A 101,037-nucleotide genomic window follows, 5' to 3' on the forward strand; every position below is an offset into this window, starting at 1 on the left:
GCCCGATCGCGACCGCCGACCCACCCCCACCGGAGGTCAGTGCGGCGGTGAACCGAACCTCGGGAATGCCAAGCGTTTCCATGAAGTCGGCGGTGTCCATCTTTTCGGTGTAGCCCGCGCTGGCTCCCGAATAGTAGGCGAAGCCGTCGACGTCGGTGACGGGAAGACCCGCGTCCTCGCACGCCGCCAAGATGGCCTCGCCGGCCAGCTCGGTGATCGACTTCGGCAACGACCCGCCGCGCTTGTAGTAGGGCGTGGCGCCGACACCCACGACCGCGACGTCGCATTGCCCTGTTGTATTTGGCACGCGCTCAGACGTTTTCGACTGGTATGGGCGGGACATCGGGGAACAGTTCGTAGAACGTGCCCTGGGTGATCCGCAGCCGGGTCTCGTCGCTGACGCCGTCGAACAGCCCCTTCAGGGTGTCTTGGGTGTGACCGAACGTGCCCTCCATGTGCGGGTAGTCGCTGCCGAACATCACGTTCTTGTAACCCATGTGCTCGAACGCGGCGACCGCCGTCTCATCGTGCTGGTATGAGGCATACACCTGGGTGTAGAGGATCTCCTTGGGGCTACGAGTCAGTTTGGGCCGCACCGCCATATGGTGTTGGCGATATCCCTCGACCATCCGGTCGCCGAGGAACGGCACCCAGGTCGCTCCGCCTTCGGAGATCAGCACCCGAAGGTCTGGGTGGCGGTCCAAAGCGCCGGAGGCGACCATCTTCATCGCCGCCCGTTGACCTGAGAACGTCGTCTCGGCGTAATTCATCACCGCTCCGCCCGGTCCGCGGTAGACCTGGCCCGCTCCGCCCGATGCACCGCCCACTGACATGTCGACCGGGTCGGTGCCGATATGGAATGCGATCACCATGCCGGCTTCTTCGGCCGCCGCCCAGAACGGTTCCCACTCCTTGCGATGCCAGTCCGGGGCGCTCGGATGGGGCGTCGTCGGCAAGAACACCGCCTTGAAGCCTTTGCCTGCCGCCCAATGCAGTTCCTCTACGGCGTCCTCCACGACCAGAGTCGATACCTGGGCGGTCACCACGTAACGCGGTGACACCGCGCAGATCTCCTCGAGCGCCCACTCGTTGCTGGCGCGCATACACGCCTTGAGCAATTCGGGGGTGCGGAAGGTCGAGGCCCACATGCCGAGCGACGGGAAAATGACCTCACCCCAAACACCTTCCTTGTCCAAGTCCCCAAGCCGTGCCTTCGCATCGCGGATGCCTTGCGGCTTCATGCTCTCCTCGATGAAGGCGGTCATCGCTGATGACGGCAGCTTGCGCCGGAAGATCTGTCCGTCGACCGAGACGGTCTCGTACTCGCCGTCGGGGTCCTTCTCGGCGTGCGGCGTCAGGTCGGCGAGCGCCTGGGGCAAACGGGACTGCCACAGGTCGTCGGGTTCCAGAAAGTGCGAGTCACCCGAATTGGTCCAGATCATGTTCATTGGTCCTCCACGGATTCGTCGCTCATTCGAATGATGCCAGCCGCCCAGGCGCAAGTCCAGTATTTCTAATGATTAGACATTACTATTTGGCGGAAGGGGTGACGACGGTAAAAACTGATGCGGACTAGAGGAGGCCCATGCCGGAGCTGGGAGCTGAGTCGCCCCCGAGCGAGCGGAGGCGAAATGCCTCGGGCGAATCGACTCGGGTGATGTTGATGGAGGTCGCCGAGCGGCTGTTCGCCACGCGCGGCATCGAAGCGGTGACACTGAAGGAGATTCAGCAGGCGGCCGGGCAGTCCAACACCTCGGTGATCCGCTACCACTTCGGATCCCGCGAGGGCCTGATACGTGCGCTGATCGCGTACCGCCAGGCCTCACTTGGGGCCGATCGTCAGGAAATGCTCACGATCATGCGCGAGCAGGGCAAGGAGGCGGACCCCCGCGCCGTGGTGTGGCTACTGGTGCGGCCGCTGGCCAACAGCATCGCCGCGGGTGAGATGTTCGCGCCTTTCCTCGCCCGGCTCATGGAGGATCCGCGCGCGCGCAACGATTACTGGCCGGATCACGTCGACGATGAGTGGACCCAGGAGAAGCTGGAAGAGCTGGTCGACGCCGCACTGCAGGATCTGCCCGAGCGGATCCGGCGTGGCCGGACCTTCCAGCTGTACGTCAGCCTGATCAATGTCCTCGCTGCGGCAGCTCGTTCGGGCCACGGACTCAGCGAGGCGCAGCTGCATAATTACGTGGACACCTGGGTCGGAATGTTAACGGCGCCGGTGTCGTATGAGACCCGCGCGCTGATGGCTGAAGACGACGTCTGAGCCGTCAGCTGCCGCCGACGATCTCTTTGGCTCTCAGGCCAGCGATTGCCGCGTCGTCCAGTCCGATTTCGCGCAGTACCCCATCGGTGTGCTGTCCGATGGTGCATCCCGCGTCGGCCCGTGTCCGTGATCGCGAGAACCGGCACAAGGGCGCTAGCCGCCGGTGCTCCTCGAAGATCGGGCTGTGGGCGTCCACGGCATAACCTGCCTCGTAGTACAGGTCGCCCTGCAGCACCAACTCGGAATTGGCCTCCATCACCTCGACGCACCCAACGTCTTGAGCGGACAGTTCCTCTTCCCACTCCAGTTTGGTCTTGGTCGCGAAAACCGTTGTCAGTGCGGCGATTAGCTCCTCGTCATACTGTGAGCGAGATTCGGCGTCGGCAAAGCGCTCGTCGGCGTGCAAGTCGACGTACGGCGACATCGCTTTAGCCAGTGCCGGCCATTCGCGCGGCAATGGAGCAGCGAGAAAGATATAGCCGTCGGCCGCTCGGTACATCCGATACAGAGCGTTCATGCCGAAAAACTGTTGGTCGGCGGCCGTCTCGGCGGGTCGGGACGCATAGCTCGCGTTGTAGGCGATCATCGCCTGCTGCACGGTGCCGAGCATCGTCGTCACCGCGTTGGTCAGCGCCTTCCCACGGCGCTTGGCGTACAAAGCGACCAGGAGCGCCGAACCGACACCGTGCGCCGCGATGCCGTCGGATTGTACGGCGGGGACGGCTCCACCCGCGTGGAGTTTGACAGCCCGCCGGTGCAAGTCATCCAGATCGGCGGGAGGCTCACCCGTGTCGTGGCTGTCGACGAGCGCCAAGCCCGACGCCGCGCCGACCGACGGCGCGTAGGCTGCGCGATGGGCGAACGGTCCGTCGACCCCGTAACCCGAGGTCGTCACGAACGCCAAGTCCGGATTGACCGCCCGCAGCGAGGCCTCATCGATCTTCGCCCGCTCGGCAGCCTTCCCGCGGAAGCACTGCAGCACGATGTCGGACCGCTTGGCCAGTTCGTAGACCAGCTCGAGGCCCTCGGGCTTGGTGAAGTCGATCGCGACGCTTTCCTTGCCCTGCAACACCTTTGCGCCACCCGCCTCGGGGAACGCGACCAGGTTGCGAATGTTGTCGCCATCGAGCGGTTCGACCTTGATGACACGGGCCCCCAGGTCGGCCAGCAGGGTCGCGCCGTATGGTCCGGCGAACATGCTGCCGAACTCCAGCACCGTCACACCCGTCAGCGGCGGATCGTCGTGGTCTGCCTGCGGGGCGGCCGGGGAGGCGCCGCCCACTTCGTCGAAGGTGACCGAGTCGTTGTGCTCGCCGACTCGGGGGGCCGGCCGAAGCCGGGTCAGCGGTTTGCCGTCGGCATGAATGAGGGTCGACGGCTGTCGTACGGCTCCCAGATCGGGGTCGATGACGGTGGTGGCGCGCCCTTCGTGCACGGTCTGCGGGTGATTCAGCGAGTCCTCGGGACTCCGGAACAATTCCCCACTCAGGTCGGGATTTTCCGCCATGGCCTGCTGCCATTCGGCGAGCGTGCGGGCACCGACCCGTTCGATCATCATGTCCCACCACTGCATGCGAAGTTCGGGGGTTGGCAGCATGGGAAAGCCCTGCCACTTCGGGTCGGCGAGCTCCCCCAGCAGGTCCAGCTCGGCCAGCCAGGCGCCGATCAATTTCGGCGATACCTGGGCGAACTGCAGCCATCGCCCGTCCTTGGTCGCACACACCAGCAACGCATAAATGAGATAGGCCTGGGGCCGGCCCTGATTGTCGTATGCGGCGTCCATCGGTTCGAAGGCGCCCGGATACCGTTGGAGCACCATCTCGTAGAACCAGTTGTAGGGATCCATCGATCCCATGCCCGTTACCAAGTTGGTCTCGACGGCTTGGCCGCGCCCACTGCGCTCCCGTTCCAGGAGCGCGGCCAGCACACCCTGAACGGCGGCATGGGCGGCACCCCACGAGGCATAAGTGAACGTGGTGAACGCCGGGCCAGGACGTGGCGCGAGTCCGCGCTTCTCGTGCATGACGCCCGTCTTGGCCATGACTAGCGCTTCCCAGCCCTTGTAACTGCGGAACGGGCCTGACGAGCCCCAACCGGTGATCGTCGCCGCGACGAGTCGTGGATAAGCCTTCGACAGCGCGTCGTGAGCAAGTCCGATGCGCTCGGCGGTGGTCGGCCGCATGGTGCTCACCATGACGTCGGCGCGCCGCAGCAGGGCACGCAGCCGCTCGAGGTCCGCGTCGTCATGCAGGTTCAGTGACACGCTGCGCTTGCCACGCAGCAGCGCTGGCCAGCCAGCTAGATCACGCAGCGGACTGCCGTCGGGCGGCTCGACCATGATCACCTCGGCCCCGCAGTCGGCGAGAAACTGCGTCGCCTGCGCGCCGGGCAGCGTCGTCGATAGGTCGACCACCACGAGGCCGGCCAGCGGCCCGTCCGACGCGACTTCCGGCATGTTCGCTCCCTAGCGCCTGCGGGCGGATCTCATGAAGACGTGAAGTGACGCACGCCACGTCAGCATCGCAGCGATCAATATTAATGTCAATGTATTAGTCTCGTGAGATGACGGAGACCCATGAAGCGGAGTCACGAGGCGGGTTCCCGCCGATGCGTACCTGGCAGGAGCCGGCGGTACGGAGCCCGGGCGGGGGCGCCGAATACGGCGACATGATCGCGGCGCTGCGCGATTTCCTTGACCACGTGGCCGCGGCGGCGCCGGACACGGCGACCATAGTCGCGCTAAAACAGGACTTGCAGGGATGGGCCGACCGCTTGGCCCAATCCGCAGTCCCCGAGCGACGGCAGATCTTCGCCCGCCGGCTCGATCTGCCGGGACGCGGACAAACCATGTCCCCCAACTTCATTCCGACCGCGGGCGACCATGAGAAAGTCGAGGGGTCGGTAACGTTCGGCCGATACTTCCTTGGCGGCGGAGGGGCCGTGCACGGCGGCGCCATCCCACTGTTATTCGACGAAGTGCTCGGGCGGCTCGCCAGCAGCGGCGACCGTGCTCCCGCGCGGACCGCGTATTTGCACACCGACTTCCGGTCTATTACACCCGTCGGCGAGGAACTGGCGGTACGGGCGTGGTTCGTCAGCGAGCAGGGGCGCAAACGAGTTCTCCGCGCTCAACTCACCCACGGCGACACGCTGTGCGCCGAAGCTGAGGGCCTGTTCATCGAGCTGCGCCCGGATCAGCCATGACTCAACGCTCGACTTCTGACGTCGGTTGCCGCCGTTGAATATCTCTGTCATGCAGGGTGATCAGCTCGCGCAGGGCGAGCCGGTCGGGCTTGAGCATCGCCGTCAGCGGTAACTCGTCGACGATCAGCAATTCGTCGGGAGCTTTGTAATCGGCCAGTTCGGTCGCCACGTGATTTCGCAACTCGGCCAGCGTGGGCGGCGCGGCGGCGTCTGCCGGCACCACGCACGCGACGCCGATCTCTCCGATCACCGGGGCCGAGCGCCCGACTACGGCAGCGTGTTTCACGCCGGGGTGTCCGGTGAGCGTCCGCTCAACCTCGCCGGGATGCACGTTGTAGCCACCCCGGATGTACATGTCACCGCGGCGACCAACCAGGGTGATATTGCCGTCGTCGCCGAGCACGCCGACGTCGCCGGTGCGCAGCCACCCGTCGCGCAACACCTCTGCGGTGAGTTGCGGGTTGCGCCAGTAGCCGCGCATCACGCAGGGGCCGCTCACCTCGAGTACGCCGTCCGCTCCGATGCGCACGTCCATTCCCGCGGCAGGCCGTCCCACGGTGCGGAATTGAACCTCGGGGGCGTCGTCCGGTTCGGTGCCGCTGATGGTCGGGCACTCGGTCATCGCGTACCGCACAACCAGCGGGACCCCGATATCCTCGGCGACCCGCCGTACCAGTTCGGGGGGCGCCGGCGCTGTAGCCACCACTCCGATCCGCAAGTGCGGCAATGCCTTCGAGGTCACTCCATCGACGTCGAGCAGCTTGGCCCACTGGGTCGGCACCGCGCCCGCCACGGTGACTCGCTCGTCGCGAAGGATGTCGAACATGCCCCGGGCCGACCACGGTGTCGGGGGCACCACCAATGTGCTGCCCCACACCAACTGATCCCAGAGCTTGAACATGTAGCCAGCGTGGGCGAACGGCGTCGACGTGAGGCGCCTGTCGTAGGGCGCGCTCATCACCCCTGATGCTGTCGCGCCCGCGGCCAGTCGCTCGGCATCGAAGGCCGCCCCCTTCGGCGTTCCCGTGGTGCCGCTGGTGAAGATCAACGCAACCAAATCCCGACGGCTGAGCTCCACGGCGGATGGTGCCGATGACGAGGTGTCTTTGCACAGCGCATCCCGCGACAGCAGCCGATGTCCGGTGTCGGGTAGGGGCCCGAGCTGCTCGTCAGCCACGATCAACGCTGGCTCAGCTTGCTGCAGAACCGATTCGATCTCTCGACGACCCAGCCGGGGGTTCAGGCCGGCGGTGATCGCGCCGATCATCGCCGCGGCGGCGTAACACGTCGCATAGTCGATGCCCGACGGCAGCCACAGCGTGACGACATCGCCCTTGCCGACGCCGAGGTCGGCGAACTGGGCCGCGACGCTACGGGCTCGGCCGATCCAGTCCGCGAAGGTGATTCGGGCGCCGGGCTCGACGTAGGCCTCGATGTCCCCATGGACGGCGGCGGCCATTTCCAACATCACCCGGGTGTCGGCCACATCGGAACTCAGCGGTGCGTGCGCCACCTACGGTTCCTCGGCGCCGAGAATCATTGTGCCGCTGGAGCAGAACCAGCCGCCGGTACCGCTGACGCAGGCGATCCGGGCGTCGGGTACTTGGCGCGGGCCGCATTCGCCGCGTAGCTGGCGTGCCGCCTCGACCAGCAGGAACAAACCCCGCTGACCCGGGTGGCACGCCGACAGTCCGCCGCCGTCGGTGTTGGTGGGAAGTTCACCGCCTAACCGCAACGAACCTTTCTCGACGAATCCGCCGCCTTCCCCCTTCGGGCAGAAGCCGATGTCTTCGAGGGTGAGCAGCAACATGTAGGTGAACGCGTCGTAGATTTCCGCGACGTCGACGTCGGACGGGGAGACACCGGCACGAGCGAAGGCCAGCGGCCCGCTGACCGAGGCCGGGCCGATAGTGAGGTCGTCCCACTGAGACGTCAGCATGTGCGAGGTGGTTTCCCCCGAGCCGAGCACCCACACCGGCTTACTACGAAGATCCTTCGCGCGTTTCGCGCTGACGAGAACGGCGGCGGCGCCACCGTCGCTGCGAATGCAGCAGTGCAGCTTGGTGAAGGGGTCGGCGATCATCGGTGCGCCGAGCACGTCGTCGATGCTGATCGGGTCGCGGTAGTAGGCCTCGGGATTGTCGGCCGCATTGAACCGCGCGGACACGGCGACCTCGGCAAGCTGCTCGATCGTGGTGCCGTAGGTGTACATGTGCCGGCGCGCCGCCATGGCGTACTTGGAGATCAGGGTGTGGCCGTAGGGCGCCTCCCACTGCAGCGGTCCGCGCGCGCCCCAGTTGATGTTGGCCCCCCGCAACCCTTTTCGGAGATCCGAGCGCGCGGTCGAGCCGTAGCTCAGCAGCACCACGTCGGCATGCCCAGCGGCGATCGCGTCAGCCGCGTGGGCGGCCATCACCTCCCACGACGCTCCCCCGACCGCGGTGGAGTCGATCCACCGTGGCCGCAGCCCCAGATATTCGCCGACGTCGACTGGGGGAAGTGTGCCCTGACCGGTGGAGGCCAACCCGTCGACGTCGCCGGGCGTCAGGCCGGCATCGGCCAGGGCGCGCCGGCTGGCCTGGGCGATCAGCTCGTAGGGGCCCTTGTCGTCGACCCGCCCCACGTCGGACAGGGCCACGCCCGCGATGGCGACCGTGCCGCTCACTGGGCGCGGTCCTGGGCCAGCAGTTCGGCCAGCACGTCGGTGGGCTCACCGAACAAGTGTCGAAACACATGCGCGCGCTTCAGATACAGGTGCATGTCGTTCTCGAATGTGTAGCCCATCCCGCCGAACACGTGGATGCCTGCGGCGGCATTGTCGACGGCCGCCGAGCCGGCCACCGTGACGGCCGCGAGCACTTGCAGCAGGGCGTCGGCGCGGCCACCCGCGAACGCCACCGCGGCGAAGAATGTCTGCGCCTGAGCGGCCTCGGCGGCGATCTCCATGTTGACGCAGGCGTGCTTGATCGCCTGATGCACGCCGATCGGTTTGCCGAACTGCACCCGTGTCTTGGCGTGTTCGGTCGCCGACGCTGCCGCGGCCGCGGCCAAGCCGGTAAGATAGCCTGCCGCAAGCACCGTCGCGCGGGCCCAGATCCATTCGTCCTCAGCGGGCAACCAGTGCACGGGTTCAGCGGATTCTACTGTGGCCGAGGCTATCCGGGTGCCCGGGTCGGCAGCGGTCACGGCAGCCAGTGGCCCGAAGGAATCGATGTCGACGAGAGCGGCGCCGCTGCGGGCCACCAGCAGGGCGTGCGAGGCACCCGCCGGTTCGAACAAATCGAAGGTGCCTTTAATAGGCCTAGCCGGGCGGACGTCGCCGTCGCCACGCAGTACCGCGAGGGCCACCGAGGTCGCCCCGGAGCCGATCCGCTGCGCGAGCGGATCGTCGCCGCAGCGGGCTGCCACCCGAGCGGCCAACGTGCACCCCAGAAACGGCCCCGGCGCGAGGCGCTTGCCGAGTTCGACGAACAGCAGCGCCTCGTCGTCGAGGGGCCGGCCCGATCCTCCGAACTCCTCATCGAGCCCGAGCGTGAGCAGGCCCAACTCCGCACATTCTCGCCACAGCGACTCAGGAACCGACGCTTGCACGTGGCGATTAGCGCGGATCCGTTCCACGGGCATCCGATCGGCGAGGAATTCACCAGCCGCCGTGACGATTTCGAGCTGATCAACTCCGGGTAGTAAATCCACCGTTTGGTCCTCTCATCGCGGCAGTCCCAGCACGCGCTCGCCGACGATGTTGCGCTGGACCTCCGAAGTTCCGCCGCCGATGGCTTGAGAGAAGCTGTAGTAGTAATAACCGACCCAGCCGTCCACGTCCCACCGCGACGAATACCGGACCGCAGCAGGACCGACAATATCCATCGCCAATTTGCCGATCTCCTTGGCCAATTCGGCGTACATCAGCTTGACGATCGAACCCCGCGGGCCCGGCGTCTCGGTCTTCATGGCCTCGCAGATGTTCGTGTAGGTGAGCGCCCGCAGCGACGCCACGGAGGCGCGGGCCCGGGCCAGTCGTCGCGCGATCTCGTCGTCGGCGATGGCGGGCCTGAGCCCGTCCGGGCCGACGTGGTCGCGCGCGTAGTCGATGAGGTCCTCGATGATCTTGGCCAACCGCACCTGGTTGGCGGTGAACGCGGTGCCGCGCTCGAAGGAGAGGGTGGCCATCGCAACCGACCAACCTTCGCCCACATCGCCGACCACGTTGCAGAGCGGAATGCGCACATCGTCGTAGAACACTTCGCAGAATTCTGAGCCGCCCTCGATGGTCTCGATCGGGCGGACGTCGATGCCCGGCGTACTCATGTCACAGATTACCCAGGTGATGCCCTTGTGCTTGCTGCCGGTGTTGTCCGTGCGCACCAGCAATTCCTGGTAGTCCGCGACGGTGGCGAAGCTGGTCCACAGCTTCTGTCCCGACACCACCAGGTCCTCACCGTCGATGACCGCCTTGGTGCGCAACGCCGCCAGATCCGATCCAGCATCGGGCTCGGAGAAGCCTTGACACCAAATCACCTCGCCCCCAAGTATTTTCGGCAGGTGGAATGACTTTTGCTCCTCGGTGGCTCTGGTGATCAGAGTGGGCCCGGCATGCGAGTTACCGACGAAGCACGCATCGATGCCGGGGAACCCCCGCGCGGCGTACTCCTCATACCAGATCAACTGCTGTAGCAGCGTCAGCCCTTTTCCGCCGTACTCGGTGGGCCAGGCGATGCCGGCCCAGCCGCCTTCGGCCTGAGTGCGCTGCCAGGCAAGGTCGTATTCGCGGATACCCGCGTCGTCGCGGGGGCGCGGCTCGGTCGGCTTGTTCTCGTCGAGCCACGTGCGGACCTGGTCGCGAAACTCCAGCTGGTCAGGCGTGAAGTCGAGGTCCATGATCCGGAATTCTAGGTGACACGATAGTCAGAAACAATGCGGCACTCATCGGCTGCGATACCGTGCGGCCAGTTCTTCAGCACCGCGGGCCAGCAGTGCCACGTCCGCGCCGACGAGCACGAAGCTCGCGCCGGCCGCCATGTAGCGGCGCGCCAGTGGCTCGCTGAACGCATTAACCCCGGCGCGCTTGCCGTGTTCCACGATGGTCGCCAGCGCGGTTTCAATGGCGTTCACGATGTCTGGATGCTCCGGCTGCCCAAGTTTGCCCATCGACGCTGCCAGGTCGGCCGGCCCGATGAAGACGGCGTCCACTCCGTCGACGTCGACGATCTCTCCGAGCTGAGCCAGACCTGCCGCACTCTCCACCTGCACGGTCAACGACACCGTTGCGTCAGCGGTGACAAGATAGTCAGAAATGCGGTTCCAACGCGATGCACGGGCCAACGCGCTGCCCACGCCGCGGATGCCCCCGGGCGGGTAGCGGGTGGCGGCAACCGCCGCGGCCGCTGGGTCAGGCCCGTCGATCATCGGGACGATGATGTTCTGAGCCCCGATGTCGAGCAATTGCTTGATGAACACCGGGTCAGCCGAGGGCGGACGCACCAGCACGTCGACATCGGGATAGCCGGCCAACACCTGCAGCTGTTCGAGCGTGGTGCGCACATCGTTGGGCGCATGTTCCTGATCCACCAGCAGCCAGTCAATCCCGGACCCTGCACAGATTTCGGTGACGTAACCGCTGCCCGAGGCCACCCACATGCCGATGCGCGGGCCGCCGTCGTCGATGCGCTGTGTCCACCGATTTGTCACGACGCCTCCGATTCAAACGTCACCGAGACCGTGCCCAGGGGCCCGTAGTCCGCAACGAAGCTGTCCCCCGGTTCGGCGAACACTGGCTTGGTGAACGATCCGGACAGGATGACCTCCCCGCGTCCCAGCGAAACCCCGTGCGGGGCGAGCCGATTGGCCAGCCAGGCCACGCCGTTGCCGGGATGGTTGAGCACCGCGGCGGCCACCCCGGACTCTTCAATGGTGCCGTTGCGCCGCAGCAGCGCCGCCACCCAGCGCAGGTCGACGTCCAGTGGGCGCAGCACCCGCCCACCCAGGACCAGACCCGCGTCCGCGGCGTTGTCGGCGATGGTGTCGACGATGGTCCGCAGGTGGCCGGTCTCGGGGTCCGACATCTGCACCCTGGCATCGAGGATCTCGAGTGCAGGAGTGACGAACTCGGCGGCCCGCAATACGTCGAACAACGTCACGCCCGGACCGCGCAGCTGCTCGCCCAGCACGAACGCCAGCTCGACCTCGACGCGTGGACGGATGTAACGGTCCAGCGGTATGCGGCCGCCATCCTCGATGAACATGTCGTCGAACAGCGCGCCGTAATCCGGTTCGTCAATCGACACCGCCCGCTGCATCACCTTCGACGTCAGGCCGATCTTGCGGCCCTTGACTTCTCGCCCGTCGGCCACCTTCAGCGCGACGAGCGCCCGCTGCACCGCGTAGGCGTCCTCGATGGTCATGTCGGGATAGTCGAGCGACAACTGCCGGATCGGTGTGCGGGTCTTCTCGGCCTCATACAGCCGCCGCGCTATGTCCGCGAGGTCGTCCTGTCCGGGTCTGCTCATCTCGCGAGGAACTCGATCGCCGCGGCGTTGAACGCTTCGGGATCCTCGAAATGCGGCCAGTGCCGCACCGAGGGCATCTCGAACACCTCCGAGTTCGGGATCAGGTCGGCGATGGTGCGGGCGGTGTCCTGATAGACACCGTGATCCTTGCCCGAGGCCACGATCATCACCGGTGCGGTGATGCCGCGCCACTTGTCGTCGGGAATCAGGTTGCGGCGGCGCACTTTCTCGTCCTGCAGGATCAGCAGCCGGTCAATGGTGTTGCGGGTGTCCTCACGCCGATAGACCGCCTGGCGTAGGCCGATGAGATCAGGCAGCCGATTGGCTTCGTCGGCGATCAGGTGGGCGAAAACGGCGTGCAACGATTCCCACGTCGGCTCGTTGACCGCCTTGGTTCGCTCCGCCCGAATGCGGGCCATATTCGACGCCGAGGCCTCCCGGCCGGCCGGCGACATCAGGATCACCCTGTCCACCCGGTCGGGGTGGCCGACTGAGACCGCGGACGCCACAAACGCGCCCAGCGACATCGCAATGAAGTTGGCCGACGCCATGCCGAAGTGGTCCATCACGCCAAGCACGTGTTCGACATAGATGGCGATCTCGTAGTCATAGTCCGGCTTGGCGGAGAACCCGTTGCCGACCATGTCGATCCCCACGCAGTGGAAATGCTGCGACAGTGCGGCCAGGTTGGGCGCGAATGTCTCCCAGTGCCCGCCGGTGCCGTGCAGCAGGATGGCGTGCGGCTTGTCCGGCCCGCCGGCCTCGGCATAACGCGTGCGAACGGCCGCGCCGTTGACGTTGATGTCGACGAACCCCTGCCGGAATTCGAGCTCCTTGAGATACATCCAGATGCTGCGGTAGTTCTCCGTGTCGACTCGGCTCACGTCGCCCGCCGCGTCCGGGGTTTCTACTTGGCTCATCTCACCTTCTCGTATGTCCGTATCTGACATATCTGTCATCTAGTGCTGACGTCGCCTCGCGCGCTTACCATCGTCGCATAAGCCCTATGTTCCCATGTTAGAAACGACTCACACCGCTGGGCATGGCGCGCGATACGGAAGCGGGCGTTGCGTTGCCCTCCATTGATTCTGACACTCGTATGCGGTAATACTGGGCAGGTGAACACTCCGGCTGGACGCCGCGTGCTCGCCGACCTGGTCAACGAGTTCGCGGCCGTGCGGTTGTCGTTGGACGTCAACGGGAACGGCCCCCGCCTGCTCGTCGAAGACCTCGAAGGCGGCGAGCAGGTCTTCCTGTGTCCGTTGGAGTTGGCCAGCTTCACGTTGGCCACCGCCGAAGACCGCGAGGAGTGGGTGCGGGTGGGCAACTATCGCGGCGAGCGCCGGCCAACGGAACAACCGTGAGTGCCGCCGATACCGACCTGATCGGCCTGGGCATGACCGCGATGTCGCTGCGGCCGGGCGCAACCCCGCTCGAACTGGCGGTCATGGCGAGCGGCGCCGCGCTGGCCGATGCCGAGGTGGGGCGCGCGGACGTCGACGGAATCCTGGTCGGCTCGTCGCAGGGCGTCCGGCCCGATCGGTTGGGCGTCGGCTTCGCCGCCGCGGCCGGCTTCTCGCACCTGCGCCTGCTGGAGCACGTCGAGATCAAAGGCGCCACGACCATCGCTATGATCCAGCGCGCACGCCACGCGATCGTCAACGGGGAGGCCTCGACCGTACTGTGCGTCTTCGCCGACGCGCCCCTGGTGGCCGGCCGCGGCGCGGGGTCGACCTACGCGCACAGTGGCGGCAACGCCGGGGTGCGCGGCTTGGAGCGGGCCTCCGGGCTGCTTGGCTCGGTGCCGACGTATGCGCTGCTGACCCAACGCTGGCTGCACGTCACCGGCACCAGTGCCGACGCGCTGCGATCGGTGGCCACCACGGCGAGGCGTTGGGCGCGCGGCAATCCCGACGCGGTCAACCGAGAGCCGCTCGACGACGCCGACTACGACGCTTCCCCGATGGTCGCCGAACCGCTTCGGCTGCTGGACTGCGCTCGGCCGGTCAACGGCGCGGTCGCCGTCGTGCTCACCGGGCGGCCCTCCGTCGGCGGCACCAGACTGCGGGTGCGCGGGACCGGTCGCGAGCATCCGGTGCGGCGCCGCCGTGCGGGCGCCGAGTCGTGGTTCGGCGGCGGTGGCCGCGCAGTGCAGGACGCGCTGGACCAGGCCGGCCTGGTTCGTGCGGACCTGGACGTGGCCGAGCTGTACGACCCGTTTTCGATCGTCACCCTGGCGCTGCTCGACGAGTACCGGCTCACCGGTGACGTTCCCGCTGGCGCGTTCGTGCGCGACGGCCAGATCGGGCCGGGCGGCACGCTGCCGACCAACACCGGTGGTGGCCAGCTGTCCGGTTTCTACCTGCAGGGCATGACGCCGTTGGCGGAGGCGATGATTCAGCTGCGCGGCGACGGCGGCCAACGTCAGGTTCCGGGGGCGACGGTAGCGCTGGTCGGCGGTATCGGCGGCCGGATGGACCACCATGCGGCGTTGGTGCTGGAGCGCGCCGCATGACCGCCACCGCGGTCGAGGACTGGCTGCTGGACCGCACGCTGGCGCCCGCCGTCGATGACGACTTGCTGGCGCCGTTGTACCGGGCGGCTGTACGCAATGAGCTCGCGATGCCGTTCTGCGCGGCATGCACGCTGGCACTCGAGCTTGACCAAGAGGTCTGCGACGGTTGCGGGCACAGCGAACGCGATTGGCGCACCGTCGATCCACGCGGCACCGTCCACGCCGCGACACTGATGCACCGACGCGAGCCCGACCTGGTGCACGGCCTGGCGCCCTACCCCATCGTCGACGTCGAACTGTCGAGCGGGCACCGCATGATCATGACCACCGTGCACGCCGCGGATACCGCACCGACCATCGGCACGGCGGTCCGCATCGGTTTCCGCCGCCTCGGCGACGTCGCCATCCCAGCCATCGACCTACCGGAGGACCAGTGACGACACTCGAATCCGCGCCTGCGACAGACAGCTTTGACGTCGGGACCGTCATACGCAGCGACCGCGTCCACGGCAGCGTGTACACCTCCGCCGAGATTTTCCGCCGCGAGATGGACACTATTTTCAAGACCGGATGGGTCTACGTCGCGCACGAGAGCGAGGTCAGCGAGCCAGGCGACTACCTCACCCGGATGATCGGGCATGACCCGGTCGTCGTGGCGCGCGGCAAAGATGGTGTGGTGCGGGTGGTGCTCAACCGCTGCACTCACCGGGCCAACAAGCTGTGCAACGCCGAGAAGGGCAACGCCAACTCGTTCCGGTGCCCGTATCACGGCTGGACGTTCAGTAACACCGGTGCGTTGCAGGGTGTTCCGATGCGCGAAGGTTACGGCGAGGCATTCAACCAGGTGCGCGCTGAACTGGGCCTGGCCCAGGCACCCCGGGTGGACAGCTACGGCGGATTCGTCTTCGCGTCACTGGCACCCGAAGGCATCTCGCTGCCCGAGCATCTCGGCAAGGCGACGCGCGCCATCGACCGGCTGCTGAACCTGTCCCCCACCCGCAAGATCGACTTGCGGGCCAACTGGATGAAGCACTTGCATCACGCCAACTGGAAGATGGTGGTAGAGAACAACGTCGACGGCTACCACGCACTGTTCACCCACGCCTCGGTGTACGACGCCATCAAGCCTGCGAAGGTGTCGCACGTGCCGACCAAGGTCGACGTGCTGGTCCGAGACCTCGGCAATGGCCATTCCGAAATCGATTACAGCGATGAATACCGCAAGCTCGACGAGGAATTCGTCTGGTACGGCCGCATCCCGCGGGCCAAGCTCGCCGATTACGTCGAGGCACTCGAGGGTGCGTACGGCCCCGAGCAGGCCCACGACGCGCTGGTAGTGGGCCCACCACACACGTTGATCTGGCCCAACCTCTTCCTCGCCGAAATGAACGTCATGTTCGTCGAGCCGCAGGCCCCCGACCGCACCGTCGCCTACACCACCGCGGTCTTGATACCCGGTCAGGATGCGTTGAACGAGCGCACGCTGCGACGCTCCGAGGGGGCGATGGGTCCAGCGGGGTTCCTGATCGCCGACGACGGAGAAATCGGCATGCGCAACCAGGCCGGGCTCGCCGCCGAACTGCCCGAGTGGCTGATGCTGGCGCGCGGCCTCGAAAGCGACATCGACGATACGACTGGAATCATCAACCGGGACAAGAGCGCCGAGACGCCTCAGCGCGGTTTCTACTCGCACTGGGCCTCGGTCGTCGGCGGGAGGGCCGGCGCATGACCGTCAACTCCGAAACCCAGGCCCGTCCCGCGCTGCGTCCCCTGCCGGACCCCGAGATCCTGTCGTTTCTGTATCTGGAGGCGCGCCTGGCCGACGAGGGCCGCTACTCGGAGTGGGAGGCGCTCTGGGCCGATGACGACGACACGGTCGAGTATCGCGTCCCGATGCACCCCGACGACGACCCGCGAACCACGCTGGCCTACATCAATGACAACCGGCGACGGATCCAGAGTCGGGTGGCTCAGCTCAACACCGGCAACCGGCACTCGCAGACGCCGCCGTCGGTGATGCGGCGCGTGGTCTCCAACAGCGAGGTGGTGGACACCGGTGCCGACACCGTCACGGTCGAGTCCAACTTCGCGTTGTTCGAATACCGTCTGCGTCAACGCTTCTGGGCCGGCCGCGTTCTCCACACGATTCGGTTGTCGCCGAATGGCCCGCGGCTGATTCGCAAGATCGTGCACCTGATCGACGCAAGCGGCCCGGTCGAGACACTCGCTTTCCTGATTTGAAGGGCCCCCTGATCTGATGCTCATCGGTGACATCGCAACCAACAACGCCCGCCGCTACCCCCACAAGCGTGCGCTCGTTGACGCCGACCGGTCGCTCACCTGGTCGCAGGTCGACGAGCGAGCCCGTAGGCTGGCCAGCTTCCTGATCGGCCGGGGACTGGTGCCCGGTGACCGGGTGATGGTGCTCGCCCGCAACTGCATTGAGTGGCCGGAGATCTCGTTCGGCCTGGCGAAGGCCGGGCTGATCGCGGTGCCGGTCAACATTCGGCTGGCTCCCGACGAGGTCGCCCACGTCCGCGACGACTCGAGCGCGCGGGCGGTGATCATCCACGCCGACCACCTGGACAAGTTCCTCGGCGAATTGACCGACCTGGCATTGATATTGAGTGCGGGTACGCGATCAGCCCTCGGTACGGGTGAGTTGGTCACCGACTACGAGACGGCGCTGGCGCAATCACAGCCCGGCACCGGGTGTCGTGACGTCACACCGGACGACGTCGCCGTCATCCTGTACACCAGTGGCACCACCGGTCGCGCCAAAGGTGTGATGCACACCCATCGCGGCCTGCTCTACCAAGCGGCGGACACGAACCTGGTCACCGAGGCCAATCGCTCCGACGTCATGCTCGCGACGACGCCGTTCTTCACTGCAGGCGGCATGGTCCGCACGGTGTCTTGGCTCTATCTCGGTCAGACCATGGTGATCCACCAGAGATTTGACCCGCAGGCGGTGATCGACGAGATCGAACGCAGTGCGATCACGTTCACGACGTTCATCCCGACGATGCTGCACCGGACGCTGGCGATCCTCGAAGACGGCCCGCCGCGGGACATGTCGAGCCTGCGGCGCATCTCCTACGGTTCGGCCCCCGTACCGCCGGGCCTGGCGCGTAAGGCGATGGACCTGCTCGGCTGCGACCTGCAGCAGCGCTACGGGCTCACCGAATGCGGTGGACAGGCAACGATTCTCACCCCGCAGGATCATCGCGACATCGTTGCCGGCAAGACCTCGATCGCGACCTCATGCGGGCGGGAAACTCCGATGTGCGTGATCCGCGTGATCGACGTCGACGGCAAAGACGCCCCGACCGGCGATGTCGGTGAAATCGTGATCAGCAGCCCCGCCAATGCGATCGGCTACTGGAACAGGCCCGAGCAGACCGCCGAGACGTTCCGGCCCGACGGGTTGCGTAGCGGCGATCTGGGCTACCTCGACGAGGAGGGTTACCTGCACATCACCGGCCGCAAAACCGATCTCATTATCTCCGGTGGGTTCAACGTCTACCCAGCGGAGATCGAGCGAGTGCTCGGCCAGCACCAGGACGTGGACATGGTGGCGGTGGTCGGGGTGCCTGACCCCGAGTGGGGTGAGACGCCGGTCGCCGCGGTGATTCCCAAACCCCACGTCAGCGATCAGGGCGCGCTGAGCGCCGAACTTGCCGCGCTGTGCCGCGCGGAACTGGCCGGTTACAAGCAGCCCCGCCGGTTTGTGTTCTGGCGCGAGTTCCCCTTGGGCCCCGCGGGCAAGATCCTCAAGCGCGAGATAGCTAACCAGGTGAACCACGTCAGCGAGTCGGATGCGAAGATGCCGGTATCCACCGGACCGACCGAGGAGCGAACGTGATCGAGTTGACCGACCTGGCCACCATTGAATTCCGAGTGACCGACCACGTCGCCACCGTGGCGCTCAACCGGCCCGAGAAGCTCAACAGCTTCACCGAACAGATGGCCTCCGAACTCGCCACAGTCTGGGCCCGAGTCCGTGACGACGACGAAATCCGCGTCGCGGTGCTGACCGCCAACGGCGAGCGCGCGTTCTGCACCGGTATCGACGTCACCGAGGGCACCTGGTGGAAACACCAGCCCATCTTCAACCAGGAGGATCCGGGCCAATTACTGGGACCCAAGGCACACAAGGTGTGGAAGCCGGTGATCGCGGCACTGCATGGCATCGTGGCCGGCGGTGCCATGTACTTCGTCAACGAGTGCGACTTCTCGATCTGCAGCGAGACGGCCACGTTCTTCGACCCGCATGCCAATGCGGGCATCGTCTCGGCGTTGGAGCCGATGGGCATGCTGGCCCTCGGCGTGCCGTACGGCGAGGTGATGCGCTGGGCGCTGCTCGGCAGCGAGGAGCGGATGTCGGCGCAGACCGCTCTGCGGATCGGGCTCGTGACCGAGGTGGTACCGGACGATCAACTACGCGTCCGCGCCTTCGAACTGGCCTCCGAAATCGCCGCGCGCAGACCGAATGGCGTTCAGGGCACCGTGCGCGCGATGTGGGAAGCACGCGATCTGACCCCCAGTGTCGCCGCCCGGCACGGCAAGTTCTTCACCGACCTCGGCAACGCCGGGGCCACCCCGGACTCGTTGAACAACAAGAAGAAACCGCGCATTCGATGAGGACGCATGACTGACACCGCGACGGAGGCGTTGGTTCACTTCGACCTGTTGATCGGGGGCGAATCATTGCCCGCCGCCTCGGGATTGACCTATGACAGTGTCGATCCCTTCACCGGCAGACCCTGGGCCCGGGTACCCGACGGTGGGGCTGCCGACGTGGACCGCGCCGTCGCCGCAGCCCGGGCCGCGCTGAACGGACCGTGGGGTGCGCTCACTGCCACCGCCCGCGGCAAGCTGCTGGGGCGACTCGCTGAGGTCATCGCGCGCGAGGCAGAGCAGCTGGCCGAACTCGAGGTGCGCGACGGCGGCAAGCTGGTTCGCGAGATGGTCGGCCAGATGCGGTCTTTGCCAGATTACTACCGCTACTACAGCGGGCTGGCGGACAAGCTGCAGGGAGACGTCATACCGGTCGACAAACCCAACTACCTCGTCTACACGCGCCATGAGCCCGTCGGTGTGGTCGGCGCGATCACGCCCTGGAACTCACCGCTGCTCCTGTTGACGTGGAAACTCGCCGCCGGCCTGGCCGCAGGCTGCACGTTCGTCGTCAAGCCCAGCGACCACACCCCGACGTCGACTCTCGCGTTCGCAAAGCTGTTCGCCGAGGCGGGCTTTCCGCCGGGTGTCATCAATGTCGTCACCGGCTGGGGTCCGGAGACCGGTGCTGCGCTGGCGTCGCACCCGGGTGTCGACAAGATCGCGTTCACCGGCTCGACGACCACCGGCATCGAGGTCGGTAAGGCCGCGATCGAAAACATGACCCGGTTCTCACTCGAACTCGGTGGCAAGTCGGCGCAGGTGGTGTTCGCCGATGCCGACCTCGACGCCGCGGCCAACGGGGTGATCGCCGGCGTCTTCGCCGCCACCGGCCAGACGTGTCTGGCGGGCTCGCGGCTGTTGGTCGATCACAGCGTCGCTGACGCTCTGGTGGACAAGATCGTCGCCAGGGCGGCGACCATCAAGCTGGGAGACCCGAAGGACCCGACGACCGAGATGGGCCCGGTGTCCAACCAGCCGCAGTACGAGAAGGTGCTGTCGCACTTCGCTTCCGCACGTGAACAGGGTGCGACGATCGCCTACGGCGGCGAGCCGGCAGGTGACCACGGCGGCTACTTCGTCAAGCCGACGGTGCTGACCGGTGTCGACCCCTCGATGCGTGCCGTCGCTGAGGAGATCTTCGGACCCGTACTGGCGGTGATGACCTTCGCCGACGAGGACGAGGCCGTCGCCGCGGCCAACAGCACCGAGTTCGGATTGGCCGCCGCGGTGTGGAGCAAGGACGTTCACCGCGCGCACCGGGTGGCCGCCAAGTTGCGCGCGGGCACGGTGTGGATCAATGCGTACCGCGTCGTCGCGCCGCACGTTCCGTTCGGCGGCATAGGCTACAGCGGCATCGGGCGGGAGAACGGCATCGACGCCGTCAAGGACTTCACCGAGACAAAGGCGGTGTGGGTCGAGCTGTCCGGGGAGACCCGCGACCCGTTCACGCTCGGCTGAAACGACAAAAGGGACGAAAGACATGACGTTAGACCTCGCGGCCGCCGACAAGGTACTGGCCGGACTGCGGCCATTTCCGGTGGCAGTAACCACGATTGACGACGGCGTTGACCCCCCTTTCTTGAATGGCCTGATGTCGCTGTCGGCCGGCTCGGCTAGCATCGTGCCCGAACTGCCACGCGCTACGGTCAGCCTGACCAAATACAACAAGACCCACGACATGCTGGTCAACTCGGGCATTTTCGTGATGCATATGCTGTCGGCCGGTCCCGACGAGATCGACAAGTCCATGGAAATCCTGATGACACTTGGCGGCAGTTCGGGCCGCGATGGCGACAAGATGTCGAAGCTGCGCACCAAGCCGGGTGTGACGGGCGCTCCGATCCTGCTCGATGCCCACAGCTACGTGGAGTGCCGCATCACCGGATCGTTGGACAATGACGAGAACACCATCTTCGTCGGCGACGTCGTGGCCGCGGAGGTGTTCAGCTCCGCGCAGCGGCTGCGGATCGGTGAAGCGTGGGGCAAACTGCCACCCGACTGGATCGAGCGATACGAGGCGAATCACGAGCCGCAGCTGCAGAGCGCGCGGGACCTGCGGGCTGCCGCTGCGGCACGGGTCTAGTGGCCCAAGAGCCTTCTGGCGCGTGGCAGCTGCCCGAAGAATTGGTGATGCTGCGCGACACGGTGCGGCGGTTCATGGCTGCGCAGGTGCATCCACTCGAAGAGAAGCTGGAACACGACGCGGTCGGGTTACCTCGCGAACAACTCGTGGAGTTTCAGGCGAAAGCCAGGGAGCTCGGACTGTGGGCGCTGCAGACGCCGGCCGAGTACGGCGGCGCCGGGCTCAGCGTGCTCGGCCAAGTCGTGGTCGCCGCAGAAGCCGCGAAATGCCGCATGGGAGCCTTCTTTCCGGCCCTCGGTGCGTTCGGCGGCAACCCGCCCAACATCATGTTCAAGGCGTCTGCGGAGCAGTTCGACAGATACGCCAAGCCCATCATCGACGGCACCATGTCCAAGGCGTACACCGCGATCACCGAGGCTTCCGGTGGGTCGGATCCGGCGCGGGCGATCAAACTCAAGGCGGTGCGTGACGGCGACGGCTACGTGCTCAACGGTTCGAAGATGTGGATTTCGCACGCCCCTGATGCCGATTGGGGTGTGGTGTACGCCCGCACCGGTGAGGGGCGCCAGGGTATCTCGGCATTCATTCTCGAGAAGGACACCCCGGGCGTCACGTTCAGCCGCATCCCTGTGATGGCATCGTTTGCCCCGTATGAGTTGCACTTCGATAATGCGCGGGTACCCGCGGACCGACTGATCGGTGATGAGGGTCAGGGTCTTTCGCTGGCGAGCGAGTTCCTGGTACACGGCCGCATCGTGTACGGGGCCGGCCCGATCGGCATCGCGCAGAGCGCACTGGACATGACCTGCCAATGGGCCAAGGACCGGGATGTCTTCGGCGGCAGACTTGCTGATAAGCAGGGCGTCAAGTGGATGCTTGCGGACAGTGAGGTAGACCTGCGGGCCGCCCGGCTGCTGATCTACCAGGCCGCCTGGAACGCCGACCTCGGCCGCGACGTTCGAGTAGACGCCTCGGCGGCCAAGATGTTCGCCACCGAGGCCGCCTACCGAGTTCTGGACCGCTGCATCCAGATTCACGGCGCCCTGGGAATCTCCACCGAACTGCCGCTGGAAAGATGGTTTCGCGACCTGCGGGTCAAGCGGCTCGGGGAAGGCGCCACCGAAGTGCAGCGCGAAGTCATCGCGCGATCACTGGTGAAATAGTCGCTGCGACAATGGAGCTGAAAGGGGCCGAAGTGCGCTACAACCTGATGTTCCCGATGCGGGCCGTCAAGCACTGGAACAGGTGGTGCGAGGGCGTAGGCATCGGCGATGTCGCACAATTGGTGGAAGACGCAGGCTTCGACGGCTTTTCGATGTCCGAACACCCATATCCCGACCGGGAGTGGTTGGCTCGCGGCGGCCACCACGCTTTCGATCCGTTCGTGTCGCTGAGTTTCGCGGCGGCCGCCACCACCCGCATCCGATTGATGACCTACATCCTGGTGTCGGGTTATCGCAACCCCTACCTGACGGCAAAGGCCGCAGCGAGCTTCGATCTGCTCTCAGGTGGCCGGTTCACATTAGGCACGGGAGCCGGCTATCTCAAGGCCGAATTCCAGGCGTTGGGAGCCGACTTCGACCGGCGCGGCGCGCTGCTCGACGAGGCAATCGCCGCCTGGAGGGCGACCTGGGCGGGGGTCGACCACGACGGGCCGGAGTTCGGGGTCAGCGGACATGTCGCGCTGCCACCGCCGCTGACGACGGGCGGTCCGCCGATCTGGATCGGCGGAAACGGCGCGGCCGCGCAGCGCCGGGTCACCGAGGTCGCCGACGGCTGGATGCCGATGGCCGCGTCGGGCGAGATGGCTGCGATCACCCGCTCCCGGCCCCTGGAAGACATCGAGACGCTTGGCGAGTGGGTCGCGAGAGTGAACAAGCAGCGCGCGGAGTCCGGCCGCGACGCTGCCGACGTCGCCTTCGTCCCGTTCGAAGCAGACCTGCTGGCCAGCGGTGACTGCACCGGGTTTTGTGCCGCGGTGCGGCCCCGGCTGGACGCCTACGCCGAGGCGGGCGTCACGTGGATCACCATCGAGCCGGCCAGCAGGAGCTACACCGACTTCCGCACCGACATCGACACGCTGAGCTCCCGGTTGATCGACCGATGAGGGACCGACCATGACTCTGCCCGACCTGGTGCTCGTCCATGGCGGCGAGCACGCCGGCGACTGTTGGGATCTCGTCGTCGCCGAAATACACCGTCGAGAACCGGGATTGCGCACTCTCGCGGTGGATCTGCCCGGGCACGGCAACAAGCCAGGTGACCTCGCAACCGTGACGATCTCCGAGTGGGTGGACTCCGTCATCGCCGACATCGAGGAAGCGCGGCTAGGTGACATCGTGATCGTGGGCCACTCGATGGCGGGGGTAACGGTCCCCGGCGTCGTCGCTAAGCTCGGTTCCTCCCGAGTTCGGGAGATGATCCTGGCAACGGCATTCGTTCCGCCTCAGGGCTCGGCCATAACGGACACACTCGGTGGGCCGCTAGCGGTCTTCGCTCGGCGCGCCGCCCGTATCGGCAGACCCATGAAGATTCCAACGCCTGCGGCACGCTGGGCGTTCTGCAACGGCATGACCCCCGCGCAGCGCCGATTGGCGATGTCGAAGTTGCATGCCGAGTCAGCGCGGATACCCGGTGAGCCGGTGGACCGTAGCGGACTACCCGCCGACGTCCCACGCACCTGGATACTGACCACCCGCGACCGGGCCCTGTCCGTGGCATCGCAGCATGCAAGCATCGCCGCCCTGGGCGGGGTGGACACCGTCATCCCGGTTGATGCCTGCCACGAATTGATGTTCAGCGATCCGGAACGTGTGGCGCAGATACTTATCGAGCGATGCCGGTTACGGGGGTAAGGATCAAGTGGAGGACTCATCAGCGAAGCCGGCCCACTCCGCGCCGACCTGCTTCTTCGTCACAGACGGAAACGCTTACTTACCAACCCGATTGACGCAAGGACCCTGGGGTCCGTCAATCAGCGGTAACTACATCGGCGGGTTGCTGGCGCGAGCGGTCGAGCAAGAAGTCGACGACGTCGACATGCAGCCGGCCCGGCTGACGGTGGATCTGCTGAGGCCGGTGGCGCTGCAACCCCTGCAGATGCAATCGTCGGCGGTGCGCGAGGGCCGGCGACTTCGCGCGGTCGACGCGGTCATGACTCAGAACGACGTGGTGGTGGCCCGCGCCAGTGCGTTGTTCCTTCGCCGCAGCGAGCATGCCGTGGACACGGTGTGGACGTCGCCGATCAGCATGCCCTCGGTACCGGCGGAACCCGACGCGTTGGCCGACGATGTCCCCATGGTGCTGCATTCGTTCGGCCGGGACCCGGTCGCGGGCAGTCCTGGTGTCGGAGTCACCGAGTGGCGACACCATGGGCAGAAGTCCGTCTGGCTGCGGGAGACCAAGCTGCTCGTCGACAACGAGCCACTGTCGCCCTTCACCCGCGCCGTCATGGCCGGGGACGTCACCAGTTCGTTAACCCATTGGGGCACTGAAGGATTGCAGTTCATTAACGCCGACTACACCGTCACGCTCAGTCGCTTGCCGCAAGGCGTCTACATCGGATTGGCGTCGATGACGCACTACAGCCACGCAGGGGTCGCCACCGGCGTGGCGACGCTATTCGACGACCAAGGACCCATCGGCAGCGGTATGGCAACGGCGTTGGCGAACCCGGGATTCACGCCACCACCGTCGATAGTGTTGGGCTGACCAGGCTCAGGTGATGGCGCCCTCGATCTTCAGTTCGATCAAGTCGTGATCGTTCATGCCGAGTTCCCGCAGCACCTCATCGGTGTGCTCGGCGAACATCGGCGCCCGGGTCAGGTGGGCCGCCGCCTCATCGAACTTCACCGGGTTCGCCACCAGCCGTTGCTGATTGCCCTGGGCGTCCCGAAGGTCGGCGATGCGCCCATTGGCGATCAACGACTCGTCGTGGGCGACCTCCCAGGCGTCCTGCACCGCAGACCACTGGCCCTTGAGAAGGCTCAGCAGTCGCGTGCACTCGTCGAAGGTCCGCGATCCGATCGCGTCGGCGAGCAGCGCGGCGGCGTCATCGGCGTTGGCCGCCAACGACTCGAGCGAAGCGAACCGCTCGTCCGCGGCGGCTGCGTCGAGTCCGAAGAGTCGACAGACGGATGCCCAGTACCGGCTGGGCTGGAGCATCGAAAGCTGGATGAAGCGGCCGTCCGAGCATCGGTAGGCGCCGGTAAGCGGGTTACCCGGGGCTTGCATACGCTGGTCGATCTTTGGCAGCGGACAGCCGTAGAGCATGGCCAGGTTGACGCTGGACTGATTGGCCCACGCCCCGACCGCCAGCAGCGATACGTCGATGACGGACGTCTGGCCGGTCGTCTGCCTTCCGTAGAGGGCAGCGGCGACGGCGCCGGCGATGGTGATGCCGCCGATGTTGTCGCCAAAGGCACCCGCCGGCATGCCCGTCGGCGCCTCGGATTCCGTCGGCGTGACCCCGTCGGCGTTGCCGGCGCGTGCCCAGAACGCCGTCGCGTCGTGCGCGCCCATCTCACGGTCGGGCCCTTCGCTCCCGAATCCACTGCCCGCAACGTAGACGATCGACGGATTAATGCGGCGTACCTCGTCCAGGTCGATCCGTAATTTCGCCCGCGCCTGAGGCAGCAAGTTGGTCAGGAAGACGTCGCTGCGCCGGACGAGCTCCTCGAACACTGGCCGGGTCTGCTTCAAAGCTAGAGATAGTCCGACACTGCGCTTACCGCGGTTGGGGGCTTCGACCGTGGGTGAGAACGACACTCCCGGGGTGGTGGCGGAATGGCCGGCGACGGTGACGAGGCCTCGCTGCGCATCTCCCGTGACCGGGTTCTCGACCTTGATGACGTCGGCGCCCCAGTCGGCAAGGACCGCTCCCGCAGAAGGCACGAAGGTGAATTGCGCGACCTCGAGGACGCGCACACCGGTCATCGGTTTCTGCATCCGTTCACCTCTGTCCTGCTGGCCGCGCCGCCTAGTGCCAACATAGGTTACTAGGTAAGCAATGTCGAGGTCTACTATCGGGTCAAGATGTTCGACAAATTCCGACCGCAGACCGAAAGAGGCGCAACGACATGGAGACGAACGACGATGTCGACACCATCGGGTGATGGTCCGAGGCACGAGTTGCCCCTGAGTGGGACGCGGGTCATCGACCTGACGGATGGTGTCGCCGCCTCGTCGACACGGCTGCTGGCCGAGCTGGGCGCTGACGTGGTGCTCGTCGAGCCGCCTGAGGGACTCGCGTCACGACGTGCACACCCGCAACATGACCGTCTCGGACTTCCTTTTCTCACCGCACATGCCAACAAACGGGGCGTAGTCCTCGACTTGAGCACCGACCGGGGTCGCGCCGCCCTGCTGTCGCTCGTGGATCGCGCCGACATTGTCGTTGAATCCCTGCCTCCCGGAACGCTGGACGGCCTGGGCGTGGGGCCCAGTGTCATGCGAGAGCGCAACCGCGCACTCGTCGTGGTGTCGATTACCGCCTTCGGGCAGACGGGCCCCTACCGCGACTGGCGAGGCACTGAGGCAGTGCAGATGGCGATGTCGTCCGCCTTGACCCGATCCGGCGCTCCGGATCGCGAGCCCCTGTTGCCGCCGGGCGATTTCGCCACCGAGGCCGGCGCCGTGCAGGCGGCGTACGCCGCGCTGATCGCCTATTATCGCGCGCTCGAGTCCGGCCTCGGCGACTACGTCGACTGCGCCCTGCACGACATGACCGTGCAAGGGCTCGACCCGGGCTTTGGGATGGCCGGCACCGCCACCATGGGCCGCCCGATCTCCGAGCTTCCACCGGGGCGACCGGACGCGCGAATGCTCTACCCGATCTTCGCGTGCGCCGACGGCCACGTACGGCTGTGCATGCTTGCGCCCAAGCATTGGCGGGCGATGTTCATCTGGCTTGGAGAGCCCCAGGAGTTCGCGGACCCGTCGTTCGAGCAACTCATCACCCGGTTCACGTCCTGGGACACACTCCGCAAAGTGATCGCCGAACTGTTCGCCGACAAGACTCGCGATCACATCGTCGCGCGGGCAAGCGAACTCGGTATCCCCATCGCAAGTGTGAACACGCCCGCCGAAGCCGCAACCAGCGATCATGCCACGAGCCGCAGGGCGTTCGTCGATGCCGAAGTCGCACCCGGGCTCGTCGGTCGGATGGCCAACGGTTACCTGGAATTCGGTGGCGAACGCGCTGGATTCCGTTTTCGGGCACCCACTTTGGGTGAGCACACCGACGAAGTGCTCAGCGGTGTCGGTGGCGGTGTGCCGGCTGGATCTGCGAGTTCACCTTCGCCTGCGCCCAGCCTGCGCCCGCTGGAAGGGCTTCGCGTCCTGGACCTCGGGGTGATTGTGGTAGGCGCCGAAACGGGACGCTTGCTCGCCGACCAGGGGGCCGAGGTCATCAAGGTCGAGAACCGGGCGTTCATGGATGGGGCGCGCCAGGCCGACACCCCGGAACGGGTCAGCCATGCCTTCTCAGTAGGTAACCGAAACAAGCTGAGCTTGGGCCTGAATCTGCGGGATCCGCGTGGTGCCGAACTGATGCGCGGCCTGATCGCCAACTCGGACGTCCTGTTGACGAACTTCAAGCCCGGCACGATGGAGTCTCTGGGATTCGACAACGACACCCTGCGCGAGCTGAATCCCGCCATCGTCGTGGTCGAAAGCAGTGCCTTCGGCAGCAGCGGACCGTGGAGCAAGCGCATGGGTTACGGCCCGCTGGTGCGGGCGGCAGTCGGGCTGACCACCCTGTGGCGGCACCCCGACGCACCCGAAGGGTTCGGCGACGACATGACCGTCTACCCCGATCACGCCGCGGCACGGGTCGCTGTGGCAGCCATCATCGCCGCCCTGGTGGCCCGCCGACGCAGCGGCAAGGGCACGAAAATCACCGTGGCACAGATGGAGACGGTTTTCGTCCAGTTGTGCACCGACTATCTGCGCGAATCGGTGCAGCCAGGCACGATGACCGCCCGGGGCAACGTCGGTGAGTTCGACGCGCCGTCCGGGGTATATCGCTGCCACGGTGAGGACGCCTACTGCGTCGTGACGGTCGACGGCGATGCCGATTGGATCAATCTGGCCGCGGCCATCGGTAGAGACGATCTCGCCCGTCGCGACGACCTGCGCTCAGCCGACGGCAGGCTGGCTCACCGCGAGGAACTCGATCGAGCCGTCGGGCAGTGGGCGTTGCCGCTCGACCCCCGGGACGCCGCCGCACAACTGCAGGCTGTCGGCGTCGCGGCCGGCGCCGCTGTGCACGTCAAGGACCTGCTCGACGATCCGCAGCTTGCGCATCGACACGCGCTGGGCCAACTGCGGCAACCCGGTTGGGACAAGCCGCTCACTGTCGAGACCGGCATCGCGCTCTTCGATTCGATCGCGCCACCGCTATTGAACCCGGCACCAACCATGGCACAAGACACCCGGTCGGTGTGCCACGCGGTGCTGAAACTCAGTGACACCGAGGTAGATCAGCTTGCTCGGGAGGGCGTCCTCGAATTGTCCGAAGGCACAACGGGATGAGCGGTTCCATCGATCCCCACACACCGGTGATCGTAGGTGTCGGTCAATTCAGCGAACGGATCGATGATCCCGGTTACCGGGGATTGTCGGCGGTCGAACTGGCCAGCGAGGCCGCGCGTGCCGCACTCCGCGACTGCGGTGCCGACGCGACCGCTGCCGCTCGCCGGATCGACACAATCGCCGGAGTCCGCCAGTTCGAAATCTCCACCCCGTGGGCGACGGCGCCGTTGGGAAAGTCCACGAACTACCCGCGGTCCGTCGCGCGACGCATCGGGGCCAGTCCCGCCGACGCCATCCTGGAGGTGGTGGGCGGCCAGAGCCCCCAACACCTCGTCAACGAAATGTCGGCAGCCACCGCCGCCGGCGAGCGGAACGTCGTTCTGTTGTTGGGGTCTGAAGCCATCTCCACTGTCCGTCATCTCATGTCCGCCGACGACAAGCCCGATTTCTCCGAAGTCGTCCACGGACAACTGAACGACCGCGGATACGGACTGGAAGGCATGAGCGGCGCGGAATTCGTCGCCCACGGGCTGGTCGACGCGGCGTCGCAATACGCACTGCTGGAGAATGCCCGCCGGGCGCGGCTGGGGTTGGCTCGTGAGCAGTACCGCCACCAGATGGCTCAGCTGTTCGCTCCGCTCAGCAGCGTCGCCGCCACGAACCCGTTCGCGGCGTCGCCGGTCGAACGCAGTGGCACCGAGCTGGCCACGATCACCCAGTCCAACCGCATGACCGCCGACCCGTACCCGCGGTTGATGGTGGCGCGCGATCAGGTGAACCAGGGTGCCGCAGTGCTCGTCATGACGGTGAGTGCCGCCTCCGAAGTCGGTGTGCCTGAGGATCGTTGGGTATTCCTGCACGGACACGCAGACCTACGCGAACGAGATCTGCTGGAGCGTCCTGATTTGAGTCGGGCGCCATCGGCCGTGGCGGCGACGCTGGAAGCGCTGCGTGTCGCCGACGTCGACGTCGACGGGATAGCGACGTTCGACCTGTACAGCTGTTTCCCTATCGCCGTGTCCAATGTGCTTGACGGGCTGGGTCTTTCGGCTGATGATCCTCGGGGGTTGACGCTGCCCGGTGGGCTGCCCTACTTCGGCGGCGCAGGCAACAACTATTCGATGCACGCCATCGCCGAGACGGTCCGCGCGATGCGCGAACGCCCGGGTTCGCACGGGCTGGTCGGCGCCAATGGTGGGACCTTGTCGAAGTATTCGGTCGGCATCTACTCGACGACGCCCCGTCCTTGGCGAGCCGACCGAAGTGCCGCCCTCCAGTCCGAGCTGCAAGCTCGGCCCATCGCCGAGGTGGCACAGGTCCCCGAGGGAGACGCTCGCATCGAGACGTACACGGTTCGCCACACCAAATCCGGTCCCGTCGGCATCGTCGTCGGCCGCCTCGATGCGGACGACTGCCGCTTCCTGGCCAACCCCGCTGAGGGCGACCAGGACTTTCTCGACCTGCTCATCGACGGCGAACCGATCGGCACCCCGATCGTGGTGCGGCCGGACCCGACCGGCAACAAGGCGGCGCTGAGCACTGCCGGAGTTCACGGAGTGCGTTAGATGAAAGTTCTGGTGACCGGGGCGACGGGACCCTTCGGCCGTGCCGTGTGTCGCCGCCTGGTCACCGCGAGCCATGACGTCACCGCCATGGCTCGCACCCGGCCGCGGACTCTCGTCGACGGCGTCGCCTTCACGGCCGGCGACGTCCGTGACGCCCGTGCGGTGGCCGACGCTGTGTCTGGATGTGACGCAGTCGTGCATTTGGCGTGGGTTGTCGCCCCGCTCAAGACCGAGGCCGCCACCGAGGAGATCAATCTGGGCGGGACCCGGAATGTATTGGACGCCATGGCCGCAACGGGCTGTCAACGGCTGGTGTTCTCATCGTCAGTGCTCGCGTACGGAGCCGTGCCCGGTCATCCACCGATGCTGACCGAGACCGACGAGCGGCGACCGCCTCGCGAGCACCTCTACGCGGCGCACAAAAACGGGCCGAGGACCTGATCGACCGCAGCGGGGTAGACGCGGTGATAGTGCGCGCGGGCATCATCGCCGGACGCGACGTCGACAACACCATCTTCCGGTTCTTCTCCAGTCCCGCTTTACCCGTTCCCGACCCGGACCGTTGCCAACAGTTCGTGCACACCGACGACGTTGCGCGATTCACCGCCGAGGCGGTATCGCACACCCATACCGGTGCGGTCAACATCACCGGCACAGGCACTCTCACCATGCGCGAGATCGCACACATCATCGACCGGCCGCTCATCCGGGTGCCCGAGCGGGCCCTTCGAACGGCAATCAGCGCGGCCTGGAAGCTCGGAGTCAGCGAGCTGGCGCCCGGCGAAATCGGTGGCCTGCTGTACATGCCGATCGTCGACACCACCCGACTCCACGACGAGTGGGGGTTCACCTGCGCGTGGTCGAGCAGGGCCGCTCTCGAGGACATGGCTCGCGCCGCCCACGGCGTGGTCTCCTTGGGCAAGAAGACCGTCACGCTGCCCTGGCGGGTATCTCCTGGTTCAACCGAACGTGTGGGTCCCCTGCGCGCAATCCTGTTGCGGCGCACCTACGCAGACGAAGTAGACCGGGTCGTCCGCGATATCGAGCAGCTGGTCTCGGAGGGCAGGGCGGAAGAAGGGCCCACAGCGGCTGCTCGCCGGCAGCTGATTCTGGATATGGCTGAACACAGCACGTTACTGGGCCGCATAGGTGACCAAGCGCGCCTGCCCGCGCATCTGGTGGCACGGGCAATCCAGGCCGGCGCGGCTGCAAGGGGAGGGATTTCACCGTGAAGCAGATGAATGGACTCGACCGGATGTTTATCAACGTCGAGACAGCGAGGTTGCCGATGGACATGTTCGGCATCCTGATGCTGGACCCGTCCACCGCACCCGACGGGCACGATTTCGCCAGGTTTCGCACCGAGATGGCTGCGCGACTACCCAAGATCCCTGTGTTCACCCGTCGTGCGGTGTCCGCACCCTTCGGCGCCGGCCACGAACACTGGATCGTCGATCCGAACTTCACCATCGACCGCCACCTCAAACACCTCGGCGCGCCCGCCCCGTACGATCTGTCGGCGTTGTGCGACTTGGCAGTATCCCTCGCCGATGAACCACTGGACCGAAGCCGTCCGCTCTGGCAGATGTACTACGTCGACGGACTCGCCGACGGGTCAGCGGCAATCCTGCTCCGACTGCATCACGCCGCGATCGACGGCGTCGGCGGCACAGAGATGCTGAGTGAGCTATTCGATACGACACCCCTGCCGATGGACCCTGACCTGGCAGCCCACCAAGTCAACGGGGAGCGGGTGCCGTCTCAAGCGGAGATGTTGCTCCGTTCCGTTCCGGGTCAGATGCTCACACCCGTCAAGCTTGCTCGGCGCTCGGTTCCCATCGCCATCCCGCTGTTGAAGGGCCTGGTGTCCCGCGCCTCCTCGGCGGGCCGATCCGCGACCAAGCCCGGCGTGGACGAACCATCTCCTCCGGAGAAGAGGGCGCCCACCGGGCCGTCCCCCGCCGCTTCCCGAAACTTGCTGAACCGCTTGACCTCTAGCCCCAAACGTTCGGTTGCCGTCACGTCCCTGTCGATGTCGGAGGTGAAGCGTGCCAAGGATCGGTTCGGGGTGACGCTCAACGACGTCGTGCTGTCGATCACGAGCGCCGCCGTCGCAGACTATCTTCGGGACCGGGACGAGTTGCCCGGAGAGCCGTTGCGCATCGCGGGGCCGGTCAACATTCGCGATGAGGCCGCCGAATCCGCCAGCGGCAACCACTTCGCGTTCATGATGGTGCCGATACCCGACATCGCCGACCCGGTAGAACGCATCCGCACGGTTTCCGCTCTGACAGCCAAACGGAAGGCACCCGCCAGCTCCCGGGCCACCGCGAGGCGCACCAGTCGCAAACCCACGGGCACCGTCAGCCAGGTGATGGGGCTGATCGACGCACTGCCAAGCGGCGCCTGGCTGGCATTGGGGCAGCTGGTGAATTCTCCGGCCGTCGAAGCCGTCCCGCCCGTCGCGAACTTCGTGGTGTCCAACATTCCCGGGCCGAGGGACAAGCTCTATATCGCAGGGGCCGAGATTACTCACATGTACGGACGGACCATGGTGGGGGCAGGCATCGGTCTATTCATCCACTGCCTCAGCTACGGCGACAGCCTTGATTTCGGGTTCACCGCGCTGGGCGACCTCGTTCCGGACCCGGAAACAATCGTCGAGGGCGTGCATCGGCATCTGTCAGAGCTGCTGAACGCTTCAGCGCAAGGTTCGGACCAACGCACTGGCCTCGCCGCGCTCAGCGAGACGAATGCTGCTGTCGCACAACGCAATAAGGTCAAGAGTTAGTGCTCGGCGAGTCCGTCCACCACACCCACAAAGGAGCCTCCGTGTTGGCAGCGCGCCAAGTGTCATCAAAAGCTGAAGTAGCGTTACCGGCCGACTCTAAGGGTCCGCAGCCGACGAAATCTGGGCCGTCCAGTAATTGCCGCCACGGCGTGAGCACCAACCCCCAGGAAAACCCGCCTGCGATTGTCGCGGCGTTGGTGACGAGTAGACGAACCAGCGCGTCGCGAAGCGCATTGACCACCGGCGTCTCCTTTCTGTCCTGTCGCGCCACGGTTCTGAGGCGAGGCGCGCCTTCGCTTAGACAACCGCCGAGAAGGGTTGCCTCGCGCGGGATCTCAGGTGGCACGCGGACGCGCCGACCGTATCGGCGGGCTTCGACCGAGACTAATGCAGCGCTGGCTGCACCTACAGTGGGAGTGATGTACCAGTGTGAGCTGTCCGAATGGTGATGGCGGCCACAGGGCGGACGCCGGTGCCTCCAAACTCCCGAATCAGGTTCGCCCATCACGTCATTGAACTCGGTGACGGTCGGCGCGTCGGAGTTTCGGTCGGTGGCCACGGTGTCCCCTTGGTCTTCTTCCACGGGATCGGGATGAACCGGCGCGTGTACATGAAGCTGCTCAGCCGGCTTCCCCAGCTGGGATTTCTAGTAGTCGCCATCGATGCGCCGGGGCACGGGGAGACGTTCGCGCCCACAATAGGTGAGCACACGTTTGCTCACCGAATCGCAGTCACGGAGCGCATTCTGGAAGGGCTCGGTGTCGAGCGGGCCGTTCTCGTCGGTCACAGCATGGGCGGTCGCACCGCCGCAGAACTGGCCGCGCGACATCCGGAACGCGCGCTCGCGGTAGTCCTCATCGATCCCGCGATCGGGGCGGCCTTCGACGCGTCGCGGGCGCGCATCGCATCACCGATGCGGACCGGCGCTGCGCTCGCCGCGGCGGTCGGCGACACAATCGTCGACCGGGTGGGTTTACGCCGTCGCGATCAGGTCCGCTACGTGCGCACGCTGAGCAAACTGTTCTTCCACACGGCCGCCCATCCGGCGACATTCGCATCCGCGGCGAGAGCAATTGCCCGGGCTGACGACAGCGCGACCGCGCTGAAAGCGCTACGGAGAGCCGACACTCGGGTCGTCATCTTCCACGGCGAGCAGGACAAGATCGTCCCTCTCGCGTCCGCAGTCGATGCGGCACGTCTCAGTGGAGCGTTGTTGGTGACGCTGCCCAAGGCCTATCACTCGTGGGTGCTCAACACCCCGTGGACCTTTGCTGAGATCCTCAGCCGGCTGATCGCCGAGAACCGGCTCGGCGGGGACCTGCGATCGGCAACGTCACCAGCGAGGCGGGCTGCCGGACCTGACAACGGAGGTATGTATCGCCCCGACGCGCTGGTCCACGACCTGACTCCCCAGATCAGCGTCCTTGGCAGTGCGTATCCGCAGCGGCGCCGCATGTACCACCGGTGTCGAATCTGGGATCCCCAGGAGGTAGCGGACTTTGCAGCGAGTTAAGCCCCGACGCTGACGTCTACTGACCTCATGGGATTCGGTGGCTGATGGCGTGCTGGACTGATCGGCCATCCGCGCGGCTCAGTATATGGTGAACTAGGTTAGATAAGCACAACTCAGTCGAGGTCCATTACTTCCCGCACAGAGTCCGGCCGACGACGCGTCGCAGAGGTGCGCAATGCCTGACATGGAGGTCCGCGTGACGTCTCTGCAGACTCCCGGTGAGCTCTTCGATTTGAGCGGTCAGGTTGCCGTCGTGACCGGAGCGTCCAGCGGGCTCGGCGACAGGTTCGTCCGAGTGCTACACGCCGCGGGTGCCTCGGTCGTCGCCGTGGCCCGGCGCTCGGATCGACTCGCCGCGCTCGCGGACGAACTCGATCGCGTGCTCCCGATCACCGCCGATCTCGCCGACGACTGCGCAGTCGAGGAGATCGTCCCGCAGACGATGCAGCGCTACGGTCGGCTCGACATCGTTGTGAACAATGCCGGCTTTGGCTCTCCCCTACCAGCGGTTGAAGAACCTATCGATGCCTTCCGGCGCACATTGGAGGTCAATCTGGTCGGCGCCTTTCATCTGGCCAGACTGGCCGCCGCGCCGATGATCGTCACGGGAAGTGGCTCGATCATCAACGTCTCCTCGATCCTCGGTCTCGTCGCCGCCTGGCCGATCCCGGACGCCTCGTACAGCTCCTCGAAGGGAGCCCTGGTCAGTCTCACCCGTGACCTCGCTTGTCAATGGGCACGACATGGAATACGGGTCAACGCTCTGGCGCCGGGCTTCTTCCCCAGCGAAAGCTCGGCTCCGATGTTGGAGGACGAAGCAAGCCGGCGCTATCTACGCACGGGATGCCCGATGGGACGGATGGGTGAACCCGACGAGCTCGACGGAGCTCTGCTGTATCTGGCGTCGCGGGCCTCGACGTACATGACCGGACAGGTGTTGACCGTGGACGGCGGGTGGACCGCGCATTGACGGTACCGAGATCGGCGCCACCCGTCCGCAGATAGGAGGCGACGATGACTTTCCGGATGGCTGTCGGGCGTTGGACCTGACTGACGAACCCGGCCTTTTGACCGGACCACACCGCCGACTAGGCTCGCGCCACCAGCGCGCCCGCATGTACGTCAATGCGCTTATCCTGCTGCGCATTTGGGAATGCACCGTCCGCGACTGGCTCGGCGATGCCTGCACTATCAGATGCATCAAAGGCTTCCAGATGGACCGGTTCACGACCGTAGCCGAAACAGCGTTGCGCGGGTACAGAGTAAACGCGTTAAAGAGGGGAATCGGCCTCATTATGCTCGATGTCCACACCGAAAACTCGCAGGGCACTACCGTCGGCCCCGGTACCGTAAACGTCACGCTGCCTCGCCGTTCGCGCCGAGCCGGTTCGAATGGGTGCGCTACTCCTCGTACTCTCGGCGGTCAATGATCAGGTCGGACAACTCGACGGCGTTCAGCGACACATAATCGCCCGTTTCGAGATCTTCGAGGATGACACGCGGCTCCGACCCGTTTCTGTCGAGCCACAGCCGCACAGCGGCGGCCCTGTCGATGAGGATTGCCAACTCGCGGGGTTGCCGTCGCTTCAACTTCTCCCAGCTGCTGCGGACGGAATCGACCCGGCCGATAGTGCCATCGCGAGAACCGACCGAGAAGGCCGCCGCGTCGCAGCGATAGCGACGGTCCATCATTTCCCCGAGAGCAGGTCGTTCACTCGGCTGGTCTGCGAAGGGCGCATCCGGATCGATCGAGTCATCCTCCGGCACGTCTTTCATCGGCCAATCCACTGTGATTTCTCCACCCGGTGACGGGCTGGCCCTGTCGCCATCCGATCAATTGCGACCGTCGCGACTCGAGCGCTCGTGGCCTCGCACGTCGCGAGCGGGGACTGCTGTCGTTTTGGAGCAACGTAGATTACTAAGTATACCATGTACCGTTGGCGTCGGCCCTCACTGCGCGGCGGCTCGCGCGACAGGCAGGCCAAAACAGGACTGACCGAGGATGATTGGCGGTCGAATTGGCCCTGTGGGACACGTTCGCAACGAAACACATCCAGCACCGGCTCCGCGACGTTCTGGACTGCGCCGATCCGATGGCCGACCCAACGCCGAGCCAGCTGTGACCTGGGTCTCGCTCAGCACCACTGCGCCTGATACTCTCGACCCGTCCAGTCGCAGAAATGCGCCATCAATCAACGATAATCGCAGGACCTCGGAGGAAACGTGACAACGAGCGAGCAGGCGGCGACGGTGCCGGTCGTCACCTTCGACTACACCACCACCGAGCCCGAGGGAACGTGGTTCGCTAAATACGATGAGCTGCGCGCTCAATTTCCTTGGTACCGAAACGAATTCGGGCCCGGCTTCTGGACGGTCTGCAACTACGAGGGCATCCTGCAGATCATGCAGAACCCAGAGGCTTTCTCCAACAGCGTGGTCACCGCGCTGGATCCTAATCCACCGATCAAGTGGATACCGGAGATGCTGGACGGGGACGAGCACAGGCAGTGGCGGCGCCAGCTAGGTCCGCTGTTCTCCCCTGGCGCAGTCGAGAAGCTCGAGTCCACGGTGCGCCAGCGCGCGATCGACCTCATCGACGGCCTCGTCAGTCGCGGCTCCTGCGACTTCATGGCCGACTTCGCCGCCCACTTCCCCACCACGATCTTTCTGGAAATGATGGGACTGCCTGTCGAGGAACTCGACGAGTTCCTTGCATGGGAACACGACATCTTGCACGCCGGCGGTAGCGACGAGGAGAAGCTGCGCACGCAAATGACCGCGATGATGTCGGTGATGGACCGGTTCACAACGGTTATTGCCGAGCGTCGAGAGGAACCCCGCGACGACATCGTCAGCAAGGCCCTGACCTACGAGATCGACGGCGAGCCGGTCACCGACCAGGATCTGCTGTCGTTCTGCCTGCTGATGTTCATGGCGGGCCTGGACACCGTCTCGGTCACGCTTGGCTGGATGTTTCTTCATCTGGCCCGCAACGACGACGACCGGCAGAGGATCGTGAACGAGCCGGCCGTCATCCCCACCGCGGTCGAGGAGTTCGTCCGTGCCTACGCGATCGTGATCCCCGCCCGCAAGGTGATGCGGGACATCGAGATTCAGGGCTGCCCGATGAAGGCCGGTGACATGGTGAACATCCCGCTGGCCGCGGCAACCCGCGACGATGCCGCCTTCGCCGATGCGAAGTCGGTGGACATCACCCGTAAACCGAACAACCACATCGGGTTCGGCGCGGGCCCGCACCGATGCCTCGGCTCACACCTGGCCCGACAGGAACTCAGAATTGCCCTGGAAGAATGGCACAAGCGGATCCCTAACTACCGGGTGGCTCCGGACGCACAGATGCTCGAAAGCGGCAGCCAGCTGGGACTGGAAAGCCTGCCGCTGGTCTGGGACATCTGATGCGCAAGCCGCTCGACGGAGTTCGCGTGCTTGAGGTCGCGCAGTTCACCTACGTCCCCTCCGCCGGAGCCGTACTCGCCGACTGGGGTGCCGAGGTCATCAAGATCGAGCATCCCGTGACCGGCGATGCCCAACGGGGGCTGGTCAAGGTGCTCGGCGCGGCGGCCACCAAACCAGGATCGACTTTCGCGCCGATCATGGAAGCGCCCAACCGCGGAAAGCGCAGCGTCGGAATGGCACTGGACAACGCCGACGTGCGCCCAGAGTTCGACGAGTTGATCCGCCGCAGTGACGTCTTCCTCACCAACTACCTTCCTTCAGCACGGACGAAGCTGCGCATCGACGTCGCCGACGTCCGAAAGGTTAACCCCGACATCATCTACGTGGCGGGCAGCGGATTCGGCATGAACGGACCCGACCGCGACGCCGGCGCCTATGACGCGACCGCGTTCTGGGCCCGCGGCGGCAGCGCCGACGGACTCAATCCACCAGGTGCCGATCAGTCGGCGTTCATGCCCGCAGGCGCCTACGGCGACAACATCGGCGGCATCACCATCGCCGGGGGCGTGGCAGCGGCACTGTACGGCCGGCACGTCACCGGTGAGGCCTCGGTGCTCGACGTCTCCCTGCTCGCAGTCGGCGCTTGGGCTACCCAGTTCAGCGTCAACATGGCGATGTTGATGGGCGGACCGCTGCCGAAGATCGAGCGCCGCACCCAAGCTCCGGGCAATCCTCTGACCGGCGCCTACCGCACCTCAGACGGGAGGTTCGTCCAGCTGTCGATGCTGCAGCCCACCCGGTACTGGCCGGAGTTCTGCCGGCTGATGGGCCTGGACCAATACATCGAGGACCCGCGGTTCCAATCACTGCAGGCGATGGCCGAACACGCTGACCTCGCCTACGGCATCGTCCACGACACCATTGCAAAGCTGACCTTCGCCCAGTGCAAGGAGGTACTGAGCCGGGGCACCGGACAGTGGGCACCGGTCCAGGACGCCTGGGAATTGGCCCACGACGAAGGACTGACCGCCAACGGTCGGATCGCCCACATCGTTGACGTCGAGGGAAATCCGCAACACTTGGTGGCAAATCCGGTGCGGTTCGACGACGACCCTGCCGAACTGCAACGCGCCCCCCAGTTTGCCGAACACACCGACGACGTCCTCCGCGAACTCGGGGTGGACGACGAGCGCCTCATCGAATTGAAGATCGCCGGTGCCATCACCTAAGGCCGGCCCTTTAGTGACGGCTCTCGACGAAAAGGGCAGCGTCAAGGATCGGTTGATCCGCGCCGCGGACGCAGAGATCACCGCCTGCGGCATCAATGCGGTGCAGATGGATGTGGTCGCCAAGAATGCGGGCGTCTCCCGAGCCACCGCATTCCGCCAACTCGGCAGCGTGTCGGAGATGCTGGTGCAGGTCGCGCTGCTGCGAGCCCGCCGACACGTCGCGGCGGTAGAGGCGCTGATGGCTCCGAAGACCGGTGTCTTCGCCAAACTGGAAGCCGCTCTTGTGTATACGGCTCAGGAATTACCGTCAGATCCGTCGATTTCCGCACTGATCGCCCAGGGTGCAGCCAGCGTGCACGATCCTCGGGTGCACCAGGTAGCCATGGACGTGATGGGTCCGGTGCTGGATGACGGCCAACGTAGCGGCCAGATACGCACCGACATCGATACGGACGAAATGGTCGACTTCCTGGTGGAGCAGACGTACCTCGCCGCCGAGGAGATCGATAGGTCCGAGGCCGAGGTGCGACGTCGATTTCGCCACTTCGTCATTCCCGGGCTGGCCGCCCCGAAAGGGTTGGGAGGCGAACACATCTCCCGGACCATGGAGGTGCAGGACGCGGTGACGACGGCGATCGAGGCTCTGACCGATTTCGCCGACCTCTTGCGTCGCTCCGAGTGAGCAACCGGCACGTTCATCGCAGGCGTCATCCGTTGCGGATCGCTGCTGCAAGTTTCCGGGGCGCATCAATCATGACAAAGGCTGAGCAGTCGGGGATCTCGATCAACGCGGCATGCGGGAACGCGTCGCGTAGTCGTCGAGCGTGACCCAGGGGAAACAGCTGATCCTCGGTGCCCCACGCCAAGGTGACGGGTCTGTCGAACGCCTCGATCGCCGGCGCGGCGCGCAGTGTGAGGGCCGGATCCAGCGAGGCGGTCACCGTGACGGCGTCGCGGCGGGCCGCTCCGCTGGTGGCGAAGGCGCCGAAGATCTCCCGTTGCCACTCACGAGACGGCGGGTGCTTGGACACTGCCTTGAGGAAGAAGGCCTGCCCGGGTCCGGTGGCCAACAGGCGGACAATTCCGCCACCCACCCGGGAGCTGAAACGGCACAGTTTGACGATCTGAGCGAACGAGCCGGGCGGAAAATGTTCGTAGCTATCGCAATTGGTCAGTAGCAAGCGGGCGATCCGGGATGTGTCCAGCGTTGGATCACCCAGCGACGCCAGCACCAGACCGCCGCCGGTGTCGTTGGCCACCACAGTGACGTCGGTCAGATCGAGCGCTTCCATGAAATGCACGACGCGCCGCGCGGCCGCCTCAGCGCCGAGGTCGGCGCCGTTAGTGGGTGTGCTGTGGGCGCCAAGCGGCCAGGTCGGCGCGATGCAGCGAAACCCAGCACCGAGTTCGGCCACGACGTCGTTCCACACTGCACCGGTGACATAGACGCCGTGCACGAACAGGATCGTCGGACCCGTTCCAGCGTCGGTGTATTCGATGTCCAAGCCGTCTACTCGTACCTTCTTGGTCGTCACGTCGGTTCTCCTCGTGATCAATGTCCGCCAAACTCGGGGCGCCGTCGTTCCCGGAAGGCGCGCGCACCTTCCCTGAAATCAGCGGTGCCGATTAACGCCAACTGCCCCTCGGCTTCGATCGCTTGCACCGGCTCGAGTGCGCCGAGCGTCGCCGCGGCCAACGCGCGCTTAGTCCAGCCGAGCGCCAACGTCGGACCGCTGGAGACCGACCGCAGCACGTCGTCCAGCACCGACTCGTAGTGGTCCGCGGAGGTGACGTGCGAGAGCATCCCCCACTCGAATGCGGTCGCCGCGGTTATCTTTTCAGCCGTCATCGCCATGCGCGCCGTGCGTGCTCGCCCGATCAGTCCTGGCAGCAGCGCGGACGCGCCGCCGTCCGGCATCAGCCCGACCCGGGTGAAGGCCAACTGAAAGTATGCCGAGGGTGCGGCCACCACCAGATCACAGGCCAGCGCGAGTGGGCATCCGAAGCCCACTGCAGCGCCGTTGACGCCGGCAACCACGGGCTTGGGCAGCCCGACGATCGCCCGCACGACTCGGTTGGCGGCTTCGGCGGCGCCTGCGGTATCACCGCCGGTGAGGTCGCCACCGGAACAGAACGCTCGGCCGGCGCCGGTGAGCAGCACCGCGCGAACTGAGTCGTCCGACTCGGCGCCGCGGATGTGCGTCGACAACTCATCGAGCATCGGCGTGTCGACGGCGTTGAGCTTCTCCGGCCGGTCCAGTCGAAGTCGCAGGACGGCGTCGCCGCGCTCGACCGAGATGCCGTTCATCACAACAGAATCACAAGCCCAAGTCGCGGCCAATGATGTCCTTCATGATCTCGGTGGTGCCGCCGAAGATCGTCATGATGCGGTTGTCCAGGTAGTCGCGTGCAACCCGGTATTCCGTCATATAGCCGTATCCGCCGTGCAACTGCACGCAGCCGTCGATGACCTTCTTGGCGGTCTCGGTGCACCACCACTTGGCTTTCGACGCCTCGACCGCCGTCAGTTCACCGTCGACCACAGCCTGCAGGCACCGGTCGATGTACTGCTCGCCGATCTCGAGCTCGGTGTCCATCTCGGCCAACAGGAACCGGTTGTGCTGGAAACTGCCGATCGGCTGGCCGAAGGCTTTGCGGTCCTTGGCGTACTGCAATGTCTGCCGCCAGGTCTCGCGCGCACCGGCGATGGCTGAGATGGCGATGGACAACCGCTCCGACGGGAGGTTGTGCATCAGGTGATAAAAGCCGCGCCCCTCTTTGCCCAGCAGATTCGCCGACGGCACCCGCACGTTTTCGAAGGCCAGCTCGGCGGTGTCCTGGTAGTGCAATCCCATCTTCTCGAGCTTGCGGCCGCGGCTGAAACCCTCCATGCCCGCCTCGACCACCAGCAGCGTGAAGCCCTTGTGGCCGGCGTCGGGGTCGGTACGACACACCACCACCACCAGGTCGGCGTTGATACCCGAGGAGATGAACGTTTTGGCGCCGTTGATGATCCAATCGTCGCCATCGCGAACGGCCGAGGTGCGGATACCGGCCAGGTCGCTGCCCGCGCCAGGCTCGGTCATCGCGACCGCGACGATCAACTCGCCGCTGATGATGCCCGGCAGCCAGCGCTCCTTCTGTTCGTCGTTGGCCAGCGACGAGAAGTACGGCCCGACAACGTCGTTCTGCAGGCTCAGCGACGGTGCCGGCCCACCGTAGCGGGCGATCTCCTCGTCGATGACCGCGTTGAACCGGAAGTCGTCGACTCCCCCGCCGCCGTACTGCTCGGGCATGTTGAACCCGATCAGGCCGTACTTGCCGGCGGCGATGAACGCCGATCGGTCGACGAGGCGGTCACTCTCCCATTTCTCGGCGTTGGGCACCAGCTCACGTTCGATGAACTGCCGGACCGTCTCGCGGAACGCCTCGTGCTCGGGCTCCATAACGAGTCTTTTCATGTGTTGGTCTCACTCTCCATACAGTCGTCGCATCTCTTCACCGACTTTGCCAGACACTCGCGACACGACCTGCGCGCCCCGCCTTCGCAGGTCGGCGTCCGGGATCGGCAGCACCACCGCACCGGATGTCTTGGACGGCAGCAACACCTTGGCGGTGCCCCGCGTGGTGGTTTCGTTCCGCTGGCTGGTGGCGAAGACGTCCAATGACACTGGGTCATCAGGCCCGTCACCCTTCGCGGTGACCGTGCCGGTGCACCGGTGCACGTCGCCGTGGTAGTTGAAGCCACGCAGCTGCAGGTCCATCTCGGCCAGCCAACCATCGTCGCCGATCCAGTTAGTGATCAAATGGCTCACCCATGCTGCGCGCATCTGTCCGTAGTCGTAGGGCGCCGGAATACCCAGGGCCTGAGCGCGTGCGGCATCCCAGTGCAGTCGTTGCACGACATCGGGGACGCCATATTCATCGGGCTGGTAGAAGGCGGGCATCCGCTTGCGCAGTTGGTGGGCAAACTTCAATGGCCCCACGCCGTAACCGCCCCAGCCCCACCCCATGTGCATCGAGATGATGTCGACGACGGTCAACGGCCCCTTGATGATTCCCGGAAGCTCGTCGCCGACCGAGACGTCCTCCCACCATTGCGGATCGGCGCCTCGCCGTCGTTCTGCCTCGTACTCTTCCTCGACTTGGGCGAATTCCTCGGGAGTCCAGTGCTTGCGCTGTATGTCTTTGAGCTTGCCGGACTTCTTCGAGCCGTGACGCTCGGCGTTGATGTAGGACTCGTCGCGGGTCGCGATCGGGTTGCCATCGATGTCGACGTAGAGGTACCGGTAGGTTTCCTTGACCGAACGCCCGCCGGAGAATTCGCTGTCCTTCACCTGGACGTCGAGGGTGTAGTTCTCCGCTAACACCGGCCGACCCGGATAGATCGGGCGGTACCACGTCCACTTCACCCCCGAGTAGTACTTCCCGGTCCCGCGAAACAGACCGCGAAAGAGCTTCTTTCGCTCCGGGTCGGTGAACTTCGGGGTTTGGTCCAGGCCCGTCGTTATCGGGAAGGTCGGCGATGCGATCTGTCCGTGCCAGCGTGTGGTCGGTCCGTAGGCCGGATCGTAGAACAGCGGGTTGTCGTCACCGCAGCCGAACGCGAAGTGCGTGATGGCATCGGCTGACGGCAGCTTGTGCCACGCTTCGTCGCGCTGGTGAACGGGAATTCCGATCTGCCCTTTGGCCCGTTCGATGTCCTCGTCGGTGATGCGGCCCTCTTCAGCGGCCAGATCATCCCCCGTCGCTTCGCTCGCCCCCGCGTCGGCACCGGGCTTTTCTGTGGTGGTCATCGGTCCTCCTAGAACTTCAGCATGGCGCCGGCGTCGACCTTGAACTGCAGGCCCGTCACGTACCGGGACTCGTCAGAGGCCAGGAAGCACACCGCGTTCGAGATATCCAAGGCCTCGACGTACGGGGTGGGCATCGCCTGCATGGCGGGGAACGCCAGCAGGGCGTCGTCGCGGCTCGGCGCCTCGAGGTCCGGCCGGAACTGCCGGTACATCGGCGCACTGTTGAGCATCGACGTATTCACGTTTGTGGGATGAATGACGTTGGCGCGGATGGATTGTGGCGCCAGTTGCGCGGCGAGCTGCAGAGTGTAGGAATCCACCAGCTGCTTGGCGTAGCTGTAGCCTGCGCCGCCCGGGCCCTGCGGGCCGCCCGCCCCGGGGGGCTGTGTGGCAGCGATGAGTCCGGCGACCGATCCGGTGGTGATGATCGACGCTCCCGACTTCAGATACGGCAGCGCGGCGTGGACCGTGTTGACCACGCCGACGAAGTCGACGTCGAAGGCATCGGCGAAGGCCTGAACCGGCAGATGAGCACCCAGCGGACAGATACCCGCGTTGGCGACGACTACGTCGAGTTTGGCGAATTCGGCCACCGCGTTGGCTAGTTCGCGGCTTAGCGTCGCGCGGTCGCGGACGTCGACCTCGGCGGTATACGCCTTGCGACCGGTCTTCTCCACCTCCAGACCGGCTTCCTCGAGATCGCGCGATGTCGCCAGCGGGTACTCGTTGGTGTCGATGTCGTGACAGATGTCGAAGAGGATGACGTCCGCGCCCTCCTCTGCCAGCTTGACGGCGTGGCTGCGGCCCTGGCCGCGGGCGCCCCCGGTGATCAGAACGACTTTTCCTGCTACGCGTCCCACGCTCTCCGCCATGCTCAACGTGCCTTCCATTCAGGGAGACGCTTTTCAGCGAAGGCCCGCGGGCCCTCCTTGGCGTCTTCGGATTTCAACAACTCGGTGAATTCGCGAGTCGTGCGCTCCCACTTGGGTTCCTCCGCGCCGATGATCCCGTTGTCTGCACCGTAGGCGACTCGTTTGCTGGCTTGTACCGACAACGGCGCGTTGCAGGTGATCCGCGCGGCGAGTGCCAGGGCGGCTTCCACGACGGTACCGTCCGGTACGACCTCGTTGATCAGGCCCCACCGCAGCGCGTCGGCCGCGGACATGGGCTCACCTGTCAACACCAGCTCAAGCGCGATCTTGCGAGGTAGCTGTTCGACGATCCGGAACACGCCGCCCGCCCCTGCGATCAGGCCGCGCTTGACCTCGGGCAGCCCGAAACTTGCGCTCTGGCAAGCGATCACCAGATCACTGGCCAGAGCGAGCTCGGAGCCACCGCCGAGCGCCGTGCCGTTCACCGCGGCAATCGTGGGTTTGTCGATGAAGTGATGCACGTAGCCGGCGAATCCCCATTCGGGATGCTCGGCGTGGTAGAGGTTTTCACCTCGCGAGACGGCCTTGAGATCGGCTCCGGCACAGAATGACTTCTCGCCGGCACCGGTGATGACGACCGCCCGCACCTCGGGATCGCGCTGCGCCTCCTCGAGCGCGTCACCCACGGCCGTGCTCACCGCCCCATTGACGGCGTTGCGCGCGTCAGGCCGATTGATGGTTATCAACGAGACGTTGCCGCGCAGCTCCACGCTGGCCGCCAAGCTTGCCACGTCGGTCGCAGTTTCGGTCACTACGGTTCCTTTCCAAGTCGATGGTTGCCTGATAGGCGTTTCAGCCTGCACCGGCTGGTTGGACAGTGCTCGCGCCGAGCTCGTCGAACATCGTGAGCAGCCTGCGCCGGTCGACCTTGAGCGCCGCTCCGCGCGGCAACTCGTCGACTACGAAGACGCGAGCGGGCACCTCATAGGGCGTCAGCGTCGCCCGGCAGTGCTCGCGCAGCTCCTCGCCTTCGATGGCCGCCCCGGGACGCAGTTCGACTGCGGCAACCGGAATCTGGCCCAACCGCTGATCGGGCACGGGCGCGATGGCGGCATCTGCGACGGCCGGGTGCGCACGCAGCGCCCGGACCACGGTCTCCGGTGACACCTTGAAACCGCCCCGCACGATCACGTCGTCCGCGCGACCGTCGATGTAGAGGAAACCGTCTTCGTCGAGATGCGCCAGGTCACTGGTGGTGACCCAGTCACCGGCTTGACCGGCCTGCGGCGTGGCGACCTGCAGCCTGCCGCCCTCGTTGGCGCCAAGGACGGCGCCGTCCTCGTCTACGACTCGCAACCGCACGCCGGGAAAGGCACGCCCGACGCTGCCTTTTTTGTCGGTCCATCGCGCGTGGAAGTCCTTGACGGTCCACCCGGCCACCGCGCCGGAGAACTCGGTCGCGCCGTAGACGACCAGGATCGGGATGCCGTACCGCTCGAAGAACGCATCAACCAGTGCCGGGTCGACGGCGGCTGTCCCCGCGTTGATCGCGCGGATGCTCGCCAAATCCTCGCGCGGGATGTTGGAGTCGAGCACCGATTGCATGGCCGCCGGGGGCAGTCCTGCCACCGCGGGCCGATACTGCTTCACCACGGCGTGCCAGCCCGGCACCGTGAATCGGTCGAGCATCGCGACCGGGCGTGCTGCGACCAGCGACTGCAACAACGACCACAGCCCGCCGATGTGCATGATCGGCAACGTCACCAGGCCCACGGTGCCCGACAGCGGCGGTTTGGTCCTGGCGTCGGCACGGTCGTTGTGCTGCAACGCCGACGCGAGGGACGCTTCGAGCTGTGCGCGGGTCAAAGGAATGCGTTTCGGAGCGCCGGTTGTGCCTGAGGTCAGCATCTCGATGGCCACCGCTGGATCGCCACCGGCGGCCTCCCGGGTGCCCCTGCTGTGCAGGGCGATCGCGCCGTCGTCCAGATTCCAGCCGGTCGCCCCGAGATCGGCAACGGTGCGGCTGAAGACGTCCTCGGACCACAACGTGGACGGCGCAAGGACATACGAGACGCCGGACGCCGCAAGGTCGGCGCTCAGCCGGTCCGGCGGCTGCAGCGGGCTGATGGTTACCAACGCGCGTCCGCCCCGGAAGATGGCGATGAGCGCCGCGACCGACTCCATCCGATTGGAGAGCACGACGGCTACCCGCCCGCCCGTCTGACACCCCGCGGCACTCAGTTCCTGGTCGATCCGCTCGGTGAGCGACCTAACGGAACCCCACGACGTCCAGCGTCCGTCGCACTCCAGCATGCGGTCGTGGTCGTTGGCGTCCCAAAGCCGTCCCAGCGCGTCGTGGATGCTCGTCATCGTCACTTTCCGAATCGGCTCTCGCAGCGAAAGCCCGTCATCTGAACCTAGAGGACATGGTTTACTAGGTCAACTTAGTAGAAGGGCCATCGATGGACTTCGGCTTGACCGACGAACAGGACCAACTCGCCGCGGCGGAGCGCGCCTGGCTTACCAAACACGACCCCATCGCCAGGGTCCGCGAAACGCTGGACTCGGCTGCGGTCACGGTCGATTCCGCGGTCGTCGCGCACGCGGCAGAATCGGGTCTTCTGGAGCTGCTCACTCACGAAATAGGCGGCACGCATGTGGATCTCGCCGTCGTGACCGAGCAGCATGGATTCGCGGGGAGCTCGCTGCCGGTCGCCGATCTGACCATTGCCGCGTGGCTGCTCGACGGCATCGACTGCCCCACCGAAGACGGCGAGCTGACCGGAGTGGCGCTCGGTCCTGACGCCGCTCTCGATGGCGATGCGCTGCGGCTGACAGGCGTCACCCGTCCGGTGCCGATGGCAGCCGACATGGACTTCATCGCGGTGGCAGGGCAGTTGGGCGATGGCGAATACGTGACGGTCCTCAATGCCCCGACGTTGTCGGTGATGTCGACGCTTGACCTGAGCCGTTCCTGGGCGCGGCTGGACCTCGACACGACGACCGCGGAATGGAAGCCGCTGCCACCCGGCACGCTGGCCTTGCTGCGCGACGCTCTGGCGGTGCACCGGGCGTTCGACGCGTTGGGCGCGGCAGCCCGGCTGCTCGATATGACCGTGTCTTACGCCGGCCAGCGGGAACAGTTCGGCACGCCGATCGGCTCGTTCCAGGCCGTCAAGCATCACTGCGCCGACATGGCCGTCGCGGTGGAGGCCGGCCGGGCCACGTTGTGGGCCGGGGCTCTCGCGCTGGACACCGCACCGGTCGCTGCGCGGTCCCGGGCCGCGTCCGCGGCGGCGGCATACGCCAAGTCCGCTGCCGCGAAGGTGGCCGGAACGGCCCTGCAGGTGCACGGCGGCATCGGATTCACCTGGGAACACGATCTGCATCTCTTCCTGCGCCGGATCAAGGTCGACGAGGCCTTCAACGGGAGCGTCGCAGAACTCCGCGCGGCACTGCTCGGCGCCTGACATTCAGCGCCGATCCCGCGGCAGCGCCAAGCCCCGCTCGGCGATCAGGTTGCGCATGATCTCCGAACTGCCGCCTGCGATCGTGTAAGCCCGGGCGTACAGCCACTCGTCCTGCCAACGGCCGCCGTCGAGCGCGCCCGGGTCGCCCTCCACCAAGATGCCTGCCTCACCGCCGAGTTCAACTGCGAAGCTGGCCATCTCGAGATTCAGCTCGCTGAACATCAACTTGGCCATCGCGCCGTCGTGCATGCGTTCGGTGCCACGCAGCCACCGCGTGAGGTTGGCGTAGGTCAGCGCCGACAGCGCCTCCACTTCAGCGCTGAACTCGCCGATGCGATCACGGACCCGATCGCTGTCGATCGCTGGACGACCGTCGAGGTGGACCTGCGAGGCGAGTGTGACCAGTCTGTCGATGGCCAACCTCAATTTGACGACCGCGGCGCCGACGCTGGTGCGTTCGTGCCCCAACGTGGCGTTCGCGATGGCCCAGCCCTGTCCTGGTTCTCCGATCATCGCCTCAGCAGGTACCTCGACGGAATCGAAGAAAACTTCGTTGAAGTCAGAAGTGCCGGTCAACTCGCGCAATGGCCGAACCGTGACGCCGGGCCTCGACATGTCGAGGATGAACGCACTGATGCCTTTGTGCTTGGGGGCGTGGGAATCGGTGCGCGCCAACAGATATCCGTAATCGGCCCAGTGCCCGTCGGTGGTCCACACCTTCTGCCCGTTGACGGTGTAGGTATCACCGTCGAGCACCGCCCGGGTGCGCAACGACGCCAGGTCGCTTCCCGCGCCCGGTTCACTGAACAACTGACACCACAGCTGTCGACCCGCGCGGATCTCGGGCAAGTGCCTGCGCCGCTGCTCATCGGTGCCGTACTGGATCAGCGCATGCGATGCCAGCGCGTTGCCGTTCGGCACGCCCGGCACCGCGGCCCGGGCCAATTCCTCGCTCACCACGATGGCGTGTTCAGCGGAGCGATCGTCGCGACCACCGAACTCCCCCGGCCAGTCCGCGCCGACGTAACCGGCTTCGAACAGGCGCGCCGTCCAGTCCTGAAGTGCCTTGAGTTCAGCTTCGTTCTCGGCGCTGCGCACGCCCGCTCGTGGTGGGATGGGCGGTGCATGCTCGGCAATAAACGCCCGCACTTCAGCGCGGAAGGCCTCCATTTCGGCACCCATTCCGTATTCCACGTTGCCGTCTTCCTGTTCGATGTGACGTATTAGCGGCTCAGCGCCAGCAGTTCGCCGGCGGCGTGGTCTCGCAGCGCGTCGGCACGGCCGACCAACACGGCGTTAGCCTTGGCGCGGCGTAGCAGCAGATGACTGGGATGCTCCCAGGTGAACCCGATGCCGCCGTGGATCTGCAACGCACCCTCGGTGGCCATCACCCCGGCGTCGAGCGCGGCCGCGGCGGCCAAATCCGCGATGTACCCCGACTTCTCGAGGTCAACTTCGGCGGCTGCGAGCACTTGGCTGCGGGCGCCTTCGAGCGCGACTAACATGTCCGCGCATCGGTGCGAAACCGCCTGAAAGCTGCCGATGGCGCGGCCGAACTGTCGCCGTTCGCGTGCCCACTGAACGGCCATCGCTAGCGCGCGCGAAGCAACACCAATGGAATCCGCCGCCACGGCTAACACCGCCTGACGGCGAGCCGTGCTCAGCACTCGAGCCACGTCGTTTCCGTCGGCGAGCACCTCACCCGCGGCCGCGGTGAAGGTCACCGAGCCGATGGTCGCGGTCATATCGAGCGGTTGCTGAGCCGTCACGTCGACGCCTTCTGCCGTGGCGTCGACCGCCACTAGAAGCTCACCGACGCCGTCGGCGACGCGAGCCAGCACCACCAGAACCTCGACGTTCGGCGCGCCTGCCACGATCGGGATCACACCGGAAAGACCCGACCCATCCCACTCGGGTAAAACGGGACCGCTGGTCACCCAGCCACTGTCGTCGACGGGCACGCCGAATGCGGCCGCCGCGCCGGCAGTGATCCGTTGCACTATCGCCTTTGCACCACAATGCAACGCGACGCCGAGTGCGATGACCGTCGGAACGAGCGGCGCAGGTGCCAACGCCCTCGCGGCCTCCTCGATGGCGGCGTACAGCAGACGTGGCCGGGCGCCCGCTCCGCCAAGGGATTCCTCGACCGAGAGACCTGGTAGACCGAATTCGGTGAGTGCCGACCACACTTCGGGCTCTGCTGTATCGATGGGACGCTTGCGGTCGAGCAATGCCGCTTCGTCCACCGTGGCCTGCAGTGCGGCCGCCAATACCTCGCGCAGCTCGCGTTCATCCTCCTCGGGCGCGGCCAGTGGTGCGCCAGGCGCAATGGCGGCTGCGCGGCTGCCCTCGCCTCGGTGCGACGGCAGCCCGAGCACACTCTCGGCGATGGTATTGCGCTGAATCTCGGCGGTACCCGCGCCGATCGTGGTCGCCCGGCTCATCAGGTAGCCGAACGTCCAGCGCCCGCTATCGACGGCGTCGGGTGCCCGGCTGCCCAGGGCCGCATAAGGACCCGCTGCGCGCAAGGCGAGCGCGTGCATGTGCTGCTCGAACTCCGACTTCACCAGTCGGTTGACCGATGCCACCCCGCCAGGATCTTCGCCGCGCAGCACCGCGGCCAATGCGCGGGCGCTGTTGGCGGCGATGGTGCGAACCCCAGATTCCAGCCGCGCGACGTCCTGGCGAACCATTGGGTTGACGTCGAGCCCTTGGGAGACAACGAGATCGATCACCCGGTCGACCGTGCGTCGGTACTTGAACTCGTCGGCCAGAAAAGCAGTCGCCCGCTCGTGGCCCAGCGACGTTCGCATGATCGACCAGCCGGCACCCTCCTCGCCGACCACGTTCTCGACCGGCACCGCCACGTCGTCGAAGAAGACCTCGGTGAAGTGCGCGGCGCCGCTGATGTCGCGCAGTGGACGCACCGTAATCCCCGGGCTGTTCATCGAGATCAGCAGATAGGTGATGCCGTCGGAGGGCTTGTCCCCCGAACCCGTCCGCACCAGGGCGAACATCCAGTCGGCGCGGTCGGCCATGGTGGTCCACACCTTCTGGCCCGTCACCCGGTACACGTCGCCGTCGCGGACCGCGCGGGTGGACAGTGACGACAGGTCACTGCCGGCTCCGGGCTCGGAAAACCCTTGGCACCAGAACTCATCAGCGCGAAGCAGCGGCGTCAGGAATCGATCCTTTTGCTGCTGCGTGCCGTGCGCGATCAGCGTCGGGGCCAGGATGAATGACAGCGGACACGGATGCGGCGGTGCACCCGCATCGGTGGTCATCCGGTAGTAGTCCAGCTGATCGACTAGCGGCAGGTCCAGCCCACCGACCTCGCGCGGCCACCCCGGGGCGGCCAGCCCGTGATCGACGAGTTCGGCGTGCCAGGCCCGGGCCACCTCGATGCGGTCAGGCTTGGTACCTGAGCGTGCGGCATCCGCCCGCCGACGACGGAAGTCGGTGAGGCGCAATTCGAGCCGGCTACGCCAATCAGCTGTCTGCATGACACTCCACAAAGTAAACTTGGTTAACTATGTCTGAGTGTGCCGGTTAGCGTGGCCGATTGGCAAGCACGCCGATCAGCCGTCTTCAAGGATGAGTGCGAGTTCGGGGCATGCGGCGACCCCGTCCTTTGTGGCCTGCTCGTCTTCTGGCCGCACCTCGCGCTCCTGGAGGATGGAGTAGCCGGAGTCGTCGATCGGGAACAACTCCGGGTCGACGGCGTAGCACTGGGCGTGACCCACGCACTTCGACTGTTCGAGGCGGACTTTCATACGACCTCCCTTTGCTCGACTGTTTCCCAGGTGGACGGTTCGTCCAGCTGTCAGCATAAGACTAAAGCTTTAACTATTTCGAACGACCGACGACAAATGTTGATTCTGACATTAGTGTCAATCTGTAAGAGGGCATATATGCTGACCTAGTGCGTATTGAAGCCCAACGATCACGGCGCGCCCGCCATATTCTGACGGTTCTGTCCGGTACAGGGACACTGCGATGACATCTTCGCTCACTGAGGAAGAGACCATGCTGGTCGAAACGGTACGAACCTTCATCGACCGCGACGTCAGGCCCACGGTCCGCGAAGTCGAGCACGCGAATGAGTACCCGGAAGCGTGGATCGAGCAGATGAAACGCATCGGGATCTTCGGGCTTGCCGTGCCCGAGGAATACGGCGGTTCGCCGGTATCGATGCCCTGCTATGTGCAAGTGACCGAGGAGTTGGCCCGCGGCTGGATGAGCCTGGCCGGTGCGATGGGCGGACACACCGTGGTCGCGAAGCTGATTTCGTTATACGGCACCGAGCAGCAGAAACAGAAATACCTGCCACGCATGGCGAGCGGGGAGATACGTGCCACGATGGCGCTCACTGAACCCGGTGGCGGCTCAGACCTGCAGGCGATGACGACCACCGCCCGAGCCGAGGGTAGCGACCTGGTGATCAACGGTGCGAAGACCTGGATCAGCAACGCTCGCAAGTCCGGCCTGATCGCACTGCTGTGCAAGACCGATCCAAAGGCCGTGCCACGCCATAAGGGCATTTCGATCGTCCTCGTCGAACACGGTCAGGGTCTCACCGTCTCCCGCGACCTGCCCAAGCTGGGCTACAAGGGTGTGGAGAGTTGCGAACTGTCGTTCGAGGATTGCCGCGTACCCGCCTCGGCGATCCTTGGAGACGAACCCGGCAGAGGATTCGCGCAGATGATGAAAGGCCTTGAAACGGGCCGTATTCAGGTGGCCTCGCGGGCATTAGGGGTGGCACGCGCTGCACTCGAAGACGCCCTGAATTACGCACAGCAGCGGGAGAGTTTTGGGCAGCCGATCTGGAAGCACCAATCAGTCGGAAACTACCTGGCCGACATGGCCACCAAACTGACCGCCGCCCGCCAACTCACCCGCTACGCCGCCGAGAAGTACGACAGCGGCGAACGCTGCGACATGGAGGCCGGGATGGCCAAGCTCTTCGCGTCGGAGGCTGCCATGGAAATCGCGCTCAACGCCGTTCGAATCCACGGTGGCTACGGCTATTCCACCGAATACGACGTCGAGCGCTACTTCCGCGACGCACCTCTGATGATCGTCGGCGAAGGCACCAATGAGATCCAACGCAACGTCATTGCCGCACAGCTGGTCTCGCGAGGCAAACTCTAGACGCCGGCGAGTTGCCGATCGTCCGCTTTCACCCGCGGGAAGTTGAGCATCCGGCGGGCGTTCTCCTCGACGATCAGCCTGCACTCGTCGTCGGGCACCTCCGCGAGCACCTCGGCGGCCCGCTTGCGCGAATTCGGCCAGTTGGAGTCGCTGTGCGGGAAGTCGATCTCGAGCATGATGCGGTCGATGCCGATGCTGTGCCGGTTCTTCAGGCCGTGCTCGTCGTCGATAAAGCAGCCCCAGAAGTGCTTGCGGAACAACTCCGACGGACGGGTGTCGAAGTCGATCTTCTGGTAGTAGCGGTGCCGCTCCCACACATAGTCGGTGCGCTCCAGGATATAGGGCACCCAACCGATGCCGCCTTCGGCCAGCGAGATCTGCAGCTCGGGGAATTGTTGGAGCTTGCCAGAGAACAGCAGATCGACGGTGCTCCACATCAGGTTGGTCGAGAACAGCGCCGTCGCCACGGCAAAGGGGGCGTCCGGCACGGTGATCTGACCCGCGATCGGCTTGACCGACGAGAACGAGAAGCCCGGCACGTAGGAGCCGGAGCCGAAGTGCAGCGAGACCGGCATCTTGGCCTCGGAGCAGACCCGCCACAGTCCGTCCCAGTGGTCTGAGTGGAACGACGGGAGACCAAGGGGCACAGGACTATCGGGGAACGAAATGGTCCTGGCCCCCTTGGCGGCCACCCGCTCGGCCTCCGCGATGCAGGCATCGATGTCCCAGGTCGGCAGGATCGCCAGCGGGATGTAGCGCTCAGGGGCCACCGCGCACCACTCGTCGATGTAGAAGTCGTTCCACGCCTTGACGCACAGCAGGGCTAGCTCTTTGTCGTCCGCGCGCTGGAACGTGCCGCCGCCGAATCCGGGGAACGACGGGAAGCACAACGCCGACTGCACACCGTCGAGGTCCATGTCGGCGACCCGGGCGACAGGGTCGTAGCAGCCCGGGATCATGTCCTCGTAGCGGACGGGGTCCATGCCCCACTCCTCCGGCGGTTTGCCGGCGACCGCGTTCAGGCCGATGGTCGGGAAGACCTGCCCGTCGTAGTGCCACAGATGCATGCCGTTTTCCTCGACGATGCGCGGGCCCTGTTCGAGGTATTTCTGCGGCAACCGGTCCTGCCACACCCTTGGGTGCTCGACCAAGTGGTCGTCAACGGACACGATCTGGTGGTCATCCTGAAGCGGCATGATGCTCCTTCGCATCTGGCGAGCTGTCGTACGTTTCTGACGCACCGTCTTGTTTTCTGACGGTTCGTCTCACACACTATATGATGCACGCCACATTCGTCTAGCAGTTGAGAGGCGCGACATGGAATCCACGGACCGACCCGCCGACGGCGCAGGCCGCGACAAGGTCGATGAAGACGACCACGACCTGTTGACCTTCGGCGAAGCGGGCGAACGGCTTCGCATCGAGATCGCCGCCGCCGCAAGGGAAGTGCAACGCCTCACGGGATCCGGGCCGATCGATGAGCTCGAGAAAGCCCAGGCCCGCCTCGATGCGCTACGGTCGGCGGCTTCCCGCAACAGCGCGCAACCTATCAACGACGCCAACTTCGAGAAGTTCTTCGGCTATCCGGGCAAAGCCAAACGCAACCTGCCCGGAACGCCGTCTGCCCGATGACCACGCAGTCGGCGCGGGATACTTTCCCCATGGCCCGCACTCCCGACAAGCTACGGCGCCCCGGCTACGCTCCCGGCACCAATGCCGGTGTGGGGCGACGCGGCCTGCACACCCGCGACCGCATACTCAGGTGCGCCGCGCAGGTTTTCCTGGCCAACGGGTTTCACGCCACGTCGCTTGACGCCATTGCCAAAGCGGCCCGCACCTCCCGCGCGACCGTCTATCAATACTTCGCCGGCAAGGAGGAGATCTTCGGCGAACTGAGCGCGGTGGCCGGGCGCGATGTGCTCGCACACGGCGAACAACTCGGTGGACTTGGCCCTACGGTCGACGGGGTGGAGGCGTTGCATCGCTGGCTGGTCGAGTGGGCGGACATCTACGACACCCACGCCGCGGTGTTCGCCGAATTTCCGGGCATCGGCACGGCCACCGGATTGGCCGTCATCGATGCCAGCCCCGTCGCTGACCGGTTCCATGAGACAGTCACCGATCGGCTGCGGCGAACGCTCCTGCGCGATCTGGAAGCCGACGATGCGGCCGCGGCACTGGGGCGGATCCCGCACATGGTTCATCTCTACCGGTACCGCGCCATGTTCCCGTTGCCCGTTCGCGCCACCGTGACCCGGTCGTTGACTGTTGTGCTGCAGCTGATGCTGTTCCCGGAGACCCCGGCAGACGTGCTTCAGGCGGTAGCGCCCCAGGTAACACATGTGTCCGCGCGAACCTCGGACCCCGCCCTCGACACTGCCGCGGCGACACCGGCGGTCCTCGAGGCGTCGGGCTCTCCTATTCCGCAGGACGTGCTGTCGGTCAGCTCGGCATTGTTCGCCGAACGCGGCTACTACGCCGTCGGCATGGAGGAGATCGCGGCCGCCGCCGATGTCAGCCGCGCGACCTTGTACCGGTACTTCAGTACCAAGGACAAGATCCTGGCCGAACTGACCCGCCGAGCGGTCGCCGAGATCGAGAAGCACGCCGCGGCCCTGCCGGTTATGGCCACCGGTTCACTGACCGCGTGGATGCTTGGCTACGTCCGATTCCATCGCGCCTACCGCGGCGTGATCCGGGCGTGGTTCGACGGCACCGTGGCCGAACAGCTCTCCGATGCGGATGTCGATCACGGCATCGGCGCGATTCACCAAGCGGTTGCTGCGCTGCTGTCCACAGTCGACCTGCCCGCGGGCATCGACCCCGACGTGGCGTGCGCGGTGTTCGTGGCCGTCCTGGGCCGGATGTCCGAGCCGACGGCCGAGGGCGCGCCGGGCACCGACGAGCGGGCCGCGGAGTTGATGGTCAATCTGTTGCGCCGTTCGCTCCTGCGCTCTTGAAGTCGGCGCGCAGTCGCTTCTTGTCGACCTTGCCGCTGGGCAGCACCGGGAGGTCGGCGACCAGCACCAGTCGACGCGGCACCTTGTAGCGCGCCAGCCGGTGCCGCACGCCTTCTTGCACCGTTGCCAGGGTCGGTGATGCGCCGCTGCGCGGCACCACGATTGCGCAGACCGCTTCGCCCCACTTATCGTCGGGCACCCCGACGACCGCGCAGGCTGCCACCCCGTCAACCGCACAGACCGCATCCTCGACCTCGGGCGAATATATGTTCTCCCCGCCGCTGATGATCACGTCCTTCTTGCGGTCCATCAGATAGAGCAGCCCGCGCTCGTCCAGCCGACCCATGTCGCCGGTACGGCACCACCCGTCCTGCAGCGTCGCCTGCGTCGCCACTGCGTCCTCCCAGTAACCGCGGAACATCGAGTCGGACCGCACCACGATCTCACCTGCCCGCCCCACGGGCACGGCACTACCGTCCGCATCGACCACACGTACCCGTGTATCGGGAAAGGGGAAGCCAACCGAGCTCAGCCGCTCGGCGGCGCCGGGTTCGTCGAGGATGTGCAGTTCGCGGGGCAGTCCAGAGACGATGACTCGGTCTGCCCGTAGAGGTTGAGGAAACCCGCGTGGGGCAGCAGGGCGAGCGCCCGCCGCAGGGTGGCCGCGGTCATCGGTGCGGCCGAATAGACCACCGTGCGAACCGATTCCACCTCCGAGCGATCGCCCACCACATCGAGCAGTGCCCTGAGCATGACCGGCGCCAGGTGCAGAACCGTGATCCGCTGCTCGGCGATCAGCCGCAGCGCGTCGGCCGGGTCGAATCGTTGCTGCAAGACCGAGGTTCCGCCGCGGGCATGCAGTCCGCCGAGGATCCCGAGCGCGCCGAAGTGAAACATCGGCATGTTAATCAGCCCGCGATCGGTGCTGCCGCAACGCATCTCGTTGTTCATCGTGAAGACGACCCGGCGCATCTCACGCTGTCCGAGGATGCAGCATTTGGATGCGCCGGTGGTGCCGCTGGTGAACAGCAGGTACGCGATATCCTCTGGCCGGGCAACGAGTTCCGGCTCTCCGCTGGGGTCTTTTCCAAGGCCCCCCGCAACGAATCGCTCGTAGGCGGTACTCCCCGGTGGCGCGTCTCCCCCGATGGCCACCACCATCGGCGCCGACGCCATACCCGCGACGAGATCGGTGATCACCGGCACGAATTCCTCGGCGCAGAACACGATCGACGGGGTGACGCGGCGCAGCGCATCATCCATCTCCGATGGCGACAGCCGGAAGTTGATGGTGGCCATGATGATGCCGCTGAGCTGAGCGGCCGCGTTCAGTTCGCCGAACTCGATGCTGTTGCGGCTCAATACCGCAATGCGATCCTGGCGCTTCATCCCGGCCGCGGCCATGGCTGATATCAACCGGACTGCCCGGTCGCGTAACTGTGCGTGGGTGACGGCGCGCCTGCCCTGCCGGTAGGCGATGACGTCGGGAAAGCGGACCGCGTTGTCGGTCACGATGTCCCCCAGCGTCAAGTCGTCGACCGCGGCCATCGAGTTACCGGCTGCTCACCAGCATCGACCCGGCCACCGGTCCGCCGCCCACACCGACGGCCACCACCTCGGGAGTGCGGGGTGCCTGGCGATCGCCGCCCTCACCCCACAACTGCACACACGCCTCGTGCAGGAAGCCCATGCCATGCAGTCGCCCGCCGGAGAGTTGACCGCCGCTGGTGTTGATCGGAAGCGAACCGTCCAGAGCGATACGCGAACCGTCGTCAACGAATTCGCCGACCTTGCCGTGCTCGCAGAAGCCCATCGCTTCCAGCCACATCACGGTCAGGAAAGAGAAGCCGTCGTAGAGCTGGGCCATGTCGACGTCGGCGGGAGTCAGCGTGGTGTGCTCCCACAGCGTGGCGGCCGAGTCGTGGGCGGCCATCGTGGTGATGTCGCGGCGCTGATCCCAGGTCGCCCGCTCGAACATCCCGGGCCCGACCGATTCCACCGTCAGCGGGTGCCGCGGCAGGCCGCTGGCGGCGTCACGGCGCGACACGATCACGGCGGTGGCACCGTCGCAGGGCACATCGCAGTCATAGAGGCACAGCGGCTCGGAGATCATTCGCGCACCGAGGTAGTCGTCCATCGTCATCGGTTCGCGATAGATGGCGTCAGGATTGAGTCCGGCGTTGGTGCGGGCGTTGATCGCGATGCGGCCGAGGTGCTCGCGGGTCAGCCCGAAGTCGTGCATGTAGCGCTGCGCGGGCATCGCCAGCCAGTTCGCCGCAGACAGGGCTCCGAAGGGCGCCGTCCACTCCAGGTGCGGGGGCAATTCCCCGCCTCCGAACAGGACCGAGGCGCGCCCGCCGCCGGCCTGCTGCGCGGCGGTGGACTCCCACACCGACCGATAGACCACGACATGGTTGGCCAGCCCGACAGTGACCGCCATACAGGCCTCGATCACCGGCCCGATCTGCCCCGCGGTCTCCATCGCCGAGACATACCAGCGAGAGCGCAGCCCGAGCGCGTTGCGAACCTCCTGGACGGTGGCGCCGGAGAATCCCGCATCCGGCACGCCTGGTCCCGGGTAGCTGGCGATGCCGTCGACTTCGTCGACGCTGAGCCCGGCGTCGGCGATCGCCCGCAGCACCGCCTCGAGGGTGAGGTCCAGGCCCGTCCGCCCCAGCCGCCGGCCGACCTGGGACTTACCAGCCCCGGTGAGGACGGCCTTTCCGTCGAACGGACCACCGGTCACCAGATGAACCTCGCGATCAGGTCCGCGACGGCCGCCGGTTTGTCGACGCCGTCGATCTCCACGGTGTGACGCACGGTCAGGTTCACCGTGTCGTCGGCGACCTTGGCCGCATCCGCGAGCTCGGACCTGACCCGGATGCGGCTGCCCGCCGTGACGGCGGACAGGAACCGCACTTTGTTCAGGCCGTAGTTGATGCCCATCTTGGCATTCTCGACGCGGTAGTTGTCCTTGCTGACGCCGGGGATGAGTGAGAGCGTCAGGAAGCCGTGCGCGATGGTTGCGCCGTAAGGGCTTTCGGCCTTCGCCTTCTCGACATCGACGTGGATCCACTGATGATCCATCGTCACGTCGGCGAAAGCGTCGATCCGGCTCTGGTCGACGTCCACCCACCGGCTGACACCGAGTTCCTCGCCGATCGTCGCGAGCGCGTCGTCCACGGACCTGATCACCTTCACCGCTGCTCCCAACGTCACCTATGCCGACATACCGATATCTATTTAACGGTATAGACTGACCTCGCTCGTCGGGCAAGCAGCCCGTCAACTCTGACGATCTTGGGAGACACATGGCCAAGACCACCTCGCGCGCAGCTATCGTGGCCGCTGCCCGCACGCCGATCGGAACGGCTCGCAAGGGCACGTTGGCCAACATGCCCGCGATCGAGCTTGCCAAGCCCGTCGTACAGGCCGTCGTGGATCGGTCCGGCTTCGATGCCGCCGAGTTCGACGACTTGGTGCTGGCCGAGAGCATGCAGGGCGGTGGCGACAGCGCCCGCTACATCGCGGTGGCTCTTGGCCTACTGGACGTTCCGGGGCTCGCCGTGAACCGCCAATGCGCGTCAAGCCTCTCGGCCATCGCCGTGGGCGCCAGTCAGATCGCATCCGGTATGAGCCGTGCCATCCTGGCCGGCGGCATGGAGTCGCTGTCGACCGGCCCAATCATGCAGAAGCGCAAGCTCTTCACCACGGGGAAGTCGCCCGAGGACTACACGCAGTGGTCCCCGGAGTCGCACCCGCCGACCGCTGAAGCGCCCGCTATGGACATGTCCATCACCGTCGCGCACAACTGCAATCTTCAGTACGGGATCACCCGCGAGGACCAGGACGAGTGGGCGCTGCGCAGCCATCAGCGTGCGATCAAGGCCATCGACGCCGGGTCGTTCACCGACGAGATCATCCCGCTCCAGGTGCCCCAGGCCGACGGCAGCGTGATTACCTTCGCCGAGGACGAGCATCCCCGGCGCGGCAGTTCGATGGAGTCGCTCGCCGGGCTGAAGGTGCTGCATCCCGAGATCGAAGGCTTCACCGTGACGGCAGGAAACTCCTCGGGGATCAACGATGCCGCGGCAGTTGTCGCGCTGGCCAGTCCGGATACCCAGCAGAATGTGCTGGCAAGCGTGCTGTCGTGGACGCAGGTCGGACTGGACCCGACGCGGACCGGCAGCGGGCCGATCAAGGCGATCCCGAAGGCGCTCGAGTTGGCGGGTCGCAACCTCGAGGATGTCGCACTGTTCGAAATCAACGAAGCGTTCGCCGCACAGGCGGTGGCGTGTGCCCGCGAGCTCGGTCTCGACGAGGAGATCGTCAACGTCTACGGGTCGGGGATCAGCCTCGGCCACCCGATCGCCGCGACAGGTGCCCGGATGGTCACCTCAGCGATCTACGAATTACGCAGGCGCGGTGGGGGTATCGGCGTGCTCTCGATGTGCGCGGGCGGCGGCATGGGCGCCGCGATGGTCATCGAGGTGGCCTGAGATGACCTCACTGATCACCGAGGGACTGTTCCGGGTCGACGGCGACCGCGCGGTGCTCTTCGGTTCACGACGACGTTCGTCGGGCGCGGTGAAGTTCCCCGCCGAACGACCCGAGCTCTTCGATGGTGACTCCGAGATCCAGGACGACATCGAGCCGATCGAATTGTCGACCGCGGGAACCCTTTACACCTATACGACACAGGAGTTCCCGCCGCCGTTGCCGTACAAGGGCAATCGTGATCCGAAGGTGTTCCAGCCGTATGTGGTGGGATTCGTCGAGTTGGCCGAGGGTGTACTGGTGGAGACGCTGATCGTCGGTGCGACCGCGGCCGAACTGCGGATCGGCCAACCCTTGGTGTCGACCACCACCACGCTGGAAACCGCCGACGGCCGGTCACTGGAGACCTTCGCGTTCCGACCGGCCGAAAACAGCTAGAGTCCATCGGCGTGACGGACCTGGGCTCGCCGCCCTTCGGGCTTCATCCACTGCACGGCGTGCACGAGCCCACGACCGGCAATCCGCCGCGTCGTCCGCGGTCGGCGCGCCGGACCACCTCGATCGACATGACCCGCGACGAGGGCTCGCTGGATCCCGTGTATCTGAGCGGGCGGGCGCGCGATCTGTGGACAGCCGGCGATGAAACGGTGACCGAACTCGGCTCCGCGGCACTTTCGGCCAGCGTCGAGCTCATCGCCCGCGTTGTCCGTCACCTCGAGGTGACGCCACCCGTCGCCGCGGTGTCCCGGCTGGCGGGAGCCCCCGCGATGAGCGGGTTTCGCGCGGCAGTCGACAAGGTGGCTCCCGAGCTGCGGCAAGCCCGCGATCTGCGCTACACGCTGCTCGATGACGTTCCGGTCGCTGCGCTGATATCCGGCCATGCGCTGTCGGCGTCCAAGTTGCTCGGTGACGTCGCGAAGTCCGGGTACTACCTGCCGGTCGCGGACCAGTGTGCGGGTTTCGCAACCGGGGGCCTGCTCATGACTTCGTTCGAGGCGGGCGATCCGGTGATCGTCACCGGCCCAGCGGCTCCCGACCTCGACCACGGGGGCGGAGACCCCTGGGCCTGGCACGAAGTGGCGGCCTTGCCGCGCCATGCCATGCGCCGTAGACGGCGTGTCGATGTCTACGAAGAGAGCGCTCGGCGGGTGGGCATCGACGCGATGTTCCGCGATACCTACGTGCGCGGCGACGGAGTGGAGACGATCATCCACGAGTACACCCTGGACGCCGTCGTGGACACCGAGACCGGGATCCTCGTCGAATCGCGGGCGACGCCTCGAGTGCTCCCGTGGCAGGAGTGCCCGGGAGCCGTCGCCAGCGCTACGCGAATCACCGGAATGACGTTGCCGGACTTACACTTCCGCGTTCGGCAGGAACTGTCCGGCACCAGTACGTGCACCCACCTCAACGACCTGCTGCGCAGCGTCGCCGATGCCGAGGCGTTGATACGCCTCGTAAAAGGAGCCTGAGCGCGTCAGCGCGGGCCGGGCGTCGCGTCGCCCAACTCCTCGGGCTCCGCGGGAGGTGTTGCCGCTTTAGGCTTGGTCGCCTTGGCTTCGTCGTCGACGTCCTCGAGAGCCAACTCGTCGGTGATCGGTTGGCTGTTATCGAATCCTGACATGTATTACTGAGTAACCAGAATGTCGGCGCCCAACCCTCCTAAGCATCGACGAAAGAAAATGTCAGCGTCCGGCTGACCGTCAGCGTGGCCACGTCATCCGCTGCGGGTGGCCAGACCACTGTTCCCTGCATGATTGCGCCGCGAATGTCCTGATAGGCGGTGAAGGTGTCGGTAACGACGCACGCCTCGATGTGAGCGTGCTTCGCGACGTCGCCGTTCACGCCCTCGACGACGACATCGATTGTCCCCGTGCTGAAGTCAACCACTTGCGCCGGCAGGGCCAGCAACCCGCCGTCGGCGTCGACGACGCAGATCGCGCCGGCGGGCCCCTGCGCCAAGAACTCCGCGAGTTCGTCCTCGGCCATGGGAACCGGGCCGCCGCTACCGGGACTAGGCATGTCGATCGGGGATCGCGGCGGCGCGGACCTCGGTGAGCGTCAGACCGATGACGCACCGCTTGCCGGTGAGCAGGCGGTCGCGGACCTTCGTCACGACCGCGTCGGGCACGCGTTGATCCGGCGAGCGTTCGCCGATGAGTTCGTCGACCTCGGTTGCGGACGGTTGGTAGACGTGGGCAACGCCAGAAACGGAGACCCAACCCTCGTCGTCGCCGATCAGGCACGCGACCTCGGGAGCCGACTGCAGGTGTCGGACCTTGGCACTCTTGGCATACGTGGTGAAGGCGAGGGAACGGGTGGCGGGGTGATAGGCGACCGAACGCATGGCGTAGCCGATCGGACGTCGGGCCCCGTCGCGGCAGAACAGAAACACCCGGTGGTTGGCGCGGATGAACTCGACGATATCCGGCGCGTCCAGCGACAGCGGCGTCACGACGCGAGAGGTGTTGCCATCGCGACGATCATGTCCGCGACCACCGCGATCATCTCGTCGCGGTCGACGGCCACGGTCTGCCGGTGCACCGTGTGCCAGGCGCGGTCCAGCAACCCCATCACCGCGACGCCGATGACGTCTGGCGAGTGAGTGCCGTTTCCGGCAATCGCCTGGCCAAGCTTCCACGACGCCCGAGAAACCATGCGGTTGCGGGAATTTCGGAAATTGTCGTCGTCGGGCGCCGAGTGCGCCGACGCGAGTACGAAAGCACCGTGGTCATCCATGTAGTCGAAGTAGTGACCGACCCAGGCCCGGATGTCGGCCGGGCCGAACGCTGAGTCGGCCTCGGCCCATTCCGCGATGACGGCGAGGGCTTCGCGGTAGGCGTTCTTGCCGAGGACGTTGAAGATCTCGCGCTTGTCCTTGAAGTAAGTGTAGAAGCCGGCCCGAGAGATGCCACACGTCTCGGTGATCGCATTGATCGGCGTGCCCGCGTAGCCGCGTTCCAGAAACAGACGGCGACTGGCGTTCAGGATCGCCGCGCGGGTGCGCTCACCGCGAGTGGCGTCCAACTCCCGCTCGGCGGACGAAGCCGAGGTCACCGTCATGCGGTGACCTTATATGACAGTGTCGTCAACTGCAATCAATACACGTCATAGATCATTACTTAGGCAGAAGTGCCCAGACTTGACACAAGTGTCAAGTTGCGCGAAGCTCGTAGCCAAGCCCAAAGTCGAGCAGTGAGAGGCACACCGATGACGCAGTTCACCGACGCACCGATCTTCGACGCCGATCAGCACATGTATGAGACCCCGGATGCGCTGACGCGATACCTGCCGAAGGAATTCCACTCAAAGGTGCAGTTCGTCCAGATAGGCCGGCACACCCGCATCGCGATCCTGAACAAGATCACCGACTACATGCCGAACCCGACATTCGAACGTGTCGCGGCTCCCGGCGCGCACGAGAAGTTCTATTCCGGCCAGAACCCGGAAGGCCTGTCGATGCGGGAAATGTCGGGCCGTGGCATCGACACGCCGCCGGGAGCGCGCAACCCGGAAGACCGCATTGCCGAACTCGACCGCCAGGGCGTCGACTCGTGCCTGAACTACCCCACTCTGGCCAATCTGGTCGAGCACTCGGCCGCCCAGGATCCCGACCTGACGGTGGCGATCATCCATGCCCTGAACCAGTGGATGCTCGAGCACTGGGGCTTCAGCCATGCCAACCGGATCTACTCCACGCCGGTGCTCACCCTCGGACTCGTGGACGAAGCGCGTCGCGAACTCGAATACATCCTGGACAACGGCGCGAAGGTCGCGCTGATCAAGCCCGCGCCAGTGAATGGTTACAAGGGGTGGCGCTCCCCCGCACTGCCCGAGTTCGACCCGTTCTGGCGTGACGTCGAGGCCGCCGGTCTGCCGATTGTGTTGCACGCCAGCCAACCTCCGTTGCAGGAATACATCGACAGATGGGAACCGCCGTCGACCAGTAGCGCGTTCGAGATGTCAGCATTCAAGTGGACCGCGCTCGGTCACCGCGAGATCGCTGACATGTTGACCAGCCTGATCTGCCACGGCACGTTGACCCGGTTCCCGAAGCTGCGGATCGCCAGCGTGGAGAACGGCAGCGCATGGATCAAGCCGCTGTTCGACGACCTGCAGTCGACGTATCATAAGATGCCGCAGAACTTCTCGGAACATCCGCACGACGTGTTTCGTCGTAACGTCTGGGTCAGCCCGTTCTGGGAGGGCTCGGTCGCCGACGTGGTTGAGACCGTCGGGTGGGACAAGGTGATGTTCGGCTCGGACTGGCCGCATCCCGAAGGCCTGGCTGAGCCCAAGCGTTACTGGCACTACGCCGAGGGCATGGACAAGCGTCGTACGTATGACTTCATGGGAGACAACGCACGTCGCTTCATGGGACTGCCGATCGCCAACCCCGATCCGGAGGCCGTCAAGCCGCCGGCGCTGGCCAACGCCTGAGGCGACGTCAGCAGTGCTACTGCTCATTTAGTAAGCACGACTAACTTTTCGTGTAAGCTCGGAATAGCCCCATTCGCCGAGACCCACGAAAGGGATCCCGATGGCCAGAACTGACAACGACACATGGGACATCAACGAGAGCGTCGGTGCTACCGCGCTGGGGGTTGCCGGTGGGCGGGCGAAAGAGACCGCAAGCGCCGACCCGCTGATCAGCGATCCTTACGCAAAACTGTTCCTCGAAGCGGCTGGCGACGGCGTCTGGCGGGTTTACCTCGACGATGAACTACCGGCCCAATTGGCCGATGCTGATCCGCATTTCGAGGACCGGATGCAGGCGATGCTGGGCTACACGGCGTGCCGGACGAAGTTCTTCGACGACTACTTTCTCGCGGCGGCCGCTGACGGCATCCGGCAGGTCGTCATCTTGGCAGCCGGTTTGGACTCGCGCGCCTGGCGGCTCGCCTGGCCGGCAGGGAGTGTGGTCTACGAGATCGATCAGCCCAAGGTCTTGGAATTCAAGACCGGCACGCTAGAGTCTCATGCGGTCGACCCGATCGCGTCCCACGTCAGCGTCGGCATCGACCTGCGTCTGGACTGGCCGAAAGCGCTGGTGCAGGCCGGGTTTGACGCATCAGCTCCAACGGCGTGGTCGGCAGAGGGCCTGCTGCCTTATCTGACAGCCGACGCCCAGGACCGGTTGTTCGACCGGATCCAGTCGCTCAGCGCGCCCGGAAGCCGCGTTGCCGTCGAAGCGTTCACCAACGAGTTCTTCAGCGCGGAAAGTTTCAAGCGTCGCGAGGAGCAGACGCAACGCTATCGGCAGGCCGCAATCAAGCTGGGCGGCAAAGACATCACCGAGTCCGCCAACTTGCTTTACGAAGAAGAACGAACCGAAGTCGCCGATTGGCTGCAAGCGCACGGCTGGACCGTCACGGCTGCGACCAGCGCAGAGGATCTGATGGCCGCCAGCAACCGGGCTGTCCCCGCGGGCCTCGATGCCGCGGTCCCGGAAAGTGTCTTTGTCGAAGGCCGGCTGCGCTGACCCCACTGGCGCCCGATGACGTCAAAGATTCAATGCCTTCTCGGGGACGCCCGGTGGACAGCCTGGCCGCGAGGCGGCGGCCACTCGCCTGTCAGTCGCTGGCGGGCAGCGGCTTGGCTTCCTTGAGCACCAGCGGGGTCGCACCGACGCTGAGTGAGCCCACGCCGGCCTTGGTGACCAGCACCTCGGCGCCATCGTCGTCGACGTAGCGCTTGCCCATCGTGCTGCCGTCGGCGAAGTCCGGGTCGGGCGTGGCGTCGGCGGGCCGCTCGGCATCCAGAGGCAGCATCGGTCGGCCCCCGCAACGCAAATCGTCGAGGCTTTCGGCCGCTTTGACGACGATGACCTGAGTGTTGCAGACCTGGCTCTGCAGCCGCGTTCCGTTCTTGATCATGTTGCCTTTCCTCAGTTTTCGGTGATCGCGTCCCGGAGGCTTTCCACGATCTCACGACGAAGCAGCTTTCCCGTTGCATTAGTCGGTAGCTCGTCACGAAAGACGACCCGGTCGGGCGTGCGTGATCCCCGCAGGGCCTTCCGGACGTACTCACGAAGGTCGGCCGGATCCGGATCGGCGCCGGCGGCCGGAACGACCACCGCGACGATGGCCTGCCCCCACTCGGCATCCTCTACACCGACGACGGCGACCTCGTGCACGTCGGGATGCTCGACGAGCACGTCTTCGAGCTCGGCGGGCGCAATGTTCTCACCGCCCCGAATGATGGTGTCATCGGCACGACCGGTGATGAACAGATAGCCGTCCTCGTCGAGGGTCGCGATGTCCCTGGTGGGGAACCAGCCCTCGGCGTCGAGCACCGAGCCGATTCCGGTGTATTTGCCGGAAACCTGTTCGCCGCGGACGAAGAGCTCACCCGGTTCACCCGGGCCGAGGACGGCACCGTTCTCGTCACGGATCTGCACCTCGATGCCGGGCACCGGCTGCCCGACCGAGCCGAGTCGCTTGGCGCGCAACTCGTCTGGATTGCCGTGTGCATCGCGGTGGTCATCGGGGGTGAGTACCGCGATTGTCGAACTGGTTTCGGTAAGACCGTAGGCATTGACGAATCCGACGTGCGGCATCAAGTCGAGTGCCTTGCGCACCAACGGGAGTGCGACCTTCGATCCACCGTAGGCCAGGTTGCGCAGCGTTCGCAGTTCGACGGGCTCCCGTTCGAGCGCGGCGACAATGCGGTCCATCATGGTGGGCACCACGGTCGCGGTCGTCACCTTCTCCTCGGCGACAAGACGCACCCATTCGCGAGCGTCGAAGTTGGCCAGGTACACCATCTTGCGGCCCGCATACAAGTTCGACATCGCGGCGTTGACCCCGGCGATGTGATAAGGAGGCACGCAGATCAGGGCCGCATCCGTGTCATCGGCCGAACCGAACTCGACGGTGCCGGTGATGTAACTGGTGAGGTTGCCGTGGGACAGCTCGACCGCCTTCGGCTTGGAGGTGGTCCCCGACGTGAACAGCACGATCGCTATGTCGTCCGGATCGGCGAACTCTACTGCGGCGTCGGTGGTGCGCGCCGCGGCCAAGAAGTCCTCGGAGGACATCACGCGCTTGCCGGCATCGCCGACCAAACCGCGGTAACGGTCGTCGACGATCACCAGCGGATGGGGTAGCCGCTCGATCAACTCCCGGACACCCTCGGCGCTCAATCGGTAGTTGATCGGAGTGTACGGAACCGCTGCGCGAGCCGCGGCGAAAATCAGCAGCGGCTGCAGGAGCCCGCCTGACCCGACGTAAGCGACGTGTTCGACCCCGGCGGCGGCGATCACACCCGCTCCCCCGTCAGCCAACCCACTGAGCTCGCCGGTGGTCAACCGATTGGCGCCGTCGACCAACGCCAGCCGGTCGGGGTCGCACGAGACCGCCATCTCCAACAACAACGAAATGCTCAACGCCTCAGCCTTCATTCACGGATACCCAGATTGTAGGGCCCCTTTTTAGAATCAGCTATATAGTTATAGGCTTAGAGGCGTCCCCGTCAAAGCACGCTCCCGGGGCTGCACGTTGCCGCCTGCCGGAAGGAACACCATGAGCAGCACGCCCGACATCGCCATCATCGGCGTCGGACTTCACCCGTTCGGTCGACACGAGGACCGGTCGGCGCTGGAAATGGGCGCCGTAGCGATCAGTAGGGCACTGCGCGATGCGGGGGTGCAATGGTCGGACGTGGGCAGTCTTTATGCGGGCAGCCTCGAGGTGTCCAATCCCGAGGCGGTGACGGGGTTGGTCGGGATGACCGGCCTGCCGGCGCGGGCCACGCTGAGCGGCTGCGCGACCGGCAACTCGCTGTTGACCCTGGCCGCGCGAGACGTCCAACTCGGCGAAGCCGACATTGCGGTAGGCGTGGGGCTGGACAAGCATCCGCGGGGCGCGTTCGGCGCCGACCCGTCGGTGTCCGGGCTGCCCCAGTGGTACGGCGACCAGGGCATGTTCCTGACCACGCATTACTTCGGCACCAAGATCATGCGATACATGCACGATCACGGCATCACCGAGGAGACCCTGGCCCGGGTGGCGGCCAAGAACTTCGAAAATGGGGCGCTGGCGCCACACGCGTGGCGCCGCAAGCCGATGAGCGTCGACGCGATCCTGAGCTCTCCGATCGTGAACGCTCCACTGCGCCAATACATGTACTGCAACCCAAACGAAGGCGCCGCCGCCGTGGTGGTGTGCCGCGCCGAGGCGGCCAAGCTATACACCGACAGTCCGATCTACCTGCGCTCAACCGCGTTGCGAAGCCGCCGCGAGGGCGCCTACGAGCTCCTTCGTACCTCGATTGAGCTGCCCATCGTGCCCGGCACCACCGCGGAGGCCGCCCGCGCCGCCTACGAGTTGGCCGGGATAGGGCCCGAGGACGTCGACGTCGCGCAACTGCAAGACACCGACTCCGGGTCCGAGATCATCCACATGGCCGAGACCGGCCTGTGCAAGGACGGCGAACAGGAGGCACTGCTCGCCGACGGCGCCACCAAAATCGGTGGCCGGCTGCCTATCAACACCGACGGTGGCCTGCTGGCAAACGGTGAACCGGTCGGCGCATCCGGTCTTCGCCAGGTCTACGAGCTCGTCCATCAATTGCGCGGTACCGCGGGTGACCGTCAGGTGCCGAACGATCCGCAGGTCGGGCTGGCCCAGTTGTATGGGGCACCCGGAACCGCAGCCGTCGCCATCTTGTCCAAGTAGCCGCCATCCCGAAGGGAGTACTGCCGATGACCGACACCCAGGCGGAGTCGCGCCCACGCGCCGAGGTCGACCTCGACCACCACTCACCCGAGTTCCGCGAGGACCCGTATGGCCGGTTCCGCGAGATGCGCGAATCAGGCTGTCCGGTCGCACATTCCGATCACTACGAAGGCTTCTGGGCGCTGGTCGACTACGCATCGGTCTTCGAAGCGGCCCGCGACGACGACCTGTTCAACTCCTATCCGTCGGTGGGGGTGCCGGCCAGTGAGCTGCCACTGCCGATCCTGCCGATCGAGTCGGATCCACCAGAGACCCAGGAGTTGCGCGAGGTCACCCTCAAACGCTTCTCCCCGGGATCGGCGGAGCGATTCCGCGAGTCAGCCATCGAGATGACCAACGAGGCGATCGATGCCTTCATCGAGCGCGGCGAGTGCGACCTGGTCGGTGAGCTGACGACGCCGCTGCCGGCCCGGTTGATTCTGCGGCTGTTGAACTTCGACGAGTCGCGTTTCATGGACTGGGTCGGCTGGGTGCACACCACCGTGCACGACCGTGCTCACGACCCGGAGAAGGCCGCAATCGCCGGCATGGAGATGTTCGGCGAGATTGGCAAGCACATGGCGCAGCGGCGCGCCGAAGGGCTCGGCGACGACCTGTTCAGTGACATCCTGCGCGGAACGCTGAACGGCGAACCGCTGGACGACGGTCAGATCACCATGTACACGGTGCTGATGATGCTCGGCGGCATGGATACCACCAGCGGCTTCACCGGCAATGTGCTGTTGCGGCTGTGCAAGGACGACGATCTGCGGGCCAAGTTCAAAGCCGATCCGAGCCTGGTGAAGAAGTCCACCGACGAGCTGCTGCGCCTGTACACGCCGACACTCGGTTTGGCGCGCACCGTCTCGCGCGACGCCGACTTCCACGGCCAGCGGCTGTGCCAGGGCGACCGGGCGATCCTGATGTGGGCAGCGGCCAACCGAGACCCCGCAATGTTCGAGGACCCTGACGAACTCGACCTCGATCGCCCAAATGCCAAGAAGCACATGGCGTTCGGTGTGGGCATGCACCGCTGCCTGGGTTCGCACTATGCCAAGCTGATGTTCGACGTGATGATCACCCAGGTGCTCAAGCGGCTACCCGACTTCGAGTTGGCCGGTAATCCGAAACTGTTCGAGGACGCGGGCGAGGTGTACGCCGTGCGCGAACTGCCGGTCCGTTTCACGCCCGGGCCGCGGGTGGGTTGACGGCCGGCCGGGACGGGAGAACACGGTGACGGCTGGCACCATCGCCGGGCTGCTGGATGAGTGCGCCGCCAGCCGACCGGATCGTCCGCTGCTGCGCGACGTCGACGGCGAGACACTCACCATCTCGCAGGTAGCCGCGCTGGCGTCGGCCGCCGCGGGATGGTTGGCAGATGCCGGTGTGCGCCCCGGCATAACGGTCGCCTGGCAGCTGCCCTCACACGTCAACGCCGCAGTGGTAATGCTGGCCCTTGCCCGCATGCCCGTTACGCAGGCCCCGGTATTGCACCTCTATCGGTGCCGCGAGGTGTGCGCGGCGGTCGACGTCGCGCGCGCGGACATCCTGCTGGTCGACGAGTCGACGGCCGCCAATGCGGCGCCCGGGCTACCGACAATCACGGTTCCTGCCGACCTTGTCCGTCGGCTCCAGACGTCGCCGGCCGCGGGCGCCGAGTACGAAGCGCCTCACGGCGCAGCGGAGCCGCGCTGGGTGTACTTCACGTCGGGCACCACCGGGCGCCCGAAAGCCGTGCGCCACACCGACGGCACGTTGCTCAGCGCGGCCCGCGGTTATGTCGCTCATCTCGGTGTGGGCAGTCATCCGCGGGAAGTTGGCACCATCGCGTTCCCCATCGCCCACATCGGCGGCATGGTCTACCTCGCCACCGCTCTGTTCGGCGACTTTCCGGTGGTGCTCATCCCCAAGGTTTCCGCAGCCGACCTGCCCCGGGTGCTCGCGGAACGCCAGGTGACGGTGACCGGAGCGAGCACCGCCTTCTACCAGATGCTGCTGGCCGCCCAAATGGCCGCGCCCACAACGGAATTGTTGATGCCGTCGCTGCGGATGCTAATCGGCGGGGGTGCCGCGTGTCCCCCCGAGGTGCACAGACAGGTGCGTGAACACCTACGCGTTCCGGTCGTGCATGCCTACGGAATGACCGAGGCACCGATGATCTGCGTCAGCGAGGCCACCGACACCGACGAACAACTGGCCAACAGCGCGGGCCGGCCCATCCCCGGATCGCAGGTGCGGATCGCAGCGAACGGCGAGATCGAGCTGCGCGGCGACAACCTGACACCCGGATATCTGCAGCACGACCAGTGGGCCGACGCGATCACCGCGGACGGGTGGTTCCGCAGCGGCGACCGGGGCCACCTTCGCCCGGACGGCCGCATCGTGGTCACCGGTCGCACCAAGGATTTGATCATTCGCAAGGGCGAGAACGTCGCCCCTGACGAGATCGAGAACGAACTGCTGGCCCACCCCCTGGTCGACGAAATCGCCGTCCTCGGCCAGCCCGACGAACTGCGCGGTGAGCTGGTGTGCGCGGTCGTGCGTCGTTCGCCACGCCATCGCGACGTCACCCTCGACGAACTCTGCACGTTCCTCGACGAACGCGGGCTGATGAAGCAGAAGTGGCCCGAGCGGCTCGTCCTCGTCGACGAGTTCCCGCTGACGGGGCTCGGCAAGGTCGCCAAGTCCGAGCTGGCCCGGCAGATCGCAGGAGGAACCCGATGACGACGTTGTCCGCTGACGAACGTCAGGAACTCGCGCAGTCGGTGCGTTCCGCCTGTGAGCGACTGGCATCCGAGGAACGAGTGCGCGCGGTTGCATACGGCGAGGTCGACCGGGGCGGCGTAGCCGGACGTTCCGGCTTCGACACGGTGCTGTGGGACGTGCTGTGCAACCAGGTGGGGATAGCCGCCATCGCGCTGCCTGAACACCTGGGCGGCGCCGGTTACGGCGCGTCCGCGCTGGGCGTGGTCGCCCACGAACTCGGTCGCGCGCTGGCCCCGGTGCCATTCGTCAGCTCCACGGTGCTGGCCACCGGCCTGCTGCTCGACTTGACCGAGCACGACCCGGATGCCGATAAGCGACTCACCGGGCTCATCGAAGGTCGCCGCACCGCCGCCGCCGCCCTTACCAGCGACGGCGGGTTGTGGCGACGGTCCGCGGTGACGCTGAGCGCCACCCGCGCCGGGGATGGTTGGAACCTCGACGGCACGATGCGCCACGTGCTGGGCGGCTCCGTTGCCGACGACCTCGTCGTGGTCGCCATCGACGAAGATGGCGAGCCGGCGGTGTTCCTGCTCGACCCGACTATCGACAGCGTCGTCGCGGAGGCCGAACGCGTGCTCGACCACACCAGGCCGATGGCCACCATCACGCTCAGCTCGGCGCCGGCACTGCGGCTCTCCGGCGACGCACCCCTTGGTGACGTCGTCGACCGCAACGTCGACATTGCGCTGGCGGTGCTGTCGGCCGAACAGGTCGGCGCCTGCGAGCGGGTGCTCGAGATCGCCACCGACTATGCCCGCACGCGGGAGCAGTTCGGACGGCAGATCGGCAGCTTTCAGGCCATCAAGCACAAGTGCGCCGACATGCTCGTCGATCTCGAGTGGGCGCGCTCGGCATCCCAGGCGGCCCTGGAGGCTCTCGACGATCCGGACTCCGCTGCCGCCGGCGAAGCGGGCTGGCGGGCGAGCATGGCCAAGGCGGTCTGCTCAGAGGCGCTGCGCAACGCGACCAAGGCAAACGTCCAGATTCACGGCGGCATCGGCTTTACCTGGGAGGATTCCGCACACCTGTACTTCCGGCGCGCCCGCACGGACGAGGTGATACTCGGCACCCCGGGCCAGCACTGGGACCGGCTATCGACGCTGGAGCCGTCGACTCAGCTGCCGGCTTCGCCAGAAGTGACGAAAGAGCCCAACGACGTCGGCGCAATACGCGCGGAGATCCGCTCATTTCTGCACAACGCACCGAGGCCCCCCGGTCTACGGAACTACGGGCCCACGCCCACCGCGGACGACGTCGAACCTGGCCGGATCTGGCACCGCTACCTCGCCGACCACGGCTACGCCTGCTTGCACTGGCCGCGCGAGTTCGGCGGTGCCGCAGCAACAGTGACGTATCAGGCCGTCTTCGCCGAGGAGTGCGCGCGAGCCGACGTGCCCCGCCAGCTCAACATCACCGGTGCCGACTTGGTCGGACCGGTGCTGATCAAGTTCGGCAGCCAGCAGCAGAAGGATCGCTACCTGGAACCGATCCGGCTGGGCGACGATGTCTGGTGTCAGCTCTTCTCCGAGCCCGGCGCCGGCTCAGACCTCGCCGGTGTTCGCACGCGGGCCGGGCGCACTGCCACGGGCTGGCGAATCGATGGTCAGAAGGTGTGGAGTTCGGCGGCCGCCTCGGCCCGCTTCGGGCTGCTGCTCGCCCGAACGGGGCCGGCCAAGCACCGCGACTTGTCGATGTTCGTCGTGCCCATGGACATCCCGGGGGTCACGGTGCGCCCGCTGACGCAGATGGACGGCGAGAGCAAGTTCAACGAAGTCTTCTTCGACGGCGCCGAACTCGACGAAGGCGCCCTTATCGGTGAGGTTGGTCAGGGCTGGACGGTGGCGATGGTGACGCTGGGCCGTGAGCGCCTGACGTTGGGTTCGCAGGCAGTATCGATGTTCCGGTTGCACGAGCGCATGGTCGATGCGGCCCGCGACCACGACCTGCTCGACCCGGTGCTGTCGAGGTCGATGACCCGGCTTTGGGCCAGGATGTGGCTGCTCCGCTACACCTGGCAGCGCGCCATCGACTCGGGTGACCTGACGTCGCCGGCCTTCTCGGTGCTCAAGCTGATGACGTCGGAAACGGACCAGGACCTGGGTGACATGGCCACCGAAGTGCTCGGTTCGGACGCGTGCGCAGACCCCGAGGACGACGGCCTGGTACACCACATGCTGGTCGGACGAGCACAGACGATCCTGGGCGGAACCAGCGAGATTCAGCGCAACATTCTCGGTGAGCGGGTACTCGGGCTCCCCAAAGAACCACGATGACAGCAAGTTTGACCGCGGCCGACTTCACCTCAGCGCTGCGCGCCGCGCTGCGTCCCGGAATGACGGTTGCCCTCGGCGACGGGGTGGGCGCGCTGCGCTGCCTCGACGACGGAGCATCGGTCGGCGCGGCGCTGAGCCTCGCCGCCAGCGAGGTCGGCGCGGTGCGCCTGGTGCTGGGCTGGCTGGCCGCCCCGATCGACGGCCTCGACGCAGACGCATTCGCCGACGTGGTTGCGTTGATGCCCGGATGGGGCGTGCGCGAGGTACTGCGAAGCCCGAAGGCGCGTTTCCTACCGACGCGGCTGGCGGCGATTCCCGCGCTGCTAGCTGACGTGCTGCGGCCCGACGTGCTGCTCACCCGGCTGGTACGTCGGGACGGATTGCTGCAGTTCGGCACCGAGGTGTCCTGGCAGCGCGCGGTAATCGACAGCGGCGCAAAGACTCTCGCGGTCATCGACACCTCGGCGCCCGCGGCGGATGTCGGGCCTCCACTCGACCCGTCACGCGTCGAGGTGCTCGGCACGGTCGCGGCCGGACCGCTGCGAGTACCGAACCGCGACCCCGAGCCGATACACGACGCGCTCGCCGACGCGGTACTGAAGTTGCTCCCTGAAGATGCCCGGATCCAGTACGGCCCAGGCCAGCTCGGCACCGCGCTGCTGCGCCGGACACAGGTGCCGTTGCACATCGACACCGGGTTACTCACCGACGCCGTCGTCGAGCTCGACAACCGCGGCCTTCTGGTGGGTACACCGTCAGCGACGTATCTGCTGGGCAGCGACGCGCTCTACGACTGGGCCGACGGGCGCCGGATCCTGCGCGGGCTCGACTACACCCACGACCTCACTCGGCTGTCCCGCGGGTCACCGCTGGTCGCAGTGAACACCGCCATCGAAATCGACCCGTACGGGCAGATCAACGTCGAGGGCTTGGGCGACAAGGTGATCGGTGGGATCGGCGGGCATCCCGACTATTGCGCCGCCGCCCGAATGAGCAGCGGCGGACTGTCGATCATTGCCGTTCCTACGAGGAACGACGGGCGCTCACCGCTCGTCGAGCAGCTCAGCCGTCCCGCCTCCACGTCCGCCCACGACGTGGACGCGATCGTCACCGAGTCCGGATACGTCGACCTGCGCGCAGCAGACTGGTCGCAACGCCGGCAACTCATCACCGAATTGTTCTCGAAGTGAAGGGGATAACGAGCAATGCCTGAAGGTCCGCTGACCGGCAAGGTCGTTTTGGTGACGGGCGGCGGCCGGGGAATCGGCCGAGCCCACTGCCTCGAGTTGGCCAAGCAGGGCGCAGCCGTCGTGGTGAATGATCCAGGTGTCAACAGGGATGGCTCAAGCGGCAACGGGGAAGGCCCCGCGGCCGACGTCGTCGCCGAAATCGAGGCGTCCGGCGGCAAGGCTGTCGCACATACGGGTTCGGTGTCGGCGTGGGATGACGTCGCCCACATGATCTCCACCGCCGTCGACACCTTCGGTACCCTCACCGGCGTGGTGAACAATGCGGGCATCCTGCGTGATTCCATGGTCGCCGCCTCCAGCGAGGCCGATTGGGACGCCGTCATCGCGGTACATCTGAAAGGCACCTTCGCGGTCACCCGACATGCCTGCGAGTACTGGCGTGCGCAGTTCAAAGCGGGCAACCCGATCGATGCCCACATAGTCAACACGGTTTCCGGCGCGGGGTTGTGGGGCAATGTCGGGCAGAGTGCCTATGGCGCGGCCAAGGCCGCGATCGCCAACCTGACGGTCGTTACCGCAATGGAGGCGCAGCGTTACGGTGTTGCGGTCAACGCGATTTCCCCGCTGGCGAGGTCGCGGATGACGGCCGAGGTGTTCGGTGGCCGCGCCGACGACCCAGCGCTGGATCCCGCCCGCAGCTCCGCCGTGGTGGCCTGGCTGCAGTCCGCGCAGTCGTCCTGGCTGACCGGGCAGATCCTGCGCATCAACGGTGACAAGCTGACCCGCATCGAGGGCTTTGCCGAGGCGCCCGGCGCCTATTATGCCAAAGACGGTGTCTCGCTGACATTTTCGGAGATCGGGCAGGCTGTCAGCTGGCTCTACGGCACCTCTCCCCGCGGGCTCGCCGGACCGCTACCGACGGCCTGAACTCCTCACGGACTACGGCGCCCCGCCATCGGCGTAGATGGTTTGTCCGGTGATGAAGGCACACATGTCCGAGAGCAGGAAGGCGATCAGCGCGCCGATCTCGTCAGGCTGTCCGGGCCGACCGAGGGCGGCGTCGAACCCGAAGTCTTCCACTAGCGCCCGCTCGAGTGCCTCATCGTAGGGATAGCCCTTACTTTCGGCGACATATCCGCGGATGGCGTGCAGGGCATCAGTTTCCACGGCGCCGGGGGCAACGCTGTTCGCCCGGATACCCGATTTCCCGTGGGTGCGCGCGACGCCACGGGTGAACGTGGCGACGGCTGCCTTAAGGCTCGCATACGGCAGCCGAGGCTCGTGCGGTGAGCGGGCCGAGTACGCGGCGGTGGTCACGATCGCGCCTCCGTTGACCGCGAGGTGCGGCAATGCAGCTTGCACGCTACGAGTGGTCGCCAGAAGGACGTCGTGAAACGCGGTGTCCCATGCGTCGTCGTCCGAGTCGATGGGCATCATCCCCGCGGTGCCCATGGTGACGGCGATGCCGTCGAGTCGGCCCAGGATGTTGACGGCTTCCTCGACGGCGGCGACCGCCGCGCCGGGTTGACTCACATCAAAGGTCAAGCCGTGCGCCGCGGCAGCGCCTGATTCGGCGATCTGGGCCGTCGCGCCCTTGGCTTTGGCCTCGTCGCGCCCGACCACGACGACGGACGCGCTTTCGCGAGCCAGCGCCCGTGCTGCCGCCAGCCCCATACCGGCCGTTCCGCCGACGACGAGATATCCTTTTCCCTCCATCTGGAGATGCACCCGTCAGCTCCTTCCCGTGGAGGGGCTGAAGTGACTGAGCGGCCGCTCGACGAACTCGAACACCACGCCGTCGGGCGACCGTAGAAATGCGATGTGCAGGCCCTCGATCTTGGTTCCCGGCAGCGGACACCACACTGGATCACCCATCCGCTCAATCGAATCGGGCACCTGCGCCAGTGCCTCGCGCACATTCTCCACCCGAAGCGCGCAACGGTAGAGGCCCTGGCGGTTACCGGCCCAGGGCACCGGGGTATGCGCGGTTCCAGGATGTTGCACCACCACCAGTGCGAACTGATTGCCATCCTCGGCAAGCGCGTAACGCGCTACCACGCAATCGGTTTCACCCGTGCCGTCCGGGCTGAGCTGCGCACCGGCGACCCGCATCACCCGCGGCGCATCCACCTCTTCGAACCCGATGGCGGTGAGAAACTCGCCAGTCGCGGCCGCGTCGATCGCGGCGATCCTGATCCCATTGAACAGTGTGAATAACGCGCCATTCGCGCCCCCGGCATCAACCGGTGACTCGACCACCTCGATCACCACGCCGTCAGGGTCCAGCGCGAGGACCGACTTTCCGTCATCGATGAGGCCGTCGACCGGATCGCCCACCGTCAGTCCCCCGTCGCGCAACGCGGTCACGGCGCCGTCGAGGTCAGCGACCGCCAGTTGCACCGACCGAATTCCGGGGCGCACCGGGTCGCGACTCAGGTCGCGACTCAACGTAGGCGAGCGGTATTCGATCGCCTCCAACGCACAGCCTGCGCGACCGCCACGCGCGTCGTAGAGAAATGCGGTGGCGCAATATGTTTCACCGTCGAGGCCGAGAATGGTGCCGTCGGTGGCGATTTTCGGGTCGGTACGCATACGTGCCCTCAGACCCAGTATGTCCCCGTAGACGTACTCCATGCGGCCCAGCGATTCGCAATTGAGATTGACGTGCAGGAAGCGCCGCGCGAGGTCCTCCGAACCCACTACAGCACCACCGAGTTGATCTTGAACTCGATGATTTCGTCCTCACTGAAGCCGAGCTCGGCCAGCAACGCGTCGGTATGTTCACCGTGCCCGGGCGCACACGTCAGGTCCAGCGGCACCTCGTCGAACTGCACCGGGCTGGCCGCCAGCGCGAACTCATTGCCACTGGCATTGGTGGCTCGCGGCAGATACCCGTTGGCGATCGTCTGCGGGTCCTCGTGTACCTCGCGGGCGGTGCGCATCACGTCCCACACCCCCTCGAAACCGCCGAAAGCCTTCTCCCAATGGGAAAGGTCATGCGACTCAAAGGTCCGGCGCAGTTCCGCGATGCACTCCTTGCGGTTGCCGAATCTCACCATCGCCGAAGCGAAGCGCTCGTCATCGATCAGGTCGGTGCGGCCCAGCCGGGCGCAGAAGTCCGCCCAGAATCGGTCGGCCTGCAGCAGCACGAAGGCGATGAACCGGTTGTCGCGGGTCTTATAGATGCTGGCTACCGGGTTGGGCATCTCGTCCAGGTTGAACTTCGGGATGTCCTGACCGGTGGCGCCTGATCCGACGATGTCCGGACCCAACTGCCAGATCGCGGCGTTGAGCAGCGACACGTCGACCACCGACGGTTCTCCGGTGCGCTCGCGCTTCACCAGCGCCGCAGCGATTCCGCCCGCGATCGCCAGCCCGCCGTAGGAGTCGCCGAACGCCGGCCGCTGGATGGGCGGGTACGAACCGTCACCCGCCGCGTAGGCGTCGCCGATTCCGCCTCGGGCCCAGTACGCAGCCAGGTCGAAGCCGCCCTGCGAGGCGAGGTCGCCGCGGGTGCCGTAGCCGTGCCCGCGGGCATAGATGATCTTGGGGTTGCGCGCACGTACCTGCTCGACGTCGATCCCCATCCGCTGGCGCGAATCCGGCAGCAAGTTGGTGACGAAGACGTCCGCGGTTTCGAGCAGCTTCATCAGCAGCTCCAACCCGTCGGGGGTAGAGGTGTCCAGCCCGATGCTGCGCTTGCCCCGGTTGGGCTGCTCGATGAAGTGATTCACTCCCCCGGCGGCGGTGACAATTCCGGAGCTGATCAGGCCACGCTGCGGATCACCGGTTTCGGGGTGCTCGATCTTGATGACGTCGGCGCCCCAGTCGGCGAGGACGGCACCGGCGGCGGGGACGAACGTCCACGCGGCGAGTTCGACGACGCGGATTCCGCTGAGAATGTCGCTCACAGGGGGTATCCGATCGTCTTGGTCTGCAGATGTTGCTCGAAGCCTTCGATGCCGTTCTGCCTGCCGATGCCGCTCATCTTGTACCCACCGAACGGCGCGTCGGCGCCGTAGTACATGCCGCTGTTGATCATCAGTGAGCCGGTTCGGATGCGGCGCGCGACGGCCATGGCCCGCTCGTCGGAGCCCATGATTCCGCCCGCCAGGCCGTAGGTGGAGTTGTTGGCCATCTCGACGGCGCCGTCGTCGCCGCCGTCGTACGGCGTGATGGACAGCACCGGCCCGAAAATCTCCTCCTGGAAGATCGTGTGGTCCGGGACGACGTCGGCGACGACGGTCGGCGCCACGAAATATCCGCGGTCCAGGTCCTCCGGCACCCCGCCGCCGGCGGTGACGCGGCCTCCCTCACGCTTGGCGGTCTCGATGTAGTTCAACACCCGGGCCTGCTGCTTAGCCGACACCAGCGGCCCGCAGAAAGTATTCGGGTCCGAGGGGTCGCCGACCGTGAGGGAGCCGAAGGTGGCGCTGGCGACCTCGACGGCCTGGTCATAGTGCGAGCGCGGCACGAGCATCCTGGTGGCCAACGCACAGCCCTGACCGGAATGCATCAGCGCGCCAATGCAACCGGGCAACGCCATGCCCATGTCGGCGTCGTCGAGCACCAGATACGCGGACTTCCCGCCGAGCTCAAGCATGTTGCGCTTCATGGTGTCGGCCGACAGCCGCTGGATCAGCTTGCCGACCGCGGTTGATCCCGTGAAGGACACCATGTCAATCCGCGGGTCGGTGGCGAGCACCTGGGCGATGTCATTGTCCGACGCCGGCACGATGTTGACGACACCGGCCGGGATGTCGGTCTTCTCGGCGATGATCCGGCCCCACCGCAACGCACTCCACGGCGTCTCGACGGCCGGCTTGAGCACCATCGTGTTCCCAGTGGCCAGGATCTGGCCCACTTTGTTGCTGATGATCTCGAACGGGAAATTCCACGGCGTGATGGCGCCGACGACACCCATTGGTTCCTTGACCACGACGCGGTTGTACGGCACGCCCATCTTGGCGTCCTCGTCGAGCATCCGCTCCCACTGGAAGGTCGAGATCAGCTGGGCCGGATACCGGATAGCGTCGGCGAGCGGCCATTCCAGCTGCGCGATGTAGGTCATCCCCACCGTCGCGCCGACTTCGGCGATCAGCTCAGCACGGATGTCCTCTTTTTCCTCCTGCAGCGCTTCGTGCAACTGCATCAGGCAGCGTTGCCGGAACTCGTGGTTGGTCGACCAGTCGGTGGTGTCGAACGCACGGCGGGCGGCGGCGATGGCCTCCTGCATGTCCTCTGCGCTGGCGTCGGTGGCGTGCCCGAGCACTTCCTCATTCGCCGGATTGATGTTGTCGACGGTCTTCCCCGTCGACGAATCCCGCAGCCGCCCGTCGATAAACAGTCTGGCCTCGGGATTGAAGTTGACAGTGGCGGCGGCGATGGGTGAAGCCGTCATTGGCGATCCCTCTCACTGAAGTGTGGGCATGAGTTATTGTAGCCTCTTATAGATAACTGTTTAGCTGATTCTGGCATGCGTCAGGGTCCGGCGTCCATGAAGGGGGGGTCGGTTGTCCGTCCCTGTCGACAGCGCCATTGACAGCAGTGGCCGACTCGAATATGCGGCCGACGTCGCGTCGTACCGCCAAGACTTCAGGCGTTACCTCCGTGACCTGGAAACAGCCGACGATTGGCGCTCGGCCGCATTCACCAGCGCCGAGGACGGCCTGGCCCACGACGCTCAAGTGATGGCACGGCTGCACTCCGACGGCTGGAACCGGTATGGCTGGCCGGAGGCGGCCGGGGGTCTCGGTGGAAACGAAATCCACCGGGCCGTGTACTACGAGGAACTCGGCTACGCGATGCTGCCGATACCGGCCCAACACTGGACGCTGGAGACCCTGGGCCCCGCCCTGCTCAAGTTCGCTCCCGGGCTGGCCGCGGCCTACCTGCCCGGCTACCTCAGCGGCGCCGAATGGTGGGGCCAGAGCTTCTCCGAACCCGAGTCCGGCAGCGACCTCGCCACGCTGCGCACCCGCGCGGTCGCTGATGGCGACGGCGGCTTCGTCATCAACGGCCAGAAGATCTGGACGAGCCAGGGCCCGACGGCCACCCGGCTGCTCGCGCTGGTGCGCACCGGAACGCCCGAGAGCCGCCACCGCGGACTGACGATGCTCATGGTCGACGCCGACGCACCAGGGGTCACCATCCGGCCGATCGCGCTGGCAAGTGGCCGTCGCGAACTGGCCGAAGTGTTCTTCGACGATGTCAGGGTCGACCGCGAACGGGTGATCGGCGACGTCGACGGTGGCTGGGCGGTGGCGATGCACCTGATGCAGTACGAACGTGGCATGTACGGCTACGCCGTCCTCAACAAAGTGCTCACCGAGCTGAGCCGGCTGCGGGAGGACATGGCGATCGCCGGTGCGACCGACGCGCAGCGCCAGCGCTTCGCCCAGGTCTACGTCGACGTGGTTGCCGCCCAGGCCCGGACCGCCACCACCGTCCGGCGACTGGCCGCGGGTGAATCGGTCGGCGCGGACAGCAGCATCGACAAACTCCTCTTCGGCCGGGCCGAAAAACAGGTGAACGACCTGGTCCTCGAGATCGGCAGGGAGCGGATGCTGGCCGGAACCGGTCGCGGCGGCGCGGCACTGAACACCGCGCGCGCCGAGTGGTGGTACTCGCGGGCCGCCACGATCATGGGCGGCACAGCCGAAGTCCAGCGCGGCATCATCGCCGACCACCTCCTCGGGTTGCCCAAGGAGAGAAGATGAGCCGCGCCCGCGACGATGCGGGCCGCTTGGCGGCCCGAGGAGCCGCGCCCATGAGCCAGGAAGGTCAGCCGATCGACGAGTCGTGGCCAATGGTCGAGGAAGCCGTGTTCCGTCTCTTTGAAGAACTGGCAGGCAAGTCCGGCAACGGTGCCGTCCCCGCAGCGACATCGGGCTCGGCGGAACACGTGGCGATCGGTCCGCGTCTGGCCGAGCTGGGCTGGTCGGATATCGAAGCCGAGTATCCCGTCGAGGCGTGCGAGCTGCTGTTCCGCGCCCAGGGGCGATCGCTGGCCCTCACTGACTGCCTTGATCGCGTCATGTTGGCCGAGCTCGCCGAACTGCTCGACGAACCCGCCGACCACGTTCTGCTGCCCGGGCTGAGCCCTGGACATATTCCGGGTTCCGATGACGGTCGGGTGTCGGGCATCGTGCTCGGCCCACTCGAGGGTCGGTTGGTCGTTCCGGTGTCGAGGCCGATGGGGGCGGTGTCCGTGGGTGTGGTCGACTCGTCGCGGCTCGACGGCGAGCGCATGGACACCTTCGACGCGTCGGCGTGCTGGACTCGGGTCAGTGGTCCGCTGGACGCCAGCCTCGTCGAAGCGTCCACCGAATGGGACCGGGCGATGGCCGCGGCACGCCGGGCGCTGGCCACCGAATTGGTGGCGCTAGCCGAGCAGGTGTTGCGCATCGCGGTCGAACACGTCAGCGTGCGCATGCAATTCGGCGCCCCCATCGGGTCGTTCCAATCGCCGCGCCACGCGCTGGCCGATGCGTCGGCGGTGCTGGCCGGCGCGCGGGCGCTGCTCGGCGAGTCCTGGCGCTACGGCGGCCGGCTATCGGCCGTAACCGCCAAGGCCGCGGCCGGGCGGGCACACCGCGCGGTCAGCGACGTGGCGTTGCAGGTGTGCGGCGCGATCGGCCTGACCGCCGAGCACGACCTGCACCGTTACGTCACGCGTGGCTTCCAGGTTGATGCTCTCTGTGGGTCGCACGATCACCTCGAAGCGCTGCTCGGCGAACAGCTGTTCGAGATCTACGCTCCGGGCCGTGCATTGCCCGCCATCGTCACGTGGTCTGACTAGAAGAAAGCCGAGCAAAGGGAGTCCATGCGCCGCAACATCTTCGACGAGATCCACGACGACTTCCGAGCCAGCGCTCGCGAGTTCTTCGAGCGGGAATGCGTGCCGAACATTGAGAAGTGGGAACGCGACGGCAAAGTCAGTCGCGAGGCGTGGCTGGCCGCGGGGGCCGCCGGCCTTATCGGGTGGGAGTTCGACGAAAAGTACGGCGGCCTTGGGGTCAAGGATTTCCGGTTCAACCAGATCATCTCCGAGGAGATGTTCCTGACCGGATCGGTGGGCATCGGTCTTGGCGTCCAGAACGACATCCTGGTGCCCTACCTCAACCACCTCACCACCGACGAACAGAAGGCCCGCTGGCTGCCCAAGTTCGTCTCCGGTGACTACATCGGCTCGATCGCGATGTCAGAGCCTGCGGCCGGATCCGACCTGGCGGGCATCAAGACCACCGCACGTGACGAGGGCGACCACTGGGTTGTCAACGGCCAGAAGACGTTCATCAGCAACGGCCTGCTGTCCAAGCTGGTGCTGACTGCCGTGAAGACCGACCCGACCGCCAGGCACAAGGGCATCAGCCTGCTGATGATCGAGGATGGCATGGAGGGCTTCACCCGCGGCCGCAAGCTCGACAAGATCGGCCAGTACTCCGCCGATACGGCGGAGTTGTTCTTCGAGGATGTCAAGGTGCCCAAGGAGAACTTGGTCGGCGAGCTCAACCGCGGCTTTTACCATCTGGTCTCCAATCTGCCCAGCGAGCGGGTCGGCGTGGCCTGTTACGCGCTGCCCGCCGCTCGTCGAGCACTGGACCTGACCAAGGCGTATGCGCTCGAACGCACCGCGTTCGGTCAGCCGATCGGCAAGTTTCAGGTCAACAGGCACTTCCTCGCCGAAATGCAGACCAAACTCGATGCCGCTCAGACCTACCTCGACCAATGCGTGCTGTCGGTCAACGACGGCACATTGTCCGATCAGGATGCCGCAGGCCTTAAATGGTGGACCTCAGAAGTTCAGTGGGAGATCATCGACCGCTGCCTACAGATGTACGGCGGCTACGGCTATATCAACGAGTACGAAGTGGCGAGGCTCTGGCGGGATTCGCGGGTGCAGCGGCTCTACGCCGGCACCACCGAGATCATGAAGGATCTCATGGGACGGGCGATGGGGTACTAGGGGTGACGTTGCTTACTGACTGGCGCCAATCGCTGGATCGACCGGCTGGTTCGGCTAACCTTCTAAACGGTTATTTGATTCGCAAATTTGCATAGCGGTGGAGGTTGCAATGGAGGTCACCAGTCTTCGGGAACCGAAGATGGCCGATCGGGTGGCCACGGTGTTGCGGCGGATGTTTATCCGCGGCGAAATCGCCGAGGGCACCATGCTCCCCCCGGAATCAGAGCTGATGGAGCGTTTCGGCGTGTCCCGGCCGACACTGCGGGAAGCGTTCCGCGTGCTCGAGTCCGAGTCGCTGATTCAGGTCCAGCGAGGCGTGCGCGGCGGGGCCCGCGTCACTCGACCCCGGCGCGAGACACTCGCCCGCTACGCCGGCTTGATCCTCGAATACGAAGGCGTCACGGTCAAGGACGTCTACGACGCCCGGGTGACTCTGGAAGTTCCGATGGTCGAGCAGTTGGCCAAGGACCGCAACCCCAAGGTGATCGCCGAACTCGAGCAGATCGTCGAACGTGAGTCGCAGCTGAAGCCCGGCAGCGAAGCGGTCGATCAGCTCACTGACTTTCACGCCGCGATCGCACGGTTGTCTGGCAACAGCACCCTGCAAATCGTCAGCGACATGCTGCATCACATCATCGAGAAGGCCAACCGGTCGCTCCAGCCCACCAAAGGCACGCGCGCCGAGCAGGCGGTCCGTCGCTCAGCGAAAACCCACCGGATGGTGCTGGACATGATCAAGGATGGCGACGCCGAGAAGGCCGGCCAGCTCTGGAAGCGCCATCTGCAGAAGGCAGAGGAGTTCGTCCTGACCGGCGCCGAATTGTCCACTGTCGTAGACCTTCTCGAATGACAGGTGTCGACGAGCAGGTAAACCAGCACGATCTCGAGACACCCGACTCGATACAAGTCCGATTCGGTATCGAGTACGTCGAATCGCGCCCGGCGGAAGCCATTGCCGCGCTGACCATGCCGATGGAAAGGTGTCGCAATCCTTTCACGGGAGCGCCGACGATCGGCCCGTTGGCCATCCTCGTGGACGCGGCGGCCGGCATCGTCAACCACTATCGGCGTCGGCCCGGCCAGTGGACGGTATCGAGCGAGTTGTCGATGGATCTTGGCCTGGACGGCATTGGGGACCTCGACGGTCCCGTGCTGGCCACCGCGCACACACTTGGTCCGCTCGGTACGACTTCGCTCGGGATCTGCACGCTGACCTACCGCGGAACGGTGATCGGCGGCGGCACGGTGCGGTCGTTCTTCATCGACGCCGATGACGTTGTCCCCCAGCAACGGCCGGAGACCCTGCGCAGGTCGGCTGAGACCACGTTCGCCGAACTGATGGCGGTGCACGTCGCCGAGGATGGTCCGGCAACGGTGCTGGCGCAGCGCGTCGACCGCAACCTGAACAACGACATTGACATCGTGCATGGGGGCGTGGCCACCGCCGGCTTGGAGCTCGCGGCATCGGCGGCCCTGAACCGGGACCGTTCCGACGGTCTGCTGCAGACCGCGTCGCTGCGAGTGAACTTTCTGCGTCCGTTCTTCGCCGGCACTAAATCCCGCTATGAGGGCACGCCGCTACGCGTAGGTCGCAACACCGGCGTGGGCGATGCGCAGGCCATCGGCGACGACGGCAAAGTGGCGATCACCGCGCGGGTGACCGCCTACCGCTGAGGTCGATCGCGCACGAGACGACCACACGGACCTGCGCGACGTTGGCAATTCGGCACGAGCTCGCGGCAAGGTCACCATCTCGATGCGAATGGACTCTGCCGGTCACGAAATACTCGCCTGGCCGATCGAACGCGTGCTTGGTGGAGAGGGTGACGGACGCCGCCGATCCGTCGACGCCGTCGTGGCTGAACGGGAAGAGGCCGGTGCCGTCGAAATCCCAGTCGGCGGACACGATCGTGCCGGCGCCCGGAGGCACCGTCGCTCGAAGCTTCAGCTCGACCGCTTCGCCCACCCCCACCTCCGCTCGCTCGCCGCCGTTGGCGGTGACCGCGATGACGGCTTGGATCCCGCGGCGCTCGGCGGCGTCCGGGGACAGGATCACCTTGTTCTCGGCGAAGCCGAAGGCGGTGTCGACGGGCTCGATGCCGTCCTCCACCCACGCGATCAGATCAGCCAGCGATTGCTCGATGTACGGCATGTAGTCGATCAGCCAGGTGTTGCTGGCCCGGTTGGGTAGTGAGGGCACCATCATCGACGGGCCGTGCTCGGCGTTCTCGACCCAGCGGAGCCGGAACCGCTCCTTGGCGCCCTCCTCCCCCTGCGCCCGCAGCACGGCTTCGCGATAGATGATTCCCTGCGGGGGCCATAGCGACGAGTCCTTGGTGTGGTGGACCCAGATGAGCTTGCCGCTGTAGAGCCCAGAGTAGCCAACGCCCATGAGGGCCGACTGCCGCGGAACGGGGTGCTGCGGGTACACGGGTCGATCATCCACGCGCAGGGAATCGAACTGTGGATCGCTCATCAGGTGGTGCCGGGCGAAGTAATGGAAGGCCAGGAAGTCGCGGTTGTCGACCTGTACCTCGTCGCCGGGTAGCACGTCGCTGAACCGGAGCAGGTTAGCCTCGCCCACGCCGTCGCAGTAAAAGACGTCGTCGGCGTGGGCTCCGCAGTAGAGCCGCCGCCCGGCCGCCGCTCCGGTGAGCACGGTGACGCTCGCGCCGAGCCGATAGCCCGTCTCCCCGAGGCCTTCGAGCTCGACCACCATGGGCAGCGACGGATCTCCGCCAAGGCTTGAGAAGACCAGGATCAGCAGGCGGAAGTTCTGGTGCCGGGGCTCGAGGAAGCGCGGATCCGCCAGGACGTCGGCGCCGGTGAGCACTTTCGCCACTGTGGCTCGTTCGTTCAGGATGTCGCGCTCGACGAGGCCCGGCTGGTCGAAGCCGACGTAGCCGGGCTTGGTCCAGAAATCCTCGAAGTAGGCGGGGTCCTGCTCGAGCAGCGATGTGGCCATCGAGGTCCAGAGCCACATCTGGCCGAGGGGCTTGCCGATCATGTACTCGTCGCCACGCGGGAAGCCCTGCCGGTACAGGCTGGCCAGCTCCTCGCGCTGGTGGGTGGTCAACCCGACGAAGGGATCGCCATGCCCGCCGGGGGCCATAGCGTCGGCGATCGCGTCCGTCTTGTCGCCGAGCAGGCGCTGGCAGTTGAACATCGTGGCGAACGACATCACCTGGGCGCCCTCGATCTTCTCCGTGCTGCCATGCTCCACGATCGGCCCGCCGCCCATGAACGGCAGCGCGCCGTCCCAAGCGTCGGGCGCGTTCTCGAGGCACAGGGGCGACCGCCGCCCTCCGCCCGACCCTCCCCAGACGTAGGCGTGGCGGGGCACCTCGCCATAGACCTGCGCGGCGACGAACTTGGCCAGTCGGGCCGTCTCGGCGCTGGCGCGGTGTCCGTAGAGCGTCGGGTCGTCGCCCCTTCGGGGGTCGAGGTCGTCGCCGATATGACCCTGGTTGGACTCCACCATGCAACCACCGAGGCGGGCGCACATCCGCAGCCCACCAAGGAAATCCGCCATCAGGCCGTTGTCGAAGGCGTTCTCGTGGCCACCGTGAGCGCCCTCGAGCGGCTGAAGGATCCGTCCGCGGTACTGCCCGTCGGTCGGGAACCAGAACGCCCAGCGAGTGGCGGTGTCCGCGAACCCACCGTGGACGTAACGATGCGCGATCGGTTCCGATCGCTCCTCGTCGACGTCCACGTACGGCGTACCGAAGAACCCGTCCGTCGACACGTATCCTGCAACGTCGATCGTGCCGTTTCCGATCTCGGAACGCCGGCCAGTCTCGGTCATCGATGCCTCCCCGCAGTCGCATCGCCGCCACTACGCCGCCCGCTGGGCGTAAATAGTTGCGGGTGTCTGCCAACTCTGGCACTCACTGCCATACGTTGTCTAGAGTCGTGTCGTGATAACCAAGGCCGCCGCGCCATCCCCGCTTGCCGAGGAAGGGGTCTGGGATCGTCGCCGTCGCCTCGTCGCGGGCGAGATCGAGCAGGTCGCGCTCCGGTTGTTCGCCGAACAGGGATACGACAACGTCACGACCGACGACATCGCCCGGGCATGCAACATCTCCGCACGGACGTTCTTCCGGTACTTCGCTACGAAGCGGGACGTGCTCCTCGCGGTCCCGCGCCGCAGCCTCGTCGTCCTGTGCGACGCGGTGGACCAGCGCGCCGCAAACGAGGACCTCCTGACCTCGTGGCGAGCGGCCGCCATCGGTGTCCTCGGTGGTGACGAGGTCGATCTCGCCCTGATCGAGCAGCTCAAGGTGCTCGTCCGCGACAGCCCGGACCTCGTCGACACGATCAACGGCGACGCCGAACTCACCGAGCGATTCGTGCGGACCAACGCCGAGCGGCTCGGCGTCGACCCGGCGACGGACCTGCGTCCGATCATCGTCGCAGGGGCTGTGCGCAACGCGCTGATCGCGGCATTGGACCAGTGGTCCTCCGGCCGGGCCGACGACCTCGTGCGATCCTTCGGGGAGGCCTTCGACATCCTCGCTCGCCTCGGCGCGATCGGTGGCCGACGCGCCGCCAAGACCTCGCATTCGCGCACCCGTCGCACGTAACCGATCCGACGTGTGACGCGGTCACCGCTCGAACGGCGTTGCGCCCCAGGGGCCGACGAGCCCCTACTTCTTCGAGCGTGCCCGGAACGCGGCCACCCGCTCCTTGAATTCCGGGGTGGAGAACGACGTGTACTCCTCGGCCAGCGCGTACTCCAGCACACCGAGCGCGGCTCGCGACAGGTGCATGTTCATCGCAACCTTGCTGGCGCGCAGTGCCTGGGGCGGCAGACCGGCCAACCGCTCCCCTATCGCGAGCGCCTCGTCCAGCACAGTGTCATCGGTGGCCACTTTGGTGACAAGGTTCAGCTTGTCCGCAATTGCCGGAGTGATCCGATCCCCCAGCAGCACATACTCTTTGGCCTTCATCAGACCGATCAGCAGCGGCAGCATTGCCGCGCCGCCGTCGCCGGCCACCAACCCGACCGCGACGTGCGGGTCGGCCAGATAGCTGCTCTCCCCCATCACCAGGAAGTCACTCAGCAACGCGATCGAACAACCCAGACCGACAGCCGGGCCGTTGACCGCCGACACCAGCGGCTTGGGGAAGTTGATCACCTCCAGGAAAACCGTGCGGGCCTCGGCGATCTGGAACTGGCGGGCCACCGCGTCGTCGATCAGACGTCCGAACATCACCATGTCGCCGCCGGCTGAGAACGCCTTGCCGATACCGGTCGTCACCACCGCCCGCACGTCGTCGTCGGCAGTCAGTACCCGCCAGATCGTGGCGAACGCGTGGTGGACCTGCTCGTTGACGGCGTTGAACGCCTCCGGCCGGTTGATGCTCACGACGTGGACGTTGCCGCGCTTCTCCACCAGTAGCCACGGCGCAAATCCTTCGTAGCCAGGCAGAGTAGCGATCTCGGAAGTGGTCATGTGATGGTCCCGTCAGTTCTTCTCGTTGGAAAGGACGGTGACCGCGGAGACCGCGGTCGGCCCACCGATATTGTGGGCCAACGCGACTCGCGCACCGTCGACCTGATTCTCTGCTTCACCGCGAAGCTGATTGAACAGTTCGTAGCACTGTGCCACGCCCGTGGCACCCGGCGGGTGCCCCTTCGCCTTCAACCCGCCGCTCGGATTGATCGGAATCGACCCGCCGACGTAATGTTCACGGCCCTCGACCAGCTTGTAGGCCTCGTAACGATGGGCGAACCCCAAATCCTCGTAGCTGATCAACTCGACGCCGGTGAAGCAGTCGTGGACCTCGGCGACGTCGATGTCGCGCGGCGTCACGCCGGCCATCTTCATTGCTGCCTTGGCGGCGCGCACCGTCGGCGGGAAGGTCGTCATGTCGCCCTTGTGCTGGTGCATCACCCGGTCCATGCCCAGCCCGACGCCGCGAACCCAGACCGGACGGTCGGTGTAGCGGTCGACGACCTCCTCGGCGGCCAAGATCACCGCGGCCGCGCCATCGCTCTGCGGGGTGCAGTCGTAGAGGCCGAACGGTTCGACCACGATCGGCGCGGCCAGCGCCTGCTCAACGGTGATCTCGTAGCGCAGTTGAGCTTTCGGGTTCTTCACCGCGTGGAAATGGTTCTTCACCGCCACCATCGCCATGTGTTCCTTCGTCGCCGGCGATTCGTGCAGGTATCGCATCACGTGCAGCGCGAAGTTGGCCGGCGCAACCAGTCCCAAGGGGTAGTCCCAGGCGTTGTCGCGGGTCATCGCCGCCCAGTCCCAGAACGTGGTGTTCGATGAGGTTTCGCGGACCTTGTCGGCCCCGACCACGAGCACCACGTCGTAGAGGCCGGAGGCGATGGCGAGGGTGCCGTTTCGAATCGCATCATTGCCCGTCGCGCAGGCGTTTTCGACGCGGGTCACCGGAATCTCGGTGAGGTCGAGGGTGTCGGCCAAAATGCCGGACGGGAACCCGTCGGTCGTCGAAAGCTCACCGAACCACGCGGCTTCGATATCGGATTTCTCGATGCCCTTGTCTACCTTTGCGACCGCTTCGGCGTAGGCCATCGGGATCAGGTCCTTGACGCCAAGGGCGAAGTGTTCGGCAAAGGGCGTCATCCCCGCACCGACGATGGCAACGTTTCTCATGCAGCGGCTCCTTCCAGCGTCCGCCCCGGCCAGAATGCATAGCCGTAATCGGGGATGCCGGCGCGAATGGCGATCCTGCGCAACACCACTGAGCCCGGCTGTCCGATGGTCGCCTCGCCGGCGGGCACACCGGTGACCTTGAGCAGCACCCGCACGGGGCTGTCGTCGAGCTGAACGACGGCCAGTGAGTACGGGCTGGGCAGGTCGGGCACCGGGATCCGCACTGTGGTGTGGGTATAGACGGTGCCGGTGCGTGGCAGCGGCTTGAGCCGGTATTCGGTGGCCAACCGTCCGGCGTTGTCGACTCGCAGCCGCGGCGGGAACTGCGGCGCGGCGTCGATGCCCGGACTGTCCTCGAAAACCGCTGCTTCCCAACGGATTTTCGGCTCGAAAGCGCGCGCATATGCGGGCATCGAGATCGGGATGCCGACACCGTCGGCGACGCGGGCCTTCGGTAATTCCTGGGCCGGAAACTCGTCGCGGGCGATCCGGGTCGCGGTTTCCGCGGATGCGAGGTTGGCCGCGCTGATGCTGGACTGCTCGACCGCGAGCAACAGGCCCTCGATGCCCGCCTCAATCGCATCGGCCAACAGCAGGATGATCGCCGCGCTGGAGACAGCGGAGTCCGCAACGGCGTGCGTCGTATCGAAGTCGCCCGCGACATGCGCCAAGGGCACGCCTGTCACCGCGGCCAGCGTCGGAGTTCCGGTCAGGCCCAATCGGGTCAGGGTGGAGCGCACCCCGACCTCGCGTTGCAGCCGGGGGTCGACGTAGGCGTGGCGGGCGCCGTCGGCACCACGGGCGATCAACGGCAGGCTGCGCGTCTGGCGTGCCAGCGGGGTCACGATGGCGCCGTCATCGCCCGTGAGCACCGCGCCCGCCCCGGCCGCGAGATCGTTGTCGTCGGCGGCGATCACCAGGGTCCTTTCGCCGGCGCTGACGATTTGGTCCAACACCGCGGGTGCGCCGCCCAGCACCTCCGTCACGGCGGTGTCGGCCGGCAGCGACAACGCCGCCAATAGCACCGCGCCGTTGCCACCTTCCAACAGCGGAAAATCGCGAGACACCAGCACCACCCGTTGCGCCGTGGCGCCGGGATCGGCCGCGCGGCCGGCGGCGACGGCCATCGTCAGCGCGTCCTCGTCGGGACCCTTGACCCGCCGGTCGCGCACAGCCCAGGGCGGCAGATAGGTGCCGACCGAAAAGACCCGAGTCATAAATCCCCGCTTTTGTGGATGACTGCGCGTTACATCGCGCAACTAATGATCTATATAGTTATAGCATTCGACCGCATACTCTAGCGACCGACGGAAGGGTCAACGAACCGTGGGCAATCCCCATCCTCGCACTCTGGACGATCGCGTCGTGGTGATAACCGGCGCCAGCCGCGGCATCGGCGCCGCCATCGCCGAGCGGATCGCCGAAGACGGTGCGGCCGTGGCATTACTGGCCAAGACTGAGGCGCCGCATCCCAAGATCGCGGGCACCCTTGCCGAGACCGCGGACGCTGTGCAACGTGCGGGTGGCCGGGCGCTCCCGCTGACCTGCGACGTCCGGGACGCGGGCGCGGTGGCGTCGGCGATCGCTTCGGTGGCCGAGAAGTTCGGCGGCATCGACGTCATCGTCAACAACGCCGGGGCCCTGGATCTCCGGCCGACCGCGCAGTTGCCGCCTAAGAACCTGCGCCGGCTGCTGGAAATCAATGTGGAAGGGCCGTTCGCGGTGGTGCAGGCCGCACTTCCGCACCTGCGCCGGTCGGACAACGCGCACGTCGTCAACGTCTCTCCCCCGCTGAACATGGACCCCAGATGGGTAGGCGCCCACGTGGGGCACACCGTGGGCAAGTACGCCGAAAGCCTGCTCACCCTGGGCTGGGCCGAAGAGTTCGCCTCGGTGCCGATCGCAGTGAACTCGCTGTGGCCGGCCACCACGATCGCCAGCACCGGAATGATGGTCGCAATGGGAGAGGCAGCGGTACGCGCGCATGCCCGTAGCCCACAGATCATGGCCGAGGCGGTGCACGCGCTCGTCACCCGACCCGCCGCGGCGTGCAGCGGCCATTTCTACACGGACGAGCAGATCCTGCGGGAAGAAGGCCGCGAGGACCTGTCGGGCTACCTATTGGCCCCGAGCGAGGAGGACCTGACGCCCAACTTCTATCTCCTGTCGGCCCCGGTGCCCACGGTTTAGGAAGCGGCTGTGGTGAATTCGTTTGACGCGTTGAGCGCCCGTGAGCCCGAGTTGGTCAAGCTGCGGCTCACCGTGCGGGACTTCTTACAGTCCGACCGCGCTGAATTCGGGTGGCAGCCCGGCGTCGACTCGTGGTTGGCCGGATGGGACGAGGAGTTCTCCGCCCGGTTGGGCGCCGCCGGATTCACCGGCCTGACTATCCCGAAGCGGTACGGCGGCCACGGGCTGGGGCACCTGCACCGATACGTGGTGACCGAGGAGCTGATAGCGGCGGGTGCGCCTGTGGCGGCGCACTGGACCGCCGATCGCCAGGTCGCGCCGGGCCTGTTGACCTACGGCACCGAGGAGCAGCGCGAACGACTGTTACCGAAGATCGTTGCGGGCCAGCTCTATTCGTCGATTGGCATGAGCGAGCACGGCGCCGGATCCGATCTTGCTGCTGTGCAAACCAAGGCGGTGCGCGCCGACGGCGGCTGGCTGCTCTCCGGTAGCAAGGTGTGGACCAGCGGGGCCCACCATGCGCATCAGGTCGTCGTGCTGGCCCGCACCAGCCCGCCAGACCCCGAACACCGGCATGCCGGTTTCAGCCAGTTCTTGGTGCCGTGCAATGCCGAAGGCGTCTGCATCGAGCCCATCATCTTGATGTCGGGGGCACACCACTTCAACGAGGTGCTGCTCGATCAGGTCTTCGTTTCCGATGCTGACGTGCTCGGCGAAGTCGGCAACGGCTGGCACCAGGTCACCTCAGAGTTGTCGTTCGAACGCAGCGGACCCGAACGGATCCTGTCCACCGGTCCCCTGCTGTTCGCCGCCATCCGCGCACTCGGCCGTGGGCCTGCGCCCGATGACCGCACCGCAGCCGACATCGGCGACCTGATGGCGCGGTTGATCTCGCTGCGGCAGCTGTCGTTGTCGGTGGCCCGCACGCTCACCGACGGCGGCGATGCCGCCAATCAGGCGGCGCTGGTGAAGGACCTCGGCACGCGTTTCGAAGCGGAATCAGTGGGGTTGATCGCCGATCTGCTCGAGGCGGCACCGCCGAATTCTGAACTGGAGACGATGCTGAACACCGCGTGGCTGCACAAGCCCATGTTTACCTTGCGCGGCGGCACCAACGAGGTGCTGCGCGGCGTGATCGCCCGCGGAATGGGGCTGCGGTGAGCGCTCTGGCCGGCGGGGTATTCGCCGCGACCGACACCAGGGACGACGATGCGGAGCTGCGTCAACTCGTCGACGACCTTGGGCAGCGCGCCTACGACGCGGGGCTGGGCCACCGCGGCGTCCCAGACCAGTTCGACGCCGAGCTCTGGCGCAACCTCGAGGACACCGGGCTGGCCAGGCTGGCGAGCACGTCGGACATGGGAGCCGGCCCGCGCGAGTTGGCCGTTGCGCTCTACGGCGTGGCCCGCCACGCCGGCGCGGTGCCGTTGGCCGAAACCGACGCGCTTGCGGGGTGGCTCGGCCAGCAGGCTGGCATCGAGCTACCCGCCGGCCCGCTGAGCGTCGCGATCGCCGATGCCGAAACCGACAACGGCCGGGTCACCGGCACCGCGCACGCAGTGCCATGGGCAAGAGCGTGCACCGCCGCCGTACTGGCCGTCAGCACGCCCGCTGGACTTCAGGTCGGCGTGATCGACGTGACGCCCGGTGAGCTGCGAGAAGGTCACAACCTGGCAGGCGAACCCCGCGACTCGATTGCCTTTGACGTGTCGGCCGACCAGTTGCACGCCGTAGACCCGACGGTGGGCACCGAGCTGGCTCGGCGCGGCGCATGGTCACGCTGTGTGCAGACCATCGCAGTGTTGGATGCCGCCGCAGCGCTGTCGGTGGAGCACACCCGCCAGCGCGTCCAGTTCGGTCGTCCGCTCAGCGCTTTCCAGTCCGTGCAGCAGTCACTGGCCGGCATGGCCGGAGAGATCGAAAGAGCCCGTGCTGCTGCGGAATTGGCCGTTGCCGCCGCTGCCGAGCACGGCTTCGCGTCGCCTCACACCGACTACGCTGTCACCGTCGCCAAGGTGGCGGTCGGCCGGGCCGTCGGGCCGGTCACCAGCGTTGCCCACCAGCTGCACGGCGCGATCGGCGTCACCAGTGAGCATCCGCTATGGCTGTTCACCTTGCGCGCTCAGAGCTGGACCAGCGATTACGGCACTACCACGCACTTCGCGCGGCGACTCGGCCGGCTTGTCCTGGCCGGCGAGGACCCGTGGAGTTTGGTGACGGGGGATCTGACTCAATTGGAAAACAACAGTAGATAAGGGAGAACTAGTGACAGTGCAGCAATTCGAGGGCGCCTCGGCGATTGTCAGCGGAGGAGCCGGTGGCCTGGGCGAGGCGACGGTCCGTCGGCTCCATGCCGAAGGACTTGGCGTGGTGATCGCCGATCTCGCCGCCGACAAGGGCAAGGCGCTGGCCGACGAGCTGGGTAGCCGGGCACTGTTCGTCAGCACCGACGTAACGAGCGACGACAGCGTGCAGGGTGCCATCGAGCAGGCCAACCAGCTCGGTCAGCTGCGCTACGCGGTCGTTGCACACGGCGGCTTCGGGGTGGCCCAGCGGATCGTGCAGCGCGACGGCAGCCCGGCCGACATGGCCGGTTTCACCAAGACCATCAACCTGTATCTCACCGGCACCTACAACCTGACACGGCTAGTAGCGGCTACGGTAGCCGCCGCCGAACCCCGCGAGGACGGCGAACGGGGTGCCATCGTGATGACAGCCTCGGTTGCGGGCTATGAGGGTCAAATCGGCCAGACCGCTTATGCCGCAGCGAAAGCCGGTGTCATCGGGTTGACCATCGCTGCCGCTCGCGACCTCAGTTCGGTGGGCATCCGGGTCAACACCATCGCCCCTGGAACGATGAAGACGCCGATCATGGAGTCGGTCGGCGAGGAGGCTATCGCGAAGTTCGCTGCCAACATCCCGTTCCCGAAGCGACTGGGCACTCCAGCCGAGTACGCCGACGCCGCGACGTTTCTGCTGTCCAACGGCTACGTCAACGGCGAGGTAATGCGCCTCGACGGCGCCCAGCGGTTCACGCCGAAGTAGGCGCGACGGCGCTACAGTCGGCCGTCCAGCTGAAGCTCGGGGTGCACCCACGACGGCGAGTTCTTCTCCTTGAACGCGCGGAAACCCTCGCGTGCCTCGGGGCCGAACATGCTGGCCTGCATGCCGATTCGGTCGAACAAGCCCAGGTAGTTGTCCAGGCTGGCCTTGACCACGCCGCGCGCCGCCGGCGCGGTTCGACAGCATTGGGAGAGAAGTTCTTTGGCCACGTCCAGCAGGTCGTCGTGCGGAACCACCCTGGTCACCATGCCCCAGTCGAGGGCCTCCTGCGCGGTCAGCGTCCGCCCGGTGAACATCAGGTCTTTGGTACGGACCGGGCCGATCAAGCGCGCCAACACCTGGCTGTAATAGGTGTCGGCGATGCCTCGGAACAACTCGGGCACCCGGAAGGTGGCCCGATCGCTGACCACCGCGAGGTCGCTGCACATGGCGATTTGCAGACCACCGCCCTGAGCCAGGCCGTTGACCGCTGCCACGACGGGCTTGGGCGACTGCCGCAAGACGTCGAAGGGCGTTGCGTCCATTCCCATGGTCGCGGCGAAGTCCATCCAGTTGTCCTCGGCGGACTGGCCCAGATCGCCGCCCGGCGCGAACACGTCACCGGTTCCGGTGATGAGCAGGCCTGCGAGATCAGGATCGGCGTTGACCCGGCTAATCGCGTACCGGATACCGAAATACATCGCTGGCGTCATTGCGTTGCGCGCCTTGGGACGGTCCAGGGTGCAGATGGCGAACGCCCCGTCGCGTTCAAACCGCAGGAACGGGGTGCCCAACCAGTCACCATTGGGAGGACGGGGACCGCCATTGAGGCCATCGGACATGTGGAATTCCCTTCCAGAACGTGATTGTTTCGCCGAAACCAAAGTAGCGAAATAGTTGTATGATTCCAATTCTCCGGCGTAGCATCCTCGACGTGGCGTACGTCACTGCGTCGCGCCCCACCATCCCGCTGAGCGCGGCCGATTGCGAGCTACTGGAGGCATACGAATGGGTTCACTGGACGGCAGGGTCGTCTTCATCACCGGAGCCGCTCGCGGGCAAGGCCGTTCGCACGCGGTGATGTGCGCCGAGCAAGGTGCCGACATCATCGGTGTCGACATCTGCGAGAACCTCGACATCGTGCCCTATGCCCTGGGCACCGAAGACGATCTCGAGGAGACGGCCCGCCTGGTAGAGAAAACCGGCAGGAAGATGATCACCCGCAAGGCCGACGTTCGAGACTTCGCTGCGCTGCAGGATGCGTTCGACGCGGGCGTCAACGAGTTCGGCCACGTCGACACGGTGCTCGCCAACGCCGGGGTCGTGCTCACCAACGCCGACGAGCGCGACGCATCAGAGGCGCTGCGGCTAGGGCTCGACATCATGCTCATCGGGGTGTGGAACGCCTTCCAGGTGGCGATCCCGCACATGAAGGAACGTGGCGAGGGTGGCAACCTGATCGCGACGAGCTCAATGATCGCCCTACTGGACCTGACCGACGGGCGCGGCGGCAGCGACGCCTACCTGATGTCCAAGGTCGCCGTCGTCGGTCTGGTCCGCGCGTACGCGGCCATGCTTGCCCCCGACCGCATTCGCGTTAATGCGGTGGCGCCGACGAATTGCGCGACCCCGATGATCACCGACAACCCGGCGCTGTTCAAAGTGATCGAGGACAACCCTCGCATGGTCAACGCAGTCCAGACCGCGCTGCCGGACCTGCCGCTGATCGAGCCACGCGACGTGAGCAACGCGATCCTCTTCCTGATCAGCGACGCGGGCCGCTCATTCACCGGAAGCATGCTGAAGGTGGACGCCGGCATGGACGTACGGCGCTGACCGGGATTTTGCGATGGACTACGGAATCGACCGCCGATCGGCGCTGATCGTCGGCGGCAGTAAGGGAATCGGCTTCGAAGCCGCGAAACTGCTTGCCGCAGAGGGTGCGCGGGTTGCGGTACTGGCCCGCACCAAGTCCGACGTCGCCGCCGCCGCCGAATCGATTCGTAGCGAGGGCGGCACCGCGATCGGCGTCACCGCCGACGTCAGCAGCGCCGAGCAGCTTCAGAATGCGGTGCGAGAAGTGACCACCGAGCATGGACCGCCGCTCATCGTCATCGGTCAAGCCAAATACCAGAAACCCGGCGACTTCGCCGACATCACCGACGTGAGCATCTACCGCGAGTCCTTCGACATGCACACCACGAGCCAGATCCTGCTCCTGCATGCGGTGCTGCCCGCGATGAAGGAAGCGGGTTGGGGCCGCTTCGTCCACATCGGATCAGCCACAGCGAAGGAACCCGCGGGCAACATCCATCACGCGGTGGCCAATACCAGCCGTCCGTCGACGGTCGGACTACTCAAGACCGTCTCCGACGAGTACGCCCGATACGGAATCACCGTCAACACCGTCGCCCCCGGCTGGATCGAGACCGAGAACGCGCTGGCCTATCTGGATCAACACCTCGGCGCGAGCACCGAGCAGGAGCGCCGCGACTTCATGCTCACCCAGGCCCGCGTACCGGCGGCACGGATGGGGAAGCCTCGCGAGATCGCCTCACTCATCGCCTACTTGTGCTCAGCCCCTGCTGGATACGTCACCGGCAGTTGGATCGAAGTCGACGGTGGCTTGCATCGCTCGGCGTTCTGACGCTAGGAGAACACACGTGAAAACCCATGCCGTACCGGAACTCTCCTTCGCAGGTCTGCCTATGGCGGCGGACCGTGGGGTGGGATGGAAGACCGTGCGCGACGCCGGGCGGGTGGTGTTCATCGACGGCTGGTACTACCTAGCGCACCGCGAGGACGTGCTTGCCGCGCTGCGCAATCCGGAGTTGTTCTCGTCAAAGAAGGCCTTCGACGTGCTCGGCGCCCCGCTGCCGTTGGTACCCATCTCCTTCGACCCGCCCGAGCACACGCGATTCCGCAAGATCCTGCAGCCCTTCTTCAGCCCGCACACTTTAAAGGAACTCCTGCCCTCCCTTCAGAGACAGGCGATCGACATCGTCGACGACATCGCCAAGAAGGGTGAGTGCGAAGTCGTAGCCGACCTGGCGATTCCCTACCCGTCACAGGTGTTCCTGACGTTGTTCGGACTGCCGCTGGAAGATCGCGACCGGCTCATCGCATGGAAGGACTCAGTCATCGCGCTTGCAGAGTCACCGACGCTGGAAGGCGCTGACCTAACCCCCGCAATGGAATTGCTCGCCTACGTCTCCGAGGCGATCAACGAACGAAGGGCCAACCCCGGACCGGACATCCTGTCCCAAGTGCTCACCGGCGAGGACGCCCTCGACGATGCCGAGGTGATGGGGCTGAGTTTTCTATTCGTGCTCGCCGGGCTGGACACCGTCACGGCGGCGATGAGCACGGCGCTGCTGGAACTGGCCCGCAAGCCTTTGCTCCGCACCACACTGCGCGAGGATCCCAACCAGATGAGCGTGTTCGTCGAGGAGATCGTCAGGTTGGAGCCGCCCGCACCGATGTTGCCCCGGGTCACCACCGCGGAGGTCACCATCGGCGACATCACCCTTCCCCCGGATACCCAGGTGCGGCTGTGCATCGCCGCGATCAATCGTGACGACAGCGACGAGACCTCGACCGACGACGTGGTGATGGATGGAACGGTTCACCGGCACTGGGGCTTTGGTGGAGGGCCGCACCGCTGCCTCGGCTCTCACCTGGCACGCATGGAGCTCACGCTCGTCCTCGACGAATGGCTCAAACGCATCCCCGAGTTCTCGGTGGAGGCCGGCTACGAACCGCACATCGTGTTCCCTGCGCAGACCTTCTCGCTGGAACGCGTGCCGCTGAAGCTGGGCTGAGCTAGTCGCCGCGCGAGTATTTCTTGACGAGTTCCTGTTAGTACAGCTTGCCTGTGTCCGAGGCAGGTGCGCCTCGGACGAGAGCGACGGCGGACATTTGTAGTGCGCCAACCGGTTTCGTAGCCATTCCAAGAGCTCCGCGGCGAAACCGCCGTTGGCATCGGCCGGATCGACTGTCTGCACCACACCTTTGACGGCTTGACCCATCTCGTCGTCCGGAATACCGAACACCGCCGCGTCGAGCGCCTTGGGATGGGTGATCAGCAGATCTTCAGCTTCTTGCGGGTAGATGTTCACCCGCCCGAAATGAGGCTCTATTGCCATGAATGTGGATGACCTCATGTGTGGTATGGGAGCTCGAGGGTGACCGGCCCGCAGACGAGCATG

92 protein-coding genes and 4 pseudogenes are annotated in these 101,037 nt (G+C 65.9%); 54 read left to right on the top strand and 42 right to left on the bottom strand.

The genetic code is table 11. The annotated features are described in order from the left end of the window. Positions 1-271: pseudogene (locus FPZ47_RS01430) on the bottom strand (thiolase C-terminal domain-containing protein); the annotation flags it as partial. Between the two features lie 40 nt (positions 272-311). After that, positions 312-1,448 (bottom strand): amidohydrolase family protein, encoded by a 1,137-nt coding sequence (locus FPZ47_RS01435; RefSeq protein WP_144945664.1) that lies wholly within the window; start codon positions 1,446-1,448, stop codon positions 312-314. Between the two features lie 137 nt (positions 1,449-1,585). On the opposite strand from FPZ47_RS01435, the gene FPZ47_RS01440 reads away from it, so the two are divergent. After that, a complete protein-coding gene (locus tag FPZ47_RS01440; protein ID WP_144945513.1) occupies positions 1,586-2,269 on the top strand; it encodes a TetR/AcrR family transcriptional regulator in 684 nt (227 codons plus the stop codon). 4 nt (positions 2,270-2,273) lie between these two features. Here the strand turns inward: FPZ47_RS01440 and FPZ47_RS01445 are convergent, their stop codons facing one another. Then, positions 2,274-4,724: a CaiB/BaiF CoA-transferase family protein gene (locus FPZ47_RS01445; protein ID WP_144945511.1), complete on the bottom strand. Its 2,451-nt coding sequence runs from the start codon at positions 4,722-4,724 to the stop codon at positions 2,274-2,276. 212 nt (positions 4,725-4,936) lie between these two features. Between FPZ47_RS01445 and FPZ47_RS01450 the strand changes: the two genes are divergently transcribed. Beyond that, on the top strand, positions 4,937-5,473 hold the full coding sequence (locus FPZ47_RS01450) for a hotdog domain-containing protein (protein WP_144945509.1): 537 nt from the start codon (positions 4,937-4,939) through the stop codon (positions 5,471-5,473). A 1-nt stretch (position 5,474) separates the two neighbouring features. On the opposite strand, the gene FPZ47_RS01455 is transcribed toward FPZ47_RS01450, so the two are convergent. The 7 genes from FPZ47_RS01455 to FPZ47_RS01485 all read right to left on the bottom strand — a co-directional run bounded on the left by FPZ47_RS01455 (position 5,475) and on the right by FPZ47_RS01485 (position 12,899). Further along, positions 5,475-6,986: a class I adenylate-forming enzyme family protein gene (locus FPZ47_RS01455; RefSeq protein ID WP_210419804.1), complete on the bottom strand. Its 1,512-nt coding sequence runs from the start codon at positions 6,984-6,986 to the stop codon at positions 5,475-5,477. After that, a complete protein-coding gene (locus FPZ47_RS01460) occupies positions 6,987-8,138 on the bottom strand; it encodes an acetyl-CoA acetyltransferase (protein WP_144945507.1) in 1,152 nt (383 codons plus the stop codon). It abuts the gene before it with no gap. After that, the gene (locus FPZ47_RS01465; protein ID WP_246133198.1) at positions 8,135-9,097 is read right to left on the bottom strand and encodes an acyl-CoA dehydrogenase family protein; all 963 of its coding nucleotides are present in this window, start codon (positions 9,095-9,097) and stop codon (positions 8,135-8,137) included. Before FPZ47_RS01465 ends, FPZ47_RS01460 begins: the two co-directional genes overlap by 4 nt. A gap of 81 nt (positions 9,098-9,178) precedes the next feature. Next, complete coding sequence (locus tag FPZ47_RS01470) at positions 9,179-10,351, bottom strand: acyl-CoA dehydrogenase family protein (RefSeq protein WP_144945503.1); 1,173 nt, start codon at positions 10,349-10,351, stop codon at positions 9,179-9,181. Between the two features lie 45 nt (positions 10,352-10,396). Continuing rightward, the gene (locus FPZ47_RS01475; protein WP_281291716.1) at positions 10,397-11,161 is read right to left on the bottom strand and encodes an aldolase/citrate lyase family protein; all 765 of its coding nucleotides are present in this window, start codon (positions 11,159-11,161) and stop codon (positions 10,397-10,399) included. Further along, positions 11,158-11,979 (bottom strand): 2-oxo-hept-4-ene-1,7-dioate hydratase, encoded by an 822-nt coding sequence (gene hpaH / locus FPZ47_RS01480; RefSeq protein WP_144945501.1) that lies wholly within the window; start codon positions 11,977-11,979, stop codon positions 11,158-11,160. The genes FPZ47_RS01475 and hpaH overlap by 4 nt, the downstream gene beginning before the upstream one ends. Beyond that, positions 11,976-12,899, bottom strand: a complete 924-nt coding sequence (locus FPZ47_RS01485; protein WP_144945497.1) for an alpha/beta fold hydrolase — start codon at positions 12,897-12,899, stop codon at positions 11,976-11,978. Before FPZ47_RS01485 ends, hpaH begins: the two co-directional genes overlap by 4 nt. A 198-nt stretch (positions 12,900-13,097) precedes the next feature. Between FPZ47_RS01485 and FPZ47_RS01490 the strand changes: the two genes are divergently transcribed. The 13 genes from FPZ47_RS01490 (at position 13,098) to FPZ47_RS01550 (ending at position 24,971) form a co-directional block, all read left to right on the top strand. Continuing rightward, complete coding sequence (locus tag FPZ47_RS01490; RefSeq protein WP_144945495.1) at positions 13,098-13,343, top strand: hypothetical protein; 246 nt, start codon at positions 13,098-13,100, stop codon at positions 13,341-13,343. 32 nt (positions 13,344-13,375) lie between these two features. Beyond that, a complete protein-coding gene (locus tag FPZ47_RS01495; RefSeq protein WP_144945656.1) occupies positions 13,376-14,494 on the top strand; it encodes a thiolase family protein in 1,119 nt (372 codons plus the stop codon). Beyond that, complete coding sequence (locus tag FPZ47_RS01500) at positions 14,491-14,931, top strand: Zn-ribbon domain-containing OB-fold protein (RefSeq protein ID WP_144945492.1); 441 nt, start codon at positions 14,491-14,493, stop codon at positions 14,929-14,931. Before FPZ47_RS01495 ends, FPZ47_RS01500 begins: the two co-directional genes overlap by 4 nt. Beyond that, the gene (locus FPZ47_RS01505) at positions 14,928-16,223 is read left to right on the top strand and encodes an aromatic ring-hydroxylating oxygenase subunit alpha (protein WP_144945489.1); all 1,296 of its coding nucleotides are present in this window, start codon (positions 14,928-14,930) and stop codon (positions 16,221-16,223) included. The genes FPZ47_RS01500 and FPZ47_RS01505 overlap by 4 nt, the downstream gene beginning before the upstream one ends. Further along, the gene (locus FPZ47_RS01510) at positions 16,220-16,735 is read left to right on the top strand and encodes an aromatic-ring-hydroxylating dioxygenase subunit beta (RefSeq protein WP_144945486.1); all 516 of its coding nucleotides are present in this window, start codon (positions 16,220-16,222) and stop codon (positions 16,733-16,735) included. The genes FPZ47_RS01505 and FPZ47_RS01510 overlap by 4 nt, the downstream gene beginning before the upstream one ends. Positions 16,736-16,751: 16 nt before the next feature. Then, the gene (locus tag FPZ47_RS01515) at positions 16,752-18,359 is read left to right on the top strand and encodes a class I adenylate-forming enzyme family protein (protein WP_144945483.1); all 1,608 of its coding nucleotides are present in this window, start codon (positions 16,752-16,754) and stop codon (positions 18,357-18,359) included. Further along, positions 18,356-19,138: an enoyl-CoA hydratase/isomerase family protein gene (locus tag FPZ47_RS01520; RefSeq protein WP_144945480.1), complete on the top strand. Its 783-nt coding sequence runs from the start codon at positions 18,356-18,358 to the stop codon at positions 19,136-19,138. The genes FPZ47_RS01515 and FPZ47_RS01520 overlap by 4 nt, the downstream gene beginning before the upstream one ends. Positions 19,139-19,144: 6 nt before the next feature. After that, positions 19,145-20,635: an aldehyde dehydrogenase gene (locus tag FPZ47_RS01525; protein WP_144945477.1), complete on the top strand. Its 1,491-nt coding sequence runs from the start codon at positions 19,145-19,147 to the stop codon at positions 20,633-20,635. Positions 20,636-20,657: 22 nt separating this feature from the next. Next, a complete protein-coding gene (locus FPZ47_RS01530; RefSeq protein WP_144945474.1) occupies positions 20,658-21,260 on the top strand; it encodes a flavin reductase family protein in 603 nt (200 codons plus the stop codon). A gap of 47 nt (positions 21,261-21,307) precedes the next feature. Then, complete coding sequence (locus FPZ47_RS01535) at positions 21,308-22,423, top strand: acyl-CoA dehydrogenase family protein (RefSeq protein ID WP_144945471.1); 1,116 nt, start codon at positions 21,308-21,310, stop codon at positions 22,421-22,423. A gap of 11 nt (positions 22,424-22,434) precedes the next feature. After that, complete coding sequence (locus FPZ47_RS01540; protein ID WP_144945468.1) at positions 22,435-23,367, top strand: LLM class F420-dependent oxidoreductase; 933 nt, start codon at positions 22,435-22,437, stop codon at positions 23,365-23,367. Between the two features lie 10 nt (positions 23,368-23,377). Next, the gene (locus FPZ47_RS01545; protein ID WP_144945465.1) at positions 23,378-24,115 is read left to right on the top strand and encodes an alpha/beta fold hydrolase; all 738 of its coding nucleotides are present in this window, start codon (positions 23,378-23,380) and stop codon (positions 24,113-24,115) included. Between the two features lie 91 nt (positions 24,116-24,206). Beyond that, positions 24,207-24,971: a thioesterase family protein gene (locus FPZ47_RS01550; RefSeq protein ID WP_210419805.1), complete on the top strand. Its 765-nt coding sequence runs from the start codon at positions 24,207-24,209 to the stop codon at positions 24,969-24,971. Positions 24,972-24,977: 6 nt separating this feature from the next. On the opposite strand, the gene FPZ47_RS01555 is transcribed toward FPZ47_RS01550, so the two are convergent. After that, entirely contained in the window at positions 24,978-26,207 is a 1,230-nt protein-coding gene (locus tag FPZ47_RS01555) for a CaiB/BaiF CoA transferase family protein (protein WP_144945459.1), read from the bottom strand. Between the two features lie 147 nt (positions 26,208-26,354). Between FPZ47_RS01555 and FPZ47_RS01560 the strand changes: the two genes are divergently transcribed. From FPZ47_RS01560 to FPZ47_RS01590, 7 genes are all read left to right on the top strand, one after another. Further along, positions 26,355-28,793 carry a CaiB/BaiF CoA transferase family protein gene (locus FPZ47_RS01560; protein ID WP_144945456.1) on the top strand — a complete coding sequence of 813 codons (2,439 nt, stop codon included), beginning with the start codon at positions 26,355-26,357 and terminating at the stop codon, positions 28,791-28,793. After that, complete coding sequence (locus FPZ47_RS01565) at positions 28,790-30,358, top strand: acetyl-CoA acetyltransferase (RefSeq protein ID WP_144945453.1); 1,569 nt, start codon at positions 28,790-28,792, stop codon at positions 30,356-30,358. Before FPZ47_RS01560 ends, FPZ47_RS01565 begins: the two co-directional genes overlap by 4 nt. Further along, positions 30,359-30,799 (top strand): NAD-dependent epimerase/dehydratase family protein, encoded by a 441-nt coding sequence (locus FPZ47_RS01570; RefSeq protein WP_144945450.1) that lies wholly within the window; start codon positions 30,359-30,361, stop codon positions 30,797-30,799. A gap of 29 nt (positions 30,800-30,828) precedes the next feature. Then, a complete protein-coding gene (locus FPZ47_RS01575) occupies positions 30,829-31,590 on the top strand; it encodes a hypothetical protein (RefSeq protein ID WP_144945447.1) in 762 nt (253 codons plus the stop codon). Between the two features lie 5 nt (positions 31,591-31,595). After that, on the top strand, positions 31,596-33,149 hold the full coding sequence (locus FPZ47_RS01580; RefSeq protein WP_246133197.1) for a wax ester/triacylglycerol synthase family O-acyltransferase: 1,554 nt from the start codon (positions 31,596-31,598) through the stop codon (positions 33,147-33,149). A gap of 568 nt (positions 33,150-33,717) precedes the next feature. After that, the gene (locus FPZ47_RS01585) at positions 33,718-34,662 is read left to right on the top strand and encodes an alpha/beta fold hydrolase (protein WP_168209327.1); all 945 of its coding nucleotides are present in this window, start codon (positions 33,718-33,720) and stop codon (positions 34,660-34,662) included. Between the two features lie 175 nt (positions 34,663-34,837). Continuing rightward, positions 34,838-35,632, top strand: a complete 795-nt coding sequence (locus FPZ47_RS01590; protein WP_210419806.1) for an SDR family NAD(P)-dependent oxidoreductase — start codon at positions 34,838-34,840, stop codon at positions 35,630-35,632. Positions 35,633-36,063: 431 nt separating this feature from the next. Here FPZ47_RS01590 and FPZ47_RS01595 read toward each other — a convergent pair whose 3' ends face one another. Next, a complete protein-coding gene (locus FPZ47_RS01595; protein WP_144945438.1) occupies positions 36,064-36,438 on the bottom strand; it encodes a hypothetical protein in 375 nt (124 codons plus the stop codon). 447 nt (positions 36,439-36,885) lie between these two features. On the opposite strand from FPZ47_RS01595, the gene FPZ47_RS01600 reads away from it, so the two are divergent. The 3 genes from FPZ47_RS01600 to FPZ47_RS01610 are packed head-to-tail and all read left to right on the top strand — an operon-like array spanning position 36,886 to position 39,990. Then, on the top strand, positions 36,886-38,079 hold the full coding sequence (locus FPZ47_RS01600) for a cytochrome P450 (protein WP_144945435.1): 1,194 nt from the start codon (positions 36,886-36,888) through the stop codon (positions 38,077-38,079). Continuing rightward, on the top strand, positions 38,079-39,308 hold the full coding sequence (locus tag FPZ47_RS01605; protein WP_144945432.1) for a CaiB/BaiF CoA transferase family protein: 1,230 nt from the start codon (positions 38,079-38,081) through the stop codon (positions 39,306-39,308). The genes FPZ47_RS01600 and FPZ47_RS01605 overlap by 1 nt, the downstream gene beginning before the upstream one ends. A gap of 13 nt (positions 39,309-39,321) precedes the next feature. Continuing rightward, positions 39,322-39,990 carry a TetR/AcrR family transcriptional regulator gene (locus FPZ47_RS01610; protein ID WP_144945429.1) on the top strand — a complete coding sequence of 223 codons (669 nt, stop codon included), beginning with the start codon at positions 39,322-39,324 and terminating at the stop codon, positions 39,988-39,990. 25 nt (positions 39,991-40,015) lie between these two features. Here FPZ47_RS01610 and FPZ47_RS01615 read toward each other — a convergent pair whose 3' ends face one another. The 7 genes from FPZ47_RS01615 to FPZ47_RS01645 are packed head-to-tail and all read right to left on the bottom strand — an operon-like array spanning position 40,016 to position 47,346. Beyond that, entirely contained in the window at positions 40,016-40,813 is a 798-nt protein-coding gene (locus FPZ47_RS01615) for an alpha/beta fold hydrolase (protein ID WP_144945425.1), read from the bottom strand. Positions 40,814-40,860: 47 nt separating this feature from the next. Next, positions 40,861-41,616: an enoyl-CoA hydratase gene (locus FPZ47_RS01620; protein ID WP_144945422.1), complete on the bottom strand. Its 756-nt coding sequence runs from the start codon at positions 41,614-41,616 to the stop codon at positions 40,861-40,863. A gap of 10 nt (positions 41,617-41,626) precedes the next feature. Then, entirely contained in the window at positions 41,627-42,769 is a 1,143-nt protein-coding gene (locus tag FPZ47_RS01625) for an acyl-CoA dehydrogenase family protein (protein ID WP_144945419.1), read from the bottom strand. Positions 42,770-42,778: 9 nt separating this feature from the next. Next, positions 42,779-44,104: an FAS1-like dehydratase domain-containing protein gene (locus tag FPZ47_RS01630; protein ID WP_144945416.1), complete on the bottom strand. Its 1,326-nt coding sequence runs from the start codon at positions 44,102-44,104 to the stop codon at positions 42,779-42,781. An 8-nt stretch (positions 44,105-44,112) separates the two neighbouring features. After that, a complete protein-coding gene (locus tag FPZ47_RS01635) occupies positions 44,113-44,964 on the bottom strand; it encodes a mycofactocin-coupled SDR family oxidoreductase (RefSeq protein WP_144945650.1) in 852 nt (283 codons plus the stop codon). 14 nt (positions 44,965-44,978) lie between these two features. Continuing rightward, positions 44,979-45,788 (bottom strand): crotonase/enoyl-CoA hydratase family protein, encoded by an 810-nt coding sequence (locus FPZ47_RS01640; protein WP_168209328.1) that lies wholly within the window; start codon positions 45,786-45,788, stop codon positions 44,979-44,981. Between the two features lie 40 nt (positions 45,789-45,828). Beyond that, positions 45,829-47,346, bottom strand: coding sequence for a class I adenylate-forming enzyme family protein (locus FPZ47_RS01645; RefSeq protein WP_144945413.1), 1,518 nt, complete (start codon positions 47,344-47,346; stop codon positions 45,829-45,831). 92 nt (positions 47,347-47,438) lie between these two features. Between FPZ47_RS01645 and FPZ47_RS01650 the strand changes: the two genes are divergently transcribed. Next, positions 47,439-48,446: an acyl-CoA dehydrogenase family protein gene (locus FPZ47_RS01650; protein ID WP_144945410.1), complete on the top strand. Its 1,008-nt coding sequence runs from the start codon at positions 47,439-47,441 to the stop codon at positions 48,444-48,446. Positions 48,447-48,449: 3 nt separating this feature from the next. On the opposite strand, the gene FPZ47_RS01655 is transcribed toward FPZ47_RS01650, so the two are convergent. From FPZ47_RS01655 to FPZ47_RS01665, 3 genes are all read right to left on the bottom strand, one after another. Next, the gene (locus FPZ47_RS01655; RefSeq protein ID WP_144945407.1) at positions 48,450-49,640 is read right to left on the bottom strand and encodes an acyl-CoA dehydrogenase family protein; all 1,191 of its coding nucleotides are present in this window, start codon (positions 49,638-49,640) and stop codon (positions 48,450-48,452) included. Between the two features lie 29 nt (positions 49,641-49,669). Then, positions 49,670-51,949, bottom strand: a complete 2,280-nt coding sequence (locus FPZ47_RS01660; RefSeq protein WP_144945404.1) for an acyl-CoA dehydrogenase family protein — start codon at positions 51,947-51,949, stop codon at positions 49,670-49,672. Positions 51,950-52,024: 75 nt separating this feature from the next. Then, the gene (locus FPZ47_RS01665; RefSeq protein WP_144945401.1) at positions 52,025-52,219 is read right to left on the bottom strand and encodes a ferredoxin; all 195 of its coding nucleotides are present in this window, start codon (positions 52,217-52,219) and stop codon (positions 52,025-52,027) included. A gap of 223 nt (positions 52,220-52,442) precedes the next feature. On the opposite strand from FPZ47_RS01665, the gene FPZ47_RS01670 reads away from it, so the two are divergent. Beyond that, positions 52,443-53,597, top strand: a complete 1,155-nt coding sequence (locus tag FPZ47_RS01670) for an acyl-CoA dehydrogenase family protein (protein ID WP_144945398.1) — start codon at positions 52,443-52,445, stop codon at positions 53,595-53,597. On the opposite strand, the gene FPZ47_RS01675 is transcribed toward FPZ47_RS01670, so the two are convergent. Further along, positions 53,594-54,793: an amidohydrolase family protein gene (locus FPZ47_RS01675; protein ID WP_144945395.1), complete on the bottom strand. Its 1,200-nt coding sequence runs from the start codon at positions 54,791-54,793 to the stop codon at positions 53,594-53,596. The two genes, FPZ47_RS01670 and FPZ47_RS01675, sit on opposite strands and share 4 nt — an antisense overlap. A gap of 121 nt (positions 54,794-54,914) precedes the next feature. Here FPZ47_RS01675 and FPZ47_RS01680 point away from each other — a divergent pair, with 121 nt between their 5' ends. Next, a complete protein-coding gene (locus tag FPZ47_RS01680; protein ID WP_144945392.1) occupies positions 54,915-55,229 on the top strand; it encodes an acyl-CoA synthetase in 315 nt (104 codons plus the stop codon). A 29-nt stretch (positions 55,230-55,258) separates the two neighbouring features. Then, a complete protein-coding gene (locus tag FPZ47_RS01685; RefSeq protein ID WP_144945388.1) occupies positions 55,259-56,557 on the top strand; it encodes a TetR/AcrR family transcriptional regulator in 1,299 nt (432 codons plus the stop codon). Here the strand turns inward: FPZ47_RS01685 and FPZ47_RS01690 are convergent. The 3 genes and pseudogenes from FPZ47_RS01690 to FPZ47_RS01700 all read right to left on the bottom strand — a co-directional run bounded on the left by FPZ47_RS01690 (position 56,523) and on the right by FPZ47_RS01700 (position 59,758). Continuing rightward, positions 56,523-58,105: pseudogene (locus FPZ47_RS01690) on the bottom strand (class I adenylate-forming enzyme family protein). The gene FPZ47_RS01685 and the pseudogene FPZ47_RS01690 overlap by 35 nt on opposite strands. 4 nt (positions 58,106-58,109) lie before the next feature. Next, positions 58,110-59,303: a thiolase family protein gene (locus tag FPZ47_RS01695; protein WP_144945385.1), complete on the bottom strand. Its 1,194-nt coding sequence runs from the start codon at positions 59,301-59,303 to the stop codon at positions 58,110-58,112. Further along, positions 59,300-59,758, bottom strand: coding sequence for a MaoC family dehydratase (locus FPZ47_RS01700; protein ID WP_144945645.1), 459 nt, complete (start codon positions 59,756-59,758; stop codon positions 59,300-59,302). The genes FPZ47_RS01695 and FPZ47_RS01700 overlap by 4 nt, the downstream gene beginning before the upstream one ends. 110 nt (positions 59,759-59,868) lie before the next feature. Here FPZ47_RS01700 and FPZ47_RS01705 point away from each other — a divergent pair, with 110 nt between their 5' ends. From FPZ47_RS01705 to FPZ47_RS01715, 3 genes are read left to right on the top strand one after another with little or no spacing between them, the layout of a single operon-like run. Beyond that, positions 59,869-61,056, top strand: a complete 1,188-nt coding sequence (locus tag FPZ47_RS01705) for a thiolase family protein (RefSeq protein ID WP_144945382.1) — start codon at positions 59,869-59,871, stop codon at positions 61,054-61,056. A gap of 1 nt (position 61,057) precedes the next feature. Beyond that, a complete protein-coding gene (locus FPZ47_RS01710) occupies positions 61,058-61,492 on the top strand; it encodes a Zn-ribbon domain-containing OB-fold protein (RefSeq protein WP_144945379.1) in 435 nt (144 codons plus the stop codon). Positions 61,493-61,503: 11 nt separating this feature from the next. Continuing rightward, on the top strand, positions 61,504-62,526 hold the full coding sequence (locus FPZ47_RS01715; RefSeq protein WP_144945376.1) for a DUF2889 domain-containing protein: 1,023 nt from the start codon (positions 61,504-61,506) through the stop codon (positions 62,524-62,526). Positions 62,527-62,531: 5 nt separating this feature from the next. On the opposite strand, the gene FPZ47_RS28225 is transcribed toward FPZ47_RS01715, so the two are convergent. The 4 genes from FPZ47_RS28225 to FPZ47_RS01730 are packed head-to-tail and all read right to left on the bottom strand — an operon-like array spanning position 62,532 to position 64,117. Continuing rightward, the gene (locus tag FPZ47_RS28225) at positions 62,532-62,678 is read right to left on the bottom strand and encodes a hypothetical protein (protein WP_168209329.1); all 147 of its coding nucleotides are present in this window, start codon (positions 62,676-62,678) and stop codon (positions 62,532-62,534) included. Between the two features lie 38 nt (positions 62,679-62,716). Continuing rightward, on the bottom strand, positions 62,717-63,043 hold the full coding sequence (locus FPZ47_RS01720) for a hypothetical protein (RefSeq protein ID WP_144945373.1): 327 nt from the start codon (positions 63,041-63,043) through the stop codon (positions 62,717-62,719). 25 nt (positions 63,044-63,068) lie between these two features. Continuing rightward, entirely contained in the window at positions 63,069-63,509 is a 441-nt protein-coding gene (locus FPZ47_RS01725; RefSeq protein WP_144945370.1) for a pyridoxamine 5'-phosphate oxidase family protein, read from the bottom strand. Then, a complete protein-coding gene (locus FPZ47_RS01730; protein WP_144945368.1) occupies positions 63,506-64,117 on the bottom strand; it encodes a TetR/AcrR family transcriptional regulator in 612 nt (203 codons plus the stop codon). The genes FPZ47_RS01725 and FPZ47_RS01730 overlap by 4 nt, the downstream gene beginning before the upstream one ends. A 147-nt stretch (positions 64,118-64,264) precedes the next feature. Between FPZ47_RS01730 and FPZ47_RS01735 the strand changes: the two genes are divergently transcribed. Further along, positions 64,265-65,494 (top strand): amidohydrolase family protein, encoded by a 1,230-nt coding sequence (locus FPZ47_RS01735; protein ID WP_144945642.1) that lies wholly within the window; start codon positions 64,265-64,267, stop codon positions 65,492-65,494. Between the two features lie 100 nt (positions 65,495-65,594). Further along, the gene (locus tag FPZ47_RS01740) at positions 65,595-66,536 is read left to right on the top strand and encodes a class I SAM-dependent methyltransferase (RefSeq protein WP_144945365.1); all 942 of its coding nucleotides are present in this window, start codon (positions 65,595-65,597) and stop codon (positions 66,534-66,536) included. 91 nt (positions 66,537-66,627) lie between these two features. Here the strand turns inward: FPZ47_RS01740 and FPZ47_RS01745 are convergent, their stop codons facing one another. Next, positions 66,628-66,930 carry a hypothetical protein gene (locus tag FPZ47_RS01745; RefSeq protein WP_144945362.1) on the bottom strand — a complete coding sequence of 101 codons (303 nt, stop codon included), beginning with the start codon at positions 66,928-66,930 and terminating at the stop codon, positions 66,628-66,630. 11 nt (positions 66,931-66,941) lie between these two features. After that, positions 66,942-68,441 (bottom strand): class I adenylate-forming enzyme family protein, encoded by a 1,500-nt coding sequence (locus FPZ47_RS01750; RefSeq protein ID WP_144945358.1) that lies wholly within the window; start codon positions 68,439-68,441, stop codon positions 66,942-66,944. 136 nt (positions 68,442-68,577) lie between these two features. Between FPZ47_RS01750 and FPZ47_RS01755 the strand changes: the two genes are divergently transcribed. The 7 genes and pseudogenes from FPZ47_RS01755 to FPZ47_RS01780 all read left to right on the top strand — a co-directional run bounded on the left by FPZ47_RS01755 (position 68,578) and on the right by FPZ47_RS01780 (position 76,927). Further along, complete coding sequence (locus FPZ47_RS01755) at positions 68,578-69,732, top strand: thiolase family protein (protein ID WP_144945355.1); 1,155 nt, start codon at positions 68,578-68,580, stop codon at positions 69,730-69,732. A gap of 26 nt (positions 69,733-69,758) precedes the next feature. Beyond that, entirely contained in the window at positions 69,759-70,979 is a 1,221-nt protein-coding gene (locus FPZ47_RS01760) for a cytochrome P450 (RefSeq protein ID WP_144945352.1), read from the top strand. Between the two features lie 25 nt (positions 70,980-71,004). Next, positions 71,005-72,495: a class I adenylate-forming enzyme family protein gene (locus tag FPZ47_RS01765; protein WP_144945349.1), complete on the top strand. Its 1,491-nt coding sequence runs from the start codon at positions 71,005-71,007 to the stop codon at positions 72,493-72,495. Continuing rightward, positions 72,492-73,601, top strand: a pseudogene (locus FPZ47_RS30375) (acyl-CoA dehydrogenase family protein); the annotation flags it as partial. The gene FPZ47_RS01765 and the pseudogene FPZ47_RS30375, both read left to right, overlap by 4 nt. Positions 73,602-73,673: 72 nt before the next feature. Further along, positions 73,674-74,810, top strand: coding sequence for an acyl-CoA dehydrogenase family protein (locus FPZ47_RS30380; protein WP_425461718.1), 1,137 nt, complete (start codon positions 73,674-73,676; stop codon positions 74,808-74,810). Next, entirely contained in the window at positions 74,807-76,000 is a 1,194-nt protein-coding gene (locus FPZ47_RS01775; RefSeq protein ID WP_210419807.1) for an acetyl-CoA hydrolase/transferase C-terminal domain-containing protein, read from the top strand. Before FPZ47_RS30380 ends, FPZ47_RS01775 begins: the two co-directional genes overlap by 4 nt. A gap of 15 nt (positions 76,001-76,015) precedes the next feature. Continuing rightward, positions 76,016-76,927 (top strand): SDR family NAD(P)-dependent oxidoreductase, encoded by a 912-nt coding sequence (locus FPZ47_RS01780; RefSeq protein WP_144945343.1) that lies wholly within the window; start codon positions 76,016-76,018, stop codon positions 76,925-76,927. Between the two features lie 12 nt (positions 76,928-76,939). Here the strand turns inward: FPZ47_RS01780 and FPZ47_RS01785 are convergent, their stop codons facing one another. The 4 genes from FPZ47_RS01785 to FPZ47_RS01800 are packed head-to-tail and all read right to left on the bottom strand — an operon-like array spanning position 76,940 to position 81,401. Further along, positions 76,940-77,716, bottom strand: a complete 777-nt coding sequence (locus tag FPZ47_RS01785) for an SDR family NAD(P)-dependent oxidoreductase (protein WP_144945636.1) — start codon at positions 77,714-77,716, stop codon at positions 76,940-76,942. A 15-nt stretch (positions 77,717-77,731) separates the two neighbouring features. After that, complete coding sequence (locus FPZ47_RS01790; protein WP_144945340.1) at positions 77,732-78,700, bottom strand: VOC family protein; 969 nt, start codon at positions 78,698-78,700, stop codon at positions 77,732-77,734. Next, a complete protein-coding gene (locus tag FPZ47_RS01795) occupies positions 78,700-79,911 on the bottom strand; it encodes a CaiB/BaiF CoA transferase family protein (RefSeq protein ID WP_144945337.1) in 1,212 nt (403 codons plus the stop codon). Before FPZ47_RS01795 ends, FPZ47_RS01790 begins: the two co-directional genes overlap by 1 nt. After that, entirely contained in the window at positions 79,908-81,401 is a 1,494-nt protein-coding gene (locus FPZ47_RS01800) for an aldehyde dehydrogenase family protein (protein ID WP_144945334.1), read from the bottom strand. The genes FPZ47_RS01795 and FPZ47_RS01800 overlap by 4 nt, the downstream gene beginning before the upstream one ends. A 112-nt stretch (positions 81,402-81,513) precedes the next feature. On the opposite strand from FPZ47_RS01800, the gene FPZ47_RS01805 reads away from it, so the two are divergent. From FPZ47_RS01805 to FPZ47_RS01825, 5 genes are all read left to right on the top strand, one after another. Further along, positions 81,514-82,719: an acyl-CoA dehydrogenase family protein gene (locus FPZ47_RS01805; RefSeq protein WP_144945331.1), complete on the top strand. Its 1,206-nt coding sequence runs from the start codon at positions 81,514-81,516 to the stop codon at positions 82,717-82,719. A 50-nt stretch (positions 82,720-82,769) separates the two neighbouring features. Continuing rightward, on the top strand, positions 82,770-83,801 hold the full coding sequence (locus tag FPZ47_RS01810) for an acyl-CoA dehydrogenase family protein (RefSeq protein ID WP_144945633.1): 1,032 nt from the start codon (positions 82,770-82,772) through the stop codon (positions 83,799-83,801). A 24-nt stretch (positions 83,802-83,825) separates the two neighbouring features. Then, positions 83,826-84,968, top strand: coding sequence for an acyl-CoA dehydrogenase family protein (locus FPZ47_RS01815; protein WP_144945328.1), 1,143 nt, complete (start codon positions 83,826-83,828; stop codon positions 84,966-84,968). Between the two features lie 109 nt (positions 84,969-85,077). Next, the gene (locus FPZ47_RS01820; RefSeq protein ID WP_144945325.1) at positions 85,078-85,818 is read left to right on the top strand and encodes a FadR/GntR family transcriptional regulator; all 741 of its coding nucleotides are present in this window, start codon (positions 85,078-85,080) and stop codon (positions 85,816-85,818) included. Continuing rightward, complete coding sequence (locus FPZ47_RS01825; protein ID WP_144945322.1) at positions 85,815-86,642, top strand: PaaI family thioesterase; 828 nt, start codon at positions 85,815-85,817, stop codon at positions 86,640-86,642. The genes FPZ47_RS01820 and FPZ47_RS01825 overlap by 4 nt, the downstream gene beginning before the upstream one ends. Here the strand turns inward: FPZ47_RS01825 and FPZ47_RS01830 are convergent. Further along, positions 86,614-88,773: a tannase/feruloyl esterase family alpha/beta hydrolase gene (locus tag FPZ47_RS01830; RefSeq protein WP_144945319.1), complete on the bottom strand. Its 2,160-nt coding sequence runs from the start codon at positions 88,771-88,773 to the stop codon at positions 86,614-86,616. The two genes, FPZ47_RS01825 and FPZ47_RS01830, sit on opposite strands and share 29 nt — an antisense overlap. Positions 88,774-88,885: 112 nt before the next feature. On the opposite strand from FPZ47_RS01830, the gene FPZ47_RS01835 reads away from it, so the two are divergent. After that, positions 88,886-89,551 (top strand): TetR family transcriptional regulator, encoded by a 666-nt coding sequence (locus FPZ47_RS01835; RefSeq protein WP_144945316.1) that lies wholly within the window; start codon positions 88,886-88,888, stop codon positions 89,549-89,551. Between the two features lie 63 nt (positions 89,552-89,614). Here the strand turns inward: FPZ47_RS01835 and FPZ47_RS01840 are convergent, their stop codons facing one another. The 3 genes from FPZ47_RS01840 to FPZ47_RS01850 are packed head-to-tail and all read right to left on the bottom strand — an operon-like array spanning position 89,615 to position 92,814. Then, the gene (locus FPZ47_RS01840; RefSeq protein WP_144945313.1) at positions 89,615-90,424 is read right to left on the bottom strand and encodes an enoyl-CoA hydratase/isomerase family protein; all 810 of its coding nucleotides are present in this window, start codon (positions 90,422-90,424) and stop codon (positions 89,615-89,617) included. Between the two features lie 12 nt (positions 90,425-90,436). Beyond that, positions 90,437-91,597 carry a thiolase C-terminal domain-containing protein gene (locus tag FPZ47_RS01845; RefSeq protein WP_144945310.1) on the bottom strand — a complete coding sequence of 387 codons (1,161 nt, stop codon included), beginning with the start codon at positions 91,595-91,597 and terminating at the stop codon, positions 90,437-90,439. After that, positions 91,594-92,814, bottom strand: a complete 1,221-nt coding sequence (locus FPZ47_RS01850) for an OB-fold domain-containing protein (protein ID WP_144945307.1) — start codon at positions 92,812-92,814, stop codon at positions 91,594-91,596. Before FPZ47_RS01850 ends, FPZ47_RS01845 begins: the two co-directional genes overlap by 4 nt. 109 nt (positions 92,815-92,923) lie before the next feature. On the opposite strand from FPZ47_RS01850, the gene FPZ47_RS01855 reads away from it, so the two are divergent. The 4 genes from FPZ47_RS01855 to FPZ47_RS01870 are packed head-to-tail and all read left to right on the top strand — an operon-like array spanning position 92,924 to position 96,832. Further along, positions 92,924-93,787 (top strand): SDR family oxidoreductase, encoded by an 864-nt coding sequence (locus FPZ47_RS01855; protein WP_144945304.1) that lies wholly within the window; start codon positions 92,924-92,926, stop codon positions 93,785-93,787. A gap of 9 nt (positions 93,788-93,796) precedes the next feature. Continuing rightward, positions 93,797-94,948 carry an acyl-CoA dehydrogenase family protein gene (locus tag FPZ47_RS01860; RefSeq protein WP_144945301.1) on the top strand — a complete coding sequence of 384 codons (1,152 nt, stop codon included), beginning with the start codon at positions 93,797-93,799 and terminating at the stop codon, positions 94,946-94,948. Further along, a complete protein-coding gene (locus tag FPZ47_RS01865) occupies positions 94,945-96,042 on the top strand; it encodes an acyl-CoA dehydrogenase family protein (protein ID WP_144945298.1) in 1,098 nt (365 codons plus the stop codon). Before FPZ47_RS01860 ends, FPZ47_RS01865 begins: the two co-directional genes overlap by 4 nt. Positions 96,043-96,052: 10 nt before the next feature. After that, on the top strand, positions 96,053-96,832 hold the full coding sequence (locus FPZ47_RS01870) for an SDR family oxidoreductase (protein ID WP_144945295.1): 780 nt from the start codon (positions 96,053-96,055) through the stop codon (positions 96,830-96,832). Positions 96,833-96,843: 11 nt separating this feature from the next. Here FPZ47_RS01870 and FPZ47_RS01875 read toward each other — a convergent pair whose 3' ends face one another. After that, positions 96,844-97,671, bottom strand: coding sequence for an enoyl-CoA hydratase/isomerase family protein (locus FPZ47_RS01875; protein WP_144945292.1), 828 nt, complete (start codon positions 97,669-97,671; stop codon positions 96,844-96,846). 166 nt (positions 97,672-97,837) lie between these two features. Between FPZ47_RS01875 and FPZ47_RS01880 the strand changes: the two genes are divergently transcribed. The 3 genes from FPZ47_RS01880 (at position 97,838) to FPZ47_RS01890 (ending at position 100,650) form a co-directional block, all read left to right on the top strand. Continuing rightward, positions 97,838-98,665: a mycofactocin-coupled SDR family oxidoreductase gene (locus tag FPZ47_RS01880; protein ID WP_144945288.1), complete on the top strand. Its 828-nt coding sequence runs from the start codon at positions 97,838-97,840 to the stop codon at positions 98,663-98,665. A 13-nt stretch (positions 98,666-98,678) separates the two neighbouring features. Continuing rightward, positions 98,679-99,476, top strand: a complete 798-nt coding sequence (locus tag FPZ47_RS01885) for an SDR family oxidoreductase (RefSeq protein WP_144945284.1) — start codon at positions 98,679-98,681, stop codon at positions 99,474-99,476. A 61-nt stretch (positions 99,477-99,537) separates the two neighbouring features. Further along, positions 99,538-100,650 (top strand): cytochrome P450, encoded by a 1,113-nt coding sequence (locus FPZ47_RS01890; protein ID WP_246133195.1) that lies wholly within the window; start codon positions 99,538-99,540, stop codon positions 100,648-100,650. Position 100,651: 1 nt separating this feature from the next. Here FPZ47_RS01890 and FPZ47_RS01895 read toward each other — a convergent pair. Next, a pseudogene (locus FPZ47_RS01895) lies at positions 100,652-100,953 on the bottom strand (AMP-binding enzyme); the annotation flags it as partial. Between the last annotated feature and the right edge of the window lie 84 nt (positions 100,954-101,037).

Source organism: Mycobacterium helveticum (assembly GCF_007714205.1).
Lineage (GTDB): Bacteria > Actinomycetota > Actinomycetes > Mycobacteriales > Mycobacteriaceae > Mycobacterium > Mycobacterium helveticum.

What these genes read in the sequence shown, in the direction of transcription:
- FPZ47_RS01720 (WP_144945373.1), bottom strand. Translation starts at nt 63,043, where the DNA reads ATGGCCGAGGACGAACTCGCGGAGTTCTTGGCGCAGGGGCCCGCCGGC.
- FPZ47_RS01675 (WP_144945395.1), bottom strand. Translation starts at nt 54,793, where the DNA reads ATGCCGCTTCAGGATGACCACCAGATCGTGTCCGTTGACGACCACTTG.
- FPZ47_RS01670 (WP_144945398.1), top strand. Translation starts at nt 52,443, where the DNA reads ATGACATCTTCGCTCACTGAGGAAGAGACCATGCTGGTCGAAACGGTA.
- FPZ47_RS01705 (WP_144945382.1), top strand. Translation starts at nt 59,869, where the DNA reads ATGGCCAAGACCACCTCGCGCGCAGCTATCGTGGCCGCTGCCCGCACG.
- FPZ47_RS01625 (WP_144945419.1), bottom strand. Translation starts at nt 42,769, where the DNA reads ATGAAAAGACTCGTTATGGAGCCCGAGCACGAGGCGTTCCGCGAGACG.
- FPZ47_RS01495 (WP_144945656.1), top strand. Translation starts at nt 13,376, where the DNA reads ATGACCGCGATGTCGCTGCGGCCGGGCGCAACCCCGCTCGAACTGGCG.
- hpaH (WP_144945501.1), bottom strand. Translation starts at nt 11,979, where the DNA reads ATGAGCAGACCCGGACAGGACGACCTCGCGGACATAGCGCGGCGGCTG.
- FPZ47_RS01590 (WP_210419806.1), top strand. Translation starts at nt 34,838, where the DNA reads ATGCCTGACATGGAGGTCCGCGTGACGTCTCTGCAGACTCCCGGTGAG.
- FPZ47_RS01565 (WP_144945453.1), top strand. Translation starts at nt 28,790, where the DNA reads ATGAGCGGTTCCATCGATCCCCACACACCGGTGATCGTAGGTGTCGGT.
- FPZ47_RS01470 (WP_144945503.1), bottom strand. Translation starts at nt 10,351, where the DNA reads ATGGACCTCGACTTCACGCCTGACCAGCTGGAGTTTCGCGACCAGGTC.
- FPZ47_RS01885 (WP_144945284.1), top strand. Translation starts at nt 98,679, where the DNA reads ATGGACTACGGAATCGACCGCCGATCGGCGCTGATCGTCGGCGGCAGT.
- FPZ47_RS01740 (WP_144945365.1), top strand. Translation starts at nt 65,595, where the DNA reads ATGGCCAGAACTGACAACGACACATGGGACATCAACGAGAGCGTCGGT.
- FPZ47_RS01530 (WP_144945474.1), top strand. Translation starts at nt 20,658, where the DNA reads ATGACGTTAGACCTCGCGGCCGCCGACAAGGTACTGGCCGGACTGCGG.
- FPZ47_RS01445 (WP_144945511.1), bottom strand. Translation starts at nt 4,724, where the DNA reads ATGCCGGAAGTCGCGTCGGACGGGCCGCTGGCCGGCCTCGTGGTGGTC.
- FPZ47_RS01535 (WP_144945471.1), top strand. Translation starts at nt 21,308, where the DNA reads ATGCTGCGCGACACGGTGCGGCGGTTCATGGCTGCGCAGGTGCATCCA.
- FPZ47_RS01730 (WP_144945368.1), bottom strand. Translation starts at nt 64,117, where the DNA reads ATGACGGTGACCTCGGCTTCGTCCGCCGAGCGGGAGTTGGACGCCACT.
- FPZ47_RS01685 (WP_144945388.1), top strand. Translation starts at nt 55,259, where the DNA reads ATGGCCCGCACTCCCGACAAGCTACGGCGCCCCGGCTACGCTCCCGGC.
- FPZ47_RS01785 (WP_144945636.1), bottom strand. Translation starts at nt 77,716, where the DNA reads ATGGAGGGAAAAGGATATCTCGTCGTCGGCGGAACGGCCGGTATGGGG.
- FPZ47_RS01745 (WP_144945362.1), bottom strand. Translation starts at nt 66,930, where the DNA reads ATGATCAAGAACGGAACGCGGCTGCAGAGCCAGGTCTGCAACACTCAG.
- FPZ47_RS01605 (WP_144945432.1), top strand. Translation starts at nt 38,079, where the DNA reads ATGCGCAAGCCGCTCGACGGAGTTCGCGTGCTTGAGGTCGCGCAGTTC.
- FPZ47_RS01665 (WP_144945401.1), bottom strand. Translation starts at nt 52,219, where the DNA reads ATGAAAGTCCGCCTCGAACAGTCGAAGTGCGTGGGTCACGCCCAGTGC.
- FPZ47_RS01555 (WP_144945459.1), bottom strand. Translation starts at nt 26,207, where the DNA reads ATGCAGAAACCGATGACCGGTGTGCGCGTCCTCGAGGTCGCGCAATTC.
- FPZ47_RS01775 (WP_210419807.1), top strand. Translation starts at nt 74,807, where the DNA reads ATGACAGCAAGTTTGACCGCGGCCGACTTCACCTCAGCGCTGCGCGCC.
- FPZ47_RS01840 (WP_144945313.1), bottom strand. Translation starts at nt 90,424, where the DNA reads ATGACCACTTCCGAGATCGCTACTCTGCCTGGCTACGAAGGATTTGCG.
- FPZ47_RS01440 (WP_144945513.1), top strand. Translation starts at nt 1,586, where the DNA reads ATGCCGGAGCTGGGAGCTGAGTCGCCCCCGAGCGAGCGGAGGCGAAAT.
- FPZ47_RS01560 (WP_144945456.1), top strand. Translation starts at nt 26,355, where the DNA reads ATGTCGACACCATCGGGTGATGGTCCGAGGCACGAGTTGCCCCTGAGT.
- FPZ47_RS01825 (WP_144945322.1), top strand. Translation starts at nt 85,815, where the DNA reads ATGACAGGTGTCGACGAGCAGGTAAACCAGCACGATCTCGAGACACCC.
- FPZ47_RS01620 (WP_144945422.1), bottom strand. Translation starts at nt 41,616, where the DNA reads ATGAACGGCATCTCGGTCGAGCGCGGCGACGCCGTCCTGCGACTTCGA.
- FPZ47_RS01875 (WP_144945292.1), bottom strand. Translation starts at nt 97,671, where the DNA reads ATGTCCGATGGCCTCAATGGCGGTCCCCGTCCTCCCAATGGTGACTGG.
- FPZ47_RS01660 (WP_144945404.1), bottom strand. Translation starts at nt 51,949, where the DNA reads ATGCAGACAGCTGATTGGCGTAGCCGGCTCGAATTGCGCCTCACCGAC.
- FPZ47_RS01680 (WP_144945392.1), top strand. Translation starts at nt 54,915, where the DNA reads ATGGAATCCACGGACCGACCCGCCGACGGCGCAGGCCGCGACAAGGTC.
- FPZ47_RS01820 (WP_144945325.1), top strand. Translation starts at nt 85,078, where the DNA reads ATGGAGGTCACCAGTCTTCGGGAACCGAAGATGGCCGATCGGGTGGCC.
- FPZ47_RS01735 (WP_144945642.1), top strand. Translation starts at nt 64,265, where the DNA reads ATGACGCAGTTCACCGACGCACCGATCTTCGACGCCGATCAGCACATG.
- FPZ47_RS01760 (WP_144945352.1), top strand. Translation starts at nt 69,759, where the DNA reads ATGACCGACACCCAGGCGGAGTCGCGCCCACGCGCCGAGGTCGACCTC.
- FPZ47_RS01850 (WP_144945307.1), bottom strand. Translation starts at nt 92,814, where the DNA reads ATGACTCGGGTCTTTTCGGTCGGCACCTATCTGCCGCCCTGGGCTGTG.
- FPZ47_RS01570 (WP_144945450.1), top strand. Translation starts at nt 30,359, where the DNA reads ATGAAAGTTCTGGTGACCGGGGCGACGGGACCCTTCGGCCGTGCCGTG.
- FPZ47_RS01830 (WP_144945319.1), bottom strand. Translation starts at nt 88,773, where the DNA reads ATGACCGAGACTGGCCGGCGTTCCGAGATCGGAAACGGCACGATCGAC.
- FPZ47_RS01630 (WP_144945416.1), bottom strand. Translation starts at nt 44,104, where the DNA reads ATGACCACCACAGAAAAGCCCGGTGCCGACGCGGGGGCGAGCGAAGCG.
- FPZ47_RS01515 (WP_144945483.1), top strand. Translation starts at nt 16,752, where the DNA reads ATGCTCATCGGTGACATCGCAACCAACAACGCCCGCCGCTACCCCCAC.
- FPZ47_RS01545 (WP_144945465.1), top strand. Translation starts at nt 23,378, where the DNA reads ATGACTCTGCCCGACCTGGTGCTCGTCCATGGCGGCGAGCACGCCGGC.
- FPZ47_RS01845 (WP_144945310.1), bottom strand. Translation starts at nt 91,597, where the DNA reads ATGAGAAACGTTGCCATCGTCGGTGCGGGGATGACGCCCTTTGCCGAA.
- FPZ47_RS01435 (WP_144945664.1), bottom strand. Translation starts at nt 1,448, where the DNA reads ATGAACATGATCTGGACCAATTCGGGTGACTCGCACTTTCTGGAACCC.
- FPZ47_RS01485 (WP_144945497.1), bottom strand. Translation starts at nt 12,899, where the DNA reads ATGAGCCAAGTAGAAACCCCGGACGCGGCGGGCGACGTGAGCCGAGTC.
- FPZ47_RS01880 (WP_144945288.1), top strand. Translation starts at nt 97,838, where the DNA reads ATGGGTTCACTGGACGGCAGGGTCGTCTTCATCACCGGAGCCGCTCGC.
- FPZ47_RS01800 (WP_144945334.1), bottom strand. Translation starts at nt 81,401, where the DNA reads ATGACGGCTTCACCCATCGCCGCCGCCACTGTCAACTTCAATCCCGAG.
- FPZ47_RS01500 (WP_144945492.1), top strand. Translation starts at nt 14,491, where the DNA reads ATGACCGCCACCGCGGTCGAGGACTGGCTGCTGGACCGCACGCTGGCG.
- FPZ47_RS01815 (WP_144945328.1), top strand. Translation starts at nt 83,826, where the DNA reads ATGCGCCGCAACATCTTCGACGAGATCCACGACGACTTCCGAGCCAGC.
- FPZ47_RS01465 (WP_246133198.1), bottom strand. Translation starts at nt 9,097, where the DNA reads ATGCCCGTGGAACGGATCCGCGCTAATCGCCACGTGCAAGCGTCGGTT.
- FPZ47_RS01645 (WP_144945413.1), bottom strand. Translation starts at nt 47,346, where the DNA reads ATGACGAGCATCCACGACGCGCTGGGACGGCTTTGGGACGCCAACGAC.
- FPZ47_RS01710 (WP_144945379.1), top strand. Translation starts at nt 61,058, where the DNA reads ATGACCTCACTGATCACCGAGGGACTGTTCCGGGTCGACGGCGACCGC.
- FPZ47_RS01650 (WP_144945410.1), top strand. Translation starts at nt 47,439, where the DNA reads ATGGACTTCGGCTTGACCGACGAACAGGACCAACTCGCCGCGGCGGAG.
- FPZ47_RS01510 (WP_144945486.1), top strand. Translation starts at nt 16,220, where the DNA reads ATGACCGTCAACTCCGAAACCCAGGCCCGTCCCGCGCTGCGTCCCCTG.
- FPZ47_RS01540 (WP_144945468.1), top strand. Translation starts at nt 22,435, where the DNA reads ATGGAGCTGAAAGGGGCCGAAGTGCGCTACAACCTGATGTTCCCGATG.
- FPZ47_RS01595 (WP_144945438.1), bottom strand. Translation starts at nt 36,438, where the DNA reads ATGAAAGACGTGCCGGAGGATGACTCGATCGATCCGGATGCGCCCTTC.
- FPZ47_RS28225 (WP_168209329.1), bottom strand. Translation starts at nt 62,678, where the DNA reads ATGTCAGGATTCGATAACAGCCAACCGATCACCGACGAGTTGGCTCTC.
- FPZ47_RS01450 (WP_144945509.1), top strand. Translation starts at nt 4,937, where the DNA reads ATGATCGCGGCGCTGCGCGATTTCCTTGACCACGTGGCCGCGGCGGCG.
- FPZ47_RS01755 (WP_144945355.1), top strand. Translation starts at nt 68,578, where the DNA reads ATGAGCAGCACGCCCGACATCGCCATCATCGGCGTCGGACTTCACCCG.
- FPZ47_RS01810 (WP_144945633.1), top strand. Translation starts at nt 82,770, where the DNA reads ATGAGCCAGGAAGGTCAGCCGATCGACGAGTCGTGGCCAATGGTCGAG.
- FPZ47_RS01890 (WP_246133195.1), top strand. Translation starts at nt 99,538, where the DNA reads ATGGCGGCGGACCGTGGGGTGGGATGGAAGACCGTGCGCGACGCCGGG.
- FPZ47_RS01525 (WP_144945477.1), top strand. Translation starts at nt 19,145, where the DNA reads ATGACTGACACCGCGACGGAGGCGTTGGTTCACTTCGACCTGTTGATC.
- FPZ47_RS01580 (WP_246133197.1), top strand. Translation starts at nt 31,596, where the DNA reads ATGAATGGACTCGACCGGATGTTTATCAACGTCGAGACAGCGAGGTTG.
- FPZ47_RS01780 (WP_144945343.1), top strand. Translation starts at nt 76,016, where the DNA reads ATGCCTGAAGGTCCGCTGACCGGCAAGGTCGTTTTGGTGACGGGCGGC.